Source organism: Mesorhizobium jarvisii (assembly GCF_003601985.1).
GTDB lineage: Bacteria > Pseudomonadota > Alphaproteobacteria > Rhizobiales > Rhizobiaceae > Mesorhizobium > Mesorhizobium jarvisii.
Window position 1 is genome coordinate 113,172 of the sequence record NZ_QZXA01000011.1, and the last position, 115,343, is coordinate 228,514.

98 protein-coding genes and 3 pseudogenes (2 of these 101 cut by a window edge) are annotated in these 115,343 nt (G+C 61.5%); 57 read left to right on the top strand and 44 right to left on the bottom strand.

Annotated features, from left to right (window positions below):
• The 6 genes from D3242_RS26285 to kce all read left to right on the top strand — a co-directional run.
• Nucleotides 1-652: the 3' portion of an ABC transporter substrate-binding protein gene (locus tag D3242_RS26285; protein WP_064986254.1), read on the top strand. Its footprint begins 647 nt before the window's first position; only the last 652 of its 1,299 coding nucleotides appear in the window; the start codon falls outside the window, past its left edge; the stop codon is at nt 650-652.
• Nucleotides 653-714: 62 nt separating this feature from the next.
• Nucleotides 715-1,449, top strand: a complete 735-nt coding sequence (locus D3242_RS26290; protein ID WP_064986262.1) for an ABC transporter ATP-binding protein — start codon at nt 715-717, stop codon at nt 1,447-1,449.
• Nucleotides 1,442-2,152, top strand: a complete 711-nt coding sequence (locus D3242_RS26295) for an ABC transporter ATP-binding protein (protein ID WP_064986264.1) — start codon at nt 1,442-1,444, stop codon at nt 2,150-2,152. Before D3242_RS26290 ends, D3242_RS26295 begins: the two co-directional genes overlap by 8 nt.
• Entirely contained in the window at nt 2,152-3,015 is an 864-nt protein-coding gene (locus D3242_RS26300; protein ID WP_019860233.1) for a branched-chain amino acid ABC transporter permease, read from the top strand. The genes D3242_RS26295 and D3242_RS26300 overlap by 1 nt, the downstream gene beginning before the upstream one ends.
• Complete coding sequence (locus tag D3242_RS26305; protein WP_064986265.1) at nt 3,015-4,028, top strand: branched-chain amino acid ABC transporter permease; 1,014 nt, start codon at nt 3,015-3,017, stop codon at nt 4,026-4,028. Before D3242_RS26300 ends, D3242_RS26305 begins: the two co-directional genes overlap by 1 nt.
• 47 nt (nt 4,029-4,075) lie before the next feature.
• Nucleotides 4,076-5,005 carry a 3,5-dioxohexanoate:acetyl-CoA acetone transferase gene (gene kce, locus D3242_RS26310; protein WP_032921294.1) on the top strand — a complete coding sequence of 310 codons (930 nt, stop codon included), beginning with the start codon at nt 4,076-4,078 and terminating at the stop codon, nt 5,003-5,005.
• A 115-nt stretch (nt 5,006-5,120) separates the two neighbouring features.
• On the opposite strand, the gene D3242_RS26315 is transcribed toward kce, so the two are convergent.
• Complete coding sequence (locus tag D3242_RS26315) at nt 5,121-6,128, bottom strand: GntR family transcriptional regulator (protein WP_019860229.1); 1,008 nt, start codon at nt 6,126-6,128, stop codon at nt 5,121-5,123.
• Between the two features lie 633 nt (nt 6,129-6,761).
• On the opposite strand from D3242_RS26315, the gene D3242_RS26320 reads away from it, so the two are divergent.
• From D3242_RS26320 to D3242_RS26425, 22 genes and pseudogenes are all read left to right on the top strand, one after another.
• Complete coding sequence (locus D3242_RS26320) at nt 6,762-7,838, top strand: ABC transporter ATP-binding protein (RefSeq protein ID WP_027047215.1); 1,077 nt, start codon at nt 6,762-6,764, stop codon at nt 7,836-7,838.
• Nucleotides 7,839-7,885: 47 nt separating this feature from the next.
• Nucleotides 7,886-8,785 (top strand): ABC transporter permease, encoded by a 900-nt coding sequence (locus tag D3242_RS26325; RefSeq protein WP_064986268.1) that lies wholly within the window; start codon nt 7,886-7,888, stop codon nt 8,783-8,785.
• Between the two features lie 2 nt (nt 8,786-8,787).
• On the top strand, nt 8,788-9,633 hold the full coding sequence (locus D3242_RS26330) for an ABC transporter permease (protein WP_064986269.1): 846 nt from the start codon (nt 8,788-8,790) through the stop codon (nt 9,631-9,633).
• Nucleotides 9,630-10,376, top strand: a complete 747-nt coding sequence (locus D3242_RS26335; RefSeq protein WP_120145541.1) for an SDR family NAD(P)-dependent oxidoreductase — start codon at nt 9,630-9,632, stop codon at nt 10,374-10,376. Before D3242_RS26330 ends, D3242_RS26335 begins: the two co-directional genes overlap by 4 nt.
• Before the next feature lie 17 nt (nt 10,377-10,393).
• The gene (locus D3242_RS26340) at nt 10,394-11,167 is read left to right on the top strand and encodes an SDR family NAD(P)-dependent oxidoreductase (RefSeq protein ID WP_027047213.1); all 774 of its coding nucleotides are present in this window, start codon (nt 10,394-10,396) and stop codon (nt 11,165-11,167) included.
• A gap of 117 nt (nt 11,168-11,284) precedes the next feature.
• Nucleotides 11,285-12,521 (top strand): annotated as a pseudogene (locus D3242_RS26345) (ABC transporter substrate-binding protein).
• Nucleotides 12,522-12,586: 65 nt separating this feature from the next.
• The gene (locus D3242_RS26350; RefSeq protein WP_019860222.1) at nt 12,587-13,696 is read left to right on the top strand and encodes an ABC transporter ATP-binding protein; all 1,110 of its coding nucleotides are present in this window, start codon (nt 12,587-12,589) and stop codon (nt 13,694-13,696) included.
• A 51-nt stretch (nt 13,697-13,747) separates the two neighbouring features.
• A complete protein-coding gene (locus tag D3242_RS26355) occupies nt 13,748-14,629 on the top strand; it encodes a polysaccharide deacetylase family protein (RefSeq protein WP_019860221.1) in 882 nt (293 codons plus the stop codon).
• 42 nt (nt 14,630-14,671) lie between these two features.
• Nucleotides 14,672-15,004 (top strand): hypothetical protein, encoded by a 333-nt coding sequence (locus D3242_RS26360; protein WP_064986271.1) that lies wholly within the window; start codon nt 14,672-14,674, stop codon nt 15,002-15,004.
• Nucleotides 14,997-16,046, top strand: a complete 1,050-nt coding sequence (locus tag D3242_RS26365) for a CobW family GTP-binding protein (RefSeq protein ID WP_064986273.1) — start codon at nt 14,997-14,999, stop codon at nt 16,044-16,046. Before D3242_RS26360 ends, D3242_RS26365 begins: the two co-directional genes overlap by 8 nt.
• 5 nt (nt 16,047-16,051) lie before the next feature.
• Nucleotides 16,052-17,272 (top strand): ABC transporter substrate-binding protein, encoded by a 1,221-nt coding sequence (locus D3242_RS26370; protein WP_038652146.1) that lies wholly within the window; start codon nt 16,052-16,054, stop codon nt 17,270-17,272.
• Between the two features lie 21 nt (nt 17,273-17,293).
• Nucleotides 17,294-18,667 (top strand): amidase, encoded by a 1,374-nt coding sequence (locus D3242_RS26375; protein ID WP_394811840.1) that lies wholly within the window; start codon nt 17,294-17,296, stop codon nt 18,665-18,667.
• A 68-nt stretch (nt 18,668-18,735) separates the two neighbouring features.
• Nucleotides 18,736-19,704 carry a cyclase family protein gene (locus tag D3242_RS26380; RefSeq protein ID WP_038644738.1) on the top strand — a complete coding sequence of 323 codons (969 nt, stop codon included), beginning with the start codon at nt 18,736-18,738 and terminating at the stop codon, nt 19,702-19,704.
• A gap of 324 nt (nt 19,705-20,028) precedes the next feature.
• The gene (locus D3242_RS26385; RefSeq protein WP_019860215.1) at nt 20,029-21,009 is read left to right on the top strand and encodes an AraC-like ligand-binding domain-containing protein; all 981 of its coding nucleotides are present in this window, start codon (nt 20,029-20,031) and stop codon (nt 21,007-21,009) included.
• A 102-nt stretch (nt 21,010-21,111) separates the two neighbouring features.
• A complete protein-coding gene (locus D3242_RS26390; RefSeq protein WP_064986274.1) occupies nt 21,112-23,139 on the top strand; it encodes a hydantoinase/oxoprolinase family protein in 2,028 nt (675 codons plus the stop codon).
• 3 nt (nt 23,140-23,142) lie between these two features.
• Complete coding sequence (locus D3242_RS26395; RefSeq protein WP_019860212.1) at nt 23,143-25,110, top strand: hydantoinase B/oxoprolinase family protein; 1,968 nt, start codon at nt 23,143-23,145, stop codon at nt 25,108-25,110.
• A gap of 163 nt (nt 25,111-25,273) precedes the next feature.
• Nucleotides 25,274-26,131 carry an FAD binding domain-containing protein gene (locus D3242_RS26400; protein ID WP_019860210.1) on the top strand — a complete coding sequence of 286 codons (858 nt, stop codon included), beginning with the start codon at nt 25,274-25,276 and terminating at the stop codon, nt 26,129-26,131.
• Nucleotides 26,122-26,619 carry a (2Fe-2S)-binding protein gene (locus tag D3242_RS26405; RefSeq protein WP_019860208.1) on the top strand — a complete coding sequence of 166 codons (498 nt, stop codon included), beginning with the start codon at nt 26,122-26,124 and terminating at the stop codon, nt 26,617-26,619. The genes D3242_RS26400 and D3242_RS26405 overlap by 10 nt, the downstream gene beginning before the upstream one ends.
• Nucleotides 26,612-28,960, top strand: a complete 2,349-nt coding sequence (locus D3242_RS26410) for a xanthine dehydrogenase family protein molybdopterin-binding subunit (RefSeq protein ID WP_064986276.1) — start codon at nt 26,612-26,614, stop codon at nt 28,958-28,960. The genes D3242_RS26405 and D3242_RS26410 overlap by 8 nt, the downstream gene beginning before the upstream one ends.
• A 12-nt stretch (nt 28,961-28,972) precedes the next feature.
• Complete coding sequence (locus tag D3242_RS26415) at nt 28,973-29,704, top strand: LamB/YcsF family protein (RefSeq protein WP_064986278.1); 732 nt, start codon at nt 28,973-28,975, stop codon at nt 29,702-29,704.
• Nucleotides 29,705-29,800: 96 nt separating this feature from the next.
• Nucleotides 29,801-31,183, top strand: coding sequence for an aspartate aminotransferase family protein (locus D3242_RS26420; RefSeq protein ID WP_064986280.1), 1,383 nt, complete (start codon nt 29,801-29,803; stop codon nt 31,181-31,183).
• The gene (locus D3242_RS26425) at nt 31,180-31,593 is read left to right on the top strand and encodes a nuclear transport factor 2 family protein (protein WP_019860203.1); all 414 of its coding nucleotides are present in this window, start codon (nt 31,180-31,182) and stop codon (nt 31,591-31,593) included. Before D3242_RS26420 ends, D3242_RS26425 begins: the two co-directional genes overlap by 4 nt.
• A gap of 99 nt (nt 31,594-31,692) precedes the next feature.
• Here D3242_RS26425 and D3242_RS26430 read toward each other — a convergent pair whose 3' ends face one another.
• The 10 genes from D3242_RS26430 to pxpA all read right to left on the bottom strand — a co-directional run bounded on the left by D3242_RS26430 (nt 31,693) and on the right by pxpA (nt 40,894).
• The gene (locus D3242_RS26430; RefSeq protein WP_038644746.1) at nt 31,693-32,889 is read right to left on the bottom strand and encodes an ABC transporter substrate-binding protein; all 1,197 of its coding nucleotides are present in this window, start codon (nt 32,887-32,889) and stop codon (nt 31,693-31,695) included.
• A gap of 42 nt (nt 32,890-32,931) precedes the next feature.
• Entirely contained in the window at nt 32,932-34,020 is a 1,089-nt protein-coding gene (locus D3242_RS26435) for a branched-chain amino acid ABC transporter permease (protein ID WP_081296242.1), read from the bottom strand.
• 3 nt (nt 34,021-34,023) lie between these two features.
• On the bottom strand, nt 34,024-34,929 hold the full coding sequence (locus D3242_RS26440; RefSeq protein ID WP_019860199.1) for a branched-chain amino acid ABC transporter permease: 906 nt from the start codon (nt 34,927-34,929) through the stop codon (nt 34,024-34,026).
• A 1-nt stretch (nt 34,930) separates the two neighbouring features.
• A complete protein-coding gene (locus tag D3242_RS26445) occupies nt 34,931-35,665 on the bottom strand; it encodes an ABC transporter ATP-binding protein (protein ID WP_019860198.1) in 735 nt (244 codons plus the stop codon).
• Complete coding sequence (locus D3242_RS26450) at nt 35,662-36,414, bottom strand: ABC transporter ATP-binding protein (RefSeq protein ID WP_064986281.1); 753 nt, start codon at nt 36,412-36,414, stop codon at nt 35,662-35,664. The genes D3242_RS26445 and D3242_RS26450 overlap by 4 nt, the downstream gene beginning before the upstream one ends.
• Before the next feature lie 249 nt (nt 36,415-36,663).
• Nucleotides 36,664-37,635, bottom strand: coding sequence for a 5-oxoprolinase subunit C family protein (locus D3242_RS26455; RefSeq protein ID WP_064986283.1), 972 nt, complete (start codon nt 37,633-37,635; stop codon nt 36,664-36,666).
• A complete protein-coding gene (locus tag D3242_RS26460; protein WP_019860195.1) occupies nt 37,625-38,500 on the bottom strand; it encodes a 5-oxoprolinase subunit B family protein in 876 nt (291 codons plus the stop codon). Before D3242_RS26460 ends, D3242_RS26455 begins: the two co-directional genes overlap by 11 nt.
• Nucleotides 38,501-38,509: 9 nt before the next feature.
• Nucleotides 38,510-39,874 (bottom strand): acetyl-CoA carboxylase biotin carboxylase subunit, encoded by a 1,365-nt coding sequence (locus D3242_RS26465; RefSeq protein WP_064986285.1) that lies wholly within the window; start codon nt 39,872-39,874, stop codon nt 38,510-38,512.
• Nucleotides 39,874-40,107 (bottom strand): acetyl-CoA carboxylase, encoded by a 234-nt coding sequence (locus D3242_RS26470; RefSeq protein WP_019860193.1) that lies wholly within the window; start codon nt 40,105-40,107, stop codon nt 39,874-39,876. The genes D3242_RS26465 and D3242_RS26470 overlap by 1 nt, the downstream gene beginning before the upstream one ends.
• A 64-nt stretch (nt 40,108-40,171) precedes the next feature.
• Nucleotides 40,172-40,894 carry a 5-oxoprolinase subunit PxpA gene (gene pxpA / locus D3242_RS26475; RefSeq protein ID WP_064986287.1) on the bottom strand — a complete coding sequence of 241 codons (723 nt, stop codon included), beginning with the start codon at nt 40,892-40,894 and terminating at the stop codon, nt 40,172-40,174.
• A gap of 135 nt (nt 40,895-41,029) precedes the next feature.
• Between pxpA and D3242_RS26480 the strand changes: the two genes are divergently transcribed.
• Both D3242_RS26480 and D3242_RS26485 read left to right on the top strand, forming a co-directional pair.
• Nucleotides 41,030-41,935, top strand: a complete 906-nt coding sequence (locus tag D3242_RS26480) for a LysR family transcriptional regulator (protein ID WP_019860191.1) — start codon at nt 41,030-41,032, stop codon at nt 41,933-41,935.
• 143 nt (nt 41,936-42,078) lie between these two features.
• Nucleotides 42,079-42,909, top strand: a pseudogene (locus tag D3242_RS26485) (aldehyde dehydrogenase family protein); the annotation flags it as partial.
• A gap of 8 nt (nt 42,910-42,917) precedes the next feature.
• Here D3242_RS26485 and D3242_RS26490 read toward each other — a convergent pair.
• The 8 genes from D3242_RS26490 to D3242_RS26525 form a co-directional block, all read right to left on the bottom strand.
• Nucleotides 42,918-43,718, bottom strand: coding sequence for a FadR/GntR family transcriptional regulator (locus D3242_RS26490; protein ID WP_223217876.1), 801 nt, complete (start codon nt 43,716-43,718; stop codon nt 42,918-42,920).
• 2 nt (nt 43,719-43,720) lie between these two features.
• Entirely contained in the window at nt 43,721-44,722 is a 1,002-nt protein-coding gene (locus D3242_RS26495; protein ID WP_064986293.1) for an ABC transporter permease, read from the bottom strand.
• Entirely contained in the window at nt 44,719-46,242 is a 1,524-nt protein-coding gene (locus D3242_RS26500; RefSeq protein WP_019860186.1) for a sugar ABC transporter ATP-binding protein, read from the bottom strand. The genes D3242_RS26495 and D3242_RS26500 overlap by 4 nt, the downstream gene beginning before the upstream one ends.
• Before the next feature lie 74 nt (nt 46,243-46,316).
• Nucleotides 46,317-47,300 carry a substrate-binding domain-containing protein gene (locus D3242_RS26505; protein ID WP_019860184.1) on the bottom strand — a complete coding sequence of 328 codons (984 nt, stop codon included), beginning with the start codon at nt 47,298-47,300 and terminating at the stop codon, nt 46,317-46,319.
• A 22-nt stretch (nt 47,301-47,322) separates the two neighbouring features.
• Nucleotides 47,323-48,099 carry an SDR family oxidoreductase gene (locus D3242_RS26510; RefSeq protein WP_064986295.1) on the bottom strand — a complete coding sequence of 259 codons (777 nt, stop codon included), beginning with the start codon at nt 48,097-48,099 and terminating at the stop codon, nt 47,323-47,325.
• 5 nt (nt 48,100-48,104) lie between these two features.
• Nucleotides 48,105-49,277, bottom strand: coding sequence for a galactonate dehydratase (dgoD, locus tag D3242_RS26515; protein ID WP_064986297.1), 1,173 nt, complete (start codon nt 49,275-49,277; stop codon nt 48,105-48,107).
• 555 nt (nt 49,278-49,832) lie between these two features.
• On the bottom strand, nt 49,833-50,726 hold the full coding sequence (locus D3242_RS26520) for an NAD-dependent epimerase/dehydratase family protein (protein ID WP_064986299.1): 894 nt from the start codon (nt 50,724-50,726) through the stop codon (nt 49,833-49,835).
• 62 nt (nt 50,727-50,788) lie between these two features.
• Entirely contained in the window at nt 50,789-51,946 is a 1,158-nt protein-coding gene (locus tag D3242_RS26525) for a mandelate racemase/muconate lactonizing enzyme family protein (RefSeq protein WP_064986301.1), read from the bottom strand.
• Nucleotides 51,947-52,233: 287 nt separating this feature from the next.
• Here D3242_RS26525 and D3242_RS26530 point away from each other — a divergent pair, with 287 nt between their 5' ends.
• A complete protein-coding gene (locus tag D3242_RS26530) occupies nt 52,234-53,220 on the top strand; it encodes an aldo/keto reductase (RefSeq protein WP_064986303.1) in 987 nt (328 codons plus the stop codon).
• Between the two features lie 87 nt (nt 53,221-53,307).
• Here D3242_RS26530 and D3242_RS26535 read toward each other — a convergent pair whose 3' ends face one another.
• On the bottom strand, nt 53,308-53,961 hold the full coding sequence (locus D3242_RS26535) for a FadR/GntR family transcriptional regulator (protein ID WP_196774196.1): 654 nt from the start codon (nt 53,959-53,961) through the stop codon (nt 53,308-53,310).
• A gap of 394 nt (nt 53,962-54,355) precedes the next feature.
• On the opposite strand from D3242_RS26535, the gene D3242_RS26540 reads away from it, so the two are divergent.
• From D3242_RS26540 to D3242_RS26560, 5 genes are all read left to right on the top strand, one after another.
• Entirely contained in the window at nt 54,356-55,636 is a 1,281-nt protein-coding gene (locus D3242_RS26540) for an ABC transporter substrate-binding protein (RefSeq protein ID WP_069091367.1), read from the top strand.
• A gap of 2 nt (nt 55,637-55,638) precedes the next feature.
• Nucleotides 55,639-56,562, top strand: a complete 924-nt coding sequence (locus tag D3242_RS26545) for a carbohydrate ABC transporter permease (protein ID WP_051726728.1) — start codon at nt 55,639-55,641, stop codon at nt 56,560-56,562.
• The gene (locus D3242_RS26550) at nt 56,559-57,434 is read left to right on the top strand and encodes a carbohydrate ABC transporter permease (protein WP_081296246.1); all 876 of its coding nucleotides are present in this window, start codon (nt 56,559-56,561) and stop codon (nt 57,432-57,434) included. The genes D3242_RS26545 and D3242_RS26550 overlap by 4 nt, the downstream gene beginning before the upstream one ends.
• A gap of 109 nt (nt 57,435-57,543) precedes the next feature.
• Nucleotides 57,544-58,299: an RraA family protein gene (locus D3242_RS26555; protein ID WP_027047205.1), complete on the top strand. Its 756-nt coding sequence runs from the start codon at nt 57,544-57,546 to the stop codon at nt 58,297-58,299.
• Nucleotides 58,300-58,324: 25 nt separating this feature from the next.
• On the top strand, nt 58,325-59,380 hold the full coding sequence (locus tag D3242_RS26560) for an ABC transporter ATP-binding protein (protein ID WP_064986307.1): 1,056 nt from the start codon (nt 58,325-58,327) through the stop codon (nt 59,378-59,380).
• 59 nt (nt 59,381-59,439) lie between these two features.
• Here D3242_RS26560 and ccoS read toward each other — a convergent pair.
• The 8 genes and pseudogenes from ccoS to ccoN form a co-directional block, all read right to left on the bottom strand.
• Nucleotides 59,440-59,580 (bottom strand): annotated as a pseudogene (ccoS, locus tag D3242_RS26565) (cbb3-type cytochrome oxidase assembly protein CcoS); the annotation flags it as partial.
• Nucleotides 59,577-61,868: a cation-translocating P-type ATPase gene (locus D3242_RS26570; RefSeq protein ID WP_064986309.1), complete on the bottom strand. Its 2,292-nt coding sequence runs from the start codon at nt 61,866-61,868 to the stop codon at nt 59,577-59,579. The gene D3242_RS26570 and the pseudogene ccoS, both read right to left, overlap by 4 nt.
• Nucleotides 61,865-62,362 (bottom strand): FixH family protein, encoded by a 498-nt coding sequence (locus tag D3242_RS26575; RefSeq protein ID WP_064986310.1) that lies wholly within the window; start codon nt 62,360-62,362, stop codon nt 61,865-61,867. The genes D3242_RS26570 and D3242_RS26575 overlap by 4 nt, the downstream gene beginning before the upstream one ends.
• Nucleotides 62,359-63,918 carry a cytochrome c oxidase accessory protein CcoG gene (gene ccoG / locus D3242_RS26580; protein WP_064986312.1) on the bottom strand — a complete coding sequence of 520 codons (1,560 nt, stop codon included), beginning with the start codon at nt 63,916-63,918 and terminating at the stop codon, nt 62,359-62,361. Before ccoG ends, D3242_RS26575 begins: the two co-directional genes overlap by 4 nt.
• Nucleotides 63,919-64,128: 210 nt before the next feature.
• Nucleotides 64,129-64,992, bottom strand: coding sequence for a cytochrome-c oxidase, cbb3-type subunit III (gene ccoP / locus D3242_RS26585; protein ID WP_019860164.1), 864 nt, complete (start codon nt 64,990-64,992; stop codon nt 64,129-64,131).
• A gap of 2 nt (nt 64,993-64,994) precedes the next feature.
• Entirely contained in the window at nt 64,995-65,144 is a 150-nt protein-coding gene (locus D3242_RS26590) for a CcoQ/FixQ family Cbb3-type cytochrome c oxidase assembly chaperone (RefSeq protein WP_064986314.1), read from the bottom strand.
• 11 nt (nt 65,145-65,155) lie between these two features.
• Nucleotides 65,156-65,887, bottom strand: a complete 732-nt coding sequence (gene ccoO, locus D3242_RS26595) for a cytochrome-c oxidase, cbb3-type subunit II (RefSeq protein ID WP_064986316.1) — start codon at nt 65,885-65,887, stop codon at nt 65,156-65,158.
• Between the two features lie 9 nt (nt 65,888-65,896).
• Nucleotides 65,897-67,507 carry a cytochrome-c oxidase, cbb3-type subunit I gene (gene ccoN / locus D3242_RS26600; protein ID WP_019860158.1) on the bottom strand — a complete coding sequence of 537 codons (1,611 nt, stop codon included), beginning with the start codon at nt 67,505-67,507 and terminating at the stop codon, nt 65,897-65,899.
• 242 nt (nt 67,508-67,749) lie between these two features.
• Here ccoN and D3242_RS26605 point away from each other — a divergent pair, with 242 nt between their 5' ends.
• A complete protein-coding gene (locus D3242_RS26605) occupies nt 67,750-68,160 on the top strand; it encodes a hemerythrin domain-containing protein (protein ID WP_038652171.1) in 411 nt (136 codons plus the stop codon).
• A 2-nt stretch (nt 68,161-68,162) separates the two neighbouring features.
• Here D3242_RS26605 and D3242_RS26610 read toward each other — a convergent pair whose 3' ends face one another.
• The gene (locus D3242_RS26610; protein WP_027047203.1) at nt 68,163-68,891 is read right to left on the bottom strand and encodes a Crp/Fnr family transcriptional regulator; all 729 of its coding nucleotides are present in this window, start codon (nt 68,889-68,891) and stop codon (nt 68,163-68,165) included.
• Between the two features lie 156 nt (nt 68,892-69,047).
• Between D3242_RS26610 and hemN the strand changes: the two genes are divergently transcribed.
• Nucleotides 69,048-70,397 (top strand): oxygen-independent coproporphyrinogen III oxidase, encoded by a 1,350-nt coding sequence (gene hemN, locus D3242_RS26615; protein ID WP_019860154.1) that lies wholly within the window; start codon nt 69,048-69,050, stop codon nt 70,395-70,397.
• A gap of 12 nt (nt 70,398-70,409) precedes the next feature.
• Here hemN and D3242_RS26620 read toward each other — a convergent pair whose 3' ends face one another.
• On the bottom strand, nt 70,410-70,925 hold the full coding sequence (locus D3242_RS26620; protein ID WP_223217877.1) for a potassium channel family protein: 516 nt from the start codon (nt 70,923-70,925) through the stop codon (nt 70,410-70,412).
• Nucleotides 70,926-71,153: 228 nt separating this feature from the next.
• Here D3242_RS26620 and D3242_RS26625 point away from each other — a divergent pair, with 228 nt between their 5' ends.
• The 4 genes from D3242_RS26625 to D3242_RS26640 all read left to right on the top strand — a co-directional run bounded on the left by D3242_RS26625 (nt 71,154) and on the right by D3242_RS26640 (nt 75,438).
• A complete protein-coding gene (locus D3242_RS26625; RefSeq protein ID WP_064986495.1) occupies nt 71,154-71,657 on the top strand; it encodes a putative pterin-binding protein in 504 nt (167 codons plus the stop codon).
• Nucleotides 71,654-73,843 (top strand): ATP-binding protein, encoded by a 2,190-nt coding sequence (locus tag D3242_RS26630; protein WP_064986318.1) that lies wholly within the window; start codon nt 71,654-71,656, stop codon nt 73,841-73,843. The genes D3242_RS26625 and D3242_RS26630 overlap by 4 nt, the downstream gene beginning before the upstream one ends.
• A 2-nt stretch (nt 73,844-73,845) precedes the next feature.
• Entirely contained in the window at nt 73,846-74,919 is a 1,074-nt protein-coding gene (locus D3242_RS26635) for an HD domain-containing phosphohydrolase (protein ID WP_064986319.1), read from the top strand.
• A 153-nt stretch (nt 74,920-75,072) separates the two neighbouring features.
• Nucleotides 75,073-75,438 (top strand): hypothetical protein, encoded by a 366-nt coding sequence (locus D3242_RS26640; RefSeq protein ID WP_147377492.1) that lies wholly within the window; start codon nt 75,073-75,075, stop codon nt 75,436-75,438.
• Between the two features lie 216 nt (nt 75,439-75,654).
• Here D3242_RS26640 and D3242_RS26645 read toward each other — a convergent pair whose 3' ends face one another.
• From D3242_RS26645 to D3242_RS26655, 3 genes are all read right to left on the bottom strand, one after another.
• Nucleotides 75,655-75,993, bottom strand: a complete 339-nt coding sequence (locus D3242_RS26645) for a DUF779 domain-containing protein (protein WP_010914203.1) — start codon at nt 75,991-75,993, stop codon at nt 75,655-75,657.
• 67 nt (nt 75,994-76,060) lie between these two features.
• Complete coding sequence (adh, locus tag D3242_RS26650) at nt 76,061-77,578, bottom strand: aldehyde dehydrogenase (protein WP_019860147.1); 1,518 nt, start codon at nt 77,576-77,578, stop codon at nt 76,061-76,063.
• 144 nt (nt 77,579-77,722) lie between these two features.
• Entirely contained in the window at nt 77,723-78,685 is a 963-nt protein-coding gene (locus tag D3242_RS26655; RefSeq protein WP_064986323.1) for a GAF domain-containing protein, read from the bottom strand.
• Nucleotides 78,686-79,349: 664 nt separating this feature from the next.
• Between D3242_RS26655 and D3242_RS26660 the strand changes: the two genes are divergently transcribed.
• On the top strand, nt 79,350-80,309 hold the full coding sequence (locus D3242_RS26660; protein ID WP_038644779.1) for an aldo/keto reductase: 960 nt from the start codon (nt 79,350-79,352) through the stop codon (nt 80,307-80,309).
• Nucleotides 80,310-80,404: 95 nt separating this feature from the next.
• Nucleotides 80,405-81,097 (top strand): N5-glutamine methyltransferase family protein, encoded by a 693-nt coding sequence (locus tag D3242_RS26665; protein ID WP_064986324.1) that lies wholly within the window; start codon nt 80,405-80,407, stop codon nt 81,095-81,097.
• Nucleotides 81,098-81,151: 54 nt separating this feature from the next.
• Here D3242_RS26665 and D3242_RS26670 read toward each other — a convergent pair whose 3' ends face one another.
• Genes D3242_RS26670 through D3242_RS26690 form a run of 5 tightly spaced genes read right to left on the bottom strand, consistent with a single transcriptional unit; the run spans nt 81,152 to nt 88,787 of the window.
• The gene (locus D3242_RS26670; protein ID WP_019860142.1) at nt 81,152-81,418 is read right to left on the bottom strand and encodes an acyl carrier protein; all 267 of its coding nucleotides are present in this window, start codon (nt 81,416-81,418) and stop codon (nt 81,152-81,154) included.
• A 55-nt stretch (nt 81,419-81,473) separates the two neighbouring features.
• The gene (locus D3242_RS26675) at nt 81,474-83,027 is read right to left on the bottom strand and encodes a class I adenylate-forming enzyme family protein (RefSeq protein ID WP_019860141.1); all 1,554 of its coding nucleotides are present in this window, start codon (nt 83,025-83,027) and stop codon (nt 81,474-81,476) included.
• Nucleotides 83,017-85,044, bottom strand: a complete 2,028-nt coding sequence (gene asnB, locus D3242_RS26680) for an asparagine synthase (glutamine-hydrolyzing) (protein WP_064986326.1) — start codon at nt 85,042-85,044, stop codon at nt 83,017-83,019. The genes D3242_RS26675 and asnB (D3242_RS26680) overlap by 11 nt, the downstream gene beginning before the upstream one ends.
• Before the next feature lie 6 nt (nt 85,045-85,050).
• Nucleotides 85,051-86,034: an NAD(+) synthase gene (nadE, locus tag D3242_RS26685; protein WP_081296249.1), complete on the bottom strand. Its 984-nt coding sequence runs from the start codon at nt 86,032-86,034 to the stop codon at nt 85,051-85,053.
• Nucleotides 86,031-88,787: a non-ribosomal peptide synthetase gene (locus D3242_RS26690; RefSeq protein WP_064986328.1), complete on the bottom strand. Its 2,757-nt coding sequence runs from the start codon at nt 88,785-88,787 to the stop codon at nt 86,031-86,033. Before D3242_RS26690 ends, nadE begins: the two co-directional genes overlap by 4 nt.
• 316 nt (nt 88,788-89,103) lie before the next feature.
• On the opposite strand from D3242_RS26690, the gene D3242_RS26695 reads away from it, so the two are divergent.
• A complete protein-coding gene (locus D3242_RS26695) occupies nt 89,104-89,829 on the top strand; it encodes an AAA family ATPase (RefSeq protein ID WP_064986330.1) in 726 nt (241 codons plus the stop codon).
• Between the two features lie 130 nt (nt 89,830-89,959).
• Here D3242_RS26695 and D3242_RS26700 read toward each other — a convergent pair whose 3' ends face one another.
• From D3242_RS26700 to D3242_RS26710, 3 genes are all read right to left on the bottom strand, one after another.
• Complete coding sequence (locus D3242_RS26700) at nt 89,960-90,172, bottom strand: DUF768 domain-containing protein (RefSeq protein WP_019860134.1); 213 nt, start codon at nt 90,170-90,172, stop codon at nt 89,960-89,962.
• Between the two features lie 117 nt (nt 90,173-90,289).
• Nucleotides 90,290-91,777: a calcium-binding protein gene (locus D3242_RS26705; protein ID WP_019860133.1), complete on the bottom strand. Its 1,488-nt coding sequence runs from the start codon at nt 91,775-91,777 to the stop codon at nt 90,290-90,292.
• Nucleotides 91,778-92,080: 303 nt separating this feature from the next.
• A complete protein-coding gene (locus tag D3242_RS26710; protein ID WP_081296250.1) occupies nt 92,081-94,762 on the bottom strand; it encodes an AMP-binding protein in 2,682 nt (893 codons plus the stop codon).
• 384 nt (nt 94,763-95,146) lie between these two features.
• Here D3242_RS26710 and D3242_RS26715 point away from each other — a divergent pair, with 384 nt between their 5' ends.
• From D3242_RS26715 to D3242_RS26735, 5 genes are all read left to right on the top strand, one after another.
• Nucleotides 95,147-96,370, top strand: coding sequence for a glycosyltransferase (locus D3242_RS26715; RefSeq protein ID WP_064986334.1), 1,224 nt, complete (start codon nt 95,147-95,149; stop codon nt 96,368-96,370).
• Complete coding sequence (locus tag D3242_RS26720) at nt 96,367-97,626, top strand: O-antigen ligase family protein (RefSeq protein WP_019860130.1); 1,260 nt, start codon at nt 96,367-96,369, stop codon at nt 97,624-97,626. Before D3242_RS26715 ends, D3242_RS26720 begins: the two co-directional genes overlap by 4 nt.
• A gap of 1 nt (nt 97,627) precedes the next feature.
• Nucleotides 97,628-99,625, top strand: coding sequence for an asparagine synthase (glutamine-hydrolyzing) (asnB, locus tag D3242_RS26725; protein ID WP_064986336.1), 1,998 nt, complete (start codon nt 97,628-97,630; stop codon nt 99,623-99,625).
• Nucleotide 99,626: 1 nt separating this feature from the next.
• Nucleotides 99,627-101,831, top strand: a complete 2,205-nt coding sequence (locus D3242_RS26730; protein ID WP_019860128.1) for a GumC family protein — start codon at nt 99,627-99,629, stop codon at nt 101,829-101,831.
• A gap of 76 nt (nt 101,832-101,907) precedes the next feature.
• The gene (locus D3242_RS26735; protein ID WP_064986338.1) at nt 101,908-104,142 is read left to right on the top strand and encodes an oligosaccharide flippase family protein; all 2,235 of its coding nucleotides are present in this window, start codon (nt 101,908-101,910) and stop codon (nt 104,140-104,142) included.
• Between the two features lie 277 nt (nt 104,143-104,419).
• On the opposite strand, the gene D3242_RS26740 is transcribed toward D3242_RS26735, so the two are convergent.
• Together D3242_RS26740 and D3242_RS26745 are read right to left on the bottom strand one after the other, a co-directional pair.
• A complete protein-coding gene (locus tag D3242_RS26740) occupies nt 104,420-105,481 on the bottom strand; it encodes an NAD-dependent epimerase/dehydratase family protein (RefSeq protein WP_038652178.1) in 1,062 nt (353 codons plus the stop codon).
• 258 nt (nt 105,482-105,739) lie between these two features.
• Nucleotides 105,740-106,417 carry a helix-turn-helix transcriptional regulator gene (locus D3242_RS26745; RefSeq protein WP_019860125.1) on the bottom strand — a complete coding sequence of 226 codons (678 nt, stop codon included), beginning with the start codon at nt 106,415-106,417 and terminating at the stop codon, nt 105,740-105,742.
• Between the two features lie 289 nt (nt 106,418-106,706).
• On the opposite strand from D3242_RS26745, the gene D3242_RS26750 reads away from it, so the two are divergent.
• Nucleotides 106,707-108,449 carry a sensor histidine kinase gene (locus D3242_RS26750; RefSeq protein ID WP_038644798.1) on the top strand — a complete coding sequence of 581 codons (1,743 nt, stop codon included), beginning with the start codon at nt 106,707-106,709 and terminating at the stop codon, nt 108,447-108,449.
• 138 nt (nt 108,450-108,587) lie between these two features.
• Here the strand turns inward: D3242_RS26750 and D3242_RS26755 are convergent, their stop codons facing one another.
• Complete coding sequence (locus D3242_RS26755) at nt 108,588-109,265, bottom strand: LuxR C-terminal-related transcriptional regulator (protein WP_019860122.1); 678 nt, start codon at nt 109,263-109,265, stop codon at nt 108,588-108,590.
• A gap of 622 nt (nt 109,266-109,887) precedes the next feature.
• On the opposite strand from D3242_RS26755, the gene D3242_RS26760 reads away from it, so the two are divergent.
• The 6 genes in view from D3242_RS26760 to D3242_RS26785 are tightly spaced (at most 50 nt apart) and all read left to right on the top strand, a layout consistent with a single transcriptional unit that may run on beyond the window.
• Nucleotides 109,888-110,610, top strand: coding sequence for a nucleotidyltransferase family protein (locus tag D3242_RS26760; RefSeq protein WP_019860119.1), 723 nt, complete (start codon nt 109,888-109,890; stop codon nt 110,608-110,610).
• A gap of 50 nt (nt 110,611-110,660) precedes the next feature.
• The gene (locus D3242_RS26765; protein ID WP_038644803.1) at nt 110,661-111,797 is read left to right on the top strand and encodes a DegT/DnrJ/EryC1/StrS family aminotransferase; all 1,137 of its coding nucleotides are present in this window, start codon (nt 110,661-110,663) and stop codon (nt 111,795-111,797) included.
• Nucleotides 111,794-112,468 (top strand): sugar transferase, encoded by a 675-nt coding sequence (locus D3242_RS26770; RefSeq protein WP_027047197.1) that lies wholly within the window; start codon nt 111,794-111,796, stop codon nt 112,466-112,468. Before D3242_RS26765 ends, D3242_RS26770 begins: the two co-directional genes overlap by 4 nt.
• 46 nt (nt 112,469-112,514) lie before the next feature.
• Entirely contained in the window at nt 112,515-113,519 is a 1,005-nt protein-coding gene (locus D3242_RS26775; RefSeq protein ID WP_064986340.1) for an NAD-dependent epimerase/dehydratase family protein, read from the top strand.
• Nucleotides 113,516-114,799: a hypothetical protein gene (locus D3242_RS26780; RefSeq protein WP_064986341.1), complete on the top strand. Its 1,284-nt coding sequence runs from the start codon at nt 113,516-113,518 to the stop codon at nt 114,797-114,799. Before D3242_RS26775 ends, D3242_RS26780 begins: the two co-directional genes overlap by 4 nt.
• Nucleotides 114,786-115,343: the 5' end (the start) of a polysaccharide biosynthesis/export family protein gene (locus tag D3242_RS26785; protein ID WP_019860113.1), read on the top strand. The gene runs 702 nt beyond the window's last position; the window shows 558 of its 1,260 coding nt (coding positions 1-558); the start codon lies at nt 114,786-114,788; its stop codon lies beyond the right edge, outside the window. The genes D3242_RS26780 and D3242_RS26785 overlap by 14 nt, the downstream gene beginning before the upstream one ends.

Consider the following 115,343-nt stretch of genomic DNA (forward strand, 5'->3'; position numbering starts at 1 on the left):
ACCGCTCGCGGCAGGCGGTTTCGCGCTCACCGATCCGGGCCGCTATCAACCGCTGAGCGACGATTTCTCGGCACAGATATCGGCCTTCAAGGCCGCCAATGCCGAAATCATCACCGGCGTGATGATCCCGCCGGACTTCGGCACCTTCTGGGCGCAGGCTGGCCAGCAAGGTCTCAAGCCAAAGATCGTCACCGTCGGCAAGGCTCTGCTGTTCCCCTCGGCCGTGGCGGCGCTGGGCGAGCGCGGCAACGGCTTGTCCTCCGAGATATGGTGGTCGCCCAACCATCCCTTCGTCTCATCGCTCGACGGCATGACCTCGAAAGCCCTTGCCAATGGCTACACCGCCGCGACAGGCAAGCCGTGGACGCAGCCGATCGGCTTTCGCCATGCGCTGTTCGAAGTGGTGGCGGACGTGGTCAAGCGCGCGGCCGATCTGGAGGACGCGGCCGCGATCGTCGAGGCGATCCGCGCCACCAGCCTGAAGACCATCGTCGGCACGATCGACTGGTCGAAGGGGCCGGTGAAGAACGTCTCCAAGACACCGCTCGTCGCGGGCCAATGGCACCGCAGGGATGACAAGCTGGAACTGGTGATCACCACCAACACCCAGGCGCCGGAAATTGCGGTCGGCGGCGAACTCGTCCTTCTGTAAGCTTCGGGCGGCGGCCGTGCTCCGGCTCGGTCGCTGCCGCACTCATTTGAAGGAAACTCACTTTGCCCATCCTGGCTGTCAACGGCGTCAGCAAGCGCTACGGAGCCCTGCAGGTTACGGACAATGTCACGCTGTCGGTTGCCAAGGGCGAAGCCCTGGGCATCATCGGCCCCAACGGCGCGGGCAAGACCACCCTGTTCAACCTGATCGCCGGCACCGTGCTGGCCGACGCCGGCACGATCGACTTCGACGGCACCGATGTCACCCGCATGCCGGCACGCCAGCGCTGCCACCACGGCATTGCCCGTTCCTTTCAGATTCCGCATCCCTTTGCCGGGATGACGACCTACGAGAACATCCTGGTGGGTGCTGCCTTCGGCCGCAAGGCATCGGAGCGCGACAGCGAGGCGAGGGCGGTAGAGGTGCTCGAACTTACCGGTCTCCGGCGCAAGGCGAATGTGCTCGCCGGCCAGCTGACGTTGTTGGAACGCAAGCGCCTGGAAATGGCTCGCGCCTTGGCAAGTGATCCCAAGCTGCTTCTGCTCGACGAGATTGCCGGCGGGCTGACCGAACCGGAATGCCTGGACCTTGTCGAGGCGATCCGGCAGGTGCGCGCCGCCGGCGTCTCGATCATCTGGATCGAGCATGTCGTCAACGCCCTGCTTGCCGTGGTCGACCGCATCGTGGTGATCGACTTCGGCCGGAAGATCGCCGACGGTGACCCGCGCGCGGTCATGGCCAGCCCGCAGGTCGCCGAAATCTACATGGGTCTGGATGCGGAGGCCGTGCATGGCTGAAACACTGCTCGCCATATGTGGGCTCAAGGCCTTCTATGGCGATTTCCAGGCCTTGTTCGGTGTTGACCTCGAGCTCGGGGCCGGTGAGGTGTTGGCGCTTATCGGCGCCAACGGAGCCGGAAAATCGACGCTGCTCAAGGCGATCACCGGGCTGGTGCCCTGCAGCTCGGACATGGTGCTGCTGCGCGGCGAGCCGATCGGCGGCGAGCGGCCTGACCGTATCGCGCGGCGCGGCATCGCCCTGGTGCCGGAAGGGCGCCGCTTGTTCCGCTCGCTCAGCGTCGAGGAGAATCTGGTGATCGGCGGCGAGCGCGCCAAACCCGGCCGCTGGACGCTCGACGCGGTCTACCAGCTGTTTCCGATCCTTGGCGAGCGGCGGCGCAGACCCGGCACGGCGCTGTCGGGCGGCCAGCAGCAGATGGTCGCCATCGGCCGTGCCTTGATGGCCAATCCCGACATCATCCTGTTCGACGAAATCTCGCTTGGGCTGGCACCGGTGGTCATCAAGGATATCTACGCCGCCTTGCGCCCAATTGCCGCCACCGGCGTCTCGATCATCCTGGTCGAGCAGGACGTCTCGCGGGCGCTTGGCGTCGCCAAGACATTCGTCTGCCTGCAAGAGGGCAAGGTATCGCTTGCGGGCCGTCCCGCCGAGCATGACCGCGCGGCGATCACCGCCGCCTATTTCGGGATGCATCGCTGATGGACTGGGTCAACGCCATCGTCCAGGGCGTGCTGCTCGGCGGGCTCTATGCGCTGTTCGCCGCCGGCCTGTCGCTGATCTTCGGCGTCATGCGGCTGGTCAACATTGCCCATGGCGATCTGATCGTGCTCGCTGCCTATATCGCCCTGGTCGTGGTGCACGCGACCGGCCTTCACCCGCTGGCGTCGGCCATCATCGTCGTACCGCTCATGGCGGCGATCGGCTACGGCCTGCAGCGCCTGCTGCTCAACCCGACGATCGGCAAGGATCTCTTGTCGCCGCTGCTCGTCACCTTCGGCATCTCGGTCATCCTGCAGAACGGCTTGCTGGCGACTTTTACGGCCGACAGTCGGCGGTTGGCCGCCGGTGCGCTGGAAACGGCCAGCATCCAGGTGCTGCCGGGCCTGAGCCTGGGCATCCTGCCGCTCTTCATGTTCGCGGTGTCGGTGCTGCTCATTTTCGGTCTCGAATGGATTTTCTACCGGACCAGTCTCGGCCGAGCCTTCCGCGCGACCTCCGATGACGCTGAGATCGCGCAGCTGATGATGATCGACCGCCGCCATATCTTCGGCATGGCGATGGCGCTGTCGGCTGGGGTGGTGGCGATCGCCGGCATCTTCCTCGCCATCCGCACCAATTTCGACCCGTCATCCGGCCCAACGCGGCTGCTGTTTGGTTTCGAGGCTGTCATCATCGGCGGGCTCGGCAATCTGTGGGGCACGCTCGCCGGCGGCATCGTGCTTGGCGTCGCGCAGGGGATCGGTGCGCAGATCTCGCCAGGCTGGCAGATCCTTGCCGGCCATCTCGTCTTCTTCCTGGTGCTTGCGCTGCGGCCGAAAGGCCTGTTCCCGAGGATGGACTGATGCACGCCGGTTTCTCGATCGAGCGCTCCACCGCGACCAGCCGGGTGACCGCGATTGCAACCCTTGTCCTTCTTGTCGGCCTTGTCGCGGCACCCTGGTGGGCGGATCGCGCCAACATCCGGCTGCTAGGCGAGATCTATTCCTTCATCGCGCTGGCCAGCCTCTGGAACCTGCTTGCCGGCTATACCGGCCTGGTCTCTGTCGGCCAGCAGGCCTATGTCGGCTTCGGCGGCTATGCGCTGTTTGCGCTCGCCATGTTCCTTGGCGTCCATCCGTTGCTGGCGATCCTGCTCGCCGGTGTGCTGGGCGCACTGATCGCCATTCCACTCGCACCGCTGCTGTTTCGCCTGCAGGGCGCCTATTTTGCCATCGGCACCTGGGCCCTGGCCGAAGTCTTCCGTCTCGGTTTCGCCCAGCTCTCGGTGCTCGGCGGCGGCTCTGGAACCAGCCTCACCGCGAGCGTCGTCACCGGCATCGCGGCCAACCGCGACGTGCGCGAAATGCTGGTCTACTGGACGGCGCTGGCGCTCGCCCTCGCGGCGTTGGCCTTCGTCATCCTGCTGCTGCGCTCGCGCATGGGGTTGGCGCTGACGGCGCTGCGCGACAGCGAGATCGCCTCTGAAAGCCTCGGCATCGACATCTGGCGCAGTAAGCTTTTCGTCTATGTCGCAGTCGCCGGACTGACCTCGATGACGGGCGCCTTCATCTTCCTGCAGAAGCTACGCATCTCGCCGGATGCCGCCTTCAGTGTCAACGACTGGACGGCCTATGTCATCTTCATCGCTGTCATTGGCGGCATCGGCACCATCGAAGGCCCGATCGTCGGCACGATCCTGTTCTTCCTGCTGCGCGAGACCCTGTCCGACCTCGGAACCACCTACCTGTTGATCCTCGGCGCGGTCGCCATCCTCGTCATGCTGAAAGCCCCGAAAGGGCTATGGGGCATCCTCGCGTCGAAGACCGGCCTCTCGCTGGTGCCCACACGCCGGCGCGTAGCCTTTCAGGACCAGTAGAACAATCGTCGCTTCCCGTGCAAGGAAAGGACCAGCCCGTGGCCGACCTGTCGAAGAAAGTCATCATCACCTGTGCCGTCACCGGCGGCATCCACACGCCGACCATGTCGGATGCGCTGCCTTTCACGCCGGACGACATTGCCCGCCAGTCGATCGAAGCGGCCGAGGCAGGTGCCTCGATCCTGCATCTGCACGCACGCGATCCGAAGGATGGCCGTCCAACGCCGGACCCGGCGGTGTTCATGCAGTTCCTGCCGCGCATCAAGCAGGCGACCGACGCGGTCATCAACGTCACCACCGGCGGCGGCCTCAACATGAGCGTCGAGCAGCGGCTGGCCGCTCCTCTCTTGGCCAAGCCGGAAATGTGCTCGCTCAACATGGGCTCGATGAATTTCGGCATCTACCCGCTCGCCGACCGCTATTCGTCGTGGAAGTATGAGTGGGAGGAACCGTATCTGCGCGGCACTGACGACTTCATCTTTCGCAACACGTTTCGCGACATCGAGCGCATCCTGAAATTGCTCGGAGACGGCCACGGCACCAGGTTCGAGCATGAATGCTACGATGTCGGCCATCTCTACAGTCTGGCGCATTTCGTCGATCGCGGCCTGGTGAAGCCGCCTTTCTTCGTCCAGATGATCTTCGGCATTCTCGGCGGCATCGGCCCCGACATGGACAATCTCACCTTCATGAAGCACAAGGCCGACAAGCTGTTCGGTTCGGACTATCGCTGGTCGGTGCTGGCTGCCGGCCGCTTCCAGATGCCATTCGCCACCCAGGCCGCCATGCTCGGCGGTTCGGTGCGGGTCGGGCTGGAGGACTCGCTTTATATCGGCCGCGGCAAGCTTGCGGGCTCGAACGCCGAACAGGTTCGCAAGATCCGCGCCATCCTGACCGAACTCGGCCACGAGATCGCCACCCCGTCGGAGGCCCGCGCGATACTGGGATTGAAGGGCGGCGATCTGGTTGGCTTTTGAGACCGCGCCGCGGTTGGATCGCATTCGCGCCAACCGTCGAACAGACGAGCACCAAGGATATGAGGTGATCGGTACGCTGTTCAGCGCCGTGAACATGAAGATAGTTATCGTCCGGCTACTCGACTCGCGTCAGGTAACCGGCGGTCACACTCGGGCCTGGAATGATCGCGACGATTTTCATCTGGGCAATCATGCGTTTCATCGCCGCGTCGAGATGCGTTTCCAGCATCGCGGCGGCTGCTGTCACCGCACCGCGGATGAGAAGCTCCACAATCAGGCGCAGTTCGGTGATGACCGTCGGATCACCGGGAAGCCCGAGCTTGCGCAGCAGCCGCTCGGACGCGCCGACGGGAAGCAGGTTGTTGCGAATGAGCTCGCGCAATTGCTCGTTCTCCGTGGTCAGTATGCAGGTTTCGATCAGCCGCGTTTGAAGCTCCTCGATGTTCTTCAGGTGATCGGTGGTATCCAGTTCCTCAAGGGTCACAAGCTGGCTGAAGAGCTTTGTCAGTCTGTCGCGGTCGATGAGCGGCGCACCCGCCAGCAGCGACGACGGCTCCAGCATGCGGCGGAGCGCAAAGTGATCCTTGATCGTCTGGGCGGTGAGGGGGCCGGCCATCCAATGGGAACTCTGGTTCTTGCGCACGAGGCCACGTTCCTGCAGGCGGCTGAGGACGTCTCGCACCACCGTACGGCTGACATTGAAGTGATTGGCGATTTCTATCTCGATGATCCGGTACTTGCCGAAAACGACGCAGCCGGCGACGTCGGCTTCGACCGTGTTGTAGATGCGCTCCCAGGACGAGCGGCTCTGAAGCGCTTCATCGGCATGCTGCAGAACGACAAGGCCGAGCGACTTTATGTCGGTGCGGTTGGGCACGACATCGCGACCTTGCGGGCCGACAAGAAAACCTCTGCCCTTGAAGCGATGGACAAGGCCTTCGGCTTCGAGGCGTAGAAGTGCGCGCTGAACGGGAGCCCGAGAGATCTGAAGGATTTCCGCGATCGGTCCTTCAAGAAGAACCAGCCCGCGAGGAAGCAACCCGTCCTTAATATTGTTGCGCAGCACATCTTCTGCAATTTCGTAGCGCCGCTGCGTGTTCTGGCCTGCATTGCTGCGTGTCATGGCGAGAGGCGTTCTCCGTCTTTGACCCTGATGAGAACAGGAAATTGGATGCCTGTGTGTACGCTATTTTGCGAACGTTTCACATCGACAAATAATGACTTTTGCATACAAAATCTGAAAAGCCAGAGTGGCAACGCCAAAATTTTCGGCGCGCGTAATAGTTGGCATGGCGCTTGCTTTGAACCCATGGCAGTCAGCGAATCTGCGCTTGAGAGTGAGGTTCGTGCCGTAAATTTAGGCTCTGTTTGCACCAAACAGGCAGCGTTTTCGCATTGCCTGGGCATAAATTGTTGCTCCGTTACAAGCCTATTGATCATTTCGATAGGGGAAAGCCGTTTGTGAAATGTCGATGCAGGCGCCAGCGCCGGTCAGCCATTTGACGCGATGCGCTCAAAATAGCGAAATGCTAAAAAGCCTATTGAATACAAAAATCATTTATGTCATATAATTTTGAAGCGGATGCCGGAAGAAGCATCCCGAGGTGGATGAGCACAACCACAAGAAACGGATTGCTTCAATGCGCGCAGATCATGCGCGCAACCGCTATCGGCTTGCCCGTTCGCGGAAACGTTTCCGCGTCACCACGCGGTGACGTAAGCGACAGTTTACTTGCGAGAAACCGGCAGGGAAATCGTGGCGGCAGTTTTGCAGCTCTCTCAGGTGACAAAGGCGTACGGCGCGCTGCGGGCGCTCGACGGCATCGATATCTCGCTGCCGGACAATGCCTACATCTCGCTTCTCGGTCCGAGTGGATCGGGCAAGACAATCCTGTTACGCGTGATTGCCGGCTTCGAGGCTCCCGATAGCGGCAGCATCCTTTTCAAGGGCGAACGCGTCGAAGCGGTTCCGCCGCATCGCCGCAACATCGGCTTCGTGTTCCAGAATTTCGCTCTGTTCCCGCACCTGTCCGTCGCGGGTAACATAGCTTTCGGTCTGGAGAACCGGGAATTGAATCCAATCACGGATTCGGCCGTCGTTCGCGCCAGGGTCAAGGATATCGTCGCTCTGGTCGGTCTGACCGGTCTTGAAGACCGAGGCGTCGCGCAGATTTCAGGCGGCCAGCGTCAGCGCGTGGCGCTGGCCCGAACATTGATAACCGAGCCGTCGCTGGTCCTGCTGGACGAGCCGCTTGGCGCGCTCGATGCCAATTTGCGCACGCGCATGCGCGCCGAGCTGCGGGCGATCCGCGAGCGCTGCGGCGTAACGTTTCTGCATGTGACCGGCAGCGAAACCGAGGCACTGGCAATGGGTGACACCGTACTCGTGCTGGATCGCGGACGCATCGCGCAGGCTGACGACGCCGACACCGTCTACAACCGGCCGCGGTCCGCGGCCGTGGCACGATTTCTCAATTGCTACAATCTTTTCGAGGGACAGCTCTCGAAGGACGATTTCATCAGTCCGGTGGGAAGGTTTCCGTTGCAGGGGCAGAAGGCCGATGTGCGCGGTCAACCAGCCTATGCCATCCGTTACGATCGGATCTCCGTCAGGCCGCTCGCGGCCCCTGTTACAGCGGAGGAAGTCCGCATCGAGGGCACGTTCATCGCCGACGAGTATTCGGGCGCGGCCATCAATTCGTTTTTCTCGCTCGATGACGGGCGCGTGATCGAGGTCGAGTCCCATCTCAGCCAGGCCGCGCCACAGACCTGTGTGCCGCACGGCCGCTACGCCCTCGTCTGGAAACGCCAGAATGCACTTGTCTATGCATGAAACGCGCTTGGGTCCTGTGTCTGCCTGCGGAATGGAGATTGTGAACGATGGCGATGACTGCCGCCACGGCTGAACCGGCGTCCGCCGACCGGCCCGCAAGGAAAATGCCCGACAGGACGTTGTGGCTGCTTGCGCCTGGCGTGATCTGGATGGTTCTTTTTCTCGTCGTGCCGATTCTGATGATGGTTTACGTCTCGTTCTGGACGCAGACCACATTTGCGATCACGCCGACGCTGACGATCAAGAGCTGGGTGATGTTTTTCTCCAGCGACACCTATCTCAGCGCGCTTTGGACGACAATTCGCATCTGGCTCATCGTCCTGGCGGCAACCCTGATCGTCGGTTATCCGGCTGCCCTCTTCGTCGGGCTGTTCGTGCGCAACAAGACCGTGCAGACGGTGCTCTTGGTGCTCTGTGTCATTCCGTTCTGGACGTCGTTTCTGATCCGCGTTCTTGCCTGGCGTCCGATGCTCGGCAAGGAGGGCGCAATCAACCTCATTCTTCAGGGTGTCGGGCTCATCAACAAGCCGATCGAGGTGCTGCTGTTTTCCGAGCTGTCGGTCATTATCGGCATGACGCAGATCTATTGCGTGTTCATGGTCGGGCCGATCGCCTTCATGATGGGCCGCATCGACCAAAGCGTCATTGAAGCCGCGCAGGACCTCGGTGCCGGCTTCTGGCGGATTTTCCGCACCATCATCCTGCCGTTGTCGATGCCAGGCGTCGTGGTCGGCGCGATCTTCGTGTCCGTGATGGTGCTTGGCGAATTCGCGACGTCCGCGGCCTTGTCCGGCCGCAAGGTCAATCTCCTGGGCAACATCATCGTGACGCAGGTCGGGTCGCTGAAATGGGCCTTCGCGGCGGTCGCGGGTGTGGTCCTGACCATCCTGATGGGCATCGTCGTGGCTGCGCTGCTGCGTGTGGTCGATCTCAGGAAGGAGCTCTGATCATGCAGGCAAGCGGCACGAAGCTGGTTCTTGGCATCTACACGACACTGTTCCTCGTGTTCCTTTACGGTCCGATGGTGGTTCTCGCGATCCTGTCCTTCCAGACAGGACCGGAAGGCGGTCCGCAATTTCCGATCATCGAATGGTCGGTCTATTGGTACAAGCATCTGTTTGGCATGACGCCGCCGACGCGCATCGCGCCGTTGCCGATCGAGGAGGCGCTCGTACGCTCGCTCGTCCTGGCGGTGATGACGATGATCGTCTCGACCGTTCTCGGGGTCACCTCGGCACAGGCATTCCGCAAGAAATTCACCGGCTCCGGTTTTGCTTTCTACCTGATCGTGCTCGGTATGATGGTGCCCGGTGTGCTGGTCGGGCTCGGCATGGCGCTGATCGCCAATGCACTGGGTATCGACCGGCACTGGTGGGGGACGACCTTCGTGCTGCACGTCGTCTACACCTACCCCTTCGCGTTCCTGGTGATGCTGGCAATCCTCAACCGCTTCGACCAGAACGTCGAGGAGGCCTCCTGGTCGCTTGGCGTGTCGCCGGTGAAAACGTTCGGCAAAGTGACGTTTCCGCTGATCTTTCCGGGCGTCCTCTCGGCCATGCTGTTCGCCTTCACGCTGTCCTACGACGAGTTTTCGCGCACCCTGTTTGCGTCGGGCCGTGACCTGACGTTGCCACTCGCAATCTACGGAACGTTCTCGGTGGAGGTCCATCCGAACGTCTTTGCGTTCGGTGTGCTGACGACGCTGTTCTCCTTCGCACTGCTTGGCACCTATGCGGCGCTGATGATGCTGTCGATCCGCCGTGCCCGCCGGGTGGCCATCCAGGAGGAGGCATGATGCCCGGCGAGACAGCGAGCGCAATCGTAACCGGCGCCGGTTCCGGGATCGGCAGGGCAATAGCCATCCGGCTCGCCGCAGATGGCTACGCCGTACTGGTCAACGACCTCGATCTCGGGCGCGCCCAAGCGGTGGTTTCGGAGATTGCCGTCTCTGGCGCAAAGGCTGTCGCTGCCGCCGGCGACGTCTCATCCGAAGTGGACGCAAGGGCCATCCATGCGGCGGCCGTGGCGGCCTTCGGCGACACGGACCTGCTGATCAACAATGCCGGCATCGTGCATCAGTCGCTGTTTGAAAATCTCGAAATAGCGGATTTCGACCGGATGTTTGCGGTGCATGTCCGCGGAACCTTCCTGATGACGAAGATGGTTCTGCCGGCGATGCTGAAGGCCGGCAAGGGCGCCGTCATCAATGTCGCGTCGCAGCTTGGCCAGGTCGGGGGTATCGAGCTTTCGCATTACGCGGCCGCCAAATCCGCGATCATTGGCATGACCAAGTCGCTGGCCCGTGAGGTGTCGAGCCGCGGCGTGCGCGTCAATGCGGTTGCGCCTGGGCCCATCAACACACCGCTTGTTCGGGAACTGTCGCAGGAATGGCGCACCCGCAAGGCATCCGAGCTGCCGCTTGGCCGTTTCGGCGAGCCTGAGGAGGTGGCGGCAACCGTTGCCTTTCTTGCGTCGCCGCAGGCCAGCCTGTTTGTCGGACAGACGCTCGGTCCGAATTCCGGCGACGTGATGCTGTGAGCGAGGACATGACGATCATGACTGACACGCTGCTCTCTTCCCGTGTTGTTCTCATCACCGGCGCTGGCATCGGCATCGGGCATGCGACAGCCAAGGCCTTCGCGGCACTTGGCGACCATGTCGTCGTCACCGATGTGCTGGAGCGCGAGGGCAACGACACGGTCGAGGCCATCCGGATGGCTGGTGGTTCGGCTGAATTCCATGCGCTGGACGTGCGTTCGACGTCGGCCGTCGATGCGCTGGTCGCCAATGTGGAGGCGCGTCTGGGCCGGATCGACGTAGTCGTTGCCAATGCCGGTATCGCCCACAAGGCGCCGCTCGAAACGCTTGACGACGACAAGTGGGACCTGACGTTCGATATCGATCTGAAGGGTATCTTCCGAGTTGCGCGTGCTGCGGTCCCCGCAATGAAGGCACGAAGATCCGGCGCCATCGTCGCGCTCTCCTCGATCATGGGGACGTCCTACGGCTGGGACGAGCATGTGCACTATTCCGCCGCCAAGGCCGGCGTCGTCGGCCTGGTGCGCGCCCTTGCCGTGGAACTCGCCCGTGACGGCATCCGCGTCAACGGCATGGCGCCTGGCTACATCCGCACCGCCCAGCTGCTGTCGGAGGAAAATTCGCTGGGCGCGGCGGGCGCCGAAGCCGCCGGCACCTTCATTCCAATGGGGCGCATCGGCGAACCCGAGGAAATCGCAGACGTGATCACGTTCCTTGCATCACACGGCGCGAGATACATGACCGGTCAGACGCTGGTCGTGGACGGCGGCCTCCTTGTGGGCCGGTACTAGCACACGACGTCCTCCGAAAATCCTCAACGGCCTTTCGGAATTATTCGCCAGAGCAACGGATCAGGGTGTCCACAAGGGGACGCTCCGGGGAACACAAGAACAACTGGAGACAAAGCAATGTCAGTTTCGTCAGAAATCAATCGTCGTTCACTGTTGAAGCGTTCCGCGGGCGCCATGGCGCTTGCGATGGGAGGCGGTACGCATTTCCTGTCTTCAAGCGCCGCTTATGCGCAAAGCACAGCACTTGCGTCCGAGCAGCTGCGCACCATCGGTCTTTCGGTGACCGTTCAGGAACGCATCCTGGCCGACTTCAAAAAGGCAAGCGGCGTCGGCTCGACCTCGGGCACGGCGGCAACCTTCCCGGATGCGCAGACCAAGATCCTGTCCGGCTCCAAGGACTATGACGTCTGGGAAACCATTGGCGAGCGTCTGCCGTCCGTCGTCATGACCGACAATGCCGATCCGATCGCGACGTCGGCGCTGAAGAACTGGTCGAACATCCGTGACATCTTCAAGAAGCCCGATCCGAAGTGGCCTGCCTCGGCGCAGATCGTCGGACAGATCTGGACCGACGACACACAGACGGCGTTGTGGATGGTGCCCTTCGGTCTTCAACTTCGATTCCGTTGGCTACAATCCCGACATCGTTTCCGAGGAAGAAGCAAACAGCTGGACGGCGATTTTCGATTCCAAGTGGAAGGGCAAGTCTGGCCTCAACACCGACCCATTGACCGCTTTCGGCCAAGCCGTGATGGCGATGAACACGCTTGGCCTCTCGGATGTGAAGAACCCGGGCAATGCATCGGCGGCCGAGATCGACGAAGCTGCGAAATTCCTGATTTCCAAGAAGAAGGACGGCCAGTTCCGCGCACTTTGGGGCGATTTCGGCGAACTCGTCAACTTCCTCGCCTCCGGCGAAATCGTCGTGTGCGACGCCTGGCAGCCGGCCGTCATGGCTGTCAAGGCACAGGGCAAGGCGTGCAAATACGCCATTCCCAAGGAAGGCTATCGCGGCTGGTCGATCGGCAACACCATGCTGAAGGGCACGCCGAACAAGGCTGCCGTCGAAGCTTACGCCGACTACTGGCTGTCGGGTCCTCCGGGCATCATCGTTTCCGAGCAGGGCTACTATTCGCCGACGACCAACATCAAAGAGGTCATGTCGCCGGAAAAATATGCCTTCTGGTATGAAGGCAAGCCTTGGGTCGGCGCCACGGAGCGCGGCATCAAGGAAGGCGATCTGCGTGACGGCGGTTCACTCGAAACGCGCGCGGCCAACGTCGCCTACTGGCACCAATGGCCGGAAGAATATGATCACCTGGTGCAGAAGTGGGATGAGTTCCTGAGCGCCTGATATCTGACGGGGCGGGCGATCAGCCTTGCTTGCCCGGCCCAACCTTTTTTTGCGAAGCGAGTGCGATGATTTACGATCTCGAACTGTACAGGATTGGCAAGGTTTACGACAGCGGCACGCCAGCCGTGATCGACTTCAACCTGTCCGTCAGCAAGGGCGAGTTCATCGCTTTCCTCGGCCCGTCGGGCTGCGGCAAGACAACGACCCTGCGAATGATCGCCGGGTTCGAGAGCATTTCCTCCGGCGACATGATGGTCAAGGGCGTTCGCATCAACGACATGCGGCCTGCCGACCGCCCGACATCAATGATCTTTCAGAACTACGCCTTGTTCCCGCACATGACGGTCCGCCGCAATGTCGGCTATGGCCTCGAGGTCAAGGGGATGGCGAAGGCCGAGCGTGACGCCAAGGTCGATCGCATGCTTTCGAAGCTTGGTCTGGACGATATTGCCGAGAAAAAAACCGACAGGCTTTCCGGCGGCCAGCGCCAGCGCATCGCGCTCGCCCGCGGCCTGGTGGTCGAGCCGGATATTCTTCTTCTGGACGAGCCGCTGGGCGCGCTCGATGCCAATCTGCGCAAAGCCATCCAGAACGAGTTGAAGCTGCTGCAAAGGACGCTTGGCATCACCTTCGTGTTCGTGACGCATGCGCAGTCGGAAGCCCTGGCGCTATCCGATCGCGTCGTGGTGATGAACCAGGGCCGGGTCGAACAGATCAGCCCGCCGCATCAGCTCTATACGCGTCCCAACACCCCGTTTGTTGCCCGGTTTATCGGCCGCAACACGATCTTCACTGGCGCGGTCAGGGGCATTGAAGACGGGCGCACCATAGTCGACACGCCACTTGGAACGCTTGCCGGCAGCGCCAATGGCGACATGAGCCCTGGCGCCGCGGTCAATGTCGTCATTCCGGCCGAAGCCATGGAAGTTCATACATTGAGCAGCGTCACCCGCGCTGCGATCTCCAGGCAGTCTGGCGGCAATGTCATCGACGCCAAAGTCAGCCGCTTCGATGTCGTCGGCCACATTTCCCATCTTTCGGTCGAGTTGCCGGATGGGCGGGCGATCGCGCTCGAGGCACATATCGACAAGTATCCGCCTGGCGTCTTTCCCGAGGGATCGGACATCCTGCTTGCCTGGAACCCGGGTCAGGCAACAGTCATCCCGGCGACCTGAAAGACCATCGAGCCCATAACATGGACCGGAAAACCTCAAGGAGAAAATGACGTGGCTAAGGAAATTCTGTGCAGCTTTGGCATCGATGTCGATGCAGTGGCCGGTTGGCTCGGGTCTTATGGCGGCGAGGATTCGCCAGACGATATTTCGCGCGGCCTGTTTGCCGGCGAAGTCGGCAGCATGCGCCTTTTGAAATTGTTCGAACGGTTCGGCATCAAGACCACATGGTTCATTCCCGGTCACTCGATCGAGACGTTCCCGGAACAGATGCAGGCCGTGGCGGACGCAGGCCATGAAATCGGCATCCACGGCTACACCCACGAAAACCCGATCGCGATGACACGCGAACAGGAGATCGAGGTCCTCGACAAGTGCATCGAACTGGTGACGAAACTGTCCGGCAAACGCCCGACCGGCTATGTGGCGCCATGGTGGGAGTTTTCCACCGTCACCAACGAACTGCTGCTGGAGCGCGGCATCAAGTACGATCACTCGCTGATGCACAATGATTTCACACCGTATTACGTGCGTGTCGGCGACAGCTGGACCAAGATCGACTATTCCAAAAAGCCCGCCGACTGGATGGTGCCGCTGAAGCGCGGCCATGAAACGGACCTGATCGAAATCCCGGCATCCTGGTATCTCGACGATCTGCCGCCGATGATGTTCATCAAGAAGTCACCCAACAGTCATGGCTTCGTCAATCCGCGCGATATCGAGGACATGTGGAAGGCGCAGTTCGACTGGGTCTATCGCGAAATGGACTACGCGGTCTTCCCGATCACCATCCATCCCGATGTCGCCGGCAGGCCACAGGTCCTGATGATGCTGGAACGGCTCTATGCCCATATAAGCAGTCATCCCGGCGTCAAATTCGTTACGATGAACGAGATCGCCGATGATTTCGCCAAGCGCTTTCCGCGTCGGAAATAAGGCCGATAGTGCCAGCGCCTTGTCCGTCCTGAGGTCTTTGTCATGTGTTCGCTGTGCGGAATTCTCGGAAGCAATGAGCATTGGACCGATGCGGTTGCACGTCCGGGCGTGTTCACGCGCAACACCGAGCGTGTCGACCGCCGCCGGGAGAGGGCGAAGCGCGTCCGTATCGCCAGCCGTATTCTCACCGAGTTCGGCATGACCCTGTCGGACTGGCAGGGCAGCTCGTTCCTTCTGTCGACCCGCACGGGCAAGACGGAGATGGTCGAGGATCTTGGACATCTGTGGCCGCTGGCGGAAAAGATATCCGGCCGCGTCTGCGATCCGCTGTCTCATGCTCTGATCGAGAGGCTGGAGGGCGGCGGCGATGCCTGATGCCTTCCCCGACTTCACGCCGGTCAATCTGCTGACCGGGTTTCTGGGTTCCGGCAAGACCACGCTGCTGCACCGTCTGCTGCAGGATCCGGCCCTGTCCGATACAGCGGTGCTGATCAACGAGTTCGGTGAAGTCGGTCTTGACCATCATCTGCTGGAGCGGATCGATGACACCATGGTGCTGCTGCAATCAGGCTGCGTGTGCTGCACCATCCGGGGCGAACTGGCGCAGGCGATGCGCGACCTGCAGTCCAAGCGCGAGCGCGGCATCGTGCCGCCCTTCCGGCGGCTGATCATGGAGAGCACCGGGCTTGCCGATCCGTTCCCGGTTTTGTCCACCCTCAAATCCGATCCTGTGCTGCGCCATCATTTCAAGGCGGCGAATGTGATCACCACGCTTGATGCAGTCAATGGCCTGGCACAGCTCGAAACCCATGGCGAATCGGTGCGGCAGGCGGCAATCGCCGATGCGATCGTTTTGACCAAGACCGACCTGACCGACGAGCCGGCGGTTGCCCGGCTTATGCAGCGCGTGCGCCGGATCAATCCGGATGCTCCCTTTGTCGATGCGCATGGCGATCACTTCGATATCGATCGTCTGTTGAGCGGGGCATCGGGTTCGGGTGAGGGCGCGCCTGCAAGGAGCGGCTTTTATTGCGAGGAGCCGGTGTCCGTCATTGGCGAAGCCGGCAGCGCCCATCAAAAGCCGGTGCATTCCTTCGTCATGACCATCGACGCGCGTATCGACTGGACCGCTTTCGGACTGTGGTTGACCATGCTGCTCAACAGGCACGGCGACAAGGTTCTGCGGGTCAAGGGCATCCTCAACATCGAGGGAGAGGACAACCCCGTCGCCATTCACGGCGTCCAGCATCTCGTCCATCCCCCTGTTCACATGACGGGATGGCCATCCGATGATCGCCGCTCCCGCATCGTTTTCATTGTTGACGGACTGGATGCCGATTTGATCCGACGCTCCTTTTCAGCCTTCAATCGGCTCGGGCTGCCACAACCCGCAGCCAACATCACCGAGACCGCGTAGAGGCCATGACCAAGCATCACAAGCCATCGGCGCTTTCGTCGCCAGCGGTTCACACAGAGGGTCGGCCGAAGCTTCGCATTCTCGGCACCGCCATTTCCCTGCTGGAGGAACTGCGGCTCGGCGCCGAGCGCGATCTCGGCATGGACATCGAATTCGACAATCAGGATTTCATGACGGCGCAGCACAAGGCGGCGCTGGAGCCGGACACCTATGATATTTACGACCAGTGTTTTCACAATCTCGATATCGTCTGGTACTGGCGCGCGGTGCAGCCGATCGATATCGACCGCATCGGTCTTTGGGATGAAATCACCGATCTGACCAAGACGGGGCGCATCGGTCCGAACGCGCGGATCGGCCAGGGCGATGCGCCGGTCACCAAGCTTTTCGTACAACCGAACCTTGCCTTGGACGAAAAGCCGTCGCGCTGGATTTCCATGCTGCCGACGACCCACAATTTCGACAGCTTCGCCTACAGTCCCGAGGTCGTAAGGAAAAACTCCGCGCGAATGAACTCGTGGGCAGCGCTGCTCAACGAGGAGTTTCACGGACACGCGGCGCTGGTCAACGAGCCGGCGATCGGCATTTTCGACGCGGCGCTGGCAGCCCAGGCGGCGGGCCTGATGACATTCAAAAATCTCGGCAACATGTCGGTCGAGGAGATCGACAAGCTGATGGATATTCTGGAGGCACGCAAGAAATCCGGATTTTTCAAGGGGTTCTGGAGGTCTGCCGAAGATGCCGCAGACCTGATGACCTGCGGCGACGCCGTGATCGAAAGCATGTGGTCGCTCGGCATCAGCAAGCTGGATCTGCGCGGCGTTCCCGTGGAGCTGGCAAATCCGGTGGAAGGCTACCGCGCGTGGCATGGCGGGCTATGCCTGTCCAAGCGGCTGAACGGACGCATGCTGGACGCGGCCTACGAATATCTGAACTGGTGGCTGTCAGGATGGCCGGGCGCCGTGGTCGCGCGCCAGGGCTACTACATGTCGACGCCGGAACGATCCCGGGCACACATGACGCCCGCCGAGTGGGACTACTGGTACCAGGGGCTGCCGGCGGCGAACGATCTTCCGGGACCGGATGGATTGCTTCGGGTCAAGGCGGGAGCGGTCAGAAGCGGCGGCTCCTACTGGCAGCGTGCCAATTCCATTGCCGTCTGGAACACCACCATGGACGAACACAATTATCTCGTGCGCCGCTGGATGCAATTTGTCGCGGCCTGAGCGCGCCTCAAAAAAGGAAGCATGGTCATTACACAAAAACTCAATTCCCTGTCTGTTGCCCAACTCTCGGTGATGATCCAGTCCGGTGCGGTGGACCCGGTCGAAGTGGCCGAGGCGACGTTCGACGCAATTGCCGCTCATGCCGATCCGGCTGTTTTCATCAGCCTGTTGCGCGACCGGGCAATGAGCGAGGCGGGTGCTGCCTCACGCCGGATCAGGGATGGCCGTTCACTTGGCCTTCTCGATGGCATTCCGGTTGCCTGGAAGGACCTGTTCGACATCACCGGTCTGGCGACGACGGCGGGCTCCAAGGTTCTTGCCCATACTGCGCCGGCCCTCGACGATGCCGATGTGGTTTCGCATTTGAAAGCCGCGGGCATGGTTGCCATCGGCCGCGTCAACATGAGCGAGTTTGCGTTTTCGGGGCTCGGTATCAATCCCCATTACGGCACACCGAAAAACCCCAGAAGTACGGATGTGCCGCGCATTCCGGGCGGCTCCTCGTCGGGCTCTGGCGTTGCTGTCGCGGCCGGTCTGGTTCCGGTCTCGATCGGAACCGACACCGGCGGCTCCGTGCGCATCCCGGCCGCTTTCAACGGGATTGTCGGATACAAGGCCACCCGCGGGCGCTACTCGATGCGTGGCGTCTTTCCGCTGGCGCAGAGCCTTGATGCGCTGGGGCCGCTCTGCCGCACGGTACAGGATGCCGTCTGGATCGATGCCGCCATGCGCGGCTTGTCGGCACCCTCGATAGGCCGAGGCACCCTCCAGGGACTGACCATCGTGATCCCGCAGAATGTGGTGTTCGACGATGTCCAGTCCGGCGTGTCGGACGCGTTCGAGGCCGCAACCGCCCGCCTTGCCAAGGCAGGCGTCAAAATCGTGCGGTTTGCCATTCCCGCGTTCGATGAGATTCTGGACCTGACGGCCAAGCATGGCGCGCTGGTGACGGCGGAAGCCTATGCCCTGCATCAGCAACGGCTTGCCGGCCCTGAGGCAGCCGACATGGATCCGCGCGTGGTGACCCGCACGCGGCTCGGCGCGAAGATTACCCTTGTCGACTATCTGAAAATCATCACTTCGCGCACCCGGCTGATCGGGGAGGTCGCTGGACTCGTGGATGCCGGAGCGCTGATCGCCTTCCCGACCGTCGCGCACGTGGCCCCGCCGATGGAGCCGTTGAAAACCGATGACGAGCTATTCGTCAAAACCAATATGCGCACGCTGCGCAATACGCTGCTCGGCAATTTCCTGGACTGGTGCGGCGTTTCCATACCTTGCGGCATGGGCGAGGCCGGCATGCCTGTCGGCTTCCTGCTGTCGGCGCTGCCGGCGCGCGATGAGCAACTGCTGTCGGCGGCACTTTGTGCCGAAGCGGTCATTCGCGGCGAATAGCGCTGCCGTCCAGATGAATAGGCAAGCCTTTGGTCGGGTTTTCCACCTGAAGAACAAGGAGAACGGCAATGTGCATGGCGTGTTACGTCGACGAGGCGATGAAGAGCAGAATTATTGCCTACAACGCCGAATTCCATAAGGTCACCAAGAGCCCCTACGGCAGCGACGACGAGATCGGCATGCTGAACCTCATCGATGCCGAGTCCCGCTCGGCCATCATGAGCCGCACCGATCCATCCAAGGTGTTCGATCTGTCGGTGGATCATTTCATCGGCATGCCCGGCTGGTTTGGTGCCGGCGATCAGCCATATCAGATCTGGATGACGCACACGCCGCAGGGTGAGATCGTTGCCAACGCCATGGGCGTTACCCCCGAAGCCAACAAGCTCGTCGGTTATTCCGGCGATGCTATATCGATGTACACCCATTGCGGGACCCACATCGATACCTTCAACCATTTCGGCTACAATGGTGAGATATTCAACGGCTTTACCGCGCGGGACCATCTCGGCAGCCGCGCCTGGCAAAAATGCGGACCGGAGAAATATCCGCCGATTTTTGCACGTGGCATTCTGCTGGATGTCGCGGCTCTGCACGGCGTCGATACGTTGCCGCCGAGCCATCCGATCGGCAGGGCCGATATCGAGGGCTGCCTGAAGAAGCAGGGCCTGTCGATCAAGCCCGGTGATGTCGTCCTGCTTCGTACGGGCCAAATGCTGCTGTGGCCCGACAAGGCGTTCGCCAGCAACACGCCGGGGCTTAATCGCGAAGGCGCCGAGTATCTCGCCAAGCACGGCGTGATCATGATCGGTGCCGACAATCTGACGCTGGAACAGACACCTTCGGCACATCCGGAGAATTTCTTCCCCGTTCACACCTATCTCCTGGCCGAAGCCGGCGTCCCTATTTTGGAAATGGCCCAGCTGGAGGAGCTGGCGGCGGAAAAGGTCTATGAGTTTGCCTTTTTTGGTGCCTGCATCAAGCTGCGCGGCGCCACGGGAACGCCGATGCGGCCGGTGGCGATGCCGCTTCGATAAATTGCGCGCACGCCCACGAAGCCGCGCGCTTGCAAGCAAATGTTCGCGGCCGTTCGATCGACAGCAACAGGCCAGAGCAATTCCAGGAAAAGTGTGAACGGATTTTCGTCCGGGATTGCGTCAAAACAAAGAGTTGGAGCAGTCACCGTTTCCATGAAACAGTGACTGCTTCAAGGGAACTCGAACCTCGCGCAGGCATGGGAAAGCAAGCCAACCACCAAACGGCCACATAAGTTTATTCGTTTTTGACCAATACGCGCTGGCAGATTCCTGTAATCTTCGAAAAAACACCGGGATAACCGGGCCAACCAGAAAGGTCGGGGAATGAAATACGTCGTCGATACGATCGGCGGTCCCGCAGGTGGTGATGCCTGGCAAGCCGCTGTTACCGAAGCCTATTTTCCGCTCGACACCGAGTATCGGAACCGTCGCGAATTTTCAGGTACGCTGGAAACCTTCTCCCTCGGGCTCGTCAGCGTGTCTAAAATGCGCTGCGATGCCGTAAGCTATCGTCGCCATCGCCGCCACTTCCTCAACGAGCGTGACGCCAGCCTGCTCATCACCATCCCGGAGATGTCGGAGGTGAATTTCTCGCAAGGGTCGAGAACCGTCAATTGCGGTCCGGGGGGCTTCCTCGTTGAAAGGGGAGATGCGCCTTACGAATTCTGGCATGGCAAGCCAAACGCGCTGTGGGTCCTGAAGGTGCCGTCATCGAGTGTTCGGGCGCGGATCGGATCCGCCGAACGGCTCAGTGCGCTCAGTTTCGATGCGACCCAAGGCATCGCCGCGCTCTTCCTCGACACGGTGCGCACCACGATCGGCCATGTCGATGAGATCACTGAAGCCGCTCGTGAGATGATGGGCAGGCACATCCTGGAAATGCTGTGCCTGTCGATCGTGAGCGACGATCGCGTGCTGGACAGCAGCATCTCGTCGATCCGGGCCGGACATTTGCATCGCGCCGAGCAGTATATTCGTGACAACCTGAAGAATTTCGGCCTCGGCCCGCAGGCGGTGGCTGATGCCTGCGGCATCTCCCTGCGTTACCTGCAGGTTCTTTTTCAGGACAGCAACCAGTCGATCAACGGCTTCATCCGCGACGCCCGGCTTGAACTTTGCGCCGAGGAGCTGATGTCGGTGACCAACACCAGCAGCGTTGCCGAGATCGCTTACCGCTGGGGTTTCGCTGACCAGTCTCAGTTCTGCAAGCACTACCGGACGCGGTTCGGCTGCGCACCGACCGATACCCGTCGCGAAGCGGCGAACCGGGCAGGCCGCCCTTCGGCCTCGAGAGCGCGCCACTAGACCCGACGAATCCGGGCCATTCCACCATTTATTGCAACGTCGCCCCGGCGAGGGGCGGCGAAGGCGGGGCTTTGCCCGCAAAGACCTTGCGAAGGAACTGTCATGAGCCGAATTAGAGTTGCCGTCGATGTCGGAGGGACCTTCACTGACATCTGCATCATGGACGAAGACAGCGGCGCGATCCGCATCGAAAAGACCGCCTCCACGCCTGACGATCCCATGCAAGCCATCATGAATGGCGTGGACCAGGGCCGCATCGATCTTTCGCAGGTGACGATGTTTTCTCACGGTACGACGGTCGCCACCAATGCGTTGATCACCCGCCGCCTGCCACGCACCGCAATGGTCTGCACCGAGGGTTTCCGTGACGTTGTCGAGATCCGTCGCGCCAACAAGGAAGATCTCTGGGACACCTATAAAGATGTCGCCAAGCCCTATATCCCGCGCCGCGACCGCCTGACCGTCCGGGAACGAGTCCGTGCCGAGGGCGCGATCCTGGAAGCGCTGGACGAAGAGGCTGCGCGCCGTGCCGCCGACATTCTCAAGAAACGGCAGGTCAAGTCCATCGCCGTCTGCTTCATGAACTCCTATGTCAACGGCGCCAACGAGCGCCGCATGCGTGAGATCCTGAAGGAGGCAATGCCGGATGTGCCGGTCTCGATCTCCTCGGAAGTCATGCCGGAAATCTTCGAGCACGAACGTTTTTCCACCACCATGGCGAACGCCGTCTGCGCTCCCGTCGTCGTCGATTACGTGTCCCGTCTTGGAGAAAAACTTGCCGCGGCCGGATACAAGCGAGATCTTCTGTTGCTGCACAGCGGTGGCGGCGTCATGACACCCGCGAGCGTCAAGGATTTTTCAGCCCGGCTCGCAGGATCTGGCATCGCTGCCGGCGCGATCGCAAGCCGTTTCATCGGAAATCTCTGTGGCTTCCCGAACTCGATCGGCTTCGACATGGGCGGCACCAGCACCGACGTCTCGCTCGCATGGAACGGGGAGTCGCGCATCACAAAAGACTGGTACATTGAATTCGGATATCCGATCCGCTTTCCTTCCATCGAAGTGCTGACCATCGGTGCGGGCGGCGGGTCGCTGGCATGGCAGGACGAAGGCGGCAGCTTGCGCAACGGACCGCAGTCCGCCGGCGCCTTTCCAGGTCCGGCCTGCTACAAGAATGGCAACCGCACCGCCACCAACACCGATGCCAATGTCGTGCTCGGCCGTCTCGGAACCAGCCTTGCAGGCGGCAAGATCACTCTCGACCCCGCTCTGGCCGCCCAGGCGGTGCAGGAGACGGTGGCGGCACCCTTCGGCATGGAACTCCATCAAGCGGCCGAGGCGATCATCGCCGTCGCCAACGCCAACATGGGCAACGCCGTCCGGCTTCTTTCCATCAGCCGAGGCTATGACCCGCGCGATTTTGCACTCGTCGCATTCGGCGGTGCGGGCGCTTTGCACGGAGCGGCCGTGGCCAAGGAGCTTTCGATTCCAACCGTGATCGTACCGCCCAATCCCGGCGTCACCTCCGCGCTCGGTTGCCTTCTCGTCGACGTGCAGCACGATTTCTCCGAAAGCTTCATGGCCGATGCTTCGACTGTCTCGCCCGCCGAGATGCAGACGGCGTTTGTTCTCATGGAAAAACAGGCTGTCGAACGCCTGGCCCATGAGGGCGTGGCGCAGGAAGACATGGCGCTGCAGCGCACGGTCGAGATGATGTACCAGGGCCAGTGGCGCTCACTTGCGGTGTCGGCACCGGCGCGGATCGAGAGCATCTGCTCGCTGATCGAGGCGTTCCACAACGAGCACGAACGAGAGTTCAACTACCGCCGCGAAGAGGCGCCGGTGTCGATCTTCCGCATCGCGGTCAAGGCGATCGGCATCGTTCCGAAAGCCGAGATACCGTGGCACGAAGTAGTGCCTCATGTGCCCGAGCCCCTCGGCCGCCGCGGCGTCTGGTTCGACGGCGTATCTCACGATGCAGCCGTGTATGAACGTGATCAGCTCAGCGCCGGTGCTGCTTTCACAGGGCCTGCCATTGTCGAACAGTTCGATTCCACCACCGTGGTTCCGCCGGGAATGAGCGCGACCGTCGATGGCTTCCTGAACATTCTCATCGTGACGAAAGGCTGAGACATGACAAAGCTGATTGAAACGAACCCTGGCCTCGATCCGGTAACCTTCGAGGTGCTGAAGAACTCATTCATCACCACGGTCGACCAGATGGCCGAACAGATGCTTCGCACCTGCTATTCCTTCGTCATCTACAACCGGGACTTTTCAAACGCTCTGCACGACGCCGATGGCAACTCCGTCGCCCAGGGCAATTACGATATCGCGGTCCATGTCGGCACACTGCACAACACATGCAAGGAGGTGATCCGGGTCTTTGAAGGCGATATGGCACCCGGTGACGTCTACGCAATCAATGATCCTTATGCTGGCGGTACGCATTTCAGCGATGTTCGGCTCGTCCGTCCGATCTTCGACGAAGACAAACTGATCGGCTTCTCCCAGTCGAACGGCCACTGGTCGGACCTCGGCGGCTCCGTGCCGGGTTCCTTCGACGTCACCGCCCGCGACATGTTCCGCGAAGGCCTGCGGATCACGCCATTGCGCCTTTTCCAGCGCGGCCGCTTCTGCTCCGACGTCGCCAACATGATCGCGGCCAACACACGCGATCCGGCATCGATCATTGGCGACATCCATTCCCAGGCGCAGGCGACGCAGGCGGCCGAGCGAGAACTGTTGCGGCTGGTCAAGAAGTACGGGCGACGCCAGGTCATGCGCGGTATGGAGGAGGTTCAGGACTACGTCGAACGCGCCGTGAGAAAGCGTCTCGCGGAGCTGCCCGACGGCACCTGGGAGACGGTCGACTACATCGATCGCGATCTCGGCGCTGGCGAGGGAATGATCCCGATCCGCATCAAGATGACGATCAAGGGCGACACGATCCACTACGATTTTACGGGAAGCCATTCGACCATCGCCTCGATGTACAATTCCGCGCCGGGCGCGACCTTCTCGGCCGTGGTCGCCGGTATGAAGACCTTCTTCCCAGACCTTCCACTCAACAGCGGGTTTTACCGGATGATCGAGGTGACCGCGCCGAAGAACAGCATCGTCAGCGCGGAATGGCCGGTGGCGGTGACCGGGTTCCTCATGCCATTCGAAAAGATCATGAACGCGATCTTCGAGATGTGGTCGAAGATCATGCCCCAACGCGCCATCGCCTGCGCCTTCAACCTCGAATATCTGCTGGCCGGGGGGCGGGACGCACGCAAACCCGAAAAGCCGATCTTCATGTTCTACGAATGGCTGCCTGGCGGCTGGGGCGGGCGCAACGGCAAGGATGGCGCCGATGTCACCACCGCCTGCTTCGGAACGGGCCTGATGTCGCAACCGAACGAAGGCAACGAGCGGGTGAATCCCACTCGAACGATCGAGTTCCAGATCAAGCAGGATTCAGCCGGTCCCGGCAAATGGCGCGGTGGCGTCGGCGTGCAGAAGACCTCGTTGTTGCTCGACGCCGAAAATGCCGTCATGTCCTATATTTGCGACCGCGAACGCGCCGTCGTCTGGGGCGTCGAAGGGGGGCTGCCCTCGATGCCCCACGGCTTGACCATGAAGCGCGCCGGAGAAGAGACCGAGATCTGGCTCGGCTCCGTGTTCTCAGATTACTCCGTCCACACAGGCGACCAGTTCGCGCGTCCGACGGCCGGCGGCGGTGGTTTCGGCGATCCACTGGAGCGCGAGCCTCGCAAGGTGATGGAGGACGTGATCGACGACTACGTTTCCCTGGAGCGTGCCAGGACCGACTACGGTGTGGTGATCCGCGAAATCGACCGCGACCTGTGCCAATACGAAATCGACGAGACGGCGACCGAAGCCTGCCGCGCCGACATCCGAGCGAAACGGAAGGATAGGGCACGCATGGATCCCGAGGAGGTCGCGCGCAAATACCGCTCGGGCGAGATCGATGCGCTCGATGCGGTTCGGCACTATGCCGTGATCCTCGATTGGGAGACTGGCGAACTGCTTCCCAAAACCACCGTCCAGTTCCGTGAAAGCTTTGAGAAACGGACCGTCGCCCACTGGGTCTGAGCGCTAACGAGCGCGCCGCAAACCTTGCGGGCGCTAGCGAGATGCCGCAGTTATCTGTTTTTTCGATACCATATTCAAAGAATTACTATTTCACAGGAGCCTGAAGCTGGAGCAACTATGTTGCAGCGTCGCGAAAGTTGGCTGCTTCCGAGGGGTAAGACAGATGGCAGCAAGCGTGGAACGATTGTTCACCGCGGCCAGCACGATTGAAGAGGCATTGGCCGCACGCCGGCAAGGCGCGACGGTGCTTGCCGGCGGCACCTGGATGATGCGTGACCCGCGGCGCGGGGTCGACCTTCCCGAGGCGGTGGTCGCACTCCACCGAATACCGGCCTTGTCCAAGGTCGAAATCGAGCCCGACCATATCGTGATCGGCGCGGCTGTTACCCACACGGTGCTTGGCCGCGCGCTGCGTGCGGTAGCGGGCTTCGAAGGTCTGGTTGCCGCGGCCGAGGGTGCGGCCAATCCCGGCATCCGAAGGGTCGCCACCGTGGGCGGCAACCTCTGTGCCCTCGGCTTTGCCGCCGCCGATCTCGCCCCTGCGCTTCTCGCCTGTGAGGCGACGGTGGAGTTGCAGACGTTCGAAGGCTCAAGACTCCTCGGTATTTCGGATTTCCTCAAAGACAGGCCTGCGCTGCTGACCGAAGCGATGGTGACGAGAATTCATCTGCGCCGCGACTTGATCGCAAGTGCTCACATCCGCCTGCCGCTCCGGCAAGCCGGCGACTATCCGGTCGCTATCGTCTCCTTCGCGGTGGACAAAGACAAGCGATGTCGCATCGCCGTCGGCTCGGTGGAGCCGGTAGCGCGGCGCTGGACGGCGCTCGAACAGGCGATGGCGGCTGGCCCGGCGCCCGCGCTCGATCCGAAGCGCGCCGCCGAGCTTGCACTGGAACACAATGATTTTCAGGGCCGCGACGGCAAGGAAGCGGAGGGTTGGTACCGGCGCCAGGTTCTTCCGACACTGGTCAGGCGCGCTGTTGCCGCACTTCTCAAGACCGAGGGCCTGGCATGGTTGTGACATTCCAGCTGAATGGCGAGGACTGCCGCTTTGATGGAGATCCGATGACGCCGCTCGTCGACATCCTGAGACAGGAACGGTTCCTGACGGGGACCAAGGCTGTGTGCCGCGAAGGCTTTTGCGGCGCGTGCACGGTGCATGTCGACGACGAAGCGGTGCCGTCCTGCTTGAAGCCGGTTGGACTCGTCCAGGGATGCGCGGTGACGACCATCGAGGGATTGAGTTCGGGAAACCAGGTGCTGCACCCGCTCCAGGCCAATTTCGAGGCGGCCGATGCCGTGCAATGCGGCATGTGTTTCCCGGGAATGGTCATGAGCCTTTCGGCGTTCGTGCGTGACAATCCGCATGCGAGCCGCCCCGAAATCAAGGCCGCGATGGTCGGCAACATATGCCGCTGCACGGGATATGAGCGGATCGTCGACGCCGTGGCCGACTGCCTCGACCAGGCGCGAAAGGCCGGCCAGTTGGTGGGAGGCATCCATGTCTGAGCTGGCGGCCACGGTGATGAATCTTCCGCGCCGCGATGCACAGGACAAGCTGCGAGGGCGGACGAAATACACCAACGACCGGACTCGCCCCGACATGTTGCATGCCGTGCTGCTGCGGTCGACCGTTCCCGCGGGGCGTATCCGCAAGCTCGACGTTTCGGCGGCGCTTCGCTGTCCTGGCGTGCGCGCGGTGGCGACCGGCGCCGATGCGCCAGGGCTCTACGGCATCGGCATTGCCGACCATCCGCTCCTGGCCATCGACACGATCCGCTATCACGGCGAGCCAATCGCCGTCATCGCCGCCGAGACGGAGAAGCAGGCGCGGGCGGCACTTGCCGCCATCGTGCTGGAAGTCGAACCGCTGGCACCGGTGTTTACCATGGCCGAGGCGCTCCAGCCCGCCGCCCGTCTCGTCCACGAGGGCTGGCGCGGCTATGAGGTGATCACGGAAGGCGGTGCACGTTCAGGCAACATCGCATGGGAGGCAAAATCCAGTCGCGGCGACGTCGACGCTGCCTTCGCCCGTCCCGATATACGCATTGTCGAAAGCAGTTTCACCGTCGGCCGGCAGAGCCATGTGCCCTTCGAGCCGCGTGTTGCCATTGGCTCCTGGGAGGACGGCCGTGCTCACATCCAGACCTCGACACAGGTGCCTTGGACAGTGCGCAACGTCACCGGAAGGGTCATGCAGCTTCCGCCCGGGCGTGTGCGGGTCACCGTACCGCCTGTCGGTGGCGGATTCGGCCTGAAATTCGATGCGTCCATCGAGCCGATCACGGCACTTCTGGCGCGGATGACCGGGCGCACCGTGGTGCTGGAAAATACCCGGCAGGAAGAGATGGCAACCTGCCTCTGCCGTGAGAATGCGGAAATCCGCATTCGGTCCGCTGTCACCGCCGAAGGATACATCGCCGGGCGCGAGGCGGTCGTGCTGATGGACTGCGGTGCGTATGGAGGCGAGCAGGTTTTCTTGACGACGATGACGGCGCACACGCTGGGCGGCAATTACAGGGTTGGCGCAACGCGGCTCGTCAGCCGCGCCGTATACACCAACACACCACCCAACGGCGCGTTCCGAGCCTGCAACGGCGTCTACAACACCTTCGCGTTGGAGCGACATACCGACGAAATCTGCGAGGCGCTGGGCTTCGACCCGATGGCGTTTCGGAAGAAGAATGTCCTGGGAGATGGCGATCTCGGTGCCACCGGCCAGGTTTTCGAGGCCGACGTGCTGGGTCCGATGCTCGATCGCATGGAGACGTTGCGCGCCAGCACCGGCACATCGCAAGCCAAGGCCGACGGCAGGCTCTATGGAATTGCGACCACGGTCGGCACATGGTTCGTTTTCGTCGGACCCTCGGCGGCGACGGTGAATTTGAACGCCGACGGCAGCGCAACGCTGGTCACGTCGGGTGTGGAGATCGGATCGGGCACGATGGTGCAATCCTTGCCACAGATCGTGGCTGGGCAGCTTGGCCTCGCTCCCGACCAGGTGATCGTGCGCGAAGCCGATACGGATGCCGCCGGTCTCGATGTCGGCGTTGGCGGGGGACGAACCACTGTATCCATCGGCGCGGCCAGCGTGGCCGCCTGCGCGGAAGTGCGTGAGAAGTTGCTGCGGACCGCCGGCGAGATGCTCCAGACCCGACAGGAAGACTTGGTGCTGCGCGAGGGGCGTGTGGAGATCACGGGACGTCCCGGTTCCGGAATGTCGATCCCCGCTATCGTCGCCCATGCGCAGGCCACCACCGGCCCGATCACAGGAAGCGGAGCCTTTACCGCCAGGAACGCCCCGGCAATGTCCGGCTGCGCCATGGGGCATTTCATCGACGCTCTCGACATCCCCGTCTTCGTTGTTCACGAGGCCGAGGTGGCGGTTGATGCGGACACCGGTCATGTCGAGGTGCTCGCCTATCGCGTGGTGCAGGATGTCGGCCGCGCGCTTAACCCGCGCGCCATCCTGGGCCAGATACAAGGCGGCGTGGTGCAGGGGCTGGGTTATGCGTTGCATGAGGAGGTGACGATCACCGCCGACGGACGCATCGCGCAGGACGATTTCGAGACCTATCGCCTGCCGCTGGCACAGGACGTGGTTGCGGTCGCCGCCGACCTCTACGAGGGCGCACCGTCGATGGGCCCGCTCGGCACCAAGGGCGCCGGCGAGGTGCCAATCCTGGCCGTTGGCGCAGCGATCGGCTGCGCAGTGGCACGTGCCATCGGCAAGCCGGTGCGGCAGCTGCCACTGACGCCTCCGCGCGTGCTTCGACTGCTGCACGAGCGCGAACCGCCGCCGGATTTCCCGCACATCGCCCCCGGCTGGGCGTCGAACACCCTGGGCTGAGGCAAGCAAACCATGGTCACCCTGAACTGCGACATGGGGGAAAGCTACGGCAACTGGCGTTTCGGCGACGATGCCGGCATCATGCCTCATATCGATTGCGCCAATATCGCCTGCGGCTTCCACGCCTCCGATCCGTGGACGATGCTGAAGACCGTGCGGCTAGCGCTCTCGCATGGCAAGCAGGTCGGCGCGCATCCTTCCCTTCCCGATCGCGAGGGGTTCGGTCGGCGGGAAATGAAACTTCAGCCAGAGGAACTGACAGCCGCCTTTCTCTATCAGATCGGTGCTCTGAAAGGGATACTGGCCGCCGAGGGCGGGCGGCTCAGCCACGTCAAGCCGCACGGCATTATCTACGGCATGGCCGCGCACGACATGGACACCGCCCGGGCAATCGCCGCGGCGGTCAAGCCGTTCGGCGTCCCGCTCTTCGGCATGGCGGGAACCTGTCACGAGACGGCGGCAGTTGAACTTGGCGTTGCCTTCGTGGGCGAGTTCTTTCCCGATCTTACCTACGCTCCCGGCGGCAGCCTGATCATCCCGCGCGTACAGTCGGCTATCGACCTGACACTTGCCGAGCACCGCATGATGGGGGCGCTTACCCGACGCGAACTCGTCGCGGTAGACGGTACGGTCCGCCCGGTCGACTTCGACACCGTCTGCATCCACTCCGATCCGCCGAATGCGCGCGACGTCGCCGCGCTGATGCGGCGGATCATCGACACGCATTCCAAAAGCCTGCCATGATTCATTCTTCCGTATCGTGAAGGCTCCGCGCATGGGATCGAAAACTATCTCGAACTCACAACCCCGAACCACTTCCCCAAGCCGCTGAGGACTTCCATGGACGCGCTTTCCAACTCTCTCGCCGCCGCCGACATCGGCGCCACCATGCATCCCTACACCAACCTGCGTCAGCACGAAAAAACCGGGCCGCTGATCATCAGCCGCGGCGACGGCATCCGCGTGTATGACGAGCGCGGCAAGGAATATATCGAAGGGCTCGCCGGGCTATGGTCGGTGGCCGTCGGCTTTTCGGAAAAGCGGTTGGCCGACGCCGCCTATCAGCAGATGCTGAAGCTGCCCTACTATCACACCTTCTCCTCCAAGGCGCATGAGCCGTCCATCCGGCTCGCGGAGAAACTCGTGGAGATGACGCCGCAAAACCTGACGCGTGTCTTCTTCACGTCGTCGGGCTCGGAAGCCAACGACACCATCGTCAAGATGGTGTGGTTCATGAACAATGCGCTCGGCCGACCCAAGAAGAAGAAATTCCTGGCGCGGACCAAGGGTTATCACGGCATCACAGTCGCCTCCGGCAGCCTGACGGGCCTGCCGATCAACCATCGCGACTTCGACCTGCCGGCGATTCCCGTTCGTCACCTGACCTGCCCGCACTTCTATCGTTTCGGCATGGAAGGCGAAGACGAAGCCGCCTTCACGGCGCGCCTGCTCGCCGAACTGGAGGCGGTGATCGCGGAAGAAGGGGCTGATACGATCGCGGCCTTCATAGGGGAGCCGCTTATGGCAGCTGGCGGCGTTCTGCCCCCGCCGGTCGGGTATTGGGAAGGCGTGGAGAAAATCTGCCGGGCAAATGATATTATTCTGATAGCAGATGAGGTGATCTGTGGTTTCGGGCGGCTCGGCACGCCCTTTGGCTGCCAGAAATTCAGCTTCACGCCTGATATCATGACGGTCTCCAAGCAGATCACCTCCTCTTACATGCCGCTTGCCGCCGTCATTTTCTCTGAAGCGATCTATCAGGCGATTGCCGACAACACCGTGACGATCGGTAATTTCGGCCATGGCTTCTCGGCGTCGGGCCACCCGGTCGCGACAGCCGTTGCGCTGGAAAATCTCGCCATCATCGAGGAGCGCGATTTGATGGGCAATGCGGCCCGCATGGAAGCGCTCTTCCAGGCGGGCATTCGCTCGTTTGCCGATCATCCCCTTGTCGGGGAGGCTCGCGGCACCGGCCTGATCGGGGCGGTCGAGCTGGTTGCTGACAAGGCGACCAAGCGGCCTTTCGCAAAAGTAGGACGCGCGGGCGCGATAGCGTCGGTGATCGGTCACGAAGAAGGTCTCATCTTCCGCAATATCGGCGACCAGCTTGCGCTTTGCCCGCCGATGATCGTGACGGGAGAGGACATCGCCGAAATCATGACCCGCATGTCGAGCTCGCTGGACCGGCTGGTCGGCGCGGTGGCGAAGGAAGGGCTGGAATGATCGGCGATGCGGACCAGACCGGCATGACCGGAGGCGATCTTTCGTTGCAGCGATCCGCGCTTCTAGGCCGGTTCATGGCGGCGTGGAACGCCCATGACCTCGACGGCTTGATGGCCTGCATGGCGGAGGATTGCGCCTTCCATGCTTCGGCTGGACCCGACCCCAACGGTCGCCGTCACACTGGGCGGGAGGCCGTGCGGGCAGCCTATGCCGCTATCTTCTCAACCTTTTCGGACGCTGCCTGGTCAAATGACAACCATGTGGTCAGCGGAGATACCGGACTGTCTTCGTGGCGCTTCACGGGAACAACGGCCGCGGGAGACAAGATCGAGGTCGATGGCTGCGACATCTTCGTTTTTTCAGGCGCGCGAATTGCGCTCAAGGATTCCTATCGCAAGGCCCGGACATAAAAGTTCGCATGTCATGGACTGATAGGTTGAACCCGGCCCACATCGTGCGGGCCGGGTTCTTTGCTTGGGAAGGACGGCCGGACCAAGCCGGCGCCACGACTACTTCAAGAGCGCGTCAAGCGGGATCGGTTCGGAGATCGTCCAACTGTCGATGATCGCTGGCTTGCCCTTCTCGGTGTCGGCGACCAGGTATTTGGTCTGGTTCTGGTGGTGCAGTTCGGAGGTGAAAGTGCGCGAACCGAAGAGGGTCGGCTCGTTCTTCATTTTTTCGAGTTCCGCGACAACGGCATCGGCATCGATGCTCTTGGCGCGCTCGACGGCCTTTGCCCAGACGTCGATCATGACATAGCCTGGATAGACATACATGGAAGATGGGTCGCCGCCGGTCTTGGCCTTGTAGGCTGCGTTGAACTTGGTGACTTCCGGGTTCGGGTCGTCGCCATAGATGGAACCCTGAACCGGAACGTAGAAGTTGGAAAGGTCAGGTACCGCCGACAGCCAGTAGCTGCCGTCCATGCCGGAGCCGTTGAGGATCATCGAATTGATGCCAGCGGCACGGATTTGTTTTATCGCCGAAACGCCGCCCGGCATCATGGTGCAAAGCATGATCGCATCGGGTTCTTTTGGCAGGGCCTTGATGCGGCTGATCTGGGCAGCGATTGAAGGGTCGTCATTCTTGAAGGTGTCTTGACCCAGAAGTTTGGCGCCCTTGGCCTCCAGCTTCGGCATCATCCAGTCGAAGCCGTCGCAGATGCCCTTGTTGTATTCCGTCCAGCTGTCGAGCAGGCGATAGAAGGTCTTGGCCTCCTTCTTGTTGTATGCCCATTCGGCCATCGTCGCTCCTTGCACGGCCGCCAGCACCGACGCCGAGAAGCTGTGCGGGCCTACGCCCTGGATGCCCGCCTTTACGGATTCAGCACAGAGGAAGAAGGAAACCTTGCCAGCCGCCTCGGCGGCAAGCGCCGCTGGCGAACCGAAGTCGTAGTCGCAGGAAACGACGACGAGGTCAGCGCCCTGGTCGAGAACGGAAAGACCGGCCTTTGCGCCTTCTGCACGGTCGGACTTGGTGTCGGCTTTCACGACTTCAATTTTCTTCCCAAGAAGACCGCCGGCGGCATTGATTTCGTCGATGCGGATCAGCGCGGCATCGGTGGCGGGCTTGTCGTAAGCCTCCATGAAGCCCGATTCCGCCGTGGCGAAACCGACGACGATCTTGCTGTCGTCCGCCAAGGCTGGAAAGGCAGCTGTTGCGGTGAAGAGCATCGTCATTGTCGTTATTTTCAGTTTGTTTATCATAGACTTCTCCTTTCAGGGTTGCGGCGGCTTACAATCCGCCGGTCAGTCACCGCGGTTGCGGGTTAAAGAGATCTCGCGATTGCCGAAGACGCCTGCCGGACGAAGCGCCAGAATGATGATCATGATGATGCCCAGGGCGATCTCCTGAAGGCCTTTCGGTATGGCGAACGCGACGTCGCCAATGGAAACCCCGGCTTCCAGCCAGCGCAGGGTCTGAATGAGGGCCGACAGGAACACGACACCGATCACGCCGCCCGAAAGGCTGCCCATGCCGCCAACGACGAGCATGGCGATGGTGATGAAGGTGAGACCGAGATAGAAGGTGTCGGGCGTCACAACCCCGATGGAGTGAGCCATCAAGGCGCCGCCGAGACCCATTATGGCACCGGAGATCACGAAGGCGACAAGCCGCTCCCTGGGAATATCGATGCCGGAGGCTGCCGCGGCCGTCGGTTCGTCGCGGGCGGCACGCAGTGCCAGGCCGGAACGCGAAATTGCATGTGCCCAGGCAATGAAGATCGAGAGGATGGCGGCGATCAGATAGGGCCAGATCGAACGGATGATCGGGATCCCGACGACCGACGATGTCCCGCCGGTAACGGTTTCCCAGTTGGAGTAGATGGTGTTGATCATCGCCAGCATGGCGAAGGTCGCGATGGAGGCGGCGATGCCCGACAGCCGCATCAGGATCCGTCCGAAGATCAGCGCCGCCAACCCCGCAAAGATCGCGGCAATGATGGCCGCCTCCCAATAGGGCATCTGGGCTTTTATCAGCCAGCCGGGAAGACCGGAAAAGGCCATCTTCTTCATGATGGGATTGATCGTCAGCCATGCCGCCACATAGGCGCCGAGGCAGGTGAAGCCGATATGCCCGAAGCTCAGCACGCCCGAATTTCCAATAAATACATAAAGGCCGACGACGAGGATGACCCGGAGGAAGACGTCAATGATCACCTGATTGAACGGTCTCGATCCGGTCATCATCGTCAGGAGTGCGATGGCGATCATCAACAGCGACAGCAGGATCGGCGTGATGATGGTACGACGCGCCAGCACGAAGGGCCGGGGGGTTTTGGCGACAATGGCGCCGGTGGTCATTTGCGGCTCGATGGCCGGGGACGCTGCGGACATGGATCAGACCCTTTCCTTTGTGCCACGCGCCGAAATCAGGCCTTGCGGACGGAAGAGCAAAACGAGGATGACCGCTCCGTAGACAAAGGCATCGCGGAAGGGCCGGGCGTCGATAGGCAGCATGACCTGCATGATCACCGACGCGGCACCGAGCAGGAAGCCCGCCAGCACGGCGCCAGCCAGGCTGCCCAAGCCGCCGATAACCGTTGCGATGAACGCCATCAGCATGATCGCAGCCCCCATCTGGATATCGGCGGTGCCGGTCTGCACCCCGAAGATCAAGGCGATGGCACCTGCCAGCGCGCCTGACAGCGCGAAGGCCCCCATGATGACCCGGTTGGCGCGGACGCCGAGCATGCGCGCCATGGAGAAATTCTCCGCCGCCGCCCGCATTTCCAGTCCGAACCGGGTCCGGCGCAGAAAGAGGGTCAGACCTATCAGGATCAACATCGTCGCGATGATGGTGATGAGCTGGAGAAGCGGCAGCCTGGCGCCGAAGATCTCGATGGGCTGGGAGAGTTCTGGGAGGAGATTGATCGACTTCGGCCGGCTCGAGAAAAGCATCAGCAGAAAATAGCGAATGACGAAACCGAGCGCGAAAGAAGCAATCATCATCGTTGCCGGGTTGGCGTTGCGGAACCGCCTGAAGACGACGATTTCGCACAGCACCGACAGCCCGGCCCCGCAGAGCAGCACGAAGGGCACCAGCAGGTACCACGGCAATTGGCCAGCGAAGACGATGGCCATGGCATCCGTCGATGGCCACAGCAGCGCGAAGACGCAGAAGGCGATGACGTCGCCATGCGCGAAGTTCACAAGCCGCATGACGCCGAAGATGAGGGCAATGCCAAGTGCCCCGAGCGCGTAGAGCGAACCAAGCGAGAGTGCGTCAAACAGGATCTGGAGCATCTCAATGGTCCTCGTAACCGAAGTAGGCAGCCTGGATCGCCTCGCCGTTTCCGAGTGTCCGGGCGTCACCATCGAGCACGATCTGCCCGCCACGCATCAGGATCATGCGCCCACCCACCATCATCGCCCGGGCCGAACTCTGCTCTACGATCAGCAGCGTGAGTTGGCGCTGCGCACGCAGCGCGATGAGCCGCTCGTAGACCTGGTCGTTGATGTTGGGGGCGAGGCCCAGCGAAGGCTCGTCGATGGCTATGAGCCGCGGATTGGTCATCAGCGCGCGTCCGATGACCAGCATTTGCTGCTGCCCGCCGGACAGCAATCCCGCCTGCCCGTGCCGCCTCTCTTTCAGCATCGGGAAGGTTGCGTAGACGGCTTCGAGGTCGCCCGCCGTTCGGCTTCGCCAGCCGCGGTCACGAGCGTGCATGCCAGTGCCGACGAGAAGGTTCTCTTCGGTCGTCAGCGAGCCGAAGACATCGCGCCCCTCCGGCACCATGGAGAATCCGAGCCGGGCGATGTTCTCCGGTGCCTGGCCGGTGATCTCATGGCCCGCCAGGTCGATCCGGCCGCCCGCCACCGGCGTCACACCGGCGATCGCACGCAGCAGCGAAGACTTCCCAGCTCCGTTCGGGCCGGTGATGAACAGGATTTCTCCTTCGTCCATGGAGAAGGAGACGTCGCGCACCGCCGTGAGACGGCTATAGCGGATGGTGATATCGGAAAGGGCGAGCAGGCTCATTCCATCACCTCCAGCACGGGCAGGTCGGTGTTCGCGGCCGTGCCCATATAGGCGTGGCGCACCTTCTCGCTATCGCGGATCGCGGCGGGCGGACCCTCCTCGATGATCGCTCCGGAATCGAGCACGACGATATGCTCGCAAAGGCCAAGCACCAGCCCGACATTGTGCTCGATGAGCAGGACACCGCAGCCGAGATCGCCGGCGATGTGTCTTATCAGCGCCGAAAGCTCCCGCGCCTCCGGCGTGCTCATGCCGGCCGCGGGCTCGTCGAGCAGGATGTATGCGGGCCGTCCCATCAGGGCGCGGCCAATGGCGACGCGGCGCTCATCCGTATAAGGCAAGGTTCCGGCGACGCGGGGACCCAGCGCGCCGATGCCGATCCAGTCGAGCATCGCTTCCGCTTCGGCGATGGCTGCGCGCCGGCTCATTCCCAGACCAACGCCGGTTACCTCCAGATTGTCCAGCACCGGCAGGTCGCGGAAGAGCCGCCCACCCTGGAAGGTGCGGGCGATGCCGCGCCGGCGGACCTGATGCGGCTTGAGACCCGAGAGTGCCGCCCCGTCGAGCTTGATGGTGCCTTCCGTCGGATCCTGGAAGCCCGTCAGCACGTTGACCAGCGTGGTCTTGCCAGCGCCATTGGGGCCGATGAGGCCAACGATGCGCCCAGGCGTAATTTGGAGGTCCACCGATGACAGGGCCTTTAGCCCCGCAAACGACACCGAGACGTTCTCCGCGCTCAGATGACTCATGTCCCTTTCCTTCTTGTTACCGACGGAAAGGCGCGAAGCATCCGGCCTTGCGGCCAGTCACGTTGCTGATGTCTTCCCCTGTCGGTTCCGGCGGTCTCTAGCGGACTGCTCGGATGGCCAAATTCACGCCGTTGCCCGGCGTCGTCTTGTCGTTTCGCGCACCGGATTTTGTCTTCCGCCGCGCGCGGTCGGTTTTGGCCGGCCGATCTCCTCACCTCCGGCTCCTCCGCCGGCATTTCGCGGCTGGCGTCAGCCGGCCAGGTACCCTTCGGCACGCGCCAGCGCGGCGCGCTGTTCCGCTCGCGCGGCCAGCGCGTCTTCCAGCGTCACCGCAACGAAGCGCGCCGGGGTGTGCGGCTGAAGCTGGGCGATCAGGTCCATGTCGGCCGAGATCACCACACCCAGCATCATATAGCCGCCACCCGAAACCGCGTCCCGGTGAAGAACAATCGGCTCCGTGCCACTCGGCACCTGGACGGATCCGTAGGGATAGCAGGCGTCGACGATGTTCGAGGGGTCGGAGCCTGCGCCGAAGGGCTGCTCACGCTCAACGAACTCCAGCGGCGTCCCGCCGCGGAAGCGATAGCCGATGCGGTCAGCCTCGGGCGCGACCTTCCAGGTTTCCTCAAAGAACCGATTGCCTGCGGCTTCAGTAATCCGATGCCAGTACATGCCAGGAAGCATTCTGAGTTCCGCCGGACTATTCCACACACGGCGCAGATTGACAGGCAGCGAAAGACCGGCTTTGCCGGAGCCTTCACCGATGGGAAGCTCGTCGCCGGCCTTCAGCGTGCGGCCTTGATGGCCGCCGAGTGCGCCCAGAATATAGGTCGAGCGCGAGCCGAGAACCACGGGTACGTCGATGCCGCCGGAGATGGCTAGATAAGCGCGCGCGCCGCCCTTGAGGAAGCCAAAGGACAGCCGGTCACCTGTCTTCACCGGAAAGCTTTCCCAGGTCGGCCGTTCCTCGCCATTAAGTTTGGGTGGCAGCTCTCCCCCCGTGACGGCGATGACTGCCGATTGGGTGAATTCCAGTTCAGGCCCCATGAAGGTGGCTTCGAGCACCGCCGCACCGGGATCGTTGCCGACAAGCAGGTTCGCGATGCGTGTGGCAAAGCGGTCCATGCCGCCGCCTTCGGGGATGCCGACATGATAGTGGCCTGGTCGGCCAAGGTCCTGCACGGAAGTGGAGAGGCCGGGAGAGATTACCTTAGCGGCCATTGATAAGCTCCATCAGCTTTGCATTTGTGCCGTAAATATCGCTGTTGAAGTCGGTCAGGCTGAAGGTGCATTCGCGAATCGTCGGCTGCCACTGATTGGCTTCGATTTCCTCCAGCGTGGCGTCGTACTCATCGCGACCAATGGCCTTGAACTTGACGATGTCGCCTGGCTTGAACAGGCACATATCATCGGCGAGGTAGCGCACCTTCCTGGTAGGGTCGTAGATCGGGGCCGGGGTTATGCCATACATCTGGTAGCCGCCAGCGCCGCGCACCGAATAGATCGCTGCAAAGCAGCCGCCATGGCCAATGGTGAGCTTGGGAGTGTCGGTGCGTGGACGCAAATATTTCGGAGCCTGAATCTGTTTCTTGCGCTCAACCATCTGGTACAGGAAGGGCAGTCCGGCGACGAAGCCGACCATGGATACGAACCAAGGCTGGCCGGAATAGGCCGCGATAAACTCTTCCACCGTGGCGTAGCCGTTGATGCGTGCCGAATATTCAAGATCGGTGGAGGACGGGTCCTGATGGCGCTCGCGGAAGCGCAAGCAGGTTTCACGCGTCCATGGATCCTGGAAAAAAACCGGCAGTTCGATGATCCGGGTCTTCAGCACCGGGGCAGCCTTTGAGGCCGCCTCTTCCATCGACTTCAGTTCGCTGAGCAAATCCTGCGGCCTGACGATGTCGGGGTCGAAGCGGATCTGGAAGCTGGCGTTGGCTGGGCAGATCTCGGTGACGCCCCGGATGCCTGCCGTACGCACCGCGTTGGTCATCGAAAGGCCGGTAAAGAACGAGGTGAGCGACATTTCCTCGGAAACCTCGCCGAAGATATGTTCGTCACCGCCGAAGTTGAATCGAATCGACATCGGTCCTCCTTAGCCCGCCGATGCTGCGGCGTTTTCGATGAGCCAGCCTTCCAGCCAGCGGGTATGCACGTCTCCCGCCCGCACCGCCGGATCGGCGGCCAGCGCAAGAAACAGCGGCTTGGTGGTCTTGAGCCCGCTGATCTTCAACTCGTTAAGCGCGCGGATCAACCGCACTATCGCCGCCTCGCGCGTCTCTGCATGGACGATCAGCTTGGCAAGCAGCGAGTCATAGAAGGGCGGCACCTGATAGCCTTGGTAGAGCATCGAGTCGAAGCGTACGCCCGGACCGCCGGGAACGCGAAGCTCGGCCACCTGCCCGGGGAATGGAGCGAACTCCTTCGCCGGATCTTCGGCATTGAGCCGTACTTCGATCGCATGCCCCTTGACGGAGACATCGCCCTGCCGAATCCGCAGCTTCTCGCCGCCGGCTATGCGAAGCATCTCAGCCACGAGGTCTATGCCGGTAATCGCCTCGGTGACCGGGTGCTCGACCTGAATACGGGTGTTCATCTCGATGAAGTAAAAGCGGTCTGCTTCATCGTCATAAAGATACTCTACCGTACCCGCACCAGAGTACTTGACCGCCTTAGCCAAAGCGACCGCGGAAGCGCAGAGCTCCTCGCGCAGCCCGTCGGAAAGTGCGCGCGACGGAGCCTCCTCCCAGACCTTCTGGCGTCGCCGCTGCAGCGAGCATTCCCGCTCGTAGCAGTGGATGGCATCGCTTCCGTCTGCCAGGATCTGCACCTCGACATGGCGGGCCTTGCCGATCACCTTTTCCATGTAGAGACCACCGTCGCCAAAGGCGGCGAGGGCTTCTGCTTCGGCCTGAGGAAAGGCTTGCTCGAATTCGGCGAACGAGTTCGCAATGCGGATGCCCCGCCCGCCACCGCCTGCCGCAGCCTTGATCATCACCGGAAAGCCGGTTTCGGCCAGCACCTCGCGGCCAGCCTCGAGGCCCTCGACCCGTCCAGCCGAGCCTGGCACCACAGGGACACCCGCGGCGGCGGCGGCTGATCGCGCCGAGACCTTGTCGCCCATCATCCGGATCGCATCCCCCGACGGGCCGACGAAAACCAGTCCGGCGCCTGTGACCGCATCTGAAAAGGCGGCATTCTCGGCAAGGAAGCCATAGCCAGGATGAACGCTGTCGCAGCCGGTTTCGCGGGCAGCCGTCAAAATTGCTTCGATGTTGAGATAGGACTTCTTTGCTGCCGGTGGGCCGATGTTGACCGCTTCGTCCGCAAGCTCGACGTGGAGCGCCCCGGCATCCGCGGCCGAATACACCGCCACAGTGGCGATGCCCAGATCTTGTGCGGCCCGGATGATCCTGACCGCGATCTCGCCCCGGTTGGCAACCAGAAGCTTTTTCAGCATCAGTCGAGATCCGCAATGGGCGCGCCAGCCATGATGGGCTCTTCATTGTCGGCAAGGAAGCGGATGTTCTTACCGGCCGTCTCGGCCCTCACTTCGTGGAACGACTTCATCACTTCGATGAGACCGATTACGTCTCCGGCGGAGACCGCGTCGCCATCCGCCTTGTAGGGCGGCTGGTCCGGCGAAGCGCTCCGATAGAAAGTGCCGGGAAGAGGCGATAGAATCTGGGCCATGAAAAGCTCCGGAAAACTGCAGACAGACTGATTTGAAACCGCCTGTGCGGCGGTTTCGGTTGGCTCAATGCCAAGGGGCAATTGCGGCGCGCACGGCCCTGGCTATTTCGATGGCGTTCGGCGTATCGGAATGCACGCAGATAGTTTCGCAGCGCACGGGAAAGAAACTGCCGTCCTGTGCCGTGCCCTCGCCCTTGCTGATGGCGCGCACGCAACGCTCGGCCATCTCCGTGGGGTCCTTGGCGTCATGAACGCGTGTCAGGATCAGCTTGCCGGAGGCATCGTAGTCGAGATCGGCATAGAACTCGGCGACGAATGGGATGCCGCGCTGTTGATAGATCTTCTCGTGCAGGGTGCCCGTCATGCCGAAAAGGGGGACGCCGAAAACCTCTGCCGCGTCGCACACGCCATGGGCAATTGCCTCCTGCTGCATGGCCATGAAGTAGAGGCTGCCATGCGGCTTGATATGGTGGAGTTCCACACCCTCTGCCTTGAGGAAGCCGGCAAGCGCTCCCACCTGGTAAATGATGGCGTTCCTGACCTCGTCGCGGGTCATCCGCATCTCCCGCCGGCCGAAACCCTGAATGTCCGGCAAGCCTGGATGGGCGCCGATCTTTACGCCATTCGCCTTGGCGCCGCGGACGGCGGCGTGCATGTGATCCGGATCGGAAGCGTGAAAACCACAGGCGACATTGGCGACGTCGATGATCGGCATCATGCCCACATCATCGCCAACCTGGTAAAGGCCAAAGCTTTCGCCCATGTCGCAGTTTAGCGTCACCGCCATCGCATTGTTACCCCTCGAAGCTGCCGTCTTTGCGGCGTTGCAGCATTTTTTGCGCATGCGCGGGCATTTGTGAAATAGTAGTTTATTGATTGTGATATCAAAAAAACAGATAATGGTTCTGGGTCGGAGTGCGCCATGACCATCACCTTGAAACAGCTCGATTATTTCATCGCCACCGCCGAGAGCGGACAGGTCAGTCATGCTGCGGTGGAACTCAACATCTCACAATCGGCGGTCACTGCGGCGATAAAGACGCTGGAGGCTGATCTGGGCGTACGGCTTTTGGAGCGTAACCACGCTGGCGTAAGGTTGACGATGGAGGGCGCGCGGTTTCTTGAACATGCGCGTGTCATCACCGGGGCAGTCGCAGCCGCTGTCCGAAGCCCGTTGCGCGACAGGAAGGGTCTGGAGGGTAAGCTGCGGCTGGGCATGACCTACACGGTCGTCGGCTACTACATGTCGCGCCACTACACGCGGTTTCGAAAGACCTACCCCCAGATCGAGGTCGAGGTGCTGGAACTTCCTCGAGACGCTCTCGAAAGCGGCTTGATGAGCGGGGAGATCGACATGGCTGTGATGCTGGTGTCCAACCTGGCGCACACCGAGGAACTGGCGCAGGAGGTCTTGATGCGGTCGAACCGCCGGCTCTGGCTCTCGGCGGATCATCATCTGCTCGCGCGGCAGGAAATCAGCCTCGCCGATGTGGCGGCGGAAGATTATGTCATGCTGACGGTGGACGAGGCACGCACGACGGCAGCCCGTTACTGGGATGCCGCGGGGCTTACGCTCCGCCCAGTGCTTACCACCAGTTCGGTCGAGGCCGTGCGTTCGCTCGTGGCTGCCGGCATGGGAGTCACTGTTCTGTCCGACATGGTCTACCGACCATGGTCGTTGGAGGGGCAGCGCATCGAAGTGCGCCGGCTTGTCGAACCGATCCCCAGTATGGATGTCGGCCTGGCCTGGTCGCGTGATAGACCAATCGGCCCGGCGGCGGCCGCCTTCCGGGCTTTTATGTCCGTGACCATGGGCGGCGGCGGCTAACCGCCAGCCCGTCAGACAGACACTTTACCTCAGGCTCGCTGGGTTGAGCAGCGGGTAGCCCACAAGGCACCTCGCCTGCGCATCCGCAGTTTATACGGCCAGAATGTAGACTGCTCGGCGAGTGGTCGTGCCGGATTCTAGACTCCTTCGTCGATTGGTTCTCGGAAGAAGCCAAGCGCGTCTATGGCGACGTCATCCGGTCGGCCGGTCGCGACCGGCGTTTCATCGTGTTGAAACAGCCGATCGGCGTCTGCGCCGCCATCACGCCCTGGAACTTCCCGCTGGCGATGATCACCCGCAAGGCGGCGGCGGCACTCGCCGCGGGCTGCACCATGGTCGTCAAACCGTCGGAGGAAACGCCGCTGACGGCGCTCGCAATCGCCGAGCTTGCCCGGCAGGCCGGCATTCCGGCCGGCGTGCTCAACATCGTGCCGTCGAAGGACGCCGCCGGCATCGGGCGGCTGCTCTGCGAGCATCCGGTGATCCGAAAACTCTCCTTCACCGGCTCCACAGCCGTCGGCAAGCTCCTGATGCGGCAGTGCACCGATACGCTGAAGAAGCTGTCGCTGGAACTCGGCGGCAATGCGCCGTTCATCGTCTTCGACGACGCCGATCTCGATCTCGCCGTCGCCGGCGCCATCGCCTCGAAATTCCGCAATTCCGGCCAGACCTGCGTCTGCACCAACCGCATCTATGTGCAGGACGGCATCCACGCTGCCTTCGTGGCAAAGCTGACCGAGCAGGTTGCTGGTCTGAAAGTCGGTGACGGCGCCGCGCCGGAGGTGGTGCAGGGGCCGCTCATCAACGCGAAAGCCGTGGCGAAGGTGGCGGAGCTTGTCGGCGACGCCGTGGATCGCGGCGCGCGCATCGAGACTGGCGGCAAGCCGCATGCGCTCGGCGGCACCTGGTTCGAACCAACCGTGCTGAGCGGAATGCAGGCGCCGATGCGGCTCGCACAGGAAGAAGCCTTCGGTCTTTCGCTTCAAGGACGAAGCGGACTGGCAGTAGGGACCGGCTGTTGGCGGTGGCCTTTGCGAGCGACAGCGAGAAGGTCGTTCGAGGCGATGCCGATCAGCGCTTTCATCTGGTCGTGAGCGTCGTCGACCCTACGCATGCGGATTGCTTCCAGCACATCGCCATGGGCGCTGAGCGTCTGCTGATAATTGGCCGTGGCCGATGTGGTCAGTCGGAAAGAGAAGCTGAGTGCGGCTGCCAGCATATTGCCGAGATTGGCGAAAACCGGGTTGCGGCTGGCGCGCAGGATAGCGGTATGAAAGCGGACGTCGGCATCGAGACAGGCCGCGAGGTCGTCCTCCGGCGCAATGCGCATGGCCTCATAGGCAGCTTCGATCACTGCGAGATCGCCCGAGGTCGCCATCCTGGCCGCAAGCTGGGCGGCAGCCGGCTCGATGACCAGCCGCGCCTCGATCAAGCCGCGGACGAAATCGAGATCAGGCTCGATATCGCGCATCCACTCAAGAACCTGCGCGTCAAGCCTGTTCCATTCGCTCGACGCGCGCACACGCGTGCCAGCCCGCTTGCGCGCCTCGATCAGTCCCTTGGCCGAAAGTGTCAGCAGCGCATCGCGAAGCGCCGTGCGGCTGGCGCCGTATATGACGCACAGTTCAGCTTCCGTCGGCAGGACCACGTGCTGCGCGTAGGTGCCGGCGAGAATGCGCTGTCCGAGATCGCGCGCGATGCGATCCTTCAGGGACAGATTGGCGCCATCCCCGGCAGGAAGGTCCTGCTTGCCTTGATCGATTGCAGCGGTCGCCGCGTCCATCGTCATGTCCTGTTCAAGTGGTACTCGGCAATGACCACAGCAAGGATCAGCAGTGAGCCTTTTGCAAGCAATTGATAGAAGGTTGGCACGGACGTCAGTATCATTCCATTGTTGAGCACGCCAATGATGGCGACGCCGAGCAGCGCGCCGACAATCGTGCCCTTGCCGCCCTGCAAGGCACAGCCACCCAGCACGGCCGCCGTGATTGCCTCGAGTTCCAGGCCCTGGGATCCGGATACGGGCTGACCCGAACCGGTACGGGCAGCCAGCAGGATCCCGGCCAATCCGGCGGCAACACCACTCATGATGTAGATGCCGACGCGGTAGCGGTTGATGTTGATGCCGGAGAAGCGGGCGACAACGGGATTGCCGCCGAGCGCATAGATGTTGCGGCCGACGATCGAACGCGCGAGGAAGAGGTGGAATGCGATCGCGGTCAGCACCAGAATCCAGACCAGCAACGGCAGGCCGAGGATGCGTCCAATGCCGATGAACCGGAACGTGTCGCTGAAGATGGCGATCGACTGGCCGTCGGACATGATGAAGGCGATGCCGCGAAAGATCGCCATGGTGCCGAGCGTGGCAATGACCGCGTTGACGCGCCCGTAGGTGATGATGATGCCGTTGACGAGACCGGCAAGGCCACCAAGCACCAGGCCGGCAACGATGCCGGCCGCCGGCGACCCGGTCGCCTGGATGGCCATTGCCGTCGAGACTGTGGTCAGACCGACCGTGGCGCCGACGGCGATATCGAGACCGCCGGCGACGATGACCACGGTCTGGCTCATCGCCAGCACGCCGAGAATGGTGACGCCAAGGCCGATGTTGAGCAGGTTTCGGCTGGAGAAGAACACGTCGCCGCGCAGCGAGCCGAAGATGATGATGAGAATGGCAAGCGCCACCAGAAGGCTGATGTTGTGAACGCCGAGGCGCTCGACGACGCGCGCGGAAGCGCCCCTGGCGTCGGTCTGCGCTTTCGATGCGCGAAGCTCGAGGCTGTTCATTGAATGTGGTCTCCAGGCGCTGGTGCGGATTGCGGCATGGCGTGTTTGAGGATCGTCGCTTCGTCGACGTCGGGGCGGGCAAGTTCTGCCGTGATGCGGCCGCCTGCCATGACAAGAACCCTGTCGGCGAGACCGATCAGTTCCGGCATTTCCGAGGAAATCAGGATGATACCAATGCCGCTTGCCGCGAGTTCATCGATCAGCCGATAGATTTCCGCCTTGGCGCCGATATCGATGCCGCGCGTCGGTTCGTCGAGGATGAGCAGCATCGGCTGCCGGGCAAGCCAGCGCGCCAGAACGACCTTCTGCTGATTGCCGCCCGACAGTTTCGAAACCTGCTCGTCGAGGTTGGGTGCCTTGATCGACATCTTGGCTGCCAGCGGCGAGACAATCTCCAGCGCCTTGCGCCGGTTGAAGAAGCCGAAGCTCGACGTCTTGTCAGGCACACAAAGTGCTGCGTTGTCGAGAATGCTTCGGAACAGGAGCAACGCCTCGTGCTTGCGGTCTTCGGGAGCAAAACCGATGCCCGCGACGATTGCCGCATGCGGACTGTTGGGGAGAACGGGCACGCCGTTCATGGCTATGGTGCCGGCGATGCGCCGGTCATAGCCGACAATCGCCTTTGCCAATTCGGAGCGGCCCGCACCCATAAGGCCGGCGATGCCGAGCACTTCGCCGCGACGAACCCTGAGGCTGACATCGCTGACGCGGTCTGTGGTCAATCCGGCCACATCCAGCAATTGTTCCCCGGACCGCCAGGTCTCGCGGGTGAACAGATCGTCGATGTTGCGGCCGACCATGAGCTTGGCGATGGTCTGCTCGCTGGCGCCGGCCGCCGGCGAATCGTCGACCAGCCTGCCGTCGCGCAAAACGACAATGCGGTCGGCAAGATCGATGATCTCGTTCAGCCGGTGCGAGATGTAGATGATCGATGTGCCTTCCTCGCGCAGCCGGCGGATGACGGAAAACAGGCGACGCGCTTCATCATCGGTCAGTGACGAGGTCGGCTCATCGAAGGCGATCAGCCGGCCGCCGGCACGGATGGCGCGCATGATCTCGATCATCTGGCGTTGCGCGGGGCCGAGCGTGCCGCAGAGTTGGCGTGGCCGCATGTCCTGCTGCATGCCGAAGGTCGCAAGCACCCGGTCGGTCTGCTCCTCCAGCTTGCGCCAGTCGAGCAGGACGCCAGCCAGGCGCGGCAATTCGCCGACGAAAATGTTCTCGGCCACCGTCAGGTTCGGAACGATCTCCGGCTCCTGATGGATGACGCGAATTCCGGCCCGGTGGCTGTCGCGCGGTTCGCCGAAAACGATCGGCGTCGCGCCGTGCCGCACGGTGCCGCTATCGGGCCCGAAGACGCCCTCGAGAATGCGCATCATCGTCGATTTGCCGGCCCCGTTCTCGCCGACCAAAGCGAGCACCTCGCCTGGCCGGAAGGCGATCGAAACGTTGTCGAGCGCCTGCACGATGCCGAAGCGTTTCGATATGCCATCGAGCGAGAAGAAGTCGGATTGCGTCAAAGCTCACTCCCAAGGATCGATCCGAGCAGTTGAAGAGCGTCATGCGCCTTGGAGGCGCATGACGCAGGTCCGGCTCAGTGGCAGAGCTTGGCCTTGTAGTCCGATGCAAAATTGCCGGCAGTGATGTATTCCGGGTCGGTGAAGGACTGAACGGGCAGCTTCGTTCCGTCCTTGATCGAGGCCAGCAGGATCTTCACCGCCAGCGCGCCATGGTTTGCCGAATTGAGCCACATCGTACCACGGAATGCCGAAGGCTTTCCTGATCCGAAGGCTTCGCAGGCGCGGCTGCCGTCAATGCCGATGCCCATGCCCTGGTCCGCGGCATAGCCGGCGTTTTCCAGCGCTCGCGCCGCGCCCAGCACGCCGTCATCGTTGCAGGAATAGAAGATCCAGTTGGTGACGCCGGGATTGGCCGTCAACGTGGTGGTCATGACGTCGATGGCGTTGACCATCGTGTTGTCATAGGGGACGCGAAGGATGTTCGCCGGCTTGAAATCGGGCACCGCCTTCAGGAATGCTTCCTCGGCACCCTTGTTGCGTTGCATGCAAGTGTCGGCCTTGCGGTCCTCGATCGAGGCGATACGCACCTCCTTGCCGGCCCAGCCATCGGCCTTGTAAAGCTTGGCCAGTTCTTCGCCCACCCGCGCACCGATATTGTGGGCATTCATGCCGACATAGGGGACCTGGGTGCCGTCCTGATAGTAGATATCGTCATCGACCGCCACCAGGGGGATTTTCGCCGCCTTGGCCTTCTCGGCGATGACCGGCCCCAGCGCCTTGTCGGGAACGACGATGGCGATGCCCTTGACGCCGTCACCGACCATCGTGTCGAAGGTGGTGATCGTCAGATTGGAGTCGAACTGGACGTCTTGCGAAACGAAGGTGGCGCCGGCCGCCTCGGCCGCTTTCTTGGCGCCGCCGACTTCGGCGACGAACCATGGATGCTCGCCCATCTTGTTGATGTAGCCGATCTTGATGTCGTCGGCGCTTGCTGCGCCAGCCATCAGTCCGGCAGCCAGTATCGCCAATGTTGCCAGAGCCTTTGTCGTCGTTTTCATGTGGATCCTCCCTGCTTGGTTGTCAGTCGTGGTACAGAACCGAGCGTCCACCATCGATGGTGATCGTCTCGGCATTGATGAACGGCGCTTCGTCCGAAGCGAGAAAAACCGCCGTCATTGCAACTTCGTCCGGCCTGCCAATGCGCTTGGGCGGATGAAGGTCGTAGGCCCGCCGCTTCTCCTCGGCCGGGTCGGGAAACGTGTTCCAATAGGCTTGCGCGATCGGCGTCTCGATGTAGCCGGGGGCGATCGCATTCACGCGGATGCCGCGCGCCGCATATTCGATGGCGAGCGAGCGGGTCAGGCCGACAAGCGCATGCTTGGCGACCGGATAGGGAAATGTGTGGGGAATGATCTTGAAGCCGTGGCAGCTGGCTATGTTGACGATCGACCCCGAACCGTTTGCCAGCATCGTCGGCAACACCGCTTTGGCACAGAACCACGCGGCCTCAAGATCGAGCCTGAGACAGCGGTCCCATTCCTCGTCCGGCATCTGCAAAGGTTCGTGGAAGACATTGGCGCCGGCATTGTTGACGAGAACATCGACGCCGCCATAGGCCGCGATCGTCTTCGCCACCATGTCGGCCACTGCCGCGGTGTCGGTGACATCGGTTTCGACGAAAATGGCGTCGGCGCCCTTGGCACGCAATTCGTCGGCGACCGCCTTGCCGGTTGTCGCATTGAGCTCGGCAATCACGGTCTTTGCTCCCTGCATCGCAAAGGCCCGGGCGGTGGCGGCGCCGATGCCCTGCCCGGCGCCGGTGATGATTGCGATCTTTCCCTGAAGCCTGCCTGTCATGGCGCTCACCAATCGACCACGGTGCCGTCGGGCATGACGGCGTTGCGGGCATGCAGCACTTCCTGCTTGAAGGGATGGCGCGCAATGACTTCTTCATTCACGGTGACGCCAAGGCCCGGCAGATCGGGCACGTCCCAGCGGCCGGGTTTGCGATCGATCGGCCAGGTGACGACATCGTCGTACCAGGCAACCGCGCCCGACATCTCCTCCTGGATGATGACGTTCGGCGTCGATATGCCGAAGTGAAGCGCTGCGACGCCGGCGATCGGGCCGAGCGGGTTGTGCGGCGCAAGGCCGATGCCGGCGGTTTCGGCCAGAGCCGCGATCTTCTTGGTCTCGAGCAGGCCGCCAGTATGGCAGATATCGGGCTGGGCGATGTGGAAGGCGCGCGCCGCAATCGAATGGGTGAATTCGCGGCGCCCGATCAGCCGCTCGCCGGACGCGATGGGGATCGCCGATCGCGCGGTGATATGCGCCAGGCCGGCGACATCTTCCGGCGGTACCGGCTCTTCGGCGAACATGATGCGGGCCGGTTCGATCGCCTTGAGATAGTCCATTGCCGCGTTGACGGAGGCCGGGCGTCCGTGAAAGTCGACCATGATGTCGATATCAGGACCGACGGCCTCGCGCAGCGCGCCAACCATGTTGGCAACGGAGTCGACCGCCTTCGCCGGCGAGACATAGTGGGTGTAGGGAATGCAGACGACCTTGACCGCATCGTAGCCGGCCTGCGTGACGATGCGTCCGCGCTCGACGATCGTGTCCGCCGACCCGCTCTCATAGACCGCCTTCATGTCGCCGAGGCCGAGATGCGTATAGGTGCGCAGATAATCGCGGACCTGGCCGCCGAGAAGCCGCCAGACCGGGACGCCCAGCGACTTGCCCAGAATGTCCCAGAGCGCGATCTCGATGCCGCTGACGGCCGACATTCCCTCGACGCCGAGACGCCAGAAACCGTGGCGCGTCAGAATCTGGTAGCACTGCTCCACATTACGCGGATCCTGCCCGATGAGCAGTGCCTCAAGATCCTGAAGCGCGCCAACGACGGCACGCGTCTTCCATTCCAGCGTTGCCTCGCCCCAGCCAAACAGGCCGGGCTCATCGGTTTCGACCCGAACGAAAACCCAATTGCGCATTTCCGCATTGCAGACGAGCGCCTTGATGGCCGTAATTTTCATAGATGCTCCCAGATGCGCCGTCTTTTTAAAAGTTATTATGTATGATTTATTATGGATCATATGAGCAAGTCAAGCGCGGCGTCGGCTGCACCGGCTTCGCGTCGTATTCGGCTGCCGTGCTGGCGGCTGACTACCGTTGGATGGATCCAGAATGGTAAGGGTCCGTCATCGCTTTTCACCAGCGAATGACCGCAGCGGGCGCGAAGCCCTCATCGGGTCTGAGCCCGCGATGGCTTCATAGGGTCAGGTCACGTCGATGAAACGCGGGGAGGTTGATCAGAAAAAACCGGTCCCGCCCGTCAGTTCTCTGCGCGGCGATATCTCCGACGCCATGCCATCATGAACGTCTCGGCATCGCCAGCTGCGTTGCGGAATGCCTGGGTCGATTCCGTGATCCTGCCGCTCATCAGAGCCGGACAGGACATTGCTCGCAGGCGAAGGCTTCTACGCCAAATTAAATCTGCGCATCTCGCGATGATTCCCCAAGCTCCTCACAAGATTTGGGTCGAACGTGGATGCGCGCGCGACATCGCCGTTCCAATCGCGCAGGCACTGTCATGAATTCGCCGGGCTTCGCCAATCATGTACTTGCCTGAACCCTAGGACCTCGCGCACTTTTCGATTTGAGATTGGCCCCTCGAACACATCCATGGAGCGCGTAATTGGCGTGTCGGGGGCATGTTTCTTGAGAAACTCCGCCGTTGGCGTGTCCGCAACGATGTTGTCGTTGACGGCGTTGAAGATCTGGAATCCCAAACCGTCCTTCTCGATGCACAGATCCACGATCTGGCCGAGATCGCGCGCATCCATATAGGTCCAGCCGTCTCTCCGCCGTTTTGGCGCGTCGGCCAGGAATTCCGGGAAGCGTGCATAGTCCTGCGGTTCAACGACACCGCCGATCCTGAGTGCATAGATGTCGGCTCCGCTACGGGAGGCGAAAGAGCGTGCAATCTTCTCGCCCAACACTTTGGAAAGACCATAGCTGTCGGTCGGATCGACGTCGTAATCCTCATCCACCGGAAACGACGTGAAATCGCGTTCGCCCTCGGCAAAGCACACGCCATAGACCGTTTCGCTGGAAGCGGTGACGATCTTGCGGATGCCGAGCTTGGTGGCGGCCTCGATCACATTGTAGGTCGACTGCACATTGGCGGCGAACATGGCGTTGTCCGGTCGCAGGAATATCCGCGGGATCGCCGCGAAGTGGACCACTGCGTCGACCGGGCCGCGCCCCTTTCCGCCGAAATACTCTTTGAACCCAAAATGCAGCGTCAGCGCATTGTAGGTTTCGCCGGCGTCCGCAAGGTTGGTGATGACGGTGTCGACGCCCGGCACATCGAGCGGCGTCAAGTCGAGGTTCAGGACCTGATGCCCGCGTTTCAGCAAATAGGGTATGACATGCCGGCCGATCTTGCCGCTGCCGCCGGTGAAGACGATCCGCTTGCCCATGGTTTCCTCCCAAGGATTTATTTGATCGTGCGGCGGATCCCGTCAGCCAAGCCGGTCATCCGCTATTCGAAGACGCCGAAGCCGGGGACGGCGTGTTTGCGGACACCGTCCATGTCGAGCTCGACGCCGATGCCCGGCAAGTCGGGCACCACGATGTGGCCGTCTTCGACGATCGACCTGGCGCCGTTCGGCAGGCGGATATAACTGTCCCACGCTTCCCGCTCCTCGAGCGCGTGCCATTCCAGCACCAGGAAATTCGGAACGCTGGCGCAAACATGGCATGTCGCCATCGTGCCCAGCGGCGTCGACACCAGATGCGGCGCGAACGGCACGTAGTACATCTCGGCGAGATTCGCGATCTTGCGGCTTTCAGCCAAGCCGCCGCATTTCGGCACGTCGGGCATGATGACGTCGGCGCCGTAATTCTGGAGCAGTTCCCGAAAGCCCCAGCGCAGATAGAGATTTTCGCCAACGCAGATCGGCGTCTTGGTCCGCATGCGGATCTGCTTCAGGGCCTCGACATTTTCCGCCGGGATCGGCTCTTCCAGCCACAGAAGATTGAAGCGTTCCATCTCGGCCGCTATGCGGCTGGCGCTGAGCACGTCATAGCGTGCGTGCAGATCGATGCACAGATCGATGTCAGGGCCGACCGCATCGCGCACCGCCGCGACGCGCTCGATCATGGAGCGCAGCTCCGCGCCATTGATGGTGTGGTTCACCGCGTCGAACTTCGCCGGGTGGTGCAGATTGTCGATGTCGAATTTCAGCGCGGTGAAGCCTTCCGCCACCATGCGGCGCGCGCGCGCCGCGCATCCCTGCGGCGATCCCGATTCATCATCGCCGTCGCCGCAATCGGCATAGAGCCTTATGCGGTCGCGGAACTTGCCGCCGAACATGCGGTAGAGCGGCTGGCCGGCGGCTTTCGCCGCCACGTCCCACAAAGCCATTTCTAGCCCGGTCAGGGCGATGAGGAAGATGCCGGCCTGGGCGCCGGAAAAAACATGATCGCGGCGAATCTTGTCCCAACAATATTCGACATTGCGCGGATCCTGGCCGATGAGTTCCGACTTCAACTCCGAGATCAGCCCGACGATTGCGGCCGCACCTGCGTCGGGATTGGCTTCGCCATAGCCGGAGATGCCGGCGTCCGTATCGATACGGATCAAGGTCGCCTTGCCGTGGTACGCGACCACCGCCGTCTTGATGTCCACGATCTTCATCGAATCCTCCCCGTGATGCCGCCGCGCTTACAGACGCAGATTTCTATCTAAGCCAAACTTGTCTAATAAGCATACAAGATGAAGCGACAAGACGTAAACCCCCTTTGAGGGATTTTGCGTGAATGGCCCATCAACCATTTAATACCATTGAGTTATTTGAGAAACTCGTGGCTCCCGATCAGGAATCACAAATCGCAATAACCTACTTGTTAGACGAGTATATAAGCGTATAAATTAGGTTTCAGCAGGGCGATAGCCCACGCATGCCGTCAATCAGGAGGAACAGGATGCAACAGCGACAGCTCGGATCGTCGCCGGTCAAGGTATCGGAGATCGGCCTTGGGACTTGGGGTATGTCCGGCGCGTTTTGGGGCGCGGCCGACGATGAGGAATCGATCCGGGTGATCAGACGCGCCCTGGAGCTCGGCATCACGCTGATCGATACGGCCGAAGCCTATGGACATGGCCATGCCGAGGAGGTCGTCGGCAAGGCGCTGGCCGGCCGCCGGGGCCATGCTGTTATCGCGACCAAAGTCGCGCCCAACCATCTCGAACCCGCCGCGATTGAGGCGGCACTCGACGGTTCGTTGAAGCGCATGCAGACGGACTATGTCGACGTCTATTTCGTCCACTGGCCGAACTCGGATTTTCCGATCGGCCCGACCATGGAGATGATGGAGCGGCTGCGCTCGTCAGGGCGCATCAGGGCGGTCGGCGTTTCGAATTTCAGCACCGCCGACATGGACAGTGCGCGCCAGCATGGCGTGATCGATGTTCTCCAGCCGCCCTACAACATGCTGTGGCGCGAGGTCGAGGCTGAGACGCTGCCCTATTGCCGCAAGCACAATATCGGCGTGATGCCTTATAGCGGTCTCGCCCAGGGACTGCTTACCGGCCTGTTGTCGGCGGATACCAAATTCGTCGAGGGCGATGAGCGTCGTACCACCGTTCTTTTCCAGCCGGGCACCTACGAGCGCGCGGTGAACGCCGTCGACGCCCTCAAGCCGATCGCGGCGCGCTATGGCAGGACGGTTCCGCAGCTTGCGATCCAGTGGCTGACCAGCAGGCCGGGCGTCAGCTCGCCGCTGGTCGGCGCGCGCACCGTCAAGGAGCTGGAGGAAAATGTCGAGAGCGCCGGCTGGACGATTTCCGACGCGGACATAGCCGCCATCGACAGGATTACCGCGCCGGTGTGGGCGGAAATCAAGGACAAGGGCGACATGTTCGGTTTCCGTGCACGCCAGCGCCAGGAACAGCAAGCGAAGAGAGCTTAGTTCACTTTTCCGGATTGCTCCAAATCAAGCCGTGTCCTCCCGACACGCTGCGGTGCGGCCAGCGCAAATGCTGGCTGCGCCGCTCCTTCATCGAGGCAAGCCGACCGCGGTGGTTTTCTTGAGGTGCCGGCGCATGGCTTCTTCCGCTCGCTTTTCATCGCGCGCCACGAGCGCCTCGTAGATTGCCCTGTGCATCTCCGTCGCCGAGGGCAGCGCATGCGGCATCTGATTGCTAATGCGCCTGCTCGCCATCTGCCACCACCGGGACGAATACATGAAACGGTCGAGGATCCTGTTCTGGGCCGCCCGGCAAATCTCCATGTGGAAATCCAGGTCGAGTTTCAGATAGGCGTCCGGATTGTCCTCGCTGGCCGACATCGCCGCCAGCAAGGTGCCAAGACGCTCAAGGTTTTCCTTGGTCATATGCTTGGCCGCGATCGCGGCGATGGCCGGTTCGATGATTATCCGCGTCGCATGCGCTTCGGCCAAAATCTCGCGGCTCTGCTCGGGCGGCAGCCAGTCGATGAGCAATGGACTGAGATAGTCCCACTCTTCGGCCGGACGCACCACCACGCGCCGGCCCTGCGCGATCTCGATCATGTCGAGAGACGCCAGGATCTTCAGCGCCTCCCGCGCGACCGCGCGCGAAACCCCGAACTCCTGAAGGATCTGCTGTTCCGACGGTCCCTGGCCACCGGTGATGCCGCTGCTGGCGATTCGACGCGCGAGCACGCCGGCCACCTGCTTGGGCAAAGTTTGAAGCTTGACCTCCATGGCATCCATCATTAACATCCACTTGTCTGATAAGCTTATAGGCTGATAGCTAGATATGCAGTCAACTTATCTCATGGATGCTCACTAGCCCATAACTCGGTCTGCGGGAAGGGAGGATCGAACGGTGGAGGTCCCCGACAGTTCCATTCCTGGCTTTCCGTCGTCCGAGATCAGGATCGTTACGCTTTCGCGTTGGGACAAACGTGCCTAGTCGCCCGGCGGGCGCGCAAGCGTCGTCCGGGACATAATCCAGGCAGTATCGCTGCGGGAGGAGCAAGCCGCCGCGGACTTGCCAGAAAGGTTGAAAGTTATCGGCCGACCCCTGGATGGGCCGACCAATCAAACCAAGGAGGAGATTGTGATGTCCGCAAACCTATCGAGACGCAAATTCCTGGCCGCAAGTGCGGCAGTGACGGCCGGCTCGCTCGCCGCGCCGTGGATTGCCAGGGCAGACGCGAACGAGATCACCGCACTGCTGATAACCGGCGGCCCGCTCTATCCCAAATACTGGGAAAAGATCGTTCAGGATTTCACCGCCAAGACCGGCGTAAAGGTTCGCTACGACCTGTTGGAATTTACCCCGCTGACGGCGAAGGTGGTCACGCTGAGCGCGGCGCGATCAAGCCAATACGACGTCTACAGCACCCACACGGCGCAGATCGATTCCTACTTCAACCATTTCGCTCCGCTGAACAGCTATTTCAGCGATTCCGAACTGGCGGAATTCTATCCGGTTGCGGTCAAGTACCTGCGCGATCCCAAGACAGGTAATCTGGCGGCCATTCCGCGCAACATGGATTCGCGCGTCCAGTACTACCGCAGCGACATCTACCAGGAGAAAGGCCTGAAGCCGGCCGAGACCTGGGAGGAACTCGTCGATGTCGGGCTGAAACTGACCGGCAATGGCCATTATGGGCTGGTCGTGCCGGGGCAGGGCGACCCCGCGCAACGCACCTTCAGCGATCTGCTCTGGCAAGCCGGCGGCGATTGGGTGGACCAGGCCAACAAACCGGCTTTCAATTCCGAAGCCGGCATCAAGGCCCTGACCTTCTATCGCGATCTCATCCAGAAGCACAAAATCGTGCCGCCCGACGCGGTCGGCTATCAGTGGAACGAAAATTCGACCGAATTCTCCTCGGGCACGGTCTATGCCAATTTCGATTGGCCGGGCGCCTTCGCGACCCTGTCCAATCCGGAGACCTCGCGCGTCGTCGGCAAATGGTCGACAGCACCTTATGTCAGGGACAAGGCGGCGATCTCATGCGCCATCTCCCATGCCATGGCGCTCAACGGGCAATCCGGACGCAAGGACGCCGCCGTCGAATTCATCAAATATACGGTCGGTCCGGAAGCGCAGCGGCTGCAGTTCGATCAGTTCACCAACTTCCCCAGCAGCCAGGCGATCGCCAAGGAAGTGATATCAGCGGCTAAGGGGCCTCAGGCCGTGTGGCTGCAGCAACTCGAGACGACGATAGCCAACGGCAAGGAATGGCCGAAGCTCGCCGGCTTCTCGAAAGTCTGCACGCTGATGTTCTCGGCCATCGAACAGGCCCTGACCGACCAGGCCTCTCCCGCCGACTCGCTCAACCAGGCGGCGACCGAGGCCGAGGAGATCATGCGCCGGGCCGGAGCTTACGATTGACGATGCCGCCCGTCGCGCAGCATCAGGTGCCGGGGCGTCGGCGACGTTCGCCGCTGCCCTACACCTGGCAGAGAGGATACCTTCTGGCCAGCCCGGCGCTCCTCGTCATGCTGGCCATCCTGATCTACCCGCTTGGATACTCGTTCATCATGAGTTTCTTCCGCTGGGATCTCAGCGGCTCGGCGCCTTTCATCGGGATGGGCAATTACACCGACGAACTCTTCGGCCGCCAGTTCAACCAGGCGCTGCGAAATCAGGCCATATTCAGCATCATTTCCATCACGATCGAGGTGGTGGCTGGAATGGCGATCGCCGTGCTCGTCAACGGCAAATTGCGCGGCATGCGGCTCGCCCGCACTTTGCTTTTGGTGCCGCCGATGATCGCGCCCGCCGTGGTGGGCCTGAATTTCCGCTGGCTGTTCAACACCCAGTACGGTCTGGTCGACGCGCTGCTGCGCATGTTCAATCTGCCCGACATTCCATGGCTCAACGACCCCACCTGGGCTCTTGTCTCGGTGATCGTCGCCGATGTCTGGCAGAACACGCCGCTGATGGTGCTGCTGTTCCTCGCCGGCCTGCAGTCCTTGCCGCAGGAGCCGCTCGAAGCCGCTACGGTGGACGGCGCCACGCCATGGCAGCGCTTCTGGCACATCGTGCTGCCGCTGATGCGCCCGGTCATCATGATAGCGCTGATGCTGCGCATCATCGACACGTTCCGGACCTTCGACGTCGTGTGGCTGATGACGCAGGGCGGGCCGGGTGGCGCCACCAACCTGCTCACCGTTTACTCCTACCTGCTGGCGTTTCAGGCGGTGGATTTCGGGCACGCGGCGGCGGTCTCCTACATCGCGCTCGGGATGTCGCTGTTCGTGCTCGGGCTCCTCTACGGAGTGCCGTGGCTGATTGCGAAACGGAGAGCGATATGAGCGAAGCCGCCATCGTCACCGCACGCGCCAGGCCAAAGCGCCGACGCCGGTTCACGGCAGGGACCGCTGGTCAATACCTGGCGCTGGCCTTGACCGTCGCCTTCACCGTCTTTCCGCTTGTGTGGCTGTTCCTGACCTCGATCCGCAGTTCGGCCGACATCTTCTCCGTCCCGGTACACATTATCCCCGAGACCGCGACCCTGACACAATACGTGGCGGTTTTCGCCGAGTACGACACGATGGGTTATGTCTGGAACACCGTCATCGTCTCGATCGCGACGGTCATCCTGGTCCATCTGCTGGCCATTCCTTGCGCCTATGCGCTGTCGCGCTTCAGGATGCCTGGCGCCATGCTGATTTTCGGGCTGCTTTTGATCATGCGCATGATCCCGGTCATCGCGCTTGCCATACCGCTCTTTGCCGTATTTGCCGCCTTGGGCCTGCTCGACACCATCTGGGCGCTGATCCTGAGCCATACGGCGGCCAAACTGCCTGTCGCCATCTGGCTGCTCCTGGGCTTCATCCAGGATGTGCCGAAGGAGATCGAGGAGGCAGCCCAGTCGGACGGCGCCGGCACGGTGCGCACTTTGGTCCAGATCGTGGCGCCGCTGATTGCACCTGGCATCGGCGCGAGCGCGGTCATCACCTTCCTCTTCACCTGGAACGACCTGCTGCTCGCCTTGACGCTGACCTCGAGCAAGGCCGCGCAGACGCTGCCGGTCGGGCTCACCAACTTCGTCTCGCAGTACGGCATCGACTGGGGCGCCATGTCGGCTGCCGGCGTCCTCATGGTCATCCCGACCCTTGTGTTCGTCTGGTTTGCCCAGGGCCTGCTGGTCAAGGGCCTCACAACCGGCGCGGTTCGCGGCTGAACGGCGGACATGCGCCACAAGGAACTCGATGGCTTCGACGACGGGTTGGATACGCAACTGAATGACGATCGATGAGGTTGTCACCTCACCGTGCAATGGAGGAAACGGCATGGCAGCTGACCAGATACCGGCGATATCAGATATTTCCCGACCGCCGAGAGAATTGGTCGACGCGCTTGCGGCGATCGGCTCGGCGACACTGGCCAGCGAGCTTTACCATAAGATGGGCATTCGCGACCCGCAAATACGAGGCCCGCATCCTCTGAGACCTGGCCGCACGGCGGCGGGACCTGCTCTCACGCTCCAGTGCATGCCGAAGCGCGAGGATCTCTACAACGAGACCGAGTATGAGGAGCCGGAGCGGCAGTTGCACCGTCACGTGCTTTACCCCACGCAACCGGGCGACATGGTGGTGGTCGATGCACGCGGCGACCTCGGCAGCGGCATCTTCGGTGAGATGATGCTGACCTATTTCGCCGGGCGCGGCGGGGCCGGCGTGGTGGTCGATGGCTGCATCCGCGATTCGGCCCAGGCGGCGGCATTGGATATCGGCATCTGGGTGAGGGACGTCACGCCGAATTTCCACGCCCAGACCAACATCGTCCCCTTTGCCGTCAACGTTCCCATCGCCTGCTCTAACGTGCTTGTCATCCCTGGCGACATCATTGTCGCCGACGATGACGGCGTGGTCGTCGTGCCTATCGCCCTTGCGGCAAAATTGGTTGAACTCGCCGGCGCGCATATCGAGTGGGAAGAGTTTTCGCGCTCGCGCCTGGCGCAAGGAGGAGACCTGCGGAAATACTACCCGCTGAGTCCCGAGGGCGAGGCCGAATACCGCGCATGGCGGCATGCTCAACAGAAATGAGTGGTGCCGGACGGGAGGAAACCAGATGTCTGCAATCGAAATAGAACAGCTCGGCAAGAGCTTCGGCGCCGTGGAAGTTCTGCGCGACGTGAACATCGAAATCGCGAGCGGCGAGTTTGTGGTGCTGGTCGGTCCGTCGGGCTGCGGCAAGTCCACGCTGCTGCGCATGATAGCCGGGCTGGAAGAGCAGACGACAGGCGAGATCCGCATCGGCGGACGCGTCGTCGACGAAATGCCCGCCAAGTCGCGCGACATAGCGATGGTCTTCCAGAGTTACGCGCTCTATCCGCATATGAGCGTGGCCGACAATATGAGCTTCGCGCTTCGGCTGGCCAAGGTTCCCAGGCAAGAGATCGTCTCGAGGGTGAAGGCGGCGGCCGAAATCCTTGGTCTGCAGGATTTGCTTGGCCGCATGCCGCGGCAATTGTCCGGCGGCCAGCGCCAGCGCGTCGCCATGGGCCGCGCCATCGTGCGCGACCCCTCCGCCTTTCTGTTCGACGAGCCGCTCAGCAATCTCGACGCCAAGCTGCGCGTGAAGATGCGGGCCGAGATCAAGAAGCTTCACCAGCGGCTCGGCCGCACCAGCATCTACGTGACCCACGACCAGACCGAGGCGATGACGCTCGCCGACCGCATCGTGGTGCTGAACAAAGGCCGCATCGAACAGATCGGAACGCCCTCCGAACTATACGAGAACCCGGCCAATCTGTTCGTTGCGAGCTTCATAGGATCTCCGGAAATGAACCTGGTCAGGGGCCGCGTCGAGAGTGGCGCATTCATCGCCGAACAAGGCCTGCGCCTGCCACTGCCGAAGGAGGCAGGGATAGGGAACAGGCAAGGCGTGGTTTACGGGATTCGCCCCCAGCACATCGCTGTCGGTGGCAGTCACGCAAAGGCGAGGATCCAAGTGGTCGAGCCAACCGGGGAAGCCCAGGAAATCACCCTAACTGCTGATGGCGTCGACCTGATGGCGGAAATCCGGGAACAGCCACCATTCAAACCTGATCAAGAGGTGAACCTGGAGATCTTGGTGCACAAGGTGCATCTGTTCGACACCCAGAGCGGCACCAGGATAAACTAGGGGGCGCTTGTTCTCTCGACACTGTCCACCTTCGCCAAGGCGATGCGCCCGCTCGGCGGCTCATCCCCATCGATGAGAATGCGCTCCGCCGCTCCATCAAGATCCTCATACTGGCCGCTTCTCAGGGCCCACAGAAAGCCGCTCAGTCCAAGCGCCCCGAGGAAGAGCGCCACGGGGATGAGATAGACGAGTGTCGTCATGGGTGTTGGACCGACAGGCCGGGGCGTTCGCGCCGGTTGCGCGAAGTGTTTTCAGGCGATGAGCTTTTCGCGAAACCTTGCAGCCGCATGGCGTTTCCGATCACCAGCAGCGACGAGGCGGACATCGCAATCGCCGCGATGAGCGGCGTCACGTGCCCCGATATGGCGATCGGCACGGCGAACGCGTTGTAGACAATGGCAATGGCGATGTTCTGTCGAATGAGCCGGCCTGCCTTTCGCGAGATATCCAATGCCAAGGGCACCGCCAGTAGGCTTTCGCGCAGGAAGACGAAATCGGCGGCATTGCGACCGACATCGGCCGCGGTGGCCGGGGCCATCGAGACATGCGCCGCGCCGAGCGCCGGAGTATCGTTGAGTCCGTCGCCCACCATCAGGACCTTGTGGCCTTCCCTCGACAGCGCCTCGATCCACTCGACCTTGCCGGACGGGAGCAGGGCTGGAACGAAGTCCTCGATCCCCAAGGTCTTGGCGACGTCGCGACAGGCATTGGCGGTGTCGCCGGACAACATCTGGACCGACATTCCGGCATCCTGCAGTTGCCCGACCGCGGCCTTGGCGTCGGCGCGCGCTGCGTCTTCGAAGGCAAAGGTGGCAACGATCATCCCGTTCTTCGAAAGCACCGTCCCGCCATAGCCGCCATATTTGCCTTCGCCGCCGGTCCGCGCCTTCCATCCAGCCCATCCGCGCCGGCCGAGGCGCCAGGTGTTGCCTTCGGTGACGGCTTCCATTCCGAAGCCGGGGTGCTCGCTGACGGACTGGAGACCGGGTTGACTGGAAGAGCCCGCGAAACCGGCTATGGCCTTCGAGAATGGATGGCGCGAATGCGAGGCCATGTCGGCCGCGATCGCCAGCATGGCCGGGTCGATGGATGGCCCATTGATCAGCCTTGGCCGTCCGAGCGTGAGGGTCCCGGTCTTGTCGAACAGCACCGTATCGATCGCCGCCAGTCGTTCCATGGCCGAACCGTCCTTGACCATGACGCCGGCCTCGAAAAGACGTCGCGCCGCGACGACCTGCACGATCGGCACGGCCAGGCCGAGCGCGCATGGGCAAGTGATGATGAGAACGGCAATCGCGATCGTCATTGCCAGATGCCAGTCGCCCGAAGCGACCATCCATCCAAGGAACGTCAGCAAGGCAGCGAGATGGACCACCGGAGCGTAGAGCGCCGAGACCCGGTCGGCGATCCTGCGATACTGCGAGCGGCCGCCCTCCGCGGCTTCCATGAGCCGGACCATTTCGGCCAGGAAAGAATCCTTCGCCGCGGCCGCCGCCTGCATGGTCAGCGGGCCGGTGAGATTGAGCGTGCCTGCCTGAACCTGGCCTCCCGCTCCCACGGTCCGGGGCGTGCTTTCCCCGGATACCAGTGAACAATCGATATCCGAAATACCGCTGAGGATATTGCCGTCGACCGGAATTCGCTCGCCGGCGGCGATGTGCAGCGCCATGCCCGGTTCGATCTCGCCGACCGGCAGGTAATCGCGCACGCCATCACCGCGCAGCACGACGGCGCCGCGAGCCGCGAGCCGCGACAGGCCATTCACTGCGGTGCGCGCCCGTTCGCGCATGACGTGGTCAAGCGTGCGGCCGATCAGGAGGAAGAACAGCAGCGAAACGGAAGCATCAAAATAGGCGTGGTCGCCATGGTTGACGGTTTCGTAGAGGCTCATGGCGTAGGCAAGTGACACGCCGACCGCAATCGGGACGTCCATGTTCATGCGCCCGTGGCGCAATGCATTCCAGGCCGAGCGGAAATAGATGCCGCCGGCAAAAGCCAATGCCGGGATGGCGATCAGCGCCGAGACCCAGTGGAACAGGTCGCGGGTCGCGCCTTCGGCGCCGGACCAGACCGAGACCGACAGCAGCATGATGTTGCCGGCGGCAAAACCCGCGACCGCGACCGCCCGGATCAGCTCCGAAAGCGTCTTGTCCTTGTTGCCGGTCTCCGGATCGAAGAGATGCGCTTGGTAGCCCAGCCGCCCGAGCGTTGCGAAAAATGGCGGAGCCTCGTCGCCATGCCACTGGACCGAGACCCGTTTGGTCGACAGGTTGACGCGAGCGCTCTCGACGCGATCGAGCTTTCCCAGTGCCGTCTCGATCGTCTGGATGCAGGCCGCGCAGTGGACCGTGGGTACCGAAAGATCAGTCTGGCAAAGGTTGTCGCCGATCGATCGGCTTGCCAGCCTGATCTCCTGGCTGGACGGCAGAACCGATGTGGCGCCCGCCAGATCCAGCGTCATTTCAGCGCCAGGTGCACAACAGCTCATTTCATCGCCCCATGGGAAATCATGATCCTGCGGACGTCACGATAGGCTTTGTCCAGACCGGCATCGGCGTCGACTTCGACGATCCAGACACCATCCTTCGGCGTATGCTGCGCGGCGAAGTCCTGACCCGAGGCGAGGGTGAGCGTGATGGCCTTATCCTCCTTCTCATAGGCGGGATGGCGAAACAGCACCTTGACGCCATGCAAGGCGACCGGCTTACCTCCGGCATCGGTAAGGCTGTAGCGAACCTCGCCCGCTGCGATGGCCAGTTTGCCGGTCCAGCCGAGGGCCGCCTGCGCGCGCCCCTCCTCGGCTTTCTTGTTGAATTGCTGGCTCGCCACATAGGTGTTCTCGACCACCAGGCCGGTCCAACTCGTGCTGGCGAGCGTCGCCATGGTCAGATTGACCGCGATGACCACGCCGAAGAAGGCAAGGACGATGGCCAGCATGTGCCTGCCGGTGAATTCGCGGGACTTTTGCGCCTTGGCGGTCATCTGGCGATCTCCGGTGCGTTGAAGGTGGCGGTGTATTCGTCCGACTCGAAGCTCGCCTTGTCCTCGGCCCGGAACTTGAAGGTCTGTGCCGTGCCCTGGATCTGGCCTGCCGGCTGACGTACGAAAACCTTCAGCATCTTCAGCCGGTCGGGTTCGACCGAGATGGGAACGGAGCGGCCTGCCGGGTGATCGATGCCGACCACGCTCATCTCTGCTCCTTCCAGGCCCTGAAGGGTGACGACGATCGTCCTGGGCTCGGGGATCATGTTGAGCAGCTTGACGGTGTAGCCATTGCGGATGGAACCGTCGGAAAGAGTGACGAACTGCGGATTGCGGTCGTGCAGCACGTTCACTTCGAGCCGGTCGCGCGTCAGCAGCGAATACAGCAGCCCAAGGCCGATCAGCGACCACAGGCCCATGTAGACGTAGGTGCGCGGCCGAAAGATCTTGCGAATGTGGAAATGGGCCACCTTGTCGGAGAACAGGCCGTCAGCGGTTCGGACCAGCGACGGATTGACTGAACCCGAGCCCCCGGCGGTCGCCAGCATCATGTTGGCGTTGTAGTCGGAGAGCGTCGCGTAGGAGATCAACCCATGCTCCCTGCCGAGCTTGTCCATGACGCCGTCGCAAGCGTCGATGCAGAGCGCGCAGGTGATGCATTCGAGTTGCTGGCCGTCGCGGATGTCGATCCCCATCGGGCAAACCGCGACGCAGGCATTGCAGTCGACGCAGTCGCCGACAGGCTGCCCCGCGGCGATCACCTTCTTGGCGTGGCGCGAGCGCGGCTCCCCGCGCCAGTCATTGTAGGTGACGGTGAGGGAGTTCTCGTCGAGCATGGCCGCCTGGATGCGCGGCCACGGGCACATATAGGTGCAGACCTGCTCGCGCATCAGCCCGCCGAACGTATAGGTCGTCGCCGTCAGTACGGCGATGGTGATGTAGGCGACGGGAGCCGCCGTGCCGGTGAAGATTTCGCCGGCCAGCGTTGGCGCATCGGCGAAATAGAAGATCCAGGCGCCGCCGGTGGCCGCGCCTATGACCAGCCAGATGGCGTGTTTCGAGACCCGCAGCACGAGCTTGCGGGCGGTCCAGGGGCCGGCATCGAGCTTCATGCGAGCGTTGCGGTCGCCCTCGATGGCGCGCTCGACGACCAGAAATAGATCGACCCAAACGGTCTGCGGGCACGTATAGCCGCACCAGGCGCGCCCGACCGTCGAGGTGATCAGGAAGAGGCCGACGCCGGCCATGACCAGGAGGCCGGCCACATAGTAGAATTCCTGCGGCCATATTTCGATGAAGAAGAAGTAGAAGCGCCGGTTGGCGACATCGAGCAGCACGGCCTGGTCCGGGGCGAACGGACCGCGATCCCATCGCAACCACGGCGTCAGGTAGTAAATGCCGAGCGTGATCGCCATCACGAGCCATTTGAACCGGCGAAAGCTGCCCGATGCACGCTTGGGGAAAACCTTCTTGCGCGCAGCATACAATGGCTGGCGCACTTTGGCGGAGTTGACCGCCTCTGCTTCGAGCCGTTCTACCTGCGTATTGTCCAGCACCGGTCTCTCCCGTCATGCAGCTTGTGATTTCGCCAGGCGGTCGCCCTATCGATGCGTGGCAGCGCGAAATGCAGCGTCGACCGGACTTTGCCTCCGGTTGGATCGCGCCGCGTTGATGCAGGTCAATCCCGGGACTAGAATACAGTCGAGGCCCGGCAGGGCCGGGCCTCGTCGCCTGGACGGAGAGGGCAGGAGAATAGGCCCCCGTCGCTATTCTCCGCCGCCAAGCGAATGTACGTAGACTGCGAGCTCCTTGACCTTGGTCTCGCCGAGACGGTCAATCCAGGCTGGCATCACGCCGTGTTTCGGCGCGCGCACCTGGGCGGCGATGGCTGCCTCGCCGGACCCGTAGAGCCAGATGGCATCGGTCAGATCGGGGGCGCCGAACTCCCTGTTGCCTTTCGCGTTGGCGCCATGACAGGCCACGCAGTTTTCCGCGAAGACCTTGGCGCCGGGCTCGATCAGACTTGCGTCCTGGACCTTGCCGGAGAGGCTCGCCACGTAGGCGCTGACCTGTGTGATTTGCTCGGGCGTGATGATGTCGCCAAAGCCCGGCATCTCGGAGATGCGTGTGTCCGGGTCGGACGCGAAGCGGATGCCGTGCGTGATCGTCTGCTGGATCTGGTCGGCCTTGCCGCCCCACAGCCAGTCGTCGTCATTCAGGTTGGGAAAGCCCTTGGACCCCTGTGCGCCCGAGCCATGACACTGAACGCAATTGACCTTGAATGTGGCTCCGCCGGCCGCGACCGCGAATTCACGGAGGGCATCGTCGGCGGCAATCTCGGACACGGTCTTCGATTGAATTGCCGCGACATACTTGCCCTTCGCAAGTTCGGCCGCCGCCAGCTCGTTCTTGACGTCATTTCGGCTCGAATAGCCAAGCAGCCCACTCGTCGCGGAGGACAGCATCGGCCATGCCGGATAGGCGATGGTGTAGCCGATAGCCCAGGCGATGGTGATGTAGAAGGTTATCACCCACCACCTGGGAAGAGGGTTGTTGAGTTCCCTGATGCCATCCCATTCATGGCCGGTCGTCGAGATGCCCGACACGTCGTCGATATGCTCTGTGCTCATGATCAGTCATCCTTGAGGGGAATTCGGGCGGCTTCATCGGCCTGGCTGCGGGCGCCTGGTCGAAGTGCGAAGGCAATGCATCCGACAAAAAAGAGCGCCATCGCCAGCAAGCCCCAACTGTCAGCGAATTCCCGCATCAGATTGTAGTCCATGGTCGTACTCCTCAGCGGTAACCGGCGGCTTCGTCGTAGTGTTTGAAATCGACCAGCGTGCCGAGCATCTGCAGATAGGCGACAAGCGCGTCCATCTCGGTGACCTGCTGCGGATTGCCGTCGAGATCGCCGACCTTCGCTTTCGGATAGCGGGCCAAGAGGCCGGATATGTCGGCGTTGGGATCGGCCTGCGCCGTCAAATCGGCGTTGGCGTTCGCGATCATGTCGTCGGAGTAGGGGACGCCAACGCGCCTGTTCGCAACCAGATGCGTCGAGAAGTCCTTCACCTCGATCGGCTTGTCCTTGAGAAAGGCATAGCCCGGCATGATCGATTCCGGCACCACCGATCGCGGATCGGACAGATGCTGCACATGCCACGTGTTCGAGTAGCGGTCGCCGACCCGGGCCAGATCCGGCCCGGTTCGCTTTGATCCCCATTGGAACGGGTGATCGTACATCGACTCGGCCGCCAGGCTGTAATGACCATAGCGCTCGACCTCGTCCCGGAATGGCCTGATCATCTGGCTGTGGCAGAGGTAGCAGCCCTCACGCACATAGATATTGCGGCCGGCGAGTTCGAGCGGCGAGTAAGGCCGCATGCCTTCGACCTTCTCGATCGTATTGTCGAGATAGAAGAGCGGGGCGATCTCGACGATGCCGCCGACCGTCACCACCAGAAGGGAACCAACGAGAAGAAGCGTGGCGTTCTTCTCGATGATCGCGTGTCTGTCCATCAAGCCCATTTCTGGCTCCTATTGTGCAGGCTGTAGAGCGGGAACGGAGCCCGGCAACGGTTGCTCCTGGCGCTGGTGGCCGAGGATCGTCATGGTGATGTTCCAGGCCATGATCAGGGCGCCGGACAGGTACATGGCTCCGCCGATGGCGCGCATGACGTAATAGGGATGCATGGCGGCGACGGTTTCGGCGAAGGAGTAGACCAGGAAGCCCTGCTCGTCGTATTCGCGCCACATCAGGCCCTGCATGATGCCGGAAACCCACATGACCGCGGCGTAGACGACGATGCCGAGTGTCGCCAGCCAGAAGTGCCAGGTCACGAGGCGCAGCGAGTAGAGGCGTTCACGGTTCCACAGCTTCGGCACCATGTAATAGATCGCGCCGAACGAGATCATGCCGACCCAGCCGAGTGCGCCGGAATGAACGTGGCCGATGGTCCAGTCGGTGTAGTGGCTGAGCGAGTTGACCGACTTGATCGACATCATCGGGCCTTCGAAGGTCGACATGCCGTAGAAGGCGATGGCGATCACCATCATGCGGATGATCGGATCGGTGCGGATCTTGTCCCAGGCACCGGACAGCGTCATCAGGCCGTTGATCATCCCGCCCCATGACGGCATCCAGAGCATGATCGAGAACACCATGCCGAGCGTCTGCGCCCAATCGGGCAGGGCGGTATAGTGGAGATGATGCGGGCCAGCCCAGATATAGAGGAAGATCAGCGCCCAGAAGTGGATGATCGAAAGGCGATAGGAGTAGACCGGCCGGTTGGCCTGCTTGGGCACGAAGTAATACATCATGCCGAGGAAGCCGGCCGTCAGGAAGAAGCCGACCGCATTGTGGCCATACCACCATTGCGTCAGCGCATCCTGGACACCGGAAAATGCGGAATAACTCTTCGAGCCCAGGAAGGAGGCCGGCATCGACAGGTTGTTGACCACATGCAGCATCGCGATGGTCACGATGAACGACAGGTAGAACCAGTTGGCGACGTAGATATGCGGTTCCTTGCGCTTCAGGATCGTGCCGAGGAACAGGAGGAGATAGGCGACCCAGACGATGGTCAGCCAGATGTCGACATACCATTCAGGCTCGGCGTATTCGCGGGATTCGGTAATGCCGAGCAGATAGCCGGTGGCCGCCATGACGATGAAAAGCTGGTAGCCCCAGAACACGAACCAGGCGAGATTGCCGCCGAAAAGCCGGGCGCGGCAGGTGCGCTGCACCACATACATTGACGTGCAAAGCAGAGCGTTGCCGCCGAAGGCAAAAACGACGCCGGATGTGTGCAGCGGCCGCAAGCGCCCAAAATTGAACCAGGGCTGGATGTTGAGATCCGGGTAGGCAAGCTGCAGCGCGATGACCACGCCGACGAGCATGCCGACCACGCCCCAGAACATGGTGGCGATGGCGCCGTAGCGGATCGGCCCATCCATATAGGCGGACGGATCGATCCGCGCTGCCGGCGCGAAACTGGTCTTGCGCAGAAGAATAGCGATAAAGCCCAGCAGCACGATGAACAGCACCCACATATGCTGGCGGAAAGGCTCATCCACGCCAAAGCCGGCGGCCACCAGGGCCGCGAATGCAAACAGGCTTAGAGCCACAGTTTCAGTGCCGAATTTCATGACATGTCCCCGACCTCGGATTCCGTGCGCGGAAAACAATCCGCATCAGCACCAATTCCTCAGCCGGGTTGCCGGCGCCTTGATCCATGTCAAAGCCCACCGCGTTATCATTGGGCAGCGTAAGCCTTGTGAAAGACCGGAGGCTGACATTGAATTCGGAGAAAGTGCGAGGATCGTCGCTGTTTGAAAACTACCGGGACATCTCCACGCTGGCCGGGCGGGAGGCCGTCCCGACCGCTGTGATGCGGCGTGCGCATGACGAGAAACTCCGCCTTTGCGATGCTTTGGAAAAAATCGCGGACGCTCTGCCGGGTGTTGATCGGATGATATGCCTCAGCACAGCCAACTCGATCGTGCCGCTTCTGCGCAGTATCCATCAGTACGAAGAGGCGATCATTTTTCCGGCTTACGAGGAGGCGGTGGTCGGCAGCGAGGCGAACCTTGCCTCGACCCGACGATTGCGGGCCGAGCATGTGGAAGACGAATGCTTTGCCGGTGAGGTGACTGAAATCCTGCTGGCCATCGGACATGGCGAGACAGTCGAGAATCCCGAAGCCATCGGGTTCATGTTGCGCGGCCTGTTCGAGAACTTGCGCCGGCACATCGCGTTTGAACGCGAGCACGTGCTGCCGATGATCGGGATCGCTGATTGAGGTCAGGCGCCAGAGCGGCCGGCCAAGCGGGTAAGGCTGGTCACCGTTACATGTCGATTGTTCTCGGTCCGGATTAGCCCATCTGTCCGCAGCCGGGTCAACTGGCGGCTCACCGTCTCGATCGTCAGGCCGAGGAAATCGGCGATGTCGGCGCGTGTGAGCGGCAGCTCGAAGCTCGTCGCGTTGGTGGCCGGATCGAGCGTGGGATCGATGTTTCTGGCAATCATCAGGAGGAAGCTCGCCACTTTTTCGGCGGCCGTCTTGCGTCCCAGCGTCACCATCCAGTCGCGTGCTTCGTCAAGCTCGTTCAATGTCTGCTTGAGCAGGCGATGCTCGAGCTCTGGCGATTCCCTCATCATTCTCTCGATGGACGCTCTTGGAAACGAGCACAGGGAGACGGCCGTTGCCGCTTCGGCGTTGATAGCGCTTTCCACCTTGAATGGCCGCCCCAGAAAATCGGGAGCAAACTGAAGCCCGACAATCTGTTGGCGACCGTCCGAAAGGCTTTTCGTCAGCTTCACCACGCCGGAAAGCACGTTGGAATAGCTGTCGACGGTCTCGGCGTCGCCAATCAGTTCCACGCCCGGTTCAATGGTGTGCTTTGACGAAATCTTGGCGAGCCCGACCAATTGATCGGCGTCGAGCGCACCGCAGACGCCGCGATGCCGCGCCTCGCATGATTGGCAAAGCACGGGAATGCCGGCGCTATGAACATCTTGACGCACTGTCATCACGATCGTCCCATGGCCCTGGGTATCGGCAAGATAAGTGTCGGCCATTGAAAAAGCCTTGTGACAGTTTGTCCGGTGCAAAGGCTTTGACCGAAATCAAGGCATTGGCGCGCGATTGCGGCCATTGCCTGACCTTGCAAACACAGGGAAAGCGACATGCAACCGGAAGTGGCCGCCAGGCTTGGCGAAAATGTACCGCGCTACACGAGCTATCCGACGGCGCCTCATTTCCACCCGGGGGTTGATGCGACTGTCTGTCGGACTTGGCTCGAAGCGCTCGAAAGCCATGACGAGATATCGCTCTATCTGCATATTCCCTACTGCGACAAGCTGTGCTGGTTCTGCGCATGCCACACCAAGCAGACCCGGCACTATCAGCCGGTGGCAAATTTTCTACACTCCTTGCATAGAGAGATCGAGACGATTGGCAGCCTCGTGCGCGGCAAGGGCCGGGTGCGCGCCATCCATTTCGGCGGCGGCTCGCCGACGATGCTGAAGCCCGAGGACATCCTGTCGCTGGGAAAAGCGCTGCGTGATCGTTTCGATGTGCTCGACGATGCCAGCCTCAGTGTCGAAATCGATCCCAGCGACATGGATGAGGCCCGGCTCGACGCCCTCTGCGCGATCGGCATGACGAGAGCGAGCCTCGGCGTTCAGGATTTCGATCCCAAGGTGCAGCAAGCCATCAATCGCGAGCAAAGCTTCCTGCTGACCAAGAGCGTAGTGGACGCCGTGCGGGCGCGTGGCGTGAATTCGGTGAACCTCGACCTGCTCTACGGACTGCCGCACCAGACCCTTGAGAGTGTTGCCCGGACCGTCGCCCAGGCGTTGACGTTGCAGCCCGACAGGCTAGCGCTGTTCGGCTATGCACATGTTCCCTGGTTCAAGAAACATCAGACCATGATCGACGAAGCATGGCTCCCCGATTCTGCCGGACGGTTGGCGCAATCGCAGCTCGCCGCCCGGCTGATCGTGGACGCCGGATACGAGGCCCTGGGCCTGGACCATTTCGCCAAGCCGGACGATACGCTCGCCATCTCGGCTCGCACCGGCAAGATACGTCGCAATTTCCAGGGCTATACAGAGGACAATTGCGAGACGCTGATCGGGCTCGGGCCGTCCGCGATCAGCCGGTACCGCCAGGGCTACGCCCAGAACATCGTCGCAACCGGCGCATACGAGAAGGCCGTGGATTCCGGACAGCTGGCAGTGGCGCGCGGCATCGAGCTCAGCGTCGACGATCTGGCGAGAGGCTGGATCATCGAGCGTCTGATGTGCCATTTCGCCTTCTCGGCCATCGAACTGGTCGAACGCTTCGGCGACGTCGGCCAGCGACTCCTGGCCCTAGCAAGTCGACTTGCGATCAGCGGCGGCGACCTGCTGCTTCGGCTCGACGGCGAAAACTTCGTCGTGCCGAAGGACAGCCGCCCGCTTGTCAGGACGGTGGCAGCGAAGTTCGACAAGTACCTCGAAGCCGGCACGGCCAGGCATTCAGTGGCGGTCTGAGCGCCTGTCCGGTCAGAAGTGCTCGCCGACCCTGAACGGGCCGATACGCGTTCCCGCCGCGATCAGATAAGCGGTCGACCAGCCGATCAGGAGAAACCCGTTCACGCCCTCGAGCGCCGCCAGGACGCGCCAGCCATGGGCGGGAACCACGTCCCCATATCCGACCGTCGAAAAGGTGATGGTGGAAAAATAAAGCGCGGTCTCGAAGTCAGGCAAGACGCCGAGTTCAAGATATACGCCGGCCCACAGCCACACCTCGGCCGTGATGACGGCAAAGAGCCCCATGACGACGCTGATCATCGCAATCACTCGGCTGCGCCGGCCATGCATGCGGAAGCGAGCCACGAGGTGCGCCATGGCGTGGGTGATCGCGATGAGGCCGAAGGTGTGGATGAGGACCGTCAGGCTGATGACGATCGTGCCGGCGAACAGATTTATGACCATATGCTGATCGTAGCGGCGCAGCGGCGCTTTGCATTGTGCAAGATCAAACCGATGGAGGCGGCCTTCTTCTGGGGCGCCGGCCAAGATCCGGCATTGCGCAAATATTTCGCGGTCGACTTTACCGAATTACAATCAGTCATCTGCTAAGGTACATCGATATCTCGGACGATCGCCGCCAGGCGAAGGCATGATGCCGCCCCGTCCGTGCCGGTTTGAGGCCGGCGGTTGCGCTCTTCACGCATGACTGCGGCGCCGGCAATGCGCCCTGTTTCGCCGCCGCGCCAAGCGCGTCGGCTTCCGAAAGGCTATCCGATGAAAATCCTGATCGTGGCGGCGCTGCTGGGCGCACTGCCTCTCTCCAATGCCATGTGCGCCACGCTTGGAGCACCCAGGGGCGATGTCGTCCTGACGGTCACCGGTCACATCGACAACACCAACGCTGGAAACACCGCGACCTTTGACATTGCCATGCTGCAGGCACTTGCCGGCAGGCGGGCGATCATGGAAACCCCCTGGACCGAGGGCGCCACCGAGTTCGATGGGCCATATCTGAAGGCCGTCCTCGATGCCGCCGGCGCCCATGGCAAGACGCTGCGGGTCAAAGCCCTCAACGACTACGCGGCCGACGTTCCGGTCGAGGATGCCACCGACTATGAGACGATCCTTGCACTCAAGATGAACGGCAAGCCGATGTCGGTTCGCGACAAGGGGCCCCTCTTCATGATCTACCCGTTCGACAAGAACCACGAACTCTACAACGAGAAATACTTCTCGCGTTCGGTGTGGCAGATCAAGGAAATCGAGGTCGTCGATTGAAACCCAAGCTGATCGAGAGCCGGGAGGCCGTTCGGCGGGCCGGGAAGGCGACGCGATACCTGATCGCGGTCTCCGTGGGGCTGATGCTTGCGCTTGGGGGCGCCTTCGCCCATCTGGCCGCTAGGCAGAACACACTGCAGGATAGCATTCGCGAGGACGCCTTGTGGGCGGTCTACCAGCTGGATAGGGAAAGCCGGAGCCTCGCGCAGGCGATAGACCGGCTGACCAGCAAAAGCGCCGTCAGCGCCGAGGAGGTCAGGGCGCTCAATCTGCGCTATGACATCCTTTATTCGCGGCTCTCGATCCTCGACAATTCAAAATATGCCTCCTTCTTTGAAACCAACGAAACCTTCCGAGGCGTGCGTATGCAGGTGCGGGGTCTCGTCGTCGGACTTGAATCCGTCTTCGACCGCATAGCCGCCGACGGAGCGGTCGAGCATGCGACCTTGATCGGCGCCTCGGATACCCTTGTTCGCCTGCTGAAGGTCACGGAAGGCCTGCTCAGCTACACCAACGCCTCGGTTTCGGCCTCACGCGCCGATGCCCGCGACGAGGTGATGCGGCTGCAGCAGCTGTCGGCGCTGGTCGTCCTGGCGCTGGGCTGCTCGATCGGACTGCTGATCCTGAATCTCATGCGCCAGTTGCGCATCGTTCAGGTCACCAGCCGTCAGCTTGAGGCGACGGCGGACGAATTGTCGATGGCGTACCGTGCGGCCGAGGTTGGCAACCGCGCCAAGTCCGAATTCATGGCCACCGTCGGCCATGAGATCCGCACTCCACTCAATGCCATTCTCGGCATGTCCGAACTGCTCTCCCTTTCGCAACTCGCGCCGCGCGACATGGAGAGTGTGCGTATCATCACAAGCTCCGGTCAAGCCCTGCTCGAGGTCATCAATGAGATCCTCGACTTCGCCAAGATCGAACATGGCGACTTCGCCGCCGAAAGTGTTCCCTTCGACGCGCCGGCCATGTTGCGTGACGTCGCCAGGGTCATGGAGGGCAGGGCGGACGAGCAGCGCGATCGCATCGAGATATCGAATGGCTGCGCGCATCATGGCGGATGGTACGTCGGCGATCCCACCCGGCTGCGGCGCGTGCTGCTCAATCTGTTGAGCAATGCGGTGAAATTCACCGAGAATGGCCTGATACGTCTCAGCATGGCGGAAAGCGAAGATGGGGCGCGGTTGCGCTTCCAGGTGTCCGACACCGGCATCGGAATCCCGCTGGAATCACGCCATCGCCTGTTCATGCCGTTCAGCCAGGTCGATGGCACGATCAGCAGACGCTTCGGGGGTACCGGCCTTGGGCTGGCCATCTGCAAGAAAGTGGTCGAGGGGCTCGGCGGCACGATCGGGGTCGACAGCAGCCTAGGGGTCGGGAGCTGCTTCTGGTTCGAGGTGCCGGCCAAGCGCAGCGATCCGCCCGTCGTCACCACGACGCGCGCCGTTGTGCTGCCATCATTCAACATCCTTGTGGTCGAGGACAATGCGGTGAACCGCGAGGTGGCGCAGCAGTTTCTCGAATTGCTGGGCCAACGCGCCGTTCTGGCCGCAGATGGCCGCGAAGGCGTTTGCCTGGCATCGGAATGGCAGTTCGATCTGATCCTCATGGACATGCAGATGCCGGTCATGGATGGGATCGAGGCCACCCGTACCATCAGGGCGGCGGGCAACAGGGTGCCGATCGTTGCGATGACGGCAAATGCGTCCGATGAAGATCGCAGACGCTGCATCGAGGCGGGCATGGACGGGTTCGAGGCCAAGCCGGTCACCATGGCGAGGCTCGGCCATCTGATTGACGGGCTCGCCGGAGCCGCCGGCCGAATGGCGCCTGTCATACCCCGCCTGGGCGGCGATGAAGCCGCTGACGGCGGAACTCCCATGGACCTGCGGACGCGCGAATTGATCGAGACTCTTGGACAGGATGCATTCCACAGATTGATGGATTCGTTTCTGGACGACTCCGCCGCGCTGCTTCGCGACCTGCATCGCGCAATGTCGAGCAGCGACCGGACGCTCGCCGACAGAACGCTCCATTCGCTCAAGGGCGCCGCTGCCAATCTGGGCCTGACGTCACTCGCGGCCTTGGCTGATGAGGGCCGCTGCCGACCACTCGACGTCAAGCTGACCAAGGATATCGAGCAGGAAGTTGCGCGGATCGACCGAAACGGCAGAAGGGCGGCGTAGTGATGAGCAACGAAAGCATCGGCATATTGATCGTCGAGGACAACCGCACCAACCGGATGCCGATGGAGATGCTGGTCGGCCAGATCCCGAACTGTGTTGTCACCAGCTATCCGGCGCCGGCGGATGTGCTGCGCGATCTGCCTTCGATCAGCTTCGACCTCGGCATCGTCGACTACCAGATGCCAGGCATCAACGGCATCGAGCTCATCGAACACATCCGCAGCGACCGACGGTTCGCCGACACGCCCTTCGTGATGGTGACGGCCGATGGCGACGCCAGCACGCGCATGGATGCCATCCATGCGGGCGCCATCGAATTTCTGCACAAGCCGATCGAGCCCGTGGAGTTCAAGGCTCGCACAAGAAACCTGGTGAGGCTGTGCGAGGCGCAGAAGGAGCTTGCCCACAGGGCGGAGTGGCTGAGGAGCGAGGTGGCAAAGGCCACGCTCGAACTGCGCCACCGCGAGGAAGAGATCATAAATCGCTTGACCCTCGCCGCCGGATACAAGGACCGGGAAACCGCCATGCACACGACCAGGATGGCGCACTACAGCGCCGTGCTAGCGAAACAGCTGGGATTTTCCCCCGAGCAATGCCGCGACATCCAGCTCGCGGCACCGATGCATGACATCGGCAAGGTGGGCATTCGCGATGCTATCCTCCTTAAACAGCAGAAGCTCAGCGATGCCGAGCGACAGCGGATGAACGAACACACACTGATCGGCAGCGCCATCCTCTCCGGATCGACATGCTCGCTGCTGAAACTGGCCGCCGAGATCGCTGAATCGCACCATGAGCGCTGGGACGGGGATGGGTATCCAAACGGTCTCAAGGGCGAGGCAATTCCGCAGGTCGGACGCATCGCCGCGGTGGCCGATGTCTTCGATGCCCTCACCTCGGAGCGTCCTTACAAAGCCGCATGGCCTGTCGGCCGGGCATTCGACTACATCAAGGAACAATCCGAACGCCATTTCGACCCAGCCTGCGTCCAGGCACTGCTAGCGGCGTCCAAGGACATCCTCGAAGTGAAAGCCGCCTATCCAGACGATCCCGCCGAGAAGCGCTACATGGCTTGAAGTCGCATACAGGTGTCCAGCAACCGGGGCGCAGGTCTGCCAGTTCCCTCCTTGCCGGCTGCTTGATCCGACGCCTTTGCGCCAGATCAAAGCCCGACTGTCGTTTGTGTGCGAAACGCTCCGGAGAGGCGAGGGGGGAGCACACGCGACGTCATGTCTACCAACGGCATCAGCACAATGATCCATATGACGCTGGCCAGGGCCGTTCCCTATGTTACTGGCGCGCTGGCCGCCCATGGCTTCGACGTCGTGCAGTCCATTGGCATGAGGAGCCAAAAGCGGGCCGAAGACGGTTCCAGGATTTTCGGCTTCAGGGTGCTCGGAGTTTCCAATCGCGATATCGTCTTCCAAGGCGCCAACGGCACCGCCAACGCGATCTGGTGCAACGTGTTTCTGTCCGAGCACAGTGAAAACGCGGTCAAGGTCATGGCGGTGGATCCGCTGCCATCGGTAGCGGCGGCCGATCCATCGGCGATGAACGTACGCCTGGCACTGTCCAAGGCTATACTAAGCCTTTAAGGCGCGACCGAGCCCGCAGATCTGCTTGGCGAACACCGTCTTCGTCCGAGAGTTGTCGATTTGCCCGCTGCTGTCGCAGGTGGCGGGTTCGGACTGGGAAGCCGCGCATGTGGGGACCGAAGCACGCGCCGCCTGCCGCCTGTCGGTTGTCCACGCGTCTGTTTTCTGGTGCGTCCTTTCACCGAGGCAAAGGGGAAGCAGCCCGATGCACCGACATCACATCTGAACGGCGCAGATCGTCGACCGCGTCAGGAATCGCTTCTCACGACCATTGTCAAGCGAGAACATGCCGCCGCGACCAGGCACCACGTCGATGATCAGATCGGTGTGCTTCCAGGCCTCGAATTGCGAAGCGCCGATGTAGAAGGGCGCGTCTTCGATGTGGCCGAGCAGTACATCGTGGTCGCCGACGATGAAGCCGGCGCGCGGATAGCACATGGGCGACGAGCCGTCGCAGCAGCCGCCGGATTGGTGGAACAGCACCGGCCCATGTTCGGCAACGATCTCCGCGATCAGTTCGAGGGCGGCCGGCGTCGCCGTGACCTTTGCGTGCATGGTCTTTCCGATCTCCAGTCTTGGGCGCGGCCCCTCGCGGAGCCGCGCCTGTGCGACAAAGAGCCGATCAGAAGAAGCCGAGCTTCTTCGGGCTATAGCTGACCAGCATGTTCTTGGTCTGCTGATAATGGTCGAGCATCATCTTGTGCGTCTCGCGGCCGATGCCGGACTGCTTGTAACCGCCGAAGGCCGCATGCGCGGGATAGGCGTGGTAGCAGTTGGTCCAGACGCGGCCGGCCTGGATCGCGCGGCCGAAGCGATAGGCGCGGTTGCCGTCACGTGTCCAGACGCCGGCGCCGAGCCCGTAGAGCGTGTCGTTGGCAATGCTGAGCGCTTCGTCGTCGTCCTTGAAGGTCGTGACCGAAACCACCGGTCCGAAAATCTCTTCCTGGAAGATGCGCATCTTGTTGTGGCCCCTGAACACGGTCGGCTTGACGTAATAGCCGCCCGCCAGGTCGCCAGGCAGAACATTGCGAGCGCCGCCGGTCAGCACCTCGGCGCCTTCCTGGCGGCCGATGTCGATGTAGGACAGGATCTTTTCCAGCTGCTCGGACGAGGCCTGGGCGCCAATCATCGTCGCCGGGTCGAGCGGATCGCCCTGCACGATCGCTTCGACGCGCTTGAGGGCACGTTCCATGAACCTGTCGTAGATCGATTCATGGATGAGCGCACGGCTCGGGCAGGTGCAGACCTCACCCTGGTTCAGCGCGAACATGACGAAGCCTTCGATGGCCTTGTCGAAGAAATCGTCGTCCTCGGCGACAACGTCCTTGAAGAAGATGTTGGGCGACTTGCCGCCCAGTTCCAGTGTGACGGGGATGAGGTTCTGGCTGGCATACTGCATGATCAGCCGGCCCGTCGTGGTCTCGCCGGTAAAGGCGATCTTGGCGATGCGCGGCGACGACGCGAGTGGCTTGCCGGCCTCAAGGCCGAAGCCGTTGACGATGTTGAGCACGCCTGGCGGCAGCAGATCGCCGATAAGATCGGCCCAGAGCAGGATGGCGGCCGGTGTCTGCTCGGCGGGCTTCAGCACCACGCAGTTGCCGGCCGCAAGCGCGGGCGCAAGCTTCCAGCATGCCATCAGCAGCGGGAAGTTCCAGGGAATGATCTGGCCGACCACGCCGAGCGGCTCGTGGAAATGGTAGGCGACAGTGTCGTCGTCGATCTGCGAAAGGCTGCCTTCCTGGCCGCGCACGGCGCCGGCGAAATAGCGGAAATGGTCGATGGCCAGAGGCAGATCGGCCGCGGTCGTTTCCCGGATCGGTTTGCCGTTGTCCCAGGTTTCGGCGCAGGCGAGGAGATCGAGATTCTCCTCCATGCGGTCGGCGATGCGGTTGAGGATAAGCGACCGCTCGGCCACGCTGGTGCGTCCCCACGCGTCCTTGGCGGCATGGGCCGCATCCAGGGCCGCCTCGATGTCCTGGGCATCCGAGCGCGCCACCTCGCACAGCAGCTGGCCGTTCACCGGGGAGTGGTTATCGAAGTAGCGGCCGGAGCGAGGCTCGGTCCATTTGCCGCCGATGAAATTGCCGTAACGCTTGTCGAAAGGCGCCTTGACCGGGCGTGAGAATTCAACCTTGTTCATGTGTCTTCCTCCCAAAGCTGACGTCGCGGGATGCGACGCTTCGGAAGAGACTTGCGATTTATGCTGCCAATGTCACCGCCACGGAGACAGCGGGCGGGCGGGATGTGTCGCAGAATTGCGACAGTCCTTTGAGGTTTCGACTGGTCAGTGCGACCTGTGTACATCCAGGCGATTGAGCTTGCGGTGAAGCGTCGCGCGGCTGATGCCAAGCGCCTGGGCTGCGGCCGAGATATTTCCGTCTGCCCGCGCGAGCGCTCGCTGCAGAACACCGCGCTCCGCCTCGGCAAAGACTTCGGGGCCAGCCCAGCCGAGCAGATCGGCCGCGGGCATCGGCTTGTCGAGGCACTGCTGGGTAATTCCAAGCGCAAGGCGAGCCGACCGGGTCGCGCCGACCACCAAATCGTCGGTATCTACAGCGATTAGAGCGCCGGAGCCTTTGTCGGCCACCGGCGCCAGCAAAATGCGCGCCTTGGGGAATGCCATTTTGAAGTTTTCTGCTTCGATCCGACGCGCCGCGTCGATAACGGCCAGCGAAATAAGGTTGGCAAAAGCTTCGGTCAGGTCAGCACGGCAGGAAGACACATCAAGCGCTGCCAGCAGATCTCCCTGGTGATCGTAGATCGGAGCCGTGGTGCAGCTGAGCCCCGTATTGCGCGTATGGAAATGCTGGTCGCGGTGGATCGTCAGCGCGCGCTGTTCGACCAGACAGGTGCCGATACCGTTGGTGCCCTCGCTTTGTTCGTTCCAGACGGAGCCAGTCCACAAACCCCAGGAATGAAACGTTTCGTCATCCACGGGCGCGCCGCGCCGTTCGACCGGCACGCCGTCACGATCGGCGAGGAGGACACAGCACCCGACGCCGCCCACCGCAAGATAGAGCCGGTCCAGACTCGATTGGGCAGCCCGGACGAGTGGTTCGATGCGTTGTCGGGCCTGCCCCAGCTCAGTCTCCGTGAGGTAGCGTGGGGAACTGCAGTCGGCTGGATCGAGCCGGTGCAAATTGGAAGACCGTCGCCAGGACGCGACCAGCGCGGATTTCGCCGCCGCGTCCGAAGCGATCGCGGCCTGAATGCGGTCGGCATGATGACCGGATAGGTCCTCGCCCATGCTTCCTCCCAAGACCAGTCTTTCCTTCAACTAAATCAGGCTTTCCTTCAGCTCCCGGAACATCGCTGCTTCAAGACAAGGTCGCGCTGGTGCCATACCAGATTCGGCTTTCAGTCATGACACTGTCAATTCGACAGAAGAACCAGAGGAGGAGTCACGAACTGCGATATCCGGCCAAGCCATAGCCCTCCTCGCCGAGAACACTCTTTGCTCCTAGGCGTCCATCAGGTGGTTCAAAATCTAGCACAAAGAACCGGGCATTCATTGATCGAGAGCAAAGATCTGCTCATTATGGCCTGGTCGCCGAAATTACCGCCAAGGCATACAGATAACTGCCCTGCAGACGTCGCTGATCGATGTGGAACAATGCAGGAAGATTTCTGATCGCAATCCACGAAAAATCAACAGAATCAAAAATATAAATGTATCTTCCGCGCCTGAAAATATCTTTCAGGAGTGAGTTCCAATGGAGAAGCATCTGGCCAAACTATGCATGAATTCACCTGGGGCTACGATCCGAAACCCGCAGATATGCCATTTCATGCCGCCTTTTAATTGGGGAAGGATTCATGATTTTCTTACTTGTCTCTTGACAGAAAGATAAAAAATCATTCGACTGAGAAAACGGCGGCTTGGGGTGCCGATATCAAAAAGAGGCTTCGCCATGAAGCGGGTCTTTGTCGAAGCTATCGGCAGCAAGGTTTCAAGTATCGGTTTTGGCTGCGCTTCGCTTGGCTCTCGCATCGGAGTTCGCAAGGGCATCGAGACCTTGGAACGCGCCTACGAAGCAGGGGTGACCTGGTACGACGTAGCGCCTTCTTATGGCGACGGCATGGCTGAATCGATCTGGGGTGAATTTGCGTCCAGGAAACGCGATCGCGTCTGTGTCTGCACCAAGGTTGGCATGCGCCCACCGAAGACCTCCGCCACCATGCGACTGCTGAAGCCGTTGTCGCGGATAGCTGTGGCGACGGTTCCGGCGCTTAAGCAGCATGCTTCAAGAGTGCGCCCCACGCCTTTCAAGGTGCCGCTGTCTGCGGCGTTGATAAGATCAAGTGTCGAGGAAAGCCTGGGGCGTCTTCGCACGGACTATGTCGATGTCCTCGCACTGCATCGTCCGACCGCCGAAGAGCTTGTTCGCGAGGATATCATCCGGGCCGTGGAGCGCGTGATTCAGGACGGGAAAGCCCGGGCCATCTCGGTCGCGGGAGATCTCGAGGCCGGAATGACGGCTCTCCAGGAATCGCTGCCTTATCGGTTCGTGCAGATTGCCAATACCCCGCTGGAGTCAAACCTCGCCAAGTTGAAGGCGCGCTCTCACCGGCACAGAACGTTCGTAACGCACGGGACCTTCTCGGGCCTCAATCGAATCGTCGCGAAATTCAATGCGCGCAAGGAAATACTGGTCGCTCTTGGTGACCTCGGATACCACGGCAGTCCCACTGAAATTGCGATCGCATTTCTCGCCGATTACGCATTCGCAACGAATTCAGCCGGCGTCACCCTGGTCTCCATGTTCAAGAAGGAACACCTCGATTTCAATCTGCGGCGATTGAAGCACGATCCAACACCCGACCGCCTGAATGCCGCCATAGCCGCGCTCGACATGGGTGTGGAAGACTGATCGGCTGGCAGCTTGCCGGGTTATCCAACGACAGGTTTGACTGGCGCAGGAATGCCGAACAGCTATACTGGGAAGATCAAGCCAGTGGGGTCGCCATGAGCAAAGAGTTCAGTGTCGCCGACGCCTATGGTACGGGCCGCGCCATCTTCATGGGACTTGAGTTGCTCGTCGCGCCCGGTGCGCTCGTCCCCCGGCCAGAGACGGAATTGCTGGGCATGACGGCCCTTGGTGTTTTGCATCAAATGAACCTGCCGGCGCCGCGCATCGTCGACATGTGCTGCGGCACTGGCAATCTGGCGTGTGCCATCGCCCACCACATTCCCACCGCACGTGTCTGGGCGAGCGACCTCACCGATGGATGCGTCGACGTGGCGCGCCGCAACGCCGCCCATCACGGCATGGCTGACCGCGTTTCGGTGCTTCAGGGCGACTTGTTTGACGCTCTCTCGGGCCTCGGGCTCGACGGGACGATCGACGTGATCGTCTGCAATCCGCCCTACATTTCGGAAAAGCGGCTAGAGGGCGACCGAGCGCATCTGGTCGAACTCGAGCCGCGCGAAGCGTTCGCGGCCGGCCCTTACGGCCTGAGCATCCACATGCGGGTGATGAAGGACGCGCCACGATACTTGCGGCCTGGCGGCACCCTGCTCTTCGAGGTCGGCCTTGGCCAGGACCGGCAGGTGATGGGACTGCTGGAGCGCAGCAAGGCATACGAGAACATCCGCGCTGTGTCGAACGAAGCGGGCGAGGGCCGGGTGGTTCTGGGGCAAGCAAAGGCGCAGGCATGAGCGTGCCGAAAGCCAGAGCAATTGCGCGAACCGCTCCGGGCTTTACGCCGGCAATCAGTTCATCTTGCGGATGATGTATTGCTCGATCCCTTGAATGGAATCGAGGTTTTCAGGCAAGAGTTCGCTGTCTTCCACGATGATGCCAAAGGTCTCCTCGATGAAGCCGATAATCTCAAGCACTCCCGTCGAGTCGACGATGCCTTGATCGAGCAAGGACGTGTCGTTCATCAATGTCTTCACGTCGCTCACGTAGAAATTCGAAACCAGGAAACTGCGGATCTGCTCGCTGTAGATTCCGGTGCGGTCCTTGATCGTCAACATGAATTCGCCCTCTGTAAGACACCATAAATTAAGCGACCTCGTCCCCGAGCCCACCTCATGACAAAGCCGTTTTCTTGAGTTTGCCGGTATCCGTCATCGGCAGGCTGGCCACAACGACGATGGACTTCGGAACCATGAAGTTTTCCAGTCGTTTCTGGCATTCCATCTGCAGCTGTTTTTCGCCGATGGTTCTTCCATTCTCCATCACGACGAACGCCTTCACGGCCTGCCCAAGGAGTTCGTCGGGAACACCGATGACCGCTGCTTCCCGGACACCGGGAATATCCATAAGGGCGTTCTCGACTTCCTTCGGCGCCACCTTCTCGCCTCGCGACTTTATGATCTCGTCACCACGGCCGACGAAGTAGAGGTAGCCCTCCGCGTCCATCCGGCAGTAGTCGCCGGTGTATAGGACCTGCTCGCCGGGCAGCGGGCCGGGTTTGAGCTTCCTGGCCGTCGCTTCGGGCTTGCCCCAGTATCCCTTCATCACTGTCGCGCCGCGAATGACGAGCTGGCCGACGACGCCGGGGGCGACCCGCCTGTCATGTTCGTCAACGATCCACATTTCCGTATTCGGGATCGCAATCCCGACGCTCAACGGCTTTCGCGCGAGATCCTCCGGCGGCAAATAGGTGCAACGCTTGCATTCGGTGAGGCCGTACATCGAATAGATGCGTGCGCTCGAAAACAGCTCCCGAAGCATGAGAATATGCTTGAGAGGCAGGGCCGCCGCGGTGTTCGTCACGTAGCGAATGCTTGAGAAATCCTGATCCTTGAGGGACTTGAGCTCGGAGAGTGCCGCAAAGATGGTCGGCACGCCGGGAAAACCCGTAACCCCCTCTTGCCTGATCAGCCCAAGGACCTGCGCCGGGAAGGCGAACGAACGTTCGAGCACCAGCCGGGCCCCGGTGCGAAACGCCATGATCATCTGGTACAGGCCGTAATCGAAGGCGAGGGGCAGGACATTGAGGATCACCTCGTCCTCGGCAAGCTCGAGGTAGGAAGCGATCGACGTGCATGCGGTCATCATGTTCCTGTGCGTCAGCATCACGCCCTTGGGTTCCCCTGTCGAGCCGGACGTGTAGATGATGGCGGCAAGATCGATATCGATGCAGCGCCGCGCCGGCGGCTTGGCGCTGGCGGCGACCGCGATGTCCCAGCGTACGGCTTGCGGCAATCGGGAGAGCTCGTCGTCATCGATCGATCCGGAAACAATCGTCCGCAGAAGTGACGGGCAGCTGCGCGCCGGTTCGCGGAAGATCGAGTGCAAATGCGCGTCCGTGATCAGCGCCGCGGGTAGGCAGTCGTTGAGCAGATAGTCAAGCTTGTCGCTCTTGGTCAGCGGGTTGACGATGCACACCACCGCATTCGCCTTGAGCACCGCCCAGAAGCTCACCACCGTCTCGACGGTGTTGTCGGCAAAGATCATCACACGGTCGCCGCGCGCGACCCCTGATGCGGCCAAATCCGTGGCGACTGCATTGGCGCGCGCCTCGAGCTCGCCATAGGTGACACGTTGCTTGCCGCACACCAGCGCCACCTTGTCGCCGAGCCGGCCGGCGGAGTGGGCGAGGTAGTCATGCAGCAGGGGTACGGCATCATGCAACATGCAAGCGCTCCTCCCGATGTTCGCGGTCGACGTCGACGCTGAGTCCACGCATGTGGGTTGCACTGGGACAGCTCGCGACAAACTGCTGGTGAAGGAGCTGGGTCGACAGCACGCCGACAAGCGCCATGTTGTCGGCATTGGAAAGATCACCGTCACCGGTCCTGGCCTGGCACTTGTCGAGCAGGCGTGTGACCGAAGCCGGATCGAAAACATTCGCCTTGCGTATAGCCGTCTCCGAAAGCGCTTCGCGAATGTACTCCGGTGCGGCGTCGGCAGCGAAGCAAAGCGCATTGGGTGCCCGGAATGGCTGCTTCTTGCGGGTTACGATCTCGGAGGGCACGATTGGCTCCGCCACGCGTTTCAGCACGTGCTTCTCGTCGAGGACACGCAGCTTGTAGGAAGGCGGAAGTGAATTGGCGAGCCTCACAAGTTCATCGTCCAGGAATGGGAAGCGTCCCTCGACGGAGTTAGCCATCAGCATCCTGTCGCCCTGCGAGGAAAGCAGATAGCCCGACATCAACGTCTGGACCTCGAGATACTGGTCCTGCGCAAGAGGGCTCCAGCGCGAAAACGCCTCGGGCAGACGGCCAAGCAACTCCGACACGGCGTCGCGGCGCTGGGATTCGGCGCGCAGATCCGCGGAGAACAGACGCTTGATGGCGCCGGTGCTGCGCCAGCGCGTATCATGGGCAAAGCCGGGCGCCTCATAGGCCTCGATCCCGCGCCCGAAAAACTGGCGCGCCATCGCTTGCTGTTGCACCGGCGAGCGGGTGAGATACGGGTAAAGCCGCTCCAGGAGGCGTGAGCGTCGTGTCGACGTCGGCTGGCGTCCCCAGAATCGGCGGACCTTGGCTTCGCGGAACAGGTCGTAGCCGGCGAACATTTCGTCGGCACCCTCGCCGGTCAGCACGACCTTGATGCCACGCTCGCGCACCAGCCTCGACAGCAGGAACAGCGGCGCCGGGGCGGTCCTCAGTATCGGGCGCTCGGTGTGGTAGATCACCTCAGGAAAGATTGCCGCGATATCGCCGCGCGAAACCACCACCTCGTGGTGTTCGCTGCCGGTTGCTTCGGCAACGAGCCGCTGGAAGCGGGTCTCGTCATATTCGGCGTCGGCAAAACGCAAGGAGAAGGTCTGGAAGCGTCGGCCGGCGAAGCGCCTTCCCAGTGTCGCCACAAGCGAGCTGTCCAGCCCTCCCGAGAGGTAACACCCCACAGGCACGTCGGCGCGCACCATTCGGAGTGCCGTCGCGGTTTCGAGGGCGTCACGCACGCGGTCCACCGCGTCATCGCACGACCCGGTGAACTCGCCCTGCAGCACTCCGAAATTCTCGGGGTAGGAAGGCTGCCAAAAGACCTGCTCGCGAACAGTGCCATCCTGGTAGATGCGGACATGCCCGGGCACGAGCTCGTGGATTCCCTGAAATACCCCCTGCGGTGGAACGACCGTCCAGAGCGTGAAAGTCTGATCGAGGCCGGCAGGATCAAACGCTCGGGGGATGGTTGGATCAGCGGCGAAAATGGCCTTCACTTCACTGGCGAAATAAAGGCGGCCCGCATGCTCACAAAAATGCAGGGGGCAAATGCCGAACCGGTCGCGCGACAGGACGAGACGACCTGCTATTGAGTCCCAGATTGCGATCGCCCATTGGCCGTTCATCCGCTCGAAGGCCGCTTCGCCCCACGCGCGATACGCATGCAGCGCGACCTCGGTGTCGCTGCGGGTTCGGAAGCGGTGGCCGAGCGCAATCAGCTTTTCCCGCAGCTCGACATAGTTGAATATCTCGCCGTTGAACACGATCCAGGTCGTATCGCCTGTGTCCGCAAGCGGCTGCTGGCCGCTGGAAAGATCGACGACGGACAGGCGGGCATGCGCCAGCCCCGCGCGTTTGTCCCGGTAAAGGCCGCGCTCGTCCGGACCTCTGTGCGAGAGCGTGCCCACCATTCTCATCAGCGCCTCGCGTGAAGGAGAAGCCGCCGCGGCGTTCAGGGCCACAATTCCAGCGATGCCGCACATTCCCGCTCAATCCTCGCCAATTTCCACGGAGAGCAAAGGCCGTGCGTGAAGATAGTGGGCGGCCCGCCGTTTCGCGTCGATGTCCTTGAAAACCTTCTGCAGCTGGGGCTCGGTGAGGCCGGCAACCGCCGCGACCTCGTCGTTGGCGATCCCTTGGTTCAGGCCGTAGAGGCATAGATCCATCAGATGATAGGGCAGCGCGAAGTAGAACTCCTCCTGGCTTTGCGCCATGGAGAATGTGTCGGTGGTCGGTGCCCGCTGGCGGATTTCCTCGTCCACGTCGAGATATTCCGCGAGCTGGTAAACCTGGGTTTTGTAAAGGTGGACGATCGGCATCACGTCGGCGGTTCCGTCACCCTGCTTGACGAAGAACCCCTGGTCGTACTCAAGACGATTTGGTGTCCCCGCAACCGCATATTTGAGGCGGTCGGCGTGGTAGTATTCCGTCATCTTGCGCAGACGCTGCTTATAGTTGGTTGCGGCGACGATCTGCAGATAGGCAGCAGGCGACAGACGCACCGTGTCGACCTTGCCCTCCGGATCCTGGACGGTGAGCCGGGTGATGTTGAGGCCGTTGCTCTCGAGAACCGGTTCGATCACCAGCTTGCATTTCCAGCCGTCCCCGTAGTCGGGAACGACGGTCCGGATCGCCTCGATCTGCCGACGGTAGGCGCCGACGGCCTCCACTGCCGGGCCTATGTCTTCCAGGATATTCTCAATGCCAAGCTGTGACGCGACCCGGCGGCCAAGTCTCAGGGAGTCGCCGGAGGAATCGCGCTCCGGCATGAACAGGCCCAAGACCTTGTCCTTGCCGAACGCCCGTGTGCACAGGGTCGCGACGACGGAGCTGTCGATGCCGCCGGAAAGGCCGACAACCACTCCGCGACGGCGGAGCGTGCCAAGAACCTGCTTGCGCAAGGTGTCAACGATTCGATCGACCTCCGCACGAGCATCGAGCACCAGCATGTCCTTGCTGAAATGTGAGATCACGTCGATGACAGATCCTCCCTTTTGCGAGACTCGGCCGGGGAGTAGGTCTGCACGACGGCCGTCTCGATGAGCGGGCGGTTGGTGGCAAGATTGGGCTCTACGACAAGGTCGATGTGGTTGCCGATGATCGGAACCACGTCCAAATGTGCCAGAGCACTTTCCCAGCCCAGGGCCCGAGGCATTCCCTCCCGACGGCATCGGAACAAGGTGCCGGAGATGGGCAGGGCCGGTTTGGGTGCCGCGAGCCACTGGAAGAAAGACTGCGCCCGCAAGACTTCCTGCAGTTCCAGTTTGGTTCTGAAGCTTGTCGGGCTGAACTCTCCCTTGCCAAAGCGGTCGAGAATCCTGGCGAGATACGCCTCGCAACCCATGGCGACGGTGATCTTGGCAAGAGCTCGGCAAGCCATCCGGTGGGCGGATATGCGATTGGTGCGAATGCGATGGAATGTGCGGGTAAGTGTTTCCCAATGGTTGCTCGGCTCGTCCAGAAGGCTCGTATCGAGGATACCCAAAAACCTTACCGATCGACCGGCCGCCAGAAGCCGCGCCGCGACCTCGAACGCAACCGCGCCACCAAGCGAATGGCCGAGAAGTCGCACAGGGCCGTCAGGCTGGGCGCGGTCTATCTGCTCGAGTGCGGCGGCAGCCATGGCAGAGAGACTGTTACGTCCGTCCAATATCGCAGCGAGGCCAGGATATCGAATGGGGTTCACCCGGGCGACTTTGCCCATGGCGGCTGCGAACGCAGCCAGGCTCGGACCATAACCGACGGACCCTGGAAACAGGAAAAGAACCGGAGGGTGATGCTTCTTGGCGTGTCGTTCGCCCGCCTGTGCGGATACGACAGCCTTAACCATCTCGTCGAAGCTCATACCGACGGTGAAGGCCTCGAGGCCGAGCTCTTGCCCTATGGCGCTCTCGATCGCCATGACGCAATGCAGCAGCTGCAGCGAATCTCCCCCCGCCTCATCCCAATTTCCAGCCGCAGCGCCCGTGTTGAGAACCTGCATCCACGCGTGCTGCACCATTTGCCTTGTATTCAGTTGGCCTCCTGTGGGGAGCGGTCGGGCAGCGGGCGGCTGGACGGCTGGCGCGGTCTTTCTCTCCGTACGATCCATTTCGGTGAGCGTTGCCAGGTCAACCTTGCCTCCCGGCAAGCGTGGGATCTCCGCGATGGTGTGCAACCGCAAGGGACGCAGCGGCGCCGGCAACGTCGTTCTGACGAGCTGACGGAGCTCCTCCGCGAAAGCAGCCCCGGCGAAGCGCTTTGCAACCGCGAATGCAATGAGTTCCTCGGCCGGCGTCACGATTGCCACGGCATCCGCCACCGAAGGCGCGCAACGCAGGACCCGTTCGAGCTCGGCGGGCTCGACGCGTCGACCATTGATCTTGATCTGGCGCCCCTTGCGGCCGACGATGCGCAACAGGCCATCATCGTCCAGCCGAACGAGGTCGCCCGTCGCAAAAACCCGCACACCGGGATCGTCCGGGTCCGGCCGCGCGGGAATGACGACGCCGTTCTCCCAATAACCAAGCAGAACATAGGGGCTTCTGATCAGAAGCTCTCCACTCTCGCCTGGCCCGACATCGTGTCCTGCTTCGTCGACAATGGCGAATGCCATCCCGGGAAGCAGCCTGCCGACGGGGATCGATGCGTCTTGCTCCGGCCAATCCTGCGGCAGGAACCATTGCGAGCCGGTGGTCTCGGTTGACGAGTAGCCGATCTGGATCAGGCACTGGTCCGAAACGGCTTTGCGCAGCAAGGCGATGTCCGTCCACGATACCTTCTCGCCACCGATCCGGGCCACTCTGAGCGACTGGAAAGCGTCAGGAGGGGCCTCGGTCAACAGTGCTCGAAGCAGCGCCGGCACAAGATAGGCGATCGACACGCCTTCGGCTTGAACCCGAGCACGGACTGCGCGGAGGCCGACCGCCTCCACCTCGAGAAGGTGCAACGTGGCGCCCGTCAGCAGTGCGGTAAAAATCTCCCGGCAACCGGCAATCGTGGCAGGCCCGGTCAGCGGCAGGAAAACGTCATCCGCGTTGATATGGCACGCGTCGACATATTGCCGGACCCGCCACAGCAGGCTGCGTTGGCTGTTGACGATGCCCTTGGGGCGTCCGGTGCTGCCTGATGTGTAAAGCACCATTGCGGGCGCATCGACGGAAACCGAAGGGAGCTGTGGCTGCTGTGACGCCTGTTGACCGTTCTGCGCGACGCCAGCCGCAATATCGATCCATAGGACTTCCTGCGGCAAATCGATTGGGCGAACGTTTCCAGCGCCTATAATGGCGCCGAGGCGTGCGGCATTCACAATCTCGATGATCCGAGAGCCCGGATCTCTCATGTTGAGCGGAACCGAAGGCCGCCCGGCCGCCATACTCGCCAGTATCGCCACAGCGTACCAGGCCGAGTTGGCCTGAAGGATTCCGACCGCCTGTCCTTCGGGAACGACGGCAGCGATACGGTACGACAATGTCTCGACAGCCCTGAAAAGCTCGGAATAAGTCAGGCGATTGACGCCGTCGCCGATCGCGAGCTTGTCGGGATATTGCCTTGCGACGTTTCTAAGGTGATCGAAGACGGGAATGTCAGCAAAACCGGCGCCCATCCGCTGATAGGGGCGCCAGAGGAGTTCCCCTTCGTCAAGAGCATATTCGGGAATATCTGACCATCCGCGGGTCGTCGTCGGTCGACAATCCACCCGCAGGTCTTGATTCACCGCTTCAGACTGCAAATACGCTGAAGACATTCAGGGCCCCACCAAGCTGAACGTCGACCATCACTCGCCACCGAAATCTTTTCATCAATCATTCGGATGATGCCTCAATCTTGATCAGACAGCGCTTTCCCGCCCCCGGCCTCGAGGAAGTTCTCCAATTCCCCTTCAGGAACGGCCGGTCCGCCCGGAGGTCCCCGATCTTGAGACGCTTGCCAAGGGCCAATCCCGCGTGCCTCCGGCATATATGAAAGGTCATTCAAACGAACGTTGGTGTGGCTCGTAATCCGGCTAATCTTTGACATGCAGGCGAATGACTGCTTGCTCGGAGACATTTGGGCATTGCGTGATGATCATCGAGTTGTTTGGGCCGCCTGGTGCAGGCAAGACCACACTTCTTCGCGGCCTCTGCCAGGGGATGGCGAAACACGGCATCAACGTGAAGACAGTGAACGGGTATCGCCTGATTGAATATGGGTCGGCCCAGGAAGATGGTCCGGAAGTACGCCATGGCATTGGGCGCATTGGCAAAAAGATTGCCACCTCCGGCCCAGTCTTGCTGTCGACCCTGCCGAAGGATGGTGTCGCGGCGCGGCTTCTGGCGTCAATCCCACTACGAAGCCGCACATGGTCATGGCGCATGAAGGTCGATATCGCCCTGCTGTGCGAGTCATGGCGTCAAGCGCAGCAATCGGAAGGTTATTTCATTTTCGAAGAGGGCCTAATCCAGGCTTTATGCGCGCTGGTTGTGCTGGCGCGAACTCCAAGCATTGACGTGGTTCGTGACTGCCTGGCGTTCATGCCGCGACCAGACCTCCTTATCCAGATCGATGCGCCGCAGGAAACGCTGCGCCGCCGTCTTATGGATCGGCATGCGCAGCAACCGCTCCTGGAGGTCCTCCTGTTCGAACTCGGCGTGGACAGGGGCTTGAGGCAGGCCGATATCTCAAGGGAGATCGGCAAGTGCTTGCGCCAGGATGGATGGCCCTTGATACAAGTCAACGGTGCTGAACCTCACGACCTCGACAAGATCATCGCGCGAGTCTTGGAAGAGTACGAGACCGTCCCGGGTTGACCAAGGCGATAAAAGCCATAAACACTGGCTTGGCTGGTGATCATGAAGTGGTGGGGACCTCACTTCGGCCGAGCAGCAGGCGTGTTGGCCGTGGACCTGTGCGACGTTGCCAATGCAACTGGCCGCGCAATCATTTCGTATCGCGTTGGTCGAGCACTTCAAGCATGGTGGTCAACATGCTTCCGACTTCTTCCGAGATTTCCTCGGGGCGAATTCCCGCCTTGATGGCGTCCGCCGTCACTTGCTCGGCGAGTTTGGCCGCAAGGGTCGGGTCGGATTTCGAATAGGGCGGCACATTATCCTCCACCCATTTCTGCAGGAATTCGATGCCGCGAGTGCTCATGATGGACCAATGCTCGTTGGAGCGGTTCGTTCCATCAAAGTATTTCACCGAAGTATATTGAGGTATATTCAAGAAAACGTCAGACCCTTGTGATCAGGGTCTGACGTTTCCCAAGGCTCACGCTACGATGAACGAGGACGCAGTCAAAGACAGATGCGGAGACAGGGTGGCAAACTGGATCTGATGTGCGCCACCCTCGCCGTCGCTGTCGAAAGACAGGGCGCCGGTCGAACTGTTATAGATGACGTGATCGCCGCTGTCGTGCGCACCCCTGCCTTCGTGGAACGCCGAGGTGGGAAGGGTGCCCGCTTGAAGGCCGGTAAACACATTGTGGTCGAGCACGATCTTGTCCTGGGTCACATTAAAATCGGTGATCTTGTCGACATTGCCGGTCTTGAGGGCGGCATTGAAGAAAAAGAAGTCCTTGCCCCCATTTCCCGTCAGCACGTCTTTCCCGCCACCGCCGTTGATGACGTTGCTGCCGGCATTTCCGTCTATGGTTTGGGAGAACTCGTTTCCCTTGAGGTTCATGGTCGTAGTGCCGGACTTGCTTGTGATGGCGAGGTGCTCGATCTCCGAGCCGGCCGACAGCGCATAGCTCACCGATGCCAGCACAGTATCGTTACCGCCGCCCAACAGTTCCACCACCTTGTCGCCGACGTTGTTGACATAGTAGGTGTCGTTGTAGCCGCCACCGATCATCGTATCTACGCCGGTGGTGCTGTGAAACACATCCGCGCCGCCCGTGCCGTAGAAAGTGTGATCGCTGCTCGAAGGCACGGTACTGGTTGGGGGCACCGTGCTGGGAGGGGGCACAGTGCTGGTGGGCGGAGTTGTTTCGCCGGTCGAAGGCACGCTGGTGGTGCTCTGATTGTGCTGAAGGAAGAGGGCCTGCAGCGCCGGCGAGTCGCCAAGCGCGGTGTCACCCTGTTGAGAGCCCCATGCATAGGCATAGTCGAAGGCGGGCGATGGCGCAACCTTGGCCCAGTGGTCCAGCATGGTCTGCTCCTGGGCGACGCTGGGAAGGACATATTGGCCGCCGGTATCGGTGGTGTAGTTGCCGCCGCCGAACGTCTGATAAACCGGAACGATCTGGCTGAGCGGAACGCCAGAGGCGACCGCCGCGGCCACGGTCCTGTCGATCATATTGTAGTCGACGGTGCTTGTGCCGGTGCGCACCGGGTAGGGATCCACGCCGTAATAGTCGATATGCGTGTTGGCGGGATTGAAAGTGTTTGAAAAATCGGGATCAGCCGAAGACCCCATGTTCATCATGGTGATGAAGGTCTTGGCGCCGGGCAGGTGGGTGTGGATCCAGTCGGATTCCGCCTTCAGATTGTCGGCTGTGGCATAGGTTCCCCATTTGCCCGTGGGATCGGGCTCGTCGACGAGGAAGAAGCCGAACACCTTCGGGTTGCCGATGAAGGGCGTGACTTTGTCAATGAAAGACGAGGTTGCGCCATTGGCTTCATCGAGCCAGACCAGACCTTTCGTGCCAGCCGGCAAGGCGTTGAGTTCGTCCACGGATGAAACGTCGACAAGATTGAACCCGGCGGTTGCGACCTCGGAGGCCGACCCACCCGAGGCATAGTGGAGGGTTGTCATGCAAATTTCCTTACGTCCGATTCGGTGGTGCCCCATGCCTGCCTATTGGAAAGGATATATTAGGGCCAAATCAAATACCGGCGCCCATTGATAGAATCGTTGATCATGGCAAGGAGAGCCTATGCGACGGGAAGGCTGCCCGGGTCCTGGTACTTGTTGATTATTTAGGGATATTTCAGCGCGGCGACGCAGGACCAGGCTGTTCTCGCTACGACGGCAGTGCCAGCGGATTTGTTGTGGATCCGTCAGCAAGATACACGGGCATCCGGTCTCGATTCAGCCTCCGGGTGTTCGAATCACCCGCTATGTGCCGCTCACCACAAAGGCTTTTTCTATCAGCGGACGGTTGTGGCTGAGATAGGGTTCAACGAGCATGTCCAGGTGCCCGCCGACGATCGGGATTATGTTCAGGCCTGTGACGAAAGCACTCCAGCCAAGGTCTGACGGAACGCCTGTGCGCCTGCATCGAAACAGGGTGGCGGTGATCGGCAATGTGGGCTTCGGTTGCGCGAGCCACTGGCCAAATGCGCGCATCCGCAGGACTTCTTCGAGCTCAAGGCGCAAGATGAATCGCGTTCTGGCGAAGCTCCTCCATTTCAGCCAGTCGATACCCCTCGCAAGCAAAGCCTCGGCGCCAAATTGGGCAAACAATTTTGCCAGAGCCCGCAAAATCATGCGATCCACCGTCACGCGATGCGTGCGGATGCGCTGGGCGGTGCGTGCGAGTCTTTCACGATAGTTGTGCTGTCCAGGCCCGATATTGGTGTCGAGGATTCCCAGGAACGTGACCGACCGACCGGCGGCAGCAAGTTTGGCGGCAACCTCGAAGGCGACGCCGCCGCCAAGCGAATAACCGATCAGCTTCACATTGCCATCGGGCTGGGCCTGGTTGATCTGGTCGACAACCGCATCCACCATCCGCGGTATCGTGCCATGTCCCTTCAGCAGATCGTTCAGATCCCCGTAGCGCACGGCAACAACCCTGGCGACATTGCCCATCTCGGCGCCGAAGGCAGCCAGGCTTGGACCGTAACCGATCGATCCGGGCACGATGAACAAAACGGGTCTCGGGTCGGGAGCCTCGACAAGCGAGCTGCTTGTGTCTTGTCCTGGAGACGCTGCCCGGACGACATCGGCGAAACTCATCCCGACCGTGAACGCGTCCAGGTTGAGTTCCCGCCCCAGAGCCGTCTCCAGTTCCATGACGAATTGCAGCAATTTCAATGAATCGCCGCCGGCATCGTCCCAGCAGCTGCCAGCTGCCCTTTTGCCCGGGAGAATTCTCTCCCATACGGCCGCCGCGGTGCCTTCGATATCAAGCGGGTTTGCCGCCTGCCGGGCGATGGGCATGTTCTGGGCGCCTTGCGCGTTCAGTGCGCGATCCAGTTCCCGCAGCTTGACACCGTCGACCTTGCCGCCTTTGAGCCGCGGTATCTCGGCAACACTGTGCAGGCGCGTCGGATGAACAGCCGGCGGCAGGGCCGTCCTGATCAGGTCGCGCAATTCAGCAATGAACTCGCTTCCGCCAGGTCTGGCGGGGACGGCAAAGGCCACCAGTTCGTTCGCGTCCGTCACCACCGCAACGGCATCATCCACCTGAGGCGCCCGGCGCAGGACGAGTTCCAGTTCGGCAGGTTCGACCCGCCTTCCGTTTATTTTGATCTGGCGCCCCTTTCGTCCGACGATCCACATCATTCCGGTGTCGTCGACCTTGACCAGATCACCTGTTGCGAAGATTCGAAGCAGCGGGTTGCCGGAGTTCGCCTGGAGAGGGACGTTTTCCCCATCCGTCCAGTAGCCAAGCGTGGAGTAGTTGCCTCTGATCAGCAACTCTCCTTCATCGCCCGGGGCGACCTCGCATGCGTTCTCATCCACGACGGTGTATTCGATGCCGGGTAGCACGAAGCCAACCGGGACCGTTGCGCCGCGTTCCTGGTAGCCCCTCGGCAGGAACCATTGCGTGCCGGTCGTTTCCGTGGACGAATAGCTGATCTGGACAAGGCAGGACTCGGGGACGCTGTCGCGGAGCCGGTCGATATCCGACCATAGAATCTTTTCTCCGCCGACCCGCACGATCCGCAAGGAAGAGAAAGTGTTGGGCGCAGAACCATTCATCAACACGCGCAGCAGCGCCGGCACAAGATAGACGACCGTCACCTGCCATTTCTCGAAATTGTCGCGGACGGCGCGAATGCCGGCGCTCTCTATATCCGAAAGGTACAATGTGGCGCCGCACAGCATCGGGGTCATCATCTCGCGGCATCCCGCGATCGTCGCCGGCCCGGTCAACGGCATGAAGACGTCGTCGGGACCGAAGTGGCAGGCATCCACATATTGCTGAACGCGTTGGAGGATCGCCCGCTGGCTGTTCACGACGCCCTTCGGCGCTCCGGTACTGCCTGACGTGTACAGAACGATTGCCGGAGCATCGACCGATACTTCGGGCGGCAACGCCGATAGGCTGCCATCCGGCGTTGCGGCCGTGCAACTTGTCGCGTCGATCCATTCAAGCGAGGAAGCATCCGGCCAGCCTGCCGGTTTACCTGGCCCTGGCTTGATGATCGCGGCCAGCCGCGCGCTGGTGGAAATTGCGACGAGGCGCTGAAATGGATCCCGGGGGTTCAACGGCACGGCGGGCCTGCCGGCCCGCATGGCGGCGAGCATGGCCACCGGATACCAGAGGGTATTTCCGATCAGAATCCCGACCGCCTTGCCTGGTGGGGTGGAACCGGCAATCGCAGCCGCCAGGTTTTGGACTGCGTTGAGCAGTTCCGAAAAGCTGAGGGACGTAGAGCCGTCACTGATCGCGATCTTGGCTGGGTATTTTTCGACAACCCGCTCCAGGTGCGAGAACGCCGATTTTTCGGAGAAGTCGTCGCCCATCCGCGGGAAGAGACGGGTGGTTGGTCCGCCCATATCCAGAGGGCGGGTGGAGGCCTGTTTCCATGTGAAGCCGTCTGGAGGGCTGCTGTTGCGATCTATCACAACATCTTGATCCGTTGTCGGACCGCCAACGGATGGCAAGGCACGTGGAAAACGGCTTTCTAAACGCGGGTACCCCGACGTCTCCAACACAGCCCCCTTGTTTTGCTGATTGGCTTTGCCGTGTCCTACGCGACCATGTCGGCCCTGGCATCGTTAGAACGAATGAGTTTCCGCTCAACTCATCGATCCGACAGCGGTTGCAGCTGCATCGCCGCACCGCCCAATCCCTTGCTTCATTTAAACAGACGAGGACAACGCGCAAGCCTGCTCCTAGCGTGAGGCTGGGTGTTGTGCGTACTGGGGCGATGAAGCCGGGCCGTGAACAGATCACAGGGCCAGCGGCTTTGCGCGGTTGGGATTCTGCCGGCATCCAGGAGGGACAGGATGAGTCCACATCTGGTTTGCATAGGAGGCGAGGATCACCGGCTTAGAATTCCGTTCCTCCTGGCGCTGCGCGAAAGGGGCTTTCGGGTCACTGCCGTCTCGAGCGATGCCGGAGACGCCTTTTCGCCTCACGGCATTCCGCATCGCAGCTTTGGGTTCGACCGCTTTGCCAGTGGCGGTGGAGAATGGGGAGCTGTCAGCGCGATCCGTAAATTGATGTCCGATTTGCGTCCGGACATTGTTCAAAGTTTCGACACCAAGCCCAACCTCCTCACGCCTCTGGCCGTGCGCGGGCAGGTTCCGGTCATTCGCACCATCAATGGGCTTGGTTGGACATTCTCATCACGGGAACCGCGGGCGCTGGCGCTACGTCCGGTCTTTTGTGGCCTTCAGGGGCTGGCGTCACTCTGGACAGCCATGACGGTCTTCCAGAATCGTGACGATCAGGCCTTCTTCGACCGCTATCGGCTGGTGGGTCGCGGCAAAGGGCGACTGATCCGGAGTTCTGGCATCGACCCGAATGCATTCTCGACAGCAAGGTACCGTGGCCCTTCGGCCGCCGCCATGCGCGAGGAGCTTGGGCTTCAGTCGGCCGAAGTCGTAATCTTTGTCGGGCGGCTGACTCGCCAGAAAGGGATTCCGACCCTGATCAAGGCGGTTCCCCGCGTCCTCTCCAAGAGGCCCAATGCGCGTTTCGTGCTTGTCGGTCCGCAGGACTCTGAAGGTCCGTTCGCGGTCAGCAGGTCCGATATCGAGCAATATGCTCCTTACGTCGTCGCCTTGGGGCCAAGGCGGGACGTTCCAGCTCTCCTTGGCATGGCGGATCTGTTCGCGTTTCCAACACAGTATCGCGAGGGCATTCCGCGCGTCCTGCTGGAAGCGGGTTTGTCCGGGTTGCCAATCGTCGCCTCGAGAATGCCCGGCTGCAATGACGTGGTTGAAGATGGCTGGAATGGCTATCTCGTCGCGCCGCGCGATGCCGATGGCCTGGCGTCCAGAATAGTCGATCTTCTGTCCGACCGCGCCCGTGGAAAGGTCATGGGCAGCCGTTCCGTCGGCCTCGTGCGGGAGCGCTTTTCGCTGTCGTGGGTCGTCGACCAGTATTGCGATCTGTACAAGACTGTCCTCGGTGGCAAATACCGCGGCAGTCTTGCTCGGCCCGCGCCCGTGATCTCCAGGGAAGAGGGTGCGCGGGGCCCCCGACTGGGTGAGGCGCGGCAATGATCCGTGATGTGATCCTGGCCTTCGGCATCGCAATGTCCTACGCGGTGCAGCTCAGCATCCCCGGGCTGCCGTTCGGCTACAGCGAACTGTTCCTCACGCTCTGGATATTGCTGTCGATCACCCGCATCCTTGCCGGCGGCCGACTGGAGGTTACGCCGGCCCTCACCAAACTTGCATGTTTCTGGGTGATCCTGACGCTTGCCCTGGGCGTGGGGTCCATCATCGGCTTTCTGACCACCACGCTGTTCCTCGATCCGTTGATGCATGACACGATGGCGTACGTGCTGTTGGTCTGCGTTACCTGCCTGGCAGCCGCGGAACCCAACGCTGCTTCCCGTTTACGCCGTATCGCCTGGTGGATGATCGCTGTCGCGAATGCAGGCTTTGTCATCCAGGTGGGGCTTGGTTTCGGCTGGATCCATCAGTCTGGCGTCCACCCCTGGTTCTGGGACCGCTTCAGCGGTTGGTCTGACAATCCGAACCAGCTTGCGCTCTACTGCGCGCTCCTCGGTCCACTGGCCCTGCATCTTGCCACAACCACCAGCAATCCATGGGGAAGATGTCTCGGGCTGTCCAGCCTGATCCTCACCTTCTATGTCGGAAGGCTGACAAAGAGCGATACCTATCTCTATACGACGATCCTGGCCTGCCTGATCCTTCTTGGGCTGAGGGTTCGGGCATGGCTTACTAGCGACGGCGGCAAGGTCAGCCTTTCACGGCAACTTGCCCTCCTGTTCACCGTTGCATTCCTTCCATTGGCGGTCTCCATCGCGCCTTACGCCCTCAGCGAGGCCGCCAACGCCGAAAACTTCGCCAAGAGCCTCACCAAGGACAAGGGCGGGGAAGCAACCGCGGAAACCGCGACACTTCGCCTCCAGCTTTGGGACGAGGCATTGGACAAGGGAGCAAGATCCGGATCGCTGGGTCTCGGACCAGGCCCGCACCTTGATCGTCCCTCCACAGTCGATCAGCAGTTTCTGCCGCGGCCTTTCGAGGCCCATAGCACGATCCTCGATCTCTACACTCAGGGTGGCCTGATTTCAGTCCTGGCCTTGCTGTGGATCCTCGGCTCGGCCGCCTTGTCCGCCTGGGGCGCGAGACAGGACACGCTCGTGGCGCTCGTGGCTTCGATCGCTGTCTTCAGTGCTCCGCACCTGATCATCCGCCATCCGATCGTGTGGTTCTGTGTGACCCTCTGCCTTGTCGCCGGAACGCCGCAGGCGGTCCCCGCGATCGTTCGCCAGAGGAGATATTAGAATGTGTGGGATCGCCGGAATCCTCTTGGCGCCCGATGCAGCCAATACCAACTCGCTCAGGGCGATCGGGCCGATGATGATGGCCCTTCGTCATCGCGGGCCCGATGGCGAGGCATTCTGGACGAGCCGTGAAGCCGGGATCGCCTTCGGGCACCGGCGTCTGGCCATCGTCGACCTGTCGGAGGCCGGTCGCCAGCCGATGCACTCCGCGAGCGGCCGGTATGTCATTACCTTCAATGGCGAAATATACAATTTTCGCGATCTGCGCCGCGAACTGGAAGGGGCGGGCCACCATTTCCGCGGCACCAGCGACACGGAAGTGATGCTGTGCGCGATCGAGAGTTGGGGTATCGAGGCGGCACTTGCGCGCTTCGCCGGCATGTTTGCTTTCGGGCTATGGGATCTGAAGAACCGGACTCTCCACCTCGCCCGCGACCGGATGGGCAAAAAGCCGCTCTACGTCGCCTCGACACCTGAAGCGCTTGTCTTCGCCTCGGAGCTGAAGGCGATCACCTGCTTCCCGGGCTTCGCCCCTGAACTCGATGTCGATGCGGCGGCGACGATGCTTTCGAAAGGGTGGGTGCCGGATGACCGTTGCATCTGGCAGGGCGTGTTCAAGCTGCCGCCCGGTTCAGTCCTGTCGGTGACGGCGGCGGATTTCGCCAATGCCCGTGGCGCCGGCTCGCTTGCGCATCGCATTCGCCGCTGGTGGTCGCTGGCCGATGTCGCCTGCAAGGCGCAGCGGAATCCGATCGCCGGCAGCGACGAGGACCTTACGACCGAACTCGACAGCCTGCTTCGCCTTGCCGTCAAAGAACGAATGGTTGCCGATGTGCCGCTTGGCGCCTTTCTGTCGGGTGGAATTGACAGCTCGGCGGTCGTCGCCCTGATGCAGGCGCAGTCCCCGACGCCCGTTCGCACGTTCACCATAGCGTTCGGCGAGAGCGGGTTCGACGAGGCCCCTCATGCGGCCGCGGTTGCGCGGCATCTGGGCACCGACCATACGGAACTTCATCTTTCACCGGCCGCGGCGCTTGAGGTCATCCCGGAGTTGCCGAGGATCTGGGACGAGCCGTTCGCCGACGAGTCGCAGATACCGACGCTGCTGGTGTCGCGCCTCGCCCGGCGGCACGTCACCGTGGCTCTGTCGGGCGATGGCGGCGACGAGTGCTTCGCGGGCTACTCTCGACACTTCCTGGCAACCCGCCTCAGAAGGCAGCATGAGCTGCCATCATCATTTCGGCGGATGTTGGCGGCGGGGGCAGGATTGCTGGCCCAGGCCTCCCAGAAAGACATGTTCGGCAGCCTGCCGCTTTCGGCGAACATGCGGCACGGATTGCGCGGTGACCGGTTGAACCGCCTCGCCCGCCTGTTCGCGGCGGCAAATGAGGACCAACTGCTTCAGCGGCTGACGGAATCTTCGACCAACAAGCTTCTTCATCACAAGCCAGCGGCATCCAATGCCAGCGCCACACAGCTCGACGGCCTGCTGTCGCGCCTCCTGTTCGACGACATGACCGGCTATCTCCCCGGCGACATCCTGGTGAAGCTCGATCGCGCCACCATGGCCAACAGCCTCGAGGGGCGATGCCCGATCCTGGACCATCGCGTCGTTGAATTCGCCTGGCGCCTGCCAACCGATGCCAAGGTGCGAAGTGGCAAGGGCAAATGGATACTGCGCCAGCTCCTTGATCGTTATGTACCGCGCCGACTGGTCGATCGGCCCAAGCAGGGTTTCGACGTTCCGATCGGAGCCTGGCTGAGAGGACCCCTGCGCGACTGGGCAACGGATATCATTGCCACGACACGCCTGTCCGGAGATGGGGTCATCGACTGTGCGAAGGTCGACGCATGTTGGCGCGATCATCTGCATGGAAACCAGGATCATTTCCGTGACTTGTGGCCGCTGCTGATGTTCCAGGCATGGCGCAACGAAGCCATGCGGCCATCGGCGCCGGCAACGCACGCTTCTTACGATATCGAACTGACAGGGGATTGAGATGGAAGGTTCCATAGCCAGCCGCGCCAGGCTTCCGCGTGCCACGCAGATGGCCGTCGCTACGCTCGACACCAATCCGCGGATGAGGCGACCGCCGCGCGAGCCCGTGCAACCGCCGTCTCCCTTCCATCAGCTCGTCGTCACTCTGGCGACGGGAAAATGGCTCTTGCTTGCCGTGGCCCTTCTGGGCGGCATACTGGCCGGCCTCGCGGGCTTTGCTCGTCCGGTGCTGTTCGAGGCGACGACCCAGATCATCATAGACGCCCCGAGCACCGGCACTTCGAACCCTACGGCGACCGCCCAGGACTCGCTGGATTCGAGCATCGATGACCATCTGACGATGCTCTCGTCGCAAGCCCACCTGCGCCGAGTTCTGACGGCACTGCGCCAACCGCAGGCAGCCGACGCCGCCGGAAAAAGCGGCATCAGTGCCGTCCCGCCCACCTCAGGCTCGTTCGTGGGCAACCTGCTGAGCCGGGTCTGGTCGAAGGGTGGACCTGCCGCCGAAAGTCCGGAAGCTGCGGATGCGGCCGCGCTGAAGACGCTGCGGGGCGGAATGAGGGTCGGACAAGAGCTGCGCTCGCGCGTCATCACCATCGGCTTCACCGATACCAGTCCGGTACGTGCCGCGCTTGTCGCGAACACATTCGCTCAGGTGTATATCGAAGATCTCGTACAGAAACGGCGTGCATCGGATCAGCGCGAACTGGAATCGCTGGTCGCCAGCCTGCCGCAAGTACAAAGGGACCTGGTCGACGCGACCGATCGGCTGGAGACGTACCGGCTGACGCATGGCGCCGTTGATCAAAGCGCGGCCAACAACGCGGCCAATGAGACAGCGGAGCTTGGCCGACAGATTTTCTTGTCGAAAGCCAATCTTTCCGCCTCGGAATCGCGCCTTCACCATATCGAGGACCTGCGAAAGGCGGGCGCCCCTGTATCGGCCATCGCTGAAGAAATCGGATCGCCTGTGTTGGCCGACCTCCTGACACGTCAGTCGGGTGCCGCTGCGGACGGCGATCTGGGCAGTGCGATCAACCGTGAGATTGAGCAGGGCATCGCGCGCATTGCCGCCGAGGCAAACGTCTACCGCGCCCAGGTTGCGGCTCTCGAGGACCGCAAGAGGGTGCGCGACGCGGCCGTGGCCGACACTGCGAGCCAGCTTTCCGGCTTGCGTGCCCTTGAGCCGCAGGTCACCATCGTGACACAGCACTACAACGAGCTCCTTAGCCGGCAGCAGGACCTGATACGGCGCATCGCCGCTCCCTCGCCAGGTGTAGCGGTCCTGTCGACGGCATGGCCGCCGTCAAATCCCAGCACCCTGTCGAGAATTTTCCTGGTTCCACCCGGCATGATCGTATTTGGTCTGATGGCGGCGGTCTTCGTCCTGATCCGTAACATGTTCAACCAGACCTTGCGCAGCGAAGCCGAAGCCGAGGCCGAGCTTGGGATCCCGTGCGTAGGACTGCTTCCCAAGGTTTCGGGACTCCATGCCAAACAATTGCGGCATCTGGTTCTGGGCCAGCAGAACTCGCCGTTCAGTCGCGCGGCGACATCCCTTCTGGTCACTGCGGCGCCAACTCAGGGAAGGGGGCAGCCGCCGCACATCGTCCTCGTGACGTCCAGCATCCTGGACGATGGCAAGACAGAGTTGGCGTGGAGCCTGGCGCTGGCGGCAACGCGATTGGGAGGAAGGGTGCTTTTCCTCGACCTCGACCGCAAGGACGCGCGCCTCACGAACGAGTTTCGTGGCGAATTCGGCACCATCAAAGCTCACAACTCCTTTGGGGACTATGTGAGTGAACGCTGCGTGCTCCAGGATGCGATCACGAGAATGCCAGAAGTCGGCATCGATCTCATGGCCGCTCCAGCACCTTCGGATGATCTGCTGACGCTTCTGTCCACGGTCGACAAATCCCAGTTCACCGAAGAACTTCTCTCGGTCTACGACGTCGTCATCATCAACGGGCCGTTGGGACTCGGAGGCCCCGAAACCAGGCTCCTGAAGCGCTGGGCAGACGCAGTGCTTTTTGCCGTTCGATGGGCCAAGACGAGGCGCAGCATCGCCCGTGGCGTTCTGGAGTCGCTCCGGGCCGGTGGATCCGTCGCCGTTCCAGTCGGGAGTGTGCTCACCCAGGTGAATTTAAAGCGGTACGCCGGCTCCAGGCTCGAGGACAACGCCGACCTGCTGTTGGAGAGGGTTTGATGAGAACCGTCGTCTCCGCTCTTCAAAAAATGCCACAGGGAACCAACTGCGTTCCAGCAATCGGACCTGCCCCAGAATGATCATTGAATTTTTCGGACCGCCAGGATCCGGCAAAACAACATTTGCGCATGCGCTCGCGCAGCAGTTGCGCGGGAAAGGCTATCACGCCAAGGTCGCTCTCAGCTATAAGCCCAGCACCAGGGCCGGAAGCTTCGACCTTGGGATCATTCTGTTCGTCTCCAGAATAGTATCGGCGATATTCTCGACTGCTGGAATATTTCTATCGTCGATCGGGCGACTGGACGATATTTCAAGTTCGGTGTCGATGGTGAGGTTGATACCGCCAAAGAAACGAATGTGGCGCGCCCGGATCTGGCGATATATCTTGCACCTTTCGCGTTGCTGGAGCGCCGCGAAGCAATCGCCCGAAATTGTCATATTCGATCAAGGATACGTTCAAGCGATTGGATCGCTGGCGATGTTCAATGGGGGCAACGACCGCGAAGCGCTCGAAAAGGCGCTCAGCCTCGCGCCGCCGGCCGATCTCACCATCAGGCTGGTGGTGCCATCTGCGATCGTTGAGAGCCGTCTCCGACATCGGATGGAGCACGAGCCGCCGGCGGAGCGGATTTTCGAGGCCGACTTGGACGTGAATATGAGCGCCTTTGGCGTGTTCGAATCGATAAACGATCTCCTCGCGATTTCCGGCCGAAGTGTCGTTTCCGTTGAGAACGCCGACAGTCAATCAGGGCTCAAAAGTATTTGTAAGGTCGAGAAGCAAATCATTTCCGCGCTGTCACGGATGGATAAAGGATTCGCAAATCGAGACCAAAAAGAAAGCGCACCACTTGCGCATGCTGCGGCAATCGATAGTCGCGTGTCTCGAAAGTCTCCGGGCCATCCCGCCGGTGCTCTTCCAATAGCCACACCCCGGCGAAATAGGGACGTCGGCTCGCGGCTCGCGAGGGCGAGCGTCTTCGCCCTCTTGATCTATATCGGAGGTGCTGGGCTGACCAGCCTTGCACAGCTGGCCATTGCGCGCCTCATCGGGCCTCGCGACTACGGGATCTATGCCTACGTTCTAGCCTGGACCTCCGTGCTCGCCTATCTGGCAACGCTTGGTTTCAATGTGTCCCTGTTGCGTTTTGTGCCCGCCTATAGAGCCAACGGCAGGCTTGACCTGGCGCGAGGGGTGATAAGATTCGCCCTGCGGAGATCGCTGCTCGCGGCGACACTGTTCGGGATGGCGGGTGCTGCCTTGGTCCTTTTCTTTTCAGAGCAGGCGCAACCGGATCATACGCAAAGAGGACTTGAGATAAGCACCATGCTTGGCATGGCGGCCGTACCCTTGATTACCGCTTATGCCATTGGCGCTACGCTTGTGCGTGCTTTCGGCGGCGTGGTTTCGGCATTGTTGCCGGAGCGCATCGTGCGAGACGGGCTGCTGCTGGTATTGGTGGCGATCATGGCCGGGTCCGGATTGTGGGCGGTGCACGCGCCGCAAGTGATGCTGGCGGTGCTGACAAGTTCGGCCATCACGGTTGCGCTGGTGTTCATCACCGCCAGGAAGTTTGAACCACCTGGCCTGCGGCAGGCTCAGCCCGCTTACGAACCGAGGGGATGGTGGCTTGCCGTCCCCCCGCTCATGCTCATCACCGGCCTCGATGTTTTCGTCAGTCGTGCCGGCGTGCTGGTGTTGGGCTGGACCAATCATATCCGTGAGGCCGGTATTTTCGCCCTGGCGTTGAACGTGGCGATGCTTGTGGGGCTTTCCCGCATCGCTGTCGCTACCATGTTTTCGCCTACAGCGGCCGACCTGCATGCCAGAGGCGATCATAAAGGCCTGCAGCAGCTGTTCGCGCGGGCCACCTTGCTGTCTGCGGGCGGCGCCATCGCGGTGGCCATCCCAATGATGGTGATTGCCGAGCCGTTCTTGAGCTTCTTCGGGGAGGGCTTTGCTGCGGGAGCGCCAATCGCGCGGGTTCTCATTTTGGGCTATGTTTTTGTTGCGCTGTGCGGGCCTCAGCAGAATCTGCTGGCGATGACCGGAAACGAATGGGCCGCGGCAACGACCATGATCGCTGGCGCGGCGGCCAACGTCATAGCCTGTGCCGTGGGCGTCGAGATATACGGCCCAATTGGCGCGGCTGTCGGTGTCGCGCTTGCCCTGGCCATCTGGAACGTTGCCATGGCGGTCTATATCGGCAAGCGACTGAAGATGCTGCCTGGCTTGGTGTCTGCCCTGCTCTCGATCAGGCCAAGCGCGATTGGCGGCCTACAATGGAACTGGTTATTGAGAGCCGGCAAATGAAGTGGCCGATCCATCGATGATGTCCCTCACGACAGCGCCGGCGCATCGATCGGCGTGCGACCGCTAGCCCATGCCTCCAACATGGTTGAAGGAGCAGGTCAGTGGCGGCCCCAAAGACGCATCGATGGTCATCTGCCTCGCGACACAATCGCACCCCGCCGACGCGGCCTTTGCATCTTATGGACCTCATGCGTCATTTGAAGGAGTATTGGTGGGAGGCGCGCCTCGTCAGCCGAACCGGCGGTGTGCTCGCCGTCCGGCCTCCCGTGGTCTCGCCCTATGCCTGAATGAACGCTTGTCGTTCTCGGCCGACGGGGCTTGCATGGAAATCCCGGTACCATTCCACGAAACGTTGCACGCCGTCCTCCAGTGCCGTCGCCGGTGCGAAGCCGACAGCGCGGCGGAGATCGCTTACGTCGGCGCGGGTTTTCAGGACGTCACCTGGAGGTAAAGGCACGTTGACGCGAAGGGCGCGGCGGCCAAGGGCAGTTTCGATGATTGCGATCAGACGGTTGATTTCTTCGGGCCGGTCATTGCCGATATTGTAGATCCGATATGGCGCCGAACTTGTGGCGGGGTCAGCCGCGCGGCTGTCCCAGTCCGGATCCGGACGAGGCGGCGCGGCGAGCACGCGAACCACCCCCTCTACGATGTCGTCGATATAGGTGAAATCTCGCCATACGCGGCCGGCATTGGCAATCTCGATCGTCCGCCCCTCGGCGATGGCATGGGTGAACGTATAGACTGCCATGTCAGGCCTGCCCCAGGGACCATAGACGGTGAAGAAGCGCAATCCTGTCACCGGCAAGCCGAACAGGTGGCTGTAGGAATGCGCCATGCATTCGTTTGCGCTTTTGGTTGCGGCATAGAAGCTGACCGGATGACTGGCGCCATGGTGCTCGGAAAAAGGTATGCTTCGATTGGCGCCGTAAACGGAACTCGACGAGGCATAAACGAGATGGCTGACGCCGGCGTGCCGGCAGCCCTCCAGAACATTGAGAAACGCGACTACATTCGACTGCACATAGGCATGCGGGTCGGCGAGCGAATAACGCACCCCAGCCTGGGCGGCGAGGTGCACGAAGTGCGATGGCTGGAAGTCGGAAAACAGCGCCTTCACCCGCGCCTGGTCCGCCAGGTCCATCCGCATGGGAGTGAACCTCGGCTCGGCACAGAGCTGCGCAAATCGCGCCTCCTTCAGCCCGACGTCGTAGTAGGGCGTAAAATTGTCGACGCCGATAACGACAAGGCCGCGCCGCAAAAGCCGCAACGCGACATGAAACCCGATGAAACCGGCGGCACCTGTGACGACGATCGGTCCCGCGCGTGCAAGTTTCAGTACAGCACCATCCGACCGCGTACGAGCGGCATCAGCCAGCTTGTGGACCGTCGAATTTGGTTCGACCATGGCAAGTCACTCCAATTGTGAGATTCCGCGCTCCGCCCGCGTTCGATAGCGCGTGGACAGGCTGGAGATGGCACCGCCAGCTTTGCAATCTGCGCAACCGCGGCCGCAGAATTTGCGGCCGCGTTGCCATGGCACATATCTCGGTTTGCTGAATTCGAGCGGGTGCTGACGCCCGCCGAAATCGCTATTTCATGGCAGGACCGAAATGCGTCCCAGAAGAGCAACCAGTTCAGCCTGACGCCTTGTTTCGGTCTTGGCGAACAGCGAGGCAAGCTGGGAGCGGATCGTCGTGCGACTGAGATGCCAACTGCGAGCAATCTCCAGGGGCGCATCGCCTTGCGCCAGGCGCAATGCCAGCTGCGTCTCCGCGCTGGTCAGACCGAACATCCTTTGCAAGGTCTGAGGGTTGGCCGCCGATGTGTTCTCCCGGTCCAGCAATGCGACGATGCTTGTCCCGTCGGGTGTGACGACGCCCGCCTCATTCAGGATCACAGGCCTATCGCCTCTGCTGCGGATCACCACCCATGAGAGTAATCCCGGCTGGAAATGGACCGGAACATTCGCGACCAGCCGCCTTAGCCCTGCGGACAGCTCGACGGCCGTGTCAGCCGCTTCGCCCTGGCGCTCAAGCGTCTCCTGCGCGGCTGCGTTCCATTCGATTACTTTCCTGTCGCGGTCCAGCACGATATAGCCGCAGCCGATACGCTCAAGCATGCCGGTTATGGATTCCAAACTGCGTCGCTGCGGCCCGCCAGGTCTGGCGTCTGGCCGATCCGAAAGATGTATCGGACGTGCGTGACGAGAATCTTTCAATACAATGTATTGGCTGACTGCAACGGTTTCGTTGCGCCTCTCAATCAGTGTCATCGCTTCTACCCCAACCCTAGTTGCTGCCCACTCAAGTAAATTTTGTATGATTTACTTGATTTGAATTCCGCCTGCTGGCGGGAACTTGCTCCTTCGACTCGAATTTCGACACAATTGTAGAAATCTGCGGAAGCTTTTTCCGCAGCGTTCCTTGAATATGGCTTCCTGAAGAACCCTGCCGATCCTGATTCTATTCGCAGGCAAAGGCATGGCAATCCGGCAGTGGTATTAGGCTGCCTCCTCGTGGCCTAGTCTCGACGAACTAGACATAAGGATGTAGTCTGGGCGCATGGGTTCGTATCTGCGCTGGCTTAAATCGAACGTGTCAAGCACCCCGTTGGCTCATGTAGCTTCGCTGTTGGTGCTTGCCGGATCGATAATACTCGAAGCGATAAATACGATATACATCGGCCAGGGGGTTACGTTTATTGCGTTTATCCCCGTAATTATTGTTATCGTGTACCTCGAAGGGCGGTTGGTTGCCATCGCCGTAACGCTTCTCATGGCCGCCGCCGGCTTGTGGATGCGACGCGTCCTGAACGCCCAACTCTCAGCTGAAGACTGGACGAGCGCTATCTTCCTTCTGGTCTCGGGTGGCCTGATCGCATCCGTGTTCCATCGCCTGCGACAGGATTTGCGCGGGGCGCTCGAGGTTGCAGAGGCGAGGCTCGCTGCCATCGATGCAGCCGAGAGCCGCTATCGTTGGGCCTTCGAGCGCGCTGCCTTGGGTTTTGCAAATGCCAATCGACGTGGCGAACTGTTGCAATCGAACAGACGTTTTTTTGAGATGACCGGCTACGGAGAAAAGGAGCTTGCCCAGCTGAAGCTGGAAGGGCTCGTTCTTCCCGACGATCGAGATGCCGTGCGGGCCTTGTTGAAGGATCTGGATAATGGCGCCGCGTCGTCCGCGGCCGATATTCGCGTGTTGCGCAAGGACGGCAAGGCATTCTGGGCTCGTCTGGCCCTGTCCTCGTCGCGGCCTGACGAGGCATCCACCGAAAGCGTGTTCGTGGTGGTCGACGATATTTCCGAGCGACGAGCCGCACGCGAGGCCCTCCGGGCTCAGAAGGAATGGCTCGATCTCGCTCTGTCTGCCGGACGCCTGGGCACGTGGCGAATAGATATCAAGGAGGGGACAGTCGCGGGCTCCGGCAAGTTCTGGGACATTCTCGGCCTGCCCTCCAAGCCCGTCCGCCCCTTGGAAGAACTCTCGGCCGTGGTCCATCCGGCCGACTGGCCGAAATTGGCTGCCTCGGCAAAACCCTCGCAGGCAGTGAACTACGACGTCGAGATTCGTGTCAGGCGGATGGACGGGCACATACGCTGGGTTGCTCTGCGCGGACGGCAGGAAGAACATGGCGACCGCGCAATGCGCATCGGGGTGGCGGCCGATCTGACAGAACGTCGACAGACCACGCTTCTTCGCGCCGCCGTAAAGAAGCACGAGCGCATCATGCTCGAAGACCGCCATCGGTTCAGCAATTTGTTCCCGGTGATCACGGCCCTGGTAAAAATGATCAATGTTCCCGAGAACGACGTTGCCAAATACAAGGAGATGCTGATCGATCGGATCAGAACGCTGGAAGCGACGCATCTCATCCTGTCTCGTCATAAGAGCCTGTCGGGGATGCTCCACGATCTCGTGGCTCGGGAGTTGCAGCCCTTCAAGGAGACACGGGACATAACGATCAGTGGCCCCTCGCTCACAGTGCCAAGTGGCGTCGCAGAGAGCTTTGCGATGATCCTTCACGAACTGACGACAAACTCCGTGAAACACGGCGCGTTGGGTGACTCACAAGGCAAGGTCGGAGTTAAGTGGCAATTCGCATCCGACGGGGCAGGGGACGATCTGGTTTTCGATTGGGTGGAATCGGGAGGTCGGAAGAACTCAAACGTCGTGCGCCATGGGTTCGGGTCCATGATAATCGGCGTGGACGGCACGCCGCTTGTCGGGCATTCGCCGAAATTGGAAATATCGGAGTATGGACTGCGATATTCGTTGCGATTATCGCGGAAGGAGATTGAGTTGTAGTGCCTGCCGCTCCGAAAGCGACTTCGGATTTGGGCACATGCACAGTAAGACGATCAAAAGCGCGCCGGTTCATGGGACGCGCCTAAGTCTATCCCATGCATGCCGGTCCGAACCGCTTCCCGCTTCGGGTGGCAAACATCAGTTCATATTTCTCGACATCCACGTTTGCAGCAAAACGGCTGCTTCAGTCCGGTTTCGCACCCCGAGCTCGCGCAGAATGGCGGCGGCATGGATTTTCGTTGTCGCTTCGGCAATATCCAGATTGCGGGCGATCTCCTTGTTCGAGTACCCTTCCGCCATCAGCTTGAGGACGTCCCTTTGCCTCGATGTCAGTCTGCCAAGATCGCTTGAGCCCATGCGCTGACGGATTGGATTTTTCACCGAGGGGAGGGCGGCATACGCTCTCTGGTCGGCAGACGTTCGAGACAAGAGTGATGGTACATAGATCCGGCCTGCAAGGATCTCATTTACTGCCAAAACGACTTCTTCGTCTTTTTGCGATTTGACGATGTAACCGTGAAGCCCGATCGAAAGAGCGGTCAGGATCTCCGAGCGAGAATCGTCCCCGGAAACGATCGCAAAACGTGTGTCAGGATACGCAGAGAGAACGTCGCTGAGCACCTCCTGGTTAACCAGCCCCGGCATGTTCAGGTCGAGGATCGCAAGATCGATGGATGCCTGCTCCTCTAGAAGATTGACCACAGCATCGAAACACGAGGCCTCGAATATTTCGGCGTTTGGAATTCCAGCCAAAAGTGCCAGCCGAAGGCCGCGCCGATACAAGCCGTGATCGTCGGCGATGACGATCCGATACATTGAACTACCCCAACGCGTTACCCGGTTCCCGACGAGAACACTCGCTGGAACCTCCCAGTCCTCTGTGATGGTCGGAACCGCGGTGGGTCTAAAAGTCGTGGCCACCGCTGGTCATCACATCACTGTGATGGTCGCAGCGTCCCAACCCACGCACATCACACATGGCTAATATAATACTAATTTGTGAGAGCCGTCGTTATTTTTTTTAACGCTGGCGTCCCGTGCCTGCCTACCGAGCGATATCGAGTGCCCGTCTCCAATGTTCGGTGTACGGCAGGGCATTTTGATGGCGGCACCTGCCTTCACCGAGGGTGCGCGGGATGGTTCCGGCACTTGGCGGATCGCTGCTTTTTGATCGCAGGACTCGTTCGGATTCATTGGTCTCATGGCCAGGTCCAGATGCTTGGGTCCGTCCTTGATCTCGCGGTTATCTAATACCGGAAACGCTTCGGATCGGTACCATTCGAATGCACGACGACAGCCGCCCCGGCTGTCACATACCCTTCAAGTATGATGTTCGGATTGCCGCCGAGGGTCGAGCCGGATTTGACGGAATGCCAGGTCCGAATGAGCTCGAACACGAAATGCCCGGACACAGGCAACTGCAAATCAGGAGGATCGGATGAAAGCGGTGATTCAATGTGGTGGGATGGGTACGCGCCTTCGGCCCTTCACGTCGGTCCTACCGAAACCCTTGATGCCGATAGGAGCCAGGCCCGTTCTTGAGCTGCTTCTGAAGTGGCTGCGGCGCAACGGCATCGAGGAGGTCTATATCACGACCGGGTATCTCGGGCACCTGATCCGCAGCGTCTGCGGCGACGGATCGCAATGGAATCTGAAGATCAAATACACGCAGGAAATGGAGCCATTGGGCACCATTGGGCCTCTCTCTCTGATCAGGGATGAACTGAACGACACCTTTGTCGTGCTCAACGGCGATGTTCTTACCGACCTGAGCCTCAGCCGGTTTGTGGCGGCGCACCGCATGCATAAGGATCCGGTTACGATCGCCACTGCCTGCCGCCTCATCAAGATGGATTTCGGCGTCATCGACGAGGTCGACAATGCCGTTCAGCTCTTCCGGGAAAAGCCGACGCTTTCCCACCTTGTCAGCATGGGGATTTACTGCATGAACCCGGATGTCCTGCGGTTCATACCTTCGGGCATCCCATTCGGGTTCGATGACCTGATGTTGCAGATGATGCAGGGTGGCACGACCGTGCACGTGTACAAGCATGACGGTCTCTGGCTCGATATCGGTCGCGTCGATGACTTCCAAAATGCGCAGGCGATTGCCTGGGAAGAGCAGTCGACCTCGATCGAGGTAGCCGCCGCGGCCGCATGAAATCCGGATGTAGAGGCCGAACCCATCACAAGGATTTTTAGGAGGTCAAGATGCTCTTGGTGAGCGCCCCAATTCTAGGCGAGCCGGAGAAGGCAGCCTTGTCAAAGGTGATTGACAGCGGCTGGCTTACCATGGGGGAGCAGGTGCGCGCATTCGAACTGGCCTTTGCCGATATGCATGGCGCGCGAGATTGCGTGGCGGTTGGTTCCTGCACCGCGGCGCTTCATCTCATCCTGCATGCACTGGGAATAGGACCCGGCGACGAAGTATTGGTCCCGTCGCTGACTTTCGTGGCGACCGCGAATGCGGTGCTTTATGTCGGAGCGACTCCGGTCTTCGTCGATATCGAGTCGGTCGACGTGCCGTTGATGTCTCTCGCGGAAGCCGAAGCGCGGTGCACCTCGCGCACGAAGGCGGTCATCCTCGTTCACTTCGCGGGCTATCTCGCCAATAGGGAACAATGGCAGCGGTTCGCCCGGGTTCGAGGGCTCCATATCATCGAGGACGCCGCGCATGCCCCTGGCCTGAGGGAAGTGGGAACGTTCGGCACCGCGGCGGCCTTCAGCTTCTATGGCAACAAGAACATGACGACGGCGGAAGGCGGCGCCGTGATCGCCCGTGATTCCGATCTGCTCGACAGGGTTCGCCAAGCCCGCGGGCACGGGATGACCAGCGGGACGCACCAGCGGCTGAACAGCCGTACCCCGCAATATGATGTCACGATGCTCGGGTTCAACTACCGCATGGACGAAATGCGTGCGGCAATCGGGCTCGTTCAACTGCAGAACCTGCAAGAGTGGAACGAGATCAGGCGTATCCTGGCCGTCCTGTATCGGCGCCTCATCGCGGAACATTGCCCGGCCGTGACCATTCCATTCAGCGAACCCCGGACGTCGGCTCACCACATCATGCCGATCCTCCTGCCGCGCTACGCAAGGCGGCAGGACGTGATCGACGAACTGCGGACGCAGGGGATACAGACCACGATCCATTATCCGCCGGTGCACCAGATGACGTTCTATCGCGAGCGTTATCCCGACATCACTCTGCCGCGTACAGAGGACTTTGCTCAGCGAGAGCTGACAATCCCGCTGCACCCTCAAATCACCTCAACTCTCGCCGAGGCGGTTGTGGCTGCACTTGCAAGCGCACTCAACGGCGGTGCCCAAACAGGAACTGCGGCATGAATGCGTCGGACCGTTCCCTTCATCGGCGCTTCGTCTCAAACCCCGCTCATGGTTTGGCGCGACGCTCGATCGATCTCGCGGTCGCGGGCGCCGCGCTCATCGTATTTGCACCGCTGATGCTTTTGATCGCCGGAGCGCTTCTGCTCGAAGGCGGTGGCTCGATCTTGTTCGCACAGACCCGCATGGGCGCCGGTGGCCGACCCTTCCGCATGTACAAATTTCGCAAGTTCGGTGTGAACTGCGGTTCCCAAGGCCTCGCACTGACCGTCGTGGGCGACAGCCGCATGACGACGGTGGGCCGGTTCCTCGCGGCAACAAAGTTCGACGAACTGCCGCAGCTGTGGAACGTCCTCAAAGGCGAAATGGCGATCGTCGGGCCACGACCCGAGAGCATGGCTTTCGCCGATTGTTTCCGAGGCGGCCTCGAGGCGGTCCTGCAATACAAGCCCGGCCTGCTGGGGCCAACCCAGGTTGTCTTCCGGCACGAGGCGCATTTCTTCCCCCGATCCGCGGATCCGATCCTGTTCTATCGGGAGGTTATGTTCCCCGCCAAGGCCAGACTCGACCTCTCCTATTATCCGCAGCGCACCATCGTCTCCGACATCGTGTGGATGGCGCGTGGCGTCCTGGCGGTTGTCGGCTGGGTTCCATCACAGCCGATCGACGTATGAACCCCAAAAGGAAAAGCGCTCCAGTCAGCCAAGGGAATGCGCAGTCATGAGCTACAACGGCAAGAAAGTTCTGGTGACAGGCGCGGATGGATTTATCGGTTCGCATCTCACTGAGGCGCTCGTCCGCAACGGCGCGGATGTCACTGCTCTGGCGCTTTACAATTCCTTCGACAGCCATGGATGGCTGGACGATTTGCCGGACAAGATCCGCAGCCAGCTGAAGCTCGTCCGCGGTGACGTCCGCGACAGCGCGTTCCTGAACCGGATCGTGCGCGGTCAGGCCGTCGTGTTTCACCTGGCTGCGCTCATTGCGATTCCATATTCCTACGCGGCTGCCCAGTCCTATGTGGAAACCAACATCCTGGGTACGGTGAACGTTCTTGAAGCGGCGCGTCAATGGGAGACGGAGCGGGTGGTGCATACCTCCACGAGCGAGGTCTATGGAACCGCCCAGACCATGCCCATCAGCGAAACGCATCCGCTGCAGGGACAGTCGCCCTATTCGGCATCCAAGATAGGCGCCGACATGATGGCGGAGTCCTACGCCAGGTCGTTCGATGTCCCTGTGGTCATCATGCGGCCCTTCAACACTTATGGTCCGCGCCAGAGCGAACGCGCCATCGTGCCGACCATCATCCGGCAGGCTCTCGATCCGAATTGCCCGGCGATCATGGTCGGCGATACGAGCCCGATCCGTGACCTGACCTTTGTCGAAGACACTGCGGCGGCCTTCCAGACCGCGGGCCTGGCCGGGCTCGAATTCGGCCACGCCTACAATGCCGGCAGCCAACGCGCCGCGACCATCTCCGACGTATTGGATCTTGTCCTGGAACTAAGCGGTTCCAAGAAACCGGTCCATCGTGACGAAAGGCGTTTGCGGCCGCAAAATTCGGAGGTTCGCGCCTTGCTCGCCGATTCCTCGCGTTTTGAAGGCGAGACTGGGTGGCAGGCGCAGACCAGCCTGCGCGACGGGCTGGAGCGAACGATCGCATGGTGGCGCGCGCGCCTTAGTGAAGGCCGGGTACGGCGCGAAATGGGTTACATGACATGACCCTGCTCCGCCGGCACATGTTGGTACTGCTGCTGATTGCCGGTGCCATGTTCGCGAATATTTATATGCTCGGTGGTCGCGAAAGCAGCGCATCGCAAACGTCGGCCACACCACCGGTGAAAAACCTGCCGGACTATCTTGGCGAAGCAACGGATCCCTGGTCCGGCACGACTTTCGTACGGATCACCCAGCCTGGAATTCTCGGCCTGGCGGGTGTCTGCGGGAAGAAATACTGCACCCACCGTTACTCGAGTGCACAGGCCTGGAATGCTGACCAGAGCCTTCTCGTGATCGTCAATGGTTGTGGTGGCATGTGCTTCCTCGACGGGCACAGCTACGTGCCATTGTTCCATCGCGACCGCTCGAATGAAACTGAATGCGAGTGGCATCCCAGGGATCCCCAGCTGATGATCTGCGTCGCTGGCAGGCAGATTTACACCTGGGCGCCGCGCACAAATCATGAGGATGTCGTGTTCGACACGGCAGCCTACAGCAAACTTCAGTTCGGACCTTACAAAGGCAATCCGAGCCGCGACGGCAACCGTATTGCGGTGCGTGCAACGCGCAATGACGGCAAATCGGTGGTCTTTGGCTACGACCTCAAGCAGCGGCGGAAATTCCCGGATATCGATCTTACCCAGCTTCCGGGGACCACTGGCTCCTGCTCGATCTCTCCGCTGGGGATCAATATTGTGTGCTCACAGGCATTGTCGGAAGACCATGAACCGACCTTCGTCTTTTCCATCGACGGCGTCTTGCAACAGAAGTGGATGGAGCACCACCGGCCCGGTCACGGCGACATGACGGTCGATGCCGACGGCAGCGAAATCTATGTCGGGATCAGCAAATCGAATCCCGACATATATCAGGTGATCAAGCGCCGATTGGCCGACGGCAAGGTCACGTCGCTGATGAAATATGGCGAGGCCATGCATGCGTCGCTCAGGTCCCTGGACAGGCCCGGCTGGGTGTTTCTGAGCTATGGCGGAACGCCAGCCGAAGTATCGCAGCACCCGGACTGGGCGCCTTACGCGCAGCAGGTCATTGCGGTGCGCACGGACGGCAGCGGAGAGGTCCGCCGTATCGTGGAAACGCAGAACACCCACTTCGACTACTGGAGCGAGACGCATGCCTCGCCCTCGCCGGACGGCTCACAGGTAATCTGGTCGAGCAATTGGGGTGTGCCCGGTGGCCCGGTATACGATTTCGTTACCCGTCTTGAGTGGCCTTCGGAGCCGGTCCCGAACCAGAAGGAGATTGTCGCAAATGGCCTTCAATAAACGAACCGTTCTTGCCGCGGTTGCGGTGATGTCCCTGACATCGATGGCCGCCGCAGGCGAAGCCGAGCAATATCAACTGTCACCTGGCGATACCGTCGAGATAGGGATAGCGCCGATCCCGGATCGAGCGCAGCGCGCCGTGGTCCAGATGGATGGCAATATCGCCCTTCCCGAGGTCGGGATGATCATGGTCGCAGGCCTGACGGCGTCTCAATTGCAGACGCGCATGCAAGCGCTTTTGCCGACCAAGATCTTTCACGTGCGTCTGGCCGATGGACGGGAGCAGATGGTTGTCGTCAAACCGGACGACGTGACCGCCATCATCGTGGAGTATCGTCCAATCTACGTGATGGGCGACGTGCTCACCCCTGGACAACAGGCCTACCGTCCGCTCATGACCGTACGGCAGGCGCTTGCCGTCTCCGGCGGCTTCAGCCTTTTGCGGTCACGGGCGGGCCAAACGGGTCCCGATCCGGTTGATCTCAGGCGCGATTACGAAACACTTTGGGGGGAGTACACCAAAGACTATTTTCACGCCGCCCGT

Excerpts from the sequence above, each read along its gene's own strand:
- D3242_RS26495 (WP_064986293.1), bottom strand. The coding sequence starts at position 44,722 with ATGAACAGCCTCGAGCTTCGCGCATCGAAAGCGCAGACCGACGCCAGG.
- D3242_RS26605 (WP_038652171.1), top strand. The coding sequence starts at position 67,750 with ATGCGGCGTGCGCATGACGAGAAACTCCGCCTTTGCGATGCTTTGGAA.
- D3242_RS26745 (WP_019860125.1), bottom strand. The coding sequence starts at position 106,417 with ATGACACTGATTGAGAGGCGCAACGAAACCGTTGCAGTCAGCCAATAC.
- ccoP (WP_019860164.1), bottom strand. The coding sequence starts at position 64,992 with ATGAGCACAGAGCATATCGACGACGTGTCGGGCATCTCGACGACCGGC.
- D3242_RS26330 (WP_064986269.1), top strand. The coding sequence starts at position 8,788 with ATGCAGGCAAGCGGCACGAAGCTGGTTCTTGGCATCTACACGACACTG.
- D3242_RS26770 (WP_027047197.1), top strand. The coding sequence starts at position 111,794 with ATGAATGCGTCGGACCGTTCCCTTCATCGGCGCTTCGTCTCAAACCCC.
- D3242_RS26570 (WP_064986309.1), bottom strand. The coding sequence starts at position 61,868 with ATGAGCTGTTGTGCACCTGGCGCTGAAATGACGCTGGATCTGGCGGGC.
- D3242_RS26415 (WP_064986278.1), top strand. The coding sequence starts at position 28,973 with ATGGTCACCCTGAACTGCGACATGGGGGAAAGCTACGGCAACTGGCGT.
- D3242_RS26460 (WP_019860195.1), bottom strand. The coding sequence starts at position 38,500 with ATGTCGATTCGATTCAACTTCGGCGGTGACGAACATATCTTCGGCGAG.
- D3242_RS26395 (WP_019860212.1), top strand. The coding sequence starts at position 23,143 with ATGACAAAGCTGATTGAAACGAACCCTGGCCTCGATCCGGTAACCTTC.
- D3242_RS26715 (WP_064986334.1), top strand. The coding sequence starts at position 95,147 with ATGAGTCCACATCTGGTTTGCATAGGAGGCGAGGATCACCGGCTTAGA.
- D3242_RS26550 (WP_081296246.1), top strand. The coding sequence starts at position 56,559 with ATGAGCGAAGCCGCCATCGTCACCGCACGCGCCAGGCCAAAGCGCCGA.
- D3242_RS26690 (WP_064986328.1), bottom strand. The coding sequence starts at position 88,787 with ATGTCTTCAGCGTATTTGCAGTCTGAAGCGGTGAATCAAGACCTGCGG.
- ccoO (WP_064986316.1), bottom strand. The coding sequence starts at position 65,887 with ATGGGCTTGATGGACAGACACGCGATCATCGAGAAGAACGCCACGCTT.
- D3242_RS26490 (WP_223217876.1), bottom strand. The coding sequence starts at position 43,718 with ATGGACGCGGCGACCGCTGCAATCGATCAAGGCAAGCAGGACCTTCCT.
- D3242_RS26360 (WP_064986271.1), top strand. The coding sequence starts at position 14,672 with ATGTGTTCGCTGTGCGGAATTCTCGGAAGCAATGAGCATTGGACCGAT.
- D3242_RS26545 (WP_051726728.1), top strand. The coding sequence starts at position 55,639 with ATGCCGCCCGTCGCGCAGCATCAGGTGCCGGGGCGTCGGCGACGTTCG.
- D3242_RS26430 (WP_038644746.1), bottom strand. The coding sequence starts at position 32,889 with ATGATAAACAAACTGAAAATAACGACAATGACGATGCTCTTCACCGCA.
- D3242_RS26625 (WP_064986495.1), top strand. The coding sequence starts at position 71,154 with ATGAAAATCCTGATCGTGGCGGCGCTGCTGGGCGCACTGCCTCTCTCC.
- D3242_RS26720 (WP_019860130.1), top strand. The coding sequence starts at position 96,367 with ATGATCCGTGATGTGATCCTGGCCTTCGGCATCGCAATGTCCTACGCG.
- D3242_RS26775 (WP_064986340.1), top strand. The coding sequence starts at position 112,515 with ATGAGCTACAACGGCAAGAAAGTTCTGGTGACAGGCGCGGATGGATTT.
- D3242_RS26655 (WP_064986323.1), bottom strand. The coding sequence starts at position 78,685 with ATGGGCGAGGACCTATCCGGTCATCATGCCGACCGCATTCAGGCCGCG.
- D3242_RS26470 (WP_019860193.1), bottom strand. The coding sequence starts at position 40,107 with ATGGCCCAGATTCTATCGCCTCTTCCCGGCACTTTCTATCGGAGCGCT.
- D3242_RS26780 (WP_064986341.1), top strand. The coding sequence starts at position 113,516 with ATGACCCTGCTCCGCCGGCACATGTTGGTACTGCTGCTGATTGCCGGT.
- D3242_RS26765 (WP_038644803.1), top strand. The coding sequence starts at position 110,661 with ATGCTCTTGGTGAGCGCCCCAATTCTAGGCGAGCCGGAGAAGGCAGCC.
- D3242_RS26520 (WP_064986299.1), bottom strand. The coding sequence starts at position 50,726 with ATGGGCAAGCGGATCGTCTTCACCGGCGGCAGCGGCAAGATCGGCCGG.
- D3242_RS26560 (WP_064986307.1), top strand. The coding sequence starts at position 58,325 with ATGTCTGCAATCGAAATAGAACAGCTCGGCAAGAGCTTCGGCGCCGTG.
- D3242_RS26435 (WP_081296242.1), bottom strand. The coding sequence starts at position 34,020 with ATGTCCGCAGCGTCCCCGGCCATCGAGCCGCAAATGACCACCGGCGCC.
- asnB (WP_064986326.1), bottom strand. The coding sequence starts at position 85,044 with ATGTGCGGCATCGCTGGAATTGTGGCCCTGAACGCCGCGGCGGCTTCT.
- D3242_RS26440 (WP_019860199.1), bottom strand. The coding sequence starts at position 34,929 with ATGCTCCAGATCCTGTTTGACGCACTCTCGCTTGGTTCGCTCTACGCG.
- D3242_RS26635 (WP_064986319.1), top strand. The coding sequence starts at position 73,846 with ATGAGCAACGAAAGCATCGGCATATTGATCGTCGAGGACAACCGCACC.
- D3242_RS26340 (WP_027047213.1), top strand. The coding sequence starts at position 10,394 with ATGACTGACACGCTGCTCTCTTCCCGTGTTGTTCTCATCACCGGCGCT.
- D3242_RS26335 (WP_120145541.1), top strand. The coding sequence starts at position 9,630 with ATGATGCCCGGCGAGACAGCGAGCGCAATCGTAACCGGCGCCGGTTCC.
- D3242_RS26735 (WP_064986338.1), top strand. The coding sequence starts at position 101,908 with ATGATCATTGAATTTTTCGGACCGCCAGGATCCGGCAAAACAACATTT.
- D3242_RS26390 (WP_064986274.1), top strand. The coding sequence starts at position 21,112 with ATGAGCCGAATTAGAGTTGCCGTCGATGTCGGAGGGACCTTCACTGAC.
- D3242_RS26610 (WP_027047203.1), bottom strand. The coding sequence starts at position 68,891 with ATGACAGTGCGTCAAGATGTTCATAGCGCCGGCATTCCCGTGCTTTGC.
- D3242_RS26590 (WP_064986314.1), bottom strand. The coding sequence starts at position 65,144 with ATGGACTACAATCTGATGCGGGAATTCGCTGACAGTTGGGGCTTGCTG.
- D3242_RS26730 (WP_019860128.1), top strand. The coding sequence starts at position 99,627 with ATGGAAGGTTCCATAGCCAGCCGCGCCAGGCTTCCGCGTGCCACGCAG.
- D3242_RS26665 (WP_064986324.1), top strand. The coding sequence starts at position 80,405 with ATGAGCAAAGAGTTCAGTGTCGCCGACGCCTATGGTACGGGCCGCGCC.
- D3242_RS26405 (WP_019860208.1), top strand. The coding sequence starts at position 26,122 with ATGGTTGTGACATTCCAGCTGAATGGCGAGGACTGCCGCTTTGATGGA.
- D3242_RS26465 (WP_064986285.1), bottom strand. The coding sequence starts at position 39,874 with ATGCTGAAAAAGCTTCTGGTTGCCAACCGGGGCGAGATCGCGGTCAGG.
- D3242_RS26300 (WP_019860233.1), top strand. The coding sequence starts at position 2,152 with ATGGACTGGGTCAACGCCATCGTCCAGGGCGTGCTGCTCGGCGGGCTC.
- D3242_RS26365 (WP_064986273.1), top strand. The coding sequence starts at position 14,997 with ATGCCTGATGCCTTCCCCGACTTCACGCCGGTCAATCTGCTGACCGGG.
- pxpA (WP_064986287.1), bottom strand. The coding sequence starts at position 40,894 with ATGGCGGTGACGCTAAACTGCGACATGGGCGAAAGCTTTGGCCTTTAC.
- D3242_RS26540 (WP_069091367.1), top strand. The coding sequence starts at position 54,356 with ATGTCCGCAAACCTATCGAGACGCAAATTCCTGGCCGCAAGTGCGGCA.
- D3242_RS26420 (WP_064986280.1), top strand. The coding sequence starts at position 29,801 with ATGGACGCGCTTTCCAACTCTCTCGCCGCCGCCGACATCGGCGCCACC.
- D3242_RS26750 (WP_038644798.1), top strand. The coding sequence starts at position 106,707 with ATGGGTTCGTATCTGCGCTGGCTTAAATCGAACGTGTCAAGCACCCCG.
- D3242_RS26375 (WP_394811840.1), top strand. The coding sequence starts at position 17,294 with ATGGTCATTACACAAAAACTCAATTCCCTGTCTGTTGCCCAACTCTCG.
- D3242_RS26315 (WP_019860229.1), bottom strand. The coding sequence starts at position 6,128 with ATGACACGCAGCAATGCAGGCCAGAACACGCAGCGGCGCTACGAAATT.
- D3242_RS26755 (WP_019860122.1), bottom strand. The coding sequence starts at position 109,265 with ATGTATCGGATCGTCATCGCCGACGATCACGGCTTGTATCGGCGCGGC.
- D3242_RS26305 (WP_064986265.1), top strand. The coding sequence starts at position 3,015 with ATGCACGCCGGTTTCTCGATCGAGCGCTCCACCGCGACCAGCCGGGTG.
- D3242_RS26530 (WP_064986303.1), top strand. The coding sequence starts at position 52,234 with ATGCAACAGCGACAGCTCGGATCGTCGCCGGTCAAGGTATCGGAGATC.
- D3242_RS26410 (WP_064986276.1), top strand. The coding sequence starts at position 26,612 with ATGTCTGAGCTGGCGGCCACGGTGATGAATCTTCCGCGCCGCGATGCA.
- D3242_RS26645 (WP_010914203.1), bottom strand. The coding sequence starts at position 75,993 with ATGCACGCAAAGGTCACGGCGACGCCGGCCGCCCTCGAACTGATCGCG.
- D3242_RS26400 (WP_019860210.1), top strand. The coding sequence starts at position 25,274 with ATGGCAGCAAGCGTGGAACGATTGTTCACCGCGGCCAGCACGATTGAA.
- D3242_RS26505 (WP_019860184.1), bottom strand. The coding sequence starts at position 47,300 with ATGAAAACGACGACAAAGGCTCTGGCAACATTGGCGATACTGGCTGCC.
- D3242_RS26380 (WP_038644738.1), top strand. The coding sequence starts at position 18,736 with ATGTGCATGGCGTGTTACGTCGACGAGGCGATGAAGAGCAGAATTATT.
- ccoN (WP_019860158.1), bottom strand. The coding sequence starts at position 67,507 with ATGAAATTCGGCACTGAAACTGTGGCTCTAAGCCTGTTTGCATTCGCG.
- D3242_RS26640 (WP_147377492.1), top strand. The coding sequence starts at position 75,073 with ATGTCTACCAACGGCATCAGCACAATGATCCATATGACGCTGGCCAGG.
- D3242_RS26450 (WP_064986281.1), bottom strand. The coding sequence starts at position 36,414 with ATGAGTCATCTGAGCGCGGAGAACGTCTCGGTGTCGTTTGCGGGGCTA.
- D3242_RS26700 (WP_019860134.1), bottom strand. The coding sequence starts at position 90,172 with ATGAGCACTCGCGGCATCGAATTCCTGCAGAAATGGGTGGAGGATAAT.
- D3242_RS26350 (WP_019860222.1), top strand. The coding sequence starts at position 12,587 with ATGATTTACGATCTCGAACTGTACAGGATTGGCAAGGTTTACGACAGC.
- D3242_RS26295 (WP_064986264.1), top strand. The coding sequence starts at position 1,442 with ATGGCTGAAACACTGCTCGCCATATGTGGGCTCAAGGCCTTCTATGGC.
- D3242_RS26660 (WP_038644779.1), top strand. The coding sequence starts at position 79,350 with ATGAAGCGGGTCTTTGTCGAAGCTATCGGCAGCAAGGTTTCAAGTATC.
- D3242_RS26705 (WP_019860133.1), bottom strand. The coding sequence starts at position 91,777 with ATGACAACCCTCCACTATGCCTCGGGTGGGTCGGCCTCCGAGGTCGCA.
- adh (WP_019860147.1), bottom strand. The coding sequence starts at position 77,578 with ATGAACAAGGTTGAATTCTCACGCCCGGTCAAGGCGCCTTTCGACAAG.
- asnB (WP_064986336.1), top strand. The coding sequence starts at position 97,628 with ATGTGTGGGATCGCCGGAATCCTCTTGGCGCCCGATGCAGCCAATACC.
- D3242_RS26455 (WP_064986283.1), bottom strand. The coding sequence starts at position 37,635 with ATGGCCGCTAAGGTAATCTCTCCCGGCCTCTCCACTTCCGTGCAGGAC.
- D3242_RS26385 (WP_019860215.1), top strand. The coding sequence starts at position 20,029 with ATGAAATACGTCGTCGATACGATCGGCGGTCCCGCAGGTGGTGATGCC.
- dgoD (WP_064986297.1), bottom strand. The coding sequence starts at position 49,277 with ATGAAAATTACGGCCATCAAGGCGCTCGTCTGCAATGCGGAAATGCGC.
- D3242_RS26670 (WP_019860142.1), bottom strand. The coding sequence starts at position 81,418 with ATGTTGACGATCAAGGACCGCACCGGAATCTACAGCGAGCAGATCCGC.
- D3242_RS26445 (WP_019860198.1), bottom strand. The coding sequence starts at position 35,665 with ATGAGCCTGCTCGCCCTTTCCGATATCACCATCCGCTATAGCCGTCTC.
- D3242_RS26525 (WP_064986301.1), bottom strand. The coding sequence starts at position 51,946 with ATGAAGATCGTGGACATCAAGACGGCGGTGGTCGCGTACCACGGCAAG.
- D3242_RS26425 (WP_019860203.1), top strand. The coding sequence starts at position 31,180 with ATGATCGGCGATGCGGACCAGACCGGCATGACCGGAGGCGATCTTTCG.
- D3242_RS26370 (WP_038652146.1), top strand. The coding sequence starts at position 16,052 with ATGACCAAGCATCACAAGCCATCGGCGCTTTCGTCGCCAGCGGTTCAC.
- D3242_RS26760 (WP_019860119.1), top strand. The coding sequence starts at position 109,888 with ATGAAAGCGGTGATTCAATGTGGTGGGATGGGTACGCGCCTTCGGCCC.
- D3242_RS26555 (WP_027047205.1), top strand. The coding sequence starts at position 57,544 with ATGGCAGCTGACCAGATACCGGCGATATCAGATATTTCCCGACCGCCG.
- D3242_RS26325 (WP_064986268.1), top strand. The coding sequence starts at position 7,886 with ATGGCGATGACTGCCGCCACGGCTGAACCGGCGTCCGCCGACCGGCCC.
- D3242_RS26510 (WP_064986295.1), bottom strand. The coding sequence starts at position 48,099 with ATGACAGGCAGGCTTCAGGGAAAGATCGCAATCATCACCGGCGCCGGG.
- D3242_RS26695 (WP_064986330.1), top strand. The coding sequence starts at position 89,104 with ATGATCATCGAGTTGTTTGGGCCGCCTGGTGCAGGCAAGACCACACTT.
- hemN (WP_019860154.1), top strand. The coding sequence starts at position 69,048 with ATGCAACCGGAAGTGGCCGCCAGGCTTGGCGAAAATGTACCGCGCTAC.
- D3242_RS26575 (WP_064986310.1), bottom strand. The coding sequence starts at position 62,362 with ATGACCGCCAAGGCGCAAAAGTCCCGCGAATTCACCGGCAGGCACATG.
- D3242_RS26480 (WP_019860191.1), top strand. The coding sequence starts at position 41,030 with ATGACCATCACCTTGAAACAGCTCGATTATTTCATCGCCACCGCCGAG.
- D3242_RS26675 (WP_019860141.1), bottom strand. The coding sequence starts at position 83,027 with ATGTTGCATGATGCCGTACCCCTGCTGCATGACTACCTCGCCCACTCC.